The 114042-nt window shown below is 73.8% G+C and carries 96 protein-coding genes, 1 tRNA gene and 1 pseudogene (2 of these 98 cut by a window edge); 51 read left to right on the top strand and 47 right to left on the bottom strand.

Translation table 11 applies throughout. The features are described from left to right. Positions 1-658, bottom strand: part of the annotated coding region (locus tag E6R62_RS10770) for a GMC oxidoreductase (protein WP_168714020.1) (this coding region is incomplete at its 3' end). 890 nt of the annotated region lie to the left of the window's left edge; 658 of its 1548 annotated nt are in view. Positions 659-987: 329 nt separating this feature from the next. Between E6R62_RS10770 and E6R62_RS10765 the strand changes: the two genes are divergently transcribed. After that, positions 988-1061, top strand: a tRNA-Trp gene (locus E6R62_RS10765). Between the two features lie 98 nt (positions 1062-1159). On the opposite strand, the gene E6R62_RS10760 is transcribed toward E6R62_RS10765, so the two are convergent. From E6R62_RS10760 to E6R62_RS10740, 5 genes are all read right to left on the bottom strand, one after another. Further along, entirely contained in the window at positions 1160-2755 is a 1596-nt protein-coding gene (locus E6R62_RS10760) for a N,N-dimethylformamidase beta subunit family domain-containing protein (RefSeq protein ID WP_240801595.1), read from the bottom strand. A 361-nt stretch (positions 2756-3116) separates the two neighbouring features. After that, on the bottom strand, positions 3117-5540 hold the full coding sequence (locus tag E6R62_RS10755; protein WP_136213128.1) for a polysaccharide lyase 8 family protein: 2424 nt from the start codon (positions 5538-5540) through the stop codon (positions 3117-3119). Positions 5541-5657: 117 nt separating this feature from the next. Beyond that, positions 5658-6497, bottom strand: coding sequence for a sugar phosphate isomerase/epimerase (locus E6R62_RS10750; protein WP_136213127.1), 840 nt, complete (start codon positions 6495-6497; stop codon positions 5658-5660). Then, positions 6494-7654 (bottom strand): dihydrodipicolinate synthase family protein, encoded by a 1161-nt coding sequence (locus tag E6R62_RS10745; protein ID WP_240801594.1) that lies wholly within the window; start codon positions 7652-7654, stop codon positions 6494-6496. The genes E6R62_RS10750 and E6R62_RS10745 overlap by 4 nt, the downstream gene beginning before the upstream one ends. Then, positions 7651-8775, bottom strand: a complete 1125-nt coding sequence (locus tag E6R62_RS10740; RefSeq protein WP_168714023.1) for a Gfo/Idh/MocA family protein — start codon at positions 8773-8775, stop codon at positions 7651-7653. Before E6R62_RS10740 ends, E6R62_RS10745 begins: the two co-directional genes overlap by 4 nt. Positions 8776-9049: 274 nt before the next feature. On the opposite strand from E6R62_RS10740, the gene E6R62_RS10735 reads away from it, so the two are divergent. Both E6R62_RS10735 and E6R62_RS10730 read left to right on the top strand, forming a co-directional pair. Then, positions 9050-10126 (top strand): LacI family DNA-binding transcriptional regulator, encoded by a 1077-nt coding sequence (locus E6R62_RS10735; protein ID WP_136213125.1) that lies wholly within the window; start codon positions 9050-9052, stop codon positions 10124-10126. Then, positions 10123-10974 (top strand): sugar phosphate isomerase/epimerase, encoded by an 852-nt coding sequence (locus tag E6R62_RS10730; RefSeq protein ID WP_136213124.1) that lies wholly within the window; start codon positions 10123-10125, stop codon positions 10972-10974. The genes E6R62_RS10735 and E6R62_RS10730 overlap by 4 nt, the downstream gene beginning before the upstream one ends. 387 nt (positions 10975-11361) lie before the next feature. On the opposite strand, the gene E6R62_RS10725 is transcribed toward E6R62_RS10730, so the two are convergent. The 5 genes from E6R62_RS10725 to E6R62_RS10705 all read right to left on the bottom strand — a co-directional run bounded on the left by E6R62_RS10725 (position 11362) and on the right by E6R62_RS10705 (position 17125). Beyond that, positions 11362-12348, bottom strand: coding sequence for a hydroxyacid dehydrogenase (locus tag E6R62_RS10725; RefSeq protein WP_136213152.1), 987 nt, complete (start codon positions 12346-12348; stop codon positions 11362-11364). A gap of 47 nt (positions 12349-12395) precedes the next feature. Then, complete coding sequence (locus E6R62_RS10720; RefSeq protein ID WP_240801600.1) at positions 12396-13166, bottom strand: carbohydrate ABC transporter permease; 771 nt, start codon at positions 13164-13166, stop codon at positions 12396-12398. Positions 13167-13309: 143 nt separating this feature from the next. Beyond that, on the bottom strand, positions 13310-14158 hold the full coding sequence (locus E6R62_RS10715; RefSeq protein WP_136213151.1) for a carbohydrate ABC transporter permease: 849 nt from the start codon (positions 14156-14158) through the stop codon (positions 13310-13312). A gap of 353 nt (positions 14159-14511) precedes the next feature. Then, the gene (locus E6R62_RS10710; protein ID WP_136213122.1) at positions 14512-15888 is read right to left on the bottom strand and encodes an ABC transporter substrate-binding protein; all 1377 of its coding nucleotides are present in this window, start codon (positions 15886-15888) and stop codon (positions 14512-14514) included. 136 nt (positions 15889-16024) lie between these two features. Next, positions 16025-17125: a LacI family DNA-binding transcriptional regulator gene (locus E6R62_RS10705; protein WP_136213121.1), complete on the bottom strand. Its 1101-nt coding sequence runs from the start codon at positions 17123-17125 to the stop codon at positions 16025-16027. A gap of 236 nt (positions 17126-17361) precedes the next feature. Between E6R62_RS10705 and E6R62_RS10700 the strand changes: the two genes are divergently transcribed. Genes E6R62_RS10700 through galK form a run of 3 tightly spaced genes read left to right on the top strand, consistent with a single transcriptional unit; the run spans position 17362 to position 21367 of the window. Continuing rightward, a complete protein-coding gene (locus E6R62_RS10700; protein ID WP_136213120.1) occupies positions 17362-19149 on the top strand; it encodes a beta-galactosidase family protein in 1788 nt (595 codons plus the stop codon). 14 nt (positions 19150-19163) lie between these two features. Beyond that, the gene (gene galT / locus E6R62_RS10695; RefSeq protein ID WP_136213119.1) at positions 19164-20213 is read left to right on the top strand and encodes a galactose-1-phosphate uridylyltransferase; all 1050 of its coding nucleotides are present in this window, start codon (positions 19164-19166) and stop codon (positions 20211-20213) included. Then, positions 20210-21367: a galactokinase gene (galK, locus tag E6R62_RS10690; RefSeq protein WP_206308701.1), complete on the top strand. Its 1158-nt coding sequence runs from the start codon at positions 20210-20212 to the stop codon at positions 21365-21367. Before galT ends, galK begins: the two co-directional genes overlap by 4 nt. A 49-nt stretch (positions 21368-21416) precedes the next feature. On the opposite strand, the gene E6R62_RS10685 is transcribed toward galK, so the two are convergent. Next, positions 21417-21932, bottom strand: coding sequence for a hypothetical protein (locus tag E6R62_RS10685; RefSeq protein ID WP_240801592.1), 516 nt, complete (start codon positions 21930-21932; stop codon positions 21417-21419). A 134-nt stretch (positions 21933-22066) separates the two neighbouring features. Between E6R62_RS10685 and E6R62_RS10680 the strand changes: the two genes are divergently transcribed. Next, positions 22067-23002: an aldo/keto reductase gene (locus tag E6R62_RS10680; RefSeq protein ID WP_136213118.1), complete on the top strand. Its 936-nt coding sequence runs from the start codon at positions 22067-22069 to the stop codon at positions 23000-23002. A gap of 124 nt (positions 23003-23126) precedes the next feature. Here the strand turns inward: E6R62_RS10680 and E6R62_RS10675 are convergent, their stop codons facing one another. Next, positions 23127-23993, bottom strand: coding sequence for an ABC transporter permease (locus E6R62_RS10675; RefSeq protein ID WP_136213117.1), 867 nt, complete (start codon positions 23991-23993; stop codon positions 23127-23129). Next, positions 23990-26701, bottom strand: a complete 2712-nt coding sequence (locus E6R62_RS10670; protein WP_136213116.1) for an alpha/beta fold hydrolase — start codon at positions 26699-26701, stop codon at positions 23990-23992. The genes E6R62_RS10675 and E6R62_RS10670 overlap by 4 nt, the downstream gene beginning before the upstream one ends. Positions 26702-26990: 289 nt before the next feature. On the opposite strand from E6R62_RS10670, the gene E6R62_RS10665 reads away from it, so the two are divergent. The 3 genes from E6R62_RS10665 to E6R62_RS39465 all read left to right on the top strand — a co-directional run bounded on the left by E6R62_RS10665 (position 26991) and on the right by E6R62_RS39465 (position 29395). Further along, the gene (locus E6R62_RS10665; protein WP_136213115.1) at positions 26991-28523 is read left to right on the top strand and encodes an ATP-dependent DNA ligase; all 1533 of its coding nucleotides are present in this window, start codon (positions 26991-26993) and stop codon (positions 28521-28523) included. A 62-nt stretch (positions 28524-28585) separates the two neighbouring features. Then, positions 28586-29218, top strand: coding sequence for a helix-turn-helix domain-containing protein (locus E6R62_RS10660; protein WP_136213114.1), 633 nt, complete (start codon positions 28586-28588; stop codon positions 29216-29218). A 15-nt stretch (positions 29219-29233) separates the two neighbouring features. After that, positions 29234-29395: a DUF6126 family protein gene (locus E6R62_RS39465; protein ID WP_168714012.1), complete on the top strand. Its 162-nt coding sequence runs from the start codon at positions 29234-29236 to the stop codon at positions 29393-29395. A gap of 17 nt (positions 29396-29412) precedes the next feature. Here the strand turns inward: E6R62_RS39465 and E6R62_RS10655 are convergent, their stop codons facing one another. From E6R62_RS10655 to E6R62_RS40780, 3 genes and pseudogenes are all read right to left on the bottom strand, one after another. Further along, entirely contained in the window at positions 29413-30021 is a 609-nt protein-coding gene (locus E6R62_RS10655; RefSeq protein ID WP_136213113.1) for a DUF6629 family protein, read from the bottom strand. A 15-nt stretch (positions 30022-30036) separates the two neighbouring features. After that, positions 30037-31593, bottom strand: a complete 1557-nt coding sequence (locus tag E6R62_RS10650) for an MFS transporter (RefSeq protein ID WP_136213112.1) — start codon at positions 31591-31593, stop codon at positions 30037-30039. A gap of 67 nt (positions 31594-31660) precedes the next feature. Beyond that, a pseudogene (locus tag E6R62_RS40780) lies at positions 31661-32120 on the bottom strand (ATP-grasp domain-containing protein); the annotation flags it as partial. 292 nt (positions 32121-32412) lie between these two features. Between E6R62_RS40780 and E6R62_RS10640 the strand changes: the two are divergent. The 4 genes from E6R62_RS10640 (at position 32413) to E6R62_RS10625 (ending at position 36387) form a co-directional block, all read left to right on the top strand. Continuing rightward, a complete protein-coding gene (locus E6R62_RS10640) occupies positions 32413-33219 on the top strand; it encodes a beta-lactamase family protein (RefSeq protein WP_136213111.1) in 807 nt (268 codons plus the stop codon). 125 nt (positions 33220-33344) lie between these two features. Continuing rightward, positions 33345-34700, top strand: coding sequence for a cytochrome P450 (locus E6R62_RS10635; RefSeq protein WP_136213110.1), 1356 nt, complete (start codon positions 33345-33347; stop codon positions 34698-34700). 157 nt (positions 34701-34857) lie between these two features. Beyond that, the gene (locus E6R62_RS10630) at positions 34858-36075 is read left to right on the top strand and encodes a hypothetical protein (protein ID WP_136213109.1); all 1218 of its coding nucleotides are present in this window, start codon (positions 34858-34860) and stop codon (positions 36073-36075) included. A gap of 33 nt (positions 36076-36108) precedes the next feature. Further along, positions 36109-36387: a hypothetical protein gene (locus E6R62_RS10625; RefSeq protein WP_136213108.1), complete on the top strand. Its 279-nt coding sequence runs from the start codon at positions 36109-36111 to the stop codon at positions 36385-36387. Here the strand turns inward: E6R62_RS10625 and E6R62_RS10620 are convergent. Beyond that, the gene (locus tag E6R62_RS10620; protein ID WP_136213107.1) at positions 36384-36917 is read right to left on the bottom strand and encodes a gluconokinase; all 534 of its coding nucleotides are present in this window, start codon (positions 36915-36917) and stop codon (positions 36384-36386) included. The two genes, E6R62_RS10625 and E6R62_RS10620, sit on opposite strands and share 4 nt — an antisense overlap. Positions 36918-37254: 337 nt before the next feature. On the opposite strand from E6R62_RS10620, the gene E6R62_RS10615 reads away from it, so the two are divergent. From E6R62_RS10615 to E6R62_RS10605, 3 genes are all read left to right on the top strand, one after another. Next, on the top strand, positions 37255-38667 hold the full coding sequence (locus E6R62_RS10615; protein ID WP_136213106.1) for a family 2B encapsulin nanocompartment shell protein: 1413 nt from the start codon (positions 37255-37257) through the stop codon (positions 38665-38667). Between the two features lie 109 nt (positions 38668-38776). Next, positions 38777-40126, top strand: coding sequence for a family 2 encapsulin nanocompartment cargo protein terpene cyclase (locus tag E6R62_RS10610; RefSeq protein ID WP_136213105.1), 1350 nt, complete (start codon positions 38777-38779; stop codon positions 40124-40126). 3 nt (positions 40127-40129) lie between these two features. Continuing rightward, on the top strand, positions 40130-41026 hold the full coding sequence (locus E6R62_RS10605; protein ID WP_136213104.1) for a geranyl diphosphate 2-C-methyltransferase: 897 nt from the start codon (positions 40130-40132) through the stop codon (positions 41024-41026). A 57-nt stretch (positions 41027-41083) separates the two neighbouring features. On the opposite strand, the gene E6R62_RS10600 is transcribed toward E6R62_RS10605, so the two are convergent. Then, the gene (locus tag E6R62_RS10600; protein WP_136213103.1) at positions 41084-41773 is read right to left on the bottom strand and encodes a DUF4386 domain-containing protein; all 690 of its coding nucleotides are present in this window, start codon (positions 41771-41773) and stop codon (positions 41084-41086) included. A gap of 109 nt (positions 41774-41882) precedes the next feature. Here E6R62_RS10600 and E6R62_RS10595 point away from each other — a divergent pair, with 109 nt between their 5' ends. Continuing rightward, the gene (locus E6R62_RS10595) at positions 41883-42599 is read left to right on the top strand and encodes a TetR/AcrR family transcriptional regulator (RefSeq protein ID WP_136213102.1); all 717 of its coding nucleotides are present in this window, start codon (positions 41883-41885) and stop codon (positions 42597-42599) included. Positions 42600-42609: 10 nt separating this feature from the next. After that, a complete protein-coding gene (locus E6R62_RS10590; RefSeq protein ID WP_136213101.1) occupies positions 42610-43944 on the top strand; it encodes a serine/threonine-protein kinase in 1335 nt (444 codons plus the stop codon). A gap of 375 nt (positions 43945-44319) precedes the next feature. On the opposite strand, the gene E6R62_RS10585 is transcribed toward E6R62_RS10590, so the two are convergent. Next, positions 44320-46230, bottom strand: a complete 1911-nt coding sequence (locus tag E6R62_RS10585) for an ABC transporter ATP-binding protein (protein ID WP_136213100.1) — start codon at positions 46228-46230, stop codon at positions 44320-44322. 139 nt (positions 46231-46369) lie between these two features. Between E6R62_RS10585 and E6R62_RS10580 the strand changes: the two genes are divergently transcribed. Further along, entirely contained in the window at positions 46370-48379 is a 2010-nt protein-coding gene (locus E6R62_RS10580; RefSeq protein ID WP_168714019.1) for an AMP-binding protein, read from the top strand. Between the two features lie 40 nt (positions 48380-48419). Here the strand turns inward: E6R62_RS10580 and E6R62_RS40775 are convergent, their stop codons facing one another. After that, the gene (locus tag E6R62_RS40775) at positions 48420-50186 is read right to left on the bottom strand and encodes a GNAT family N-acetyltransferase (protein ID WP_240801591.1); all 1767 of its coding nucleotides are present in this window, start codon (positions 50184-50186) and stop codon (positions 48420-48422) included. Between the two features lie 111 nt (positions 50187-50297). Between E6R62_RS40775 and E6R62_RS10570 the strand changes: the two genes are divergently transcribed. Further along, positions 50298-50720 (top strand): DUF350 domain-containing protein, encoded by a 423-nt coding sequence (locus E6R62_RS10570; protein WP_136213098.1) that lies wholly within the window; start codon positions 50298-50300, stop codon positions 50718-50720. Positions 50721-50729: 9 nt separating this feature from the next. Here E6R62_RS10570 and E6R62_RS10565 read toward each other — a convergent pair whose 3' ends face one another. The 4 genes from E6R62_RS10565 to E6R62_RS10550 all read right to left on the bottom strand — a co-directional run bounded on the left by E6R62_RS10565 (position 50730) and on the right by E6R62_RS10550 (position 55135). Beyond that, the gene (locus tag E6R62_RS10565) at positions 50730-51962 is read right to left on the bottom strand and encodes an acyltransferase (protein WP_136213097.1); all 1233 of its coding nucleotides are present in this window, start codon (positions 51960-51962) and stop codon (positions 50730-50732) included. Continuing rightward, entirely contained in the window at positions 51959-53005 is a 1047-nt protein-coding gene (locus tag E6R62_RS10560; RefSeq protein ID WP_136213096.1) for an alpha/beta hydrolase, read from the bottom strand. The genes E6R62_RS10565 and E6R62_RS10560 overlap by 4 nt, the downstream gene beginning before the upstream one ends. Before the next feature lie 124 nt (positions 53006-53129). After that, on the bottom strand, positions 53130-53810 hold the full coding sequence (locus E6R62_RS10555; RefSeq protein WP_136213095.1) for a response regulator transcription factor: 681 nt from the start codon (positions 53808-53810) through the stop codon (positions 53130-53132). Beyond that, positions 53807-55135: a sensor histidine kinase gene (locus E6R62_RS10550; RefSeq protein WP_136213094.1), complete on the bottom strand. Its 1329-nt coding sequence runs from the start codon at positions 55133-55135 to the stop codon at positions 53807-53809. Before E6R62_RS10550 ends, E6R62_RS10555 begins: the two co-directional genes overlap by 4 nt. 80 nt (positions 55136-55215) lie before the next feature. Here E6R62_RS10550 and E6R62_RS10545 point away from each other — a divergent pair, with 80 nt between their 5' ends. Together E6R62_RS10545 and E6R62_RS10540 are read left to right on the top strand one after the other, a co-directional pair. After that, positions 55216-56163, top strand: a complete 948-nt coding sequence (locus tag E6R62_RS10545) for an AEC family transporter (RefSeq protein ID WP_136213093.1) — start codon at positions 55216-55218, stop codon at positions 56161-56163. A gap of 101 nt (positions 56164-56264) precedes the next feature. Beyond that, positions 56265-56714 carry a hypothetical protein gene (locus tag E6R62_RS10540; RefSeq protein ID WP_136213092.1) on the top strand — a complete coding sequence of 150 codons (450 nt, stop codon included), beginning with the start codon at positions 56265-56267 and terminating at the stop codon, positions 56712-56714. Here E6R62_RS10540 and E6R62_RS39460 read toward each other — a convergent pair. From E6R62_RS39460 to E6R62_RS10530, 3 genes are all read right to left on the bottom strand, one after another. Further along, entirely contained in the window at positions 56632-57753 is a 1122-nt protein-coding gene (locus E6R62_RS39460; RefSeq protein ID WP_168714018.1) for a hypothetical protein, read from the bottom strand. The genes E6R62_RS10540 and E6R62_RS39460 overlap by 83 nt on opposite strands. A gap of 11 nt (positions 57754-57764) precedes the next feature. Then, complete coding sequence (locus E6R62_RS10535) at positions 57765-59297, bottom strand: FAD-binding oxidoreductase (protein WP_136213091.1); 1533 nt, start codon at positions 59295-59297, stop codon at positions 57765-57767. A gap of 304 nt (positions 59298-59601) precedes the next feature. Then, complete coding sequence (locus E6R62_RS10530; RefSeq protein WP_136213090.1) at positions 59602-61197, bottom strand: IucA/IucC family protein; 1596 nt, start codon at positions 61195-61197, stop codon at positions 59602-59604. Positions 61198-61232: 35 nt separating this feature from the next. Here E6R62_RS10530 and E6R62_RS10525 point away from each other — a divergent pair, with 35 nt between their 5' ends. Both E6R62_RS10525 and E6R62_RS40770 read left to right on the top strand, forming a co-directional pair. Beyond that, positions 61233-62786 carry an IucA/IucC family siderophore biosynthesis protein gene (locus E6R62_RS10525; RefSeq protein ID WP_136213089.1) on the top strand — a complete coding sequence of 518 codons (1554 nt, stop codon included), beginning with the start codon at positions 61233-61235 and terminating at the stop codon, positions 62784-62786. Positions 62787-62897: 111 nt separating this feature from the next. Next, entirely contained in the window at positions 62898-63650 is a 753-nt protein-coding gene (locus tag E6R62_RS40770) for a GntR family transcriptional regulator (protein ID WP_240801590.1), read from the top strand. An 81-nt stretch (positions 63651-63731) separates the two neighbouring features. Here the strand turns inward: E6R62_RS40770 and E6R62_RS10515 are convergent, their stop codons facing one another. After that, complete coding sequence (locus tag E6R62_RS10515) at positions 63732-64121, bottom strand: helix-turn-helix domain-containing protein (protein WP_136213088.1); 390 nt, start codon at positions 64119-64121, stop codon at positions 63732-63734. A 146-nt stretch (positions 64122-64267) separates the two neighbouring features. On the opposite strand from E6R62_RS10515, the gene E6R62_RS10510 reads away from it, so the two are divergent. The 3 genes from E6R62_RS10510 to E6R62_RS10500 all read left to right on the top strand — a co-directional run bounded on the left by E6R62_RS10510 (position 64268) and on the right by E6R62_RS10500 (position 68393). Next, entirely contained in the window at positions 64268-65224 is a 957-nt protein-coding gene (locus tag E6R62_RS10510; protein ID WP_136213087.1) for a SigB/SigF/SigG family RNA polymerase sigma factor, read from the top strand. Between the two features lie 302 nt (positions 65225-65526). Continuing rightward, a complete protein-coding gene (locus E6R62_RS10505; protein ID WP_136213086.1) occupies positions 65527-66600 on the top strand; it encodes a glycine betaine/L-proline ABC transporter ATP-binding protein in 1074 nt (357 codons plus the stop codon). Then, a complete protein-coding gene (locus E6R62_RS10500; protein ID WP_136213085.1) occupies positions 66600-68393 on the top strand; it encodes an ABC transporter permease/substrate binding protein in 1794 nt (597 codons plus the stop codon). The genes E6R62_RS10505 and E6R62_RS10500 overlap by 1 nt, the downstream gene beginning before the upstream one ends. 90 nt (positions 68394-68483) lie before the next feature. Here the strand turns inward: E6R62_RS10500 and E6R62_RS10495 are convergent, their stop codons facing one another. After that, positions 68484-70691, bottom strand: coding sequence for an MMPL family transporter (locus tag E6R62_RS10495; RefSeq protein WP_240801589.1), 2208 nt, complete (start codon positions 70689-70691; stop codon positions 68484-68486). A gap of 258 nt (positions 70692-70949) precedes the next feature. On the opposite strand from E6R62_RS10495, the gene E6R62_RS10490 reads away from it, so the two are divergent. From E6R62_RS10490 to E6R62_RS10465, 6 genes are all read left to right on the top strand, one after another. After that, on the top strand, positions 70950-72146 hold the full coding sequence (locus tag E6R62_RS10490; protein ID WP_136213084.1) for a sensor histidine kinase: 1197 nt from the start codon (positions 70950-70952) through the stop codon (positions 72144-72146). Positions 72147-72189: 43 nt separating this feature from the next. Then, on the top strand, positions 72190-72882 hold the full coding sequence (locus tag E6R62_RS10485) for a response regulator transcription factor (RefSeq protein ID WP_136213083.1): 693 nt from the start codon (positions 72190-72192) through the stop codon (positions 72880-72882). Between the two features lie 110 nt (positions 72883-72992). Continuing rightward, complete coding sequence (locus tag E6R62_RS10480; RefSeq protein ID WP_168714011.1) at positions 72993-73226, top strand: hypothetical protein; 234 nt, start codon at positions 72993-72995, stop codon at positions 73224-73226. 189 nt (positions 73227-73415) lie between these two features. Next, positions 73416-74480 carry a PP2C family protein-serine/threonine phosphatase gene (locus E6R62_RS10475; RefSeq protein WP_240801598.1) on the top strand — a complete coding sequence of 355 codons (1065 nt, stop codon included), beginning with the start codon at positions 73416-73418 and terminating at the stop codon, positions 74478-74480. A 155-nt stretch (positions 74481-74635) separates the two neighbouring features. Further along, positions 74636-77863 (top strand): TIM-barrel domain-containing protein, encoded by a 3228-nt coding sequence (locus E6R62_RS10470; RefSeq protein WP_136213080.1) that lies wholly within the window; start codon positions 74636-74638, stop codon positions 77861-77863. A gap of 189 nt (positions 77864-78052) precedes the next feature. After that, positions 78053-78997, top strand: coding sequence for a LysR family transcriptional regulator (locus tag E6R62_RS10465; RefSeq protein ID WP_136213079.1), 945 nt, complete (start codon positions 78053-78055; stop codon positions 78995-78997). Between the two features lie 46 nt (positions 78998-79043). Here E6R62_RS10465 and E6R62_RS10460 read toward each other — a convergent pair whose 3' ends face one another. Beyond that, positions 79044-80402 (bottom strand): tetratricopeptide repeat protein, encoded by a 1359-nt coding sequence (locus E6R62_RS10460; RefSeq protein WP_136213078.1) that lies wholly within the window; start codon positions 80400-80402, stop codon positions 79044-79046. A gap of 137 nt (positions 80403-80539) precedes the next feature. Between E6R62_RS10460 and E6R62_RS10455 the strand changes: the two genes are divergently transcribed. Beyond that, positions 80540-81892: a M64 family metallopeptidase gene (locus tag E6R62_RS10455; RefSeq protein WP_136213077.1), complete on the top strand. Its 1353-nt coding sequence runs from the start codon at positions 80540-80542 to the stop codon at positions 81890-81892. 69 nt (positions 81893-81961) lie between these two features. On the opposite strand, the gene E6R62_RS10450 is transcribed toward E6R62_RS10455, so the two are convergent. From E6R62_RS10450 to E6R62_RS10435, 4 genes are all read right to left on the bottom strand, one after another. Next, positions 81962-83119, bottom strand: coding sequence for a serine hydrolase (locus E6R62_RS10450; protein WP_136213076.1), 1158 nt, complete (start codon positions 83117-83119; stop codon positions 81962-81964). Between the two features lie 189 nt (positions 83120-83308). Next, complete coding sequence (locus E6R62_RS10445) at positions 83309-83818, bottom strand: DUF664 domain-containing protein (protein WP_136213075.1); 510 nt, start codon at positions 83816-83818, stop codon at positions 83309-83311. A gap of 34 nt (positions 83819-83852) precedes the next feature. Continuing rightward, complete coding sequence (locus E6R62_RS10440; RefSeq protein WP_136213074.1) at positions 83853-84044, bottom strand: DUF6381 family protein; 192 nt, start codon at positions 84042-84044, stop codon at positions 83853-83855. Positions 84045-84149: 105 nt separating this feature from the next. Beyond that, positions 84150-84467 carry a hypothetical protein gene (locus tag E6R62_RS10435; RefSeq protein ID WP_136213073.1) on the bottom strand — a complete coding sequence of 106 codons (318 nt, stop codon included), beginning with the start codon at positions 84465-84467 and terminating at the stop codon, positions 84150-84152. 180 nt (positions 84468-84647) lie between these two features. Here E6R62_RS10435 and E6R62_RS10430 point away from each other — a divergent pair, with 180 nt between their 5' ends. After that, positions 84648-85781, top strand: a complete 1134-nt coding sequence (locus E6R62_RS10430) for a hypothetical protein (RefSeq protein ID WP_136213072.1) — start codon at positions 84648-84650, stop codon at positions 85779-85781. A 95-nt stretch (positions 85782-85876) separates the two neighbouring features. Here the strand turns inward: E6R62_RS10430 and E6R62_RS10425 are convergent, their stop codons facing one another. The 3 genes from E6R62_RS10425 to E6R62_RS10415 are packed head-to-tail and all read right to left on the bottom strand — an operon-like array spanning position 85877 to position 88516. Next, complete coding sequence (locus tag E6R62_RS10425) at positions 85877-86905, bottom strand: NAD(P)/FAD-dependent oxidoreductase (RefSeq protein WP_136213071.1); 1029 nt, start codon at positions 86903-86905, stop codon at positions 85877-85879. Continuing rightward, positions 86902-87441, bottom strand: coding sequence for an isoprenylcysteine carboxyl methyltransferase family protein (locus E6R62_RS10420; RefSeq protein ID WP_136213147.1), 540 nt, complete (start codon positions 87439-87441; stop codon positions 86902-86904). The genes E6R62_RS10425 and E6R62_RS10420 overlap by 4 nt, the downstream gene beginning before the upstream one ends. Before the next feature lie 13 nt (positions 87442-87454). After that, positions 87455-88516 (bottom strand): type III polyketide synthase, encoded by a 1062-nt coding sequence (locus E6R62_RS10415; RefSeq protein ID WP_136213070.1) that lies wholly within the window; start codon positions 88514-88516, stop codon positions 87455-87457. Between the two features lie 108 nt (positions 88517-88624). Between E6R62_RS10415 and E6R62_RS10410 the strand changes: the two genes are divergently transcribed. Continuing rightward, positions 88625-89494: a UbiA family prenyltransferase gene (locus E6R62_RS10410; protein ID WP_240801588.1), complete on the top strand. Its 870-nt coding sequence runs from the start codon at positions 88625-88627 to the stop codon at positions 89492-89494. Between the two features lie 45 nt (positions 89495-89539). On the opposite strand, the gene E6R62_RS10405 is transcribed toward E6R62_RS10410, so the two are convergent. The 4 genes from E6R62_RS10405 to E6R62_RS10390 form a co-directional block, all read right to left on the bottom strand. Further along, positions 89540-90901, bottom strand: coding sequence for an NAD(P)/FAD-dependent oxidoreductase (locus tag E6R62_RS10405; RefSeq protein ID WP_136213069.1), 1362 nt, complete (start codon positions 90899-90901; stop codon positions 89540-89542). 115 nt (positions 90902-91016) lie between these two features. Next, the gene (locus tag E6R62_RS10400; RefSeq protein ID WP_136213068.1) at positions 91017-92075 is read right to left on the bottom strand and encodes a PHP domain-containing protein; all 1059 of its coding nucleotides are present in this window, start codon (positions 92073-92075) and stop codon (positions 91017-91019) included. A gap of 55 nt (positions 92076-92130) precedes the next feature. Further along, positions 92131-92880, bottom strand: coding sequence for a VOC family protein (locus E6R62_RS10395; RefSeq protein ID WP_136213145.1), 750 nt, complete (start codon positions 92878-92880; stop codon positions 92131-92133). Positions 92881-93030: 150 nt separating this feature from the next. Next, positions 93031-93621, bottom strand: a complete 591-nt coding sequence (locus E6R62_RS10390) for an HPP family protein (protein WP_136213067.1) — start codon at positions 93619-93621, stop codon at positions 93031-93033. A gap of 215 nt (positions 93622-93836) precedes the next feature. Here E6R62_RS10390 and E6R62_RS10385 point away from each other — a divergent pair, with 215 nt between their 5' ends. The 4 genes from E6R62_RS10385 to E6R62_RS10370 all read left to right on the top strand — a co-directional run bounded on the left by E6R62_RS10385 (position 93837) and on the right by E6R62_RS10370 (position 97616). After that, positions 93837-94328, top strand: coding sequence for a hypothetical protein (locus E6R62_RS10385; protein WP_136213066.1), 492 nt, complete (start codon positions 93837-93839; stop codon positions 94326-94328). 56 nt (positions 94329-94384) lie between these two features. Then, positions 94385-95449: a GNAT family N-acetyltransferase gene (locus tag E6R62_RS10380; RefSeq protein WP_136213065.1), complete on the top strand. Its 1065-nt coding sequence runs from the start codon at positions 94385-94387 to the stop codon at positions 95447-95449. 97 nt (positions 95450-95546) lie between these two features. After that, the gene (locus tag E6R62_RS10375) at positions 95547-96080 is read left to right on the top strand and encodes a GNAT family N-acetyltransferase (protein ID WP_136213064.1); all 534 of its coding nucleotides are present in this window, start codon (positions 95547-95549) and stop codon (positions 96078-96080) included. 174 nt (positions 96081-96254) lie between these two features. After that, positions 96255-97616, top strand: a complete 1362-nt coding sequence (locus E6R62_RS10370; RefSeq protein ID WP_136213063.1) for an FAD-dependent oxidoreductase — start codon at positions 96255-96257, stop codon at positions 97614-97616. Positions 97617-97692: 76 nt separating this feature from the next. Here the strand turns inward: E6R62_RS10370 and E6R62_RS10365 are convergent, their stop codons facing one another. Further along, the gene (locus E6R62_RS10365) at positions 97693-98184 is read right to left on the bottom strand and encodes a hypothetical protein (protein WP_136213062.1); all 492 of its coding nucleotides are present in this window, start codon (positions 98182-98184) and stop codon (positions 97693-97695) included. 209 nt (positions 98185-98393) lie between these two features. Here E6R62_RS10365 and E6R62_RS10360 point away from each other — a divergent pair, with 209 nt between their 5' ends. From E6R62_RS10360 to E6R62_RS10340, 5 genes are all read left to right on the top strand, one after another. Then, positions 98394-99056: an NADPH-dependent F420 reductase gene (locus tag E6R62_RS10360; RefSeq protein ID WP_136213061.1), complete on the top strand. Its 663-nt coding sequence runs from the start codon at positions 98394-98396 to the stop codon at positions 99054-99056. Between the two features lie 359 nt (positions 99057-99415). Beyond that, positions 99416-99619 carry a cold-shock protein gene (locus tag E6R62_RS10355; RefSeq protein ID WP_030228921.1) on the top strand — a complete coding sequence of 68 codons (204 nt, stop codon included), beginning with the start codon at positions 99416-99418 and terminating at the stop codon, positions 99617-99619. A 126-nt stretch (positions 99620-99745) separates the two neighbouring features. Further along, positions 99746-101131, top strand: a complete 1386-nt coding sequence (locus E6R62_RS10350; RefSeq protein WP_136213060.1) for a VWA domain-containing protein — start codon at positions 99746-99748, stop codon at positions 101129-101131. Positions 101132-101282: 151 nt separating this feature from the next. Beyond that, the gene (locus E6R62_RS10345; protein ID WP_136213059.1) at positions 101283-103037 is read left to right on the top strand and encodes a glycosyl hydrolase family 18 protein; all 1755 of its coding nucleotides are present in this window, start codon (positions 101283-101285) and stop codon (positions 103035-103037) included. Positions 103038-103090: 53 nt separating this feature from the next. Then, positions 103091-103684, top strand: coding sequence for a HutD family protein (locus E6R62_RS10340; protein ID WP_136213058.1), 594 nt, complete (start codon positions 103091-103093; stop codon positions 103682-103684). A 209-nt stretch (positions 103685-103893) separates the two neighbouring features. Here E6R62_RS10340 and E6R62_RS10335 read toward each other — a convergent pair whose 3' ends face one another. Further along, positions 103894-104397, bottom strand: coding sequence for a hypothetical protein (locus E6R62_RS10335; protein ID WP_136213057.1), 504 nt, complete (start codon positions 104395-104397; stop codon positions 103894-103896). 386 nt (positions 104398-104783) lie between these two features. Between E6R62_RS10335 and E6R62_RS10330 the strand changes: the two genes are divergently transcribed. Beyond that, positions 104784-106256 (top strand): multicopper oxidase family protein, encoded by a 1473-nt coding sequence (locus tag E6R62_RS10330; RefSeq protein ID WP_168714017.1) that lies wholly within the window; start codon positions 104784-104786, stop codon positions 106254-106256. Between the two features lie 15 nt (positions 106257-106271). Here E6R62_RS10330 and E6R62_RS10325 read toward each other — a convergent pair whose 3' ends face one another. Together E6R62_RS10325 and E6R62_RS10320 are read right to left on the bottom strand one after the other, a co-directional pair. Next, positions 106272-107087: a class I SAM-dependent methyltransferase gene (locus tag E6R62_RS10325; protein ID WP_136213056.1), complete on the bottom strand. Its 816-nt coding sequence runs from the start codon at positions 107085-107087 to the stop codon at positions 106272-106274. A gap of 59 nt (positions 107088-107146) precedes the next feature. Continuing rightward, complete coding sequence (locus E6R62_RS10320) at positions 107147-107488, bottom strand: hypothetical protein (protein WP_136213055.1); 342 nt, start codon at positions 107486-107488, stop codon at positions 107147-107149. Positions 107489-107722: 234 nt separating this feature from the next. On the opposite strand from E6R62_RS10320, the gene E6R62_RS10315 reads away from it, so the two are divergent. After that, the gene (locus tag E6R62_RS10315) at positions 107723-110017 is read left to right on the top strand and encodes an AAA family ATPase (RefSeq protein WP_136213054.1); all 2295 of its coding nucleotides are present in this window, start codon (positions 107723-107725) and stop codon (positions 110015-110017) included. 114 nt (positions 110018-110131) lie between these two features. Further along, a complete protein-coding gene (locus E6R62_RS10310; protein WP_136213053.1) occupies positions 110132-111757 on the top strand; it encodes an AMP-binding protein in 1626 nt (541 codons plus the stop codon). Between the two features lie 3 nt (positions 111758-111760). Here the strand turns inward: E6R62_RS10310 and E6R62_RS10305 are convergent, their stop codons facing one another. Next, positions 111761-112366 carry a hypothetical protein gene (locus E6R62_RS10305; protein ID WP_136213052.1) on the bottom strand — a complete coding sequence of 202 codons (606 nt, stop codon included), beginning with the start codon at positions 112364-112366 and terminating at the stop codon, positions 111761-111763. Positions 112367-112499: 133 nt separating this feature from the next. On the opposite strand from E6R62_RS10305, the gene E6R62_RS10300 reads away from it, so the two are divergent. Together E6R62_RS10300 and E6R62_RS10295 are read left to right on the top strand one after the other, a co-directional pair. After that, entirely contained in the window at positions 112500-113177 is a 678-nt protein-coding gene (locus E6R62_RS10300) for a response regulator transcription factor (RefSeq protein ID WP_136213051.1), read from the top strand. Positions 113178-113247: 70 nt separating this feature from the next. Continuing rightward, on the top strand, positions 113248-114042 hold the 5' portion of the coding sequence (locus E6R62_RS10295; RefSeq protein WP_136213143.1) for a cell wall metabolism sensor histidine kinase WalK. The gene runs 558 nt beyond the window's last position; 795 of the gene's 1353 nt are visible here — the first part of the coding sequence; it begins with the start codon at positions 113248-113250; the stop codon falls past the right edge of the window.

Genomic DNA, 114042 nt, shown 5'->3' with positions numbered 1-114042 from the left:
CCTCCCGCTTCATGTAGTCCCAGTCGTAGACGTCGGGCACGAAGACGAAGGGGAAGCCGGAGCGCTGGGCGTGTTTGCGGCCGACCCGGGCGAACTGGTAGCAGTCCACCGCGTCGAACCAGTTCGGGTCGATGAGGCCGACGCCGAGCCCGGCGTTCGCGCGCGGGTAGTAGACGTCGTACATCTCGTCGGCGTCCACGGACGGGAGTACGGCGCCGAAGTTCTCCCGCTTGGGCGTGACGGCCATACCGCCGTTGACGAGGGAGCCGCCCCCGACACCGCGGCCCTGGTAGACGATGATGCCGCCCATCTCCTCGGCGTCCAGGATGCCCGTGTACCGGGGGATGTCCCGGTCGATGGGGAAGCCGAGGAAGTAGTTCAGCGGCGCCTTCGTCCGCGTGCGGAGCCAGTACGAGCGCTGGTCGGGGCTGAGGGTGTTGCAGAAGATCTTGCCGTCGGGGCCCGGGGTGTCCCAGGCCATGCCCATCTCGACCATGTGGACGTCGACACCCGCCTGCGCGAGGCGCAGCGCGGCGACGGAGCCGCCGTACCCGGTGCCGATGACGAGGGCCGGGACGTGTGTGCCGTTGTCGATGGGCGCGGACGAGGCGGTGGCGTTTCGCGCCAGGGCGGGGGTGGGGTTGACCGCCAGGGCCATGGCTCCAAGAATGGAACTGGTTCCAGCGATGAAGCCACGGCGTGATATGCCTCTGGATACCTTGCTGTTCAGGGATTTGTCACTCATGTGACGTTCCTCACTCTCGATGGAGTGAGAACAAGTTCTACTGTCGCCGGCGTGGTAAGTCACTACACGCGGCGCGATATTTTCCGGCTGGTTCCGGAGGGTTGCGGAGGCTGCGGAGGTTTCGCGGGGGACCCGGCGCCCGCGGTCTGCGGCGCGTGGGCCGTGCGCCGTCTCATGCAACGGACACCCTGCGGATTTCGTTGGATCTTCGGGTCGTCCCGTGTCATGGTTGGTCTCGCCGAAGGGGTGTAGCTCAGCCGGCCAGAGCAACGGTCTCCAAAACCGTAGGTCGCAGGTTCGACTCCTGCCGCCCCTGCAACGCGCGCACGCCGGACGCCCGGCCGGGAACACCTCCCGGCCGGGCGTCCGGCGTCTTCCGTGCGCGCGGCCGACCACCGCCCAAGGCCGGGCGACTCACGAACGCCCGTAGACCGCCTCGACATTGTCCTTGGCGGGATGCGTACGCCCGGCCGGACCCGCCGCGAAGACGCGCAGGAGGTTCTCGGTCACCCGCGTCGTCAGCGCGCCCGCGCGGGCGTCCAGGCCGTGGTTCGCCCCGCTGCGCCCGTCACCGGTCGCGTCGAGCGCCTCGACCCAGCGCATCGTCCCTGTGGCGAAGACCCCGGCGCCGCCGGCGACCGTGTAGTACGCCGTGTCCTGGTGGCTGGGGCGGCCCTCGCACACGACGGGGGAGTGGGCGAGGATCTCGATCGGCCGGGGCGTCGGGAAACCGGTCTCGACCTTGTCGTACTCCACGCCCACCAAGTGCGGGAACCCGTCGCCCGCCTTCACGCCGGTTCCCTCGAACAGCCAGTGGGAAGGGTTGGTCACGATGTAGGGGGCGTCCACCGGGTAGCCGTCGTAGATGACCCCGAGCAGGGAGCTCTCCGGGTCGGCCGCCGGGGGAGAACGGAAGTCCACGGTGGCGGGGTGGCCGCGCCGGAAACCCGGGTCCTGCTCGTAGGAGGACTTGTAGCAGACCACCGTACGGTCCGGTCCCAGGTCGGAGGCCTCCAGCCGGATCCGGCGGAAGCAGCAGTTGGCGCCGAGGACGGCGATGTTCGTCCCGGCGTCGCGCGCGGCGGTGAAGTGCGCCCGCTGCTCCGGCGACCAGTACTCGTCGTGCCCGAGCGACAACACCGCGGCCGCCCCCTCCAGCAGCCGCTTGTCACGCGCGACATCGGTGGTCGTCGCGTAGGCGAGGGGGATGCCGAGCCGCTCGGCCAAGGCGATCAGCGGCGCCTCGTACACCAGGAAGAGCCCCGCCCCGTCGTCGTATTCGTACGGCCGGTCGAAGGTCACGGCCAGCGAGCGGGTGGCGTACCCGCCGTTCGGGCCGTCGTAGCTGCCGTAGCCACCCCAGCGGTTGTAGGCCTGCCAGGTGGCGACCGCGTTCACGATGACGGTGCGCCCGGTCGTGGCCGCCGAGCGGACGGTGAGCGGTACGAAGCGTCGTCCCTCGCCGCCCTGCGCGTCGAGCCGCAGGAGGTAACAGCCCTCGGGCCAGTCCTTCGTGTCGACCGTGGCGGTGCGGGCCCAGGGGGCGCGGACCATGCGCGTCGTGGGCTCGACGGTGTGCTCGGGCTGTCGGACGCCCGTCAGGGCCTGCGAACGCCACACCAGCCGGGCCCGGGCGCCGCCGTACCAACCCATGCGGTAGGCGGAGACGGTGAAGCGGGGCGCGGTGGTGGACACATGCAGGCCAAACGATTCTCCCTGCAGGACGCTGACCTTGTCGGCGAAGCCCTCGATGGCCCGGGCCGGTCCGGGGTTCGTCACGCGCCAGTCGGCGTTCCCGGGCCGGGCGTTCTCGGCCTTGACGTCGAACCCCCGCACCGCGCTCGCCGCGGCGGAGGCCGAGCCACTGGGCCGCGGCCCCTCGGGAGTGGCGCCGCCGCCGCAGCCCGTCAGCGTCCCCAGCCCGGCGGCGGCAGCCCCCGTCGCGGCGATCACCAGGAACCGCCGCCTCCCCGCACCGTCGGCCACCCCGGCCGTCTGCTCCTGTTCCATGCGGGGAACGCTATGCCACCTGCCCCGAGCCCGCCCTACCGCCCCGCGACGGCCCGCGCCGCGCCGAGGTCGCCCTACCACCCCGCGACGGGCTGTGCCGCACCGCGACGGGCCGTACCGCCCCGCGACGGGCTGTGCCGCGCCGAGGTCGCCCTACCGCCCTGCGACGGGCCGTGCCTGCCCGCGCCCGCTCCCGCCCCGCGACGGGCCGTACCGCCCCGCGACGGGCCGTACCGCCCCGCGACGGCCGCGGGGAGAACTCGAAGGCGCGGCGCGGGGCGCGGTGACATCGTGCTCACCCTTGCCGCGTAAGGAACCGCACCGGGGTGTCGCGGCGCATCGCAGGCCCCGTGGCGCCGTGTCAGCCCAGGCGGACCACCACCTCCTGGCCGGCTCCGGCCGCACCCCTGAGGTCCGCGAAGTTGAGTCTCAGCCGGGCGCCCGTCTCCGCCGACAACACGCTCGGCGGAAGGGACAGGACCGAGGACACGGGCCGGTCCCACGCCACGGTCAGGGCCGTCAGCGCCCTGGCCGGGTCCGCGACGGACAGGACGGCGGTGCCGTCGGATCTCTCCCGCACCGTCACCGAACACGCGCCGCTCGCCTCCAACGCGCCGACCCGCCCCGTCTGCCAGAAGTTGACACCCGTGAAGCCCAACGCGCCCACGCCCACCCCCTGGGCGGCTTCGCTGTTGGCGAGTACCCGCAGCCAGTCCGTGGAGGCGGCCCGCGCGGCCGTCTGCGCCGCCGTGGCTCCCGGGAGCAGCTGATAGGCGTACCCGGCGGCCACCGGATTCGTACCGTGGTCGTACCAGAGGGTGAGGTAGCGCCGCGTCAGCGCGGTGGAGACGCTGCCCCGGTTGATGTCGCTCCACCGGCCGGTGCGCGCCTCCCGCAACGCCTTGAACGATCCCGATCCCGAGCCGGATCCCGACATCACGTATCCGCCGAATCCGGCCAGGTGCGCCCAGCCGGGGGAGGGGAACGAGGCCGACCAGCCCAGGGCGGCCGGCTGTACCGCGCCGCCGACGGTGAGGGCGTGCGTGCCGGCCGCACCCAGGTTGCGGTTGTCGATGACCGACTCGACCGGCACTCCGTCCGTCGAGGTGATCCCCGCGCCCAGGCAGACGACCGTGTCCGCGAGGAAGAACCACGACTTCCGGGCGGTCAGCGTGCTGCCCAGGCCCCGCAGGTGCTGACCGATCGACGCGAACTCCCCGTCCGTCGAGCCGCCCACCCACACCGCGTCCGGCCGCGAGGCTCCCCAGTCTCCTCCCGCGCCGTCGGCGAGCGCCCGACGCGAGACGGTGATCCCGGGCAGTCGGTAGGGGTCCACCGTGGGCCAGAACGCGTCCGAGTACTGGCCGTTGCCGTAGGTGGATCCCCACCAGGCGAGCATCCCGCTCCCGGTGTGCCACCCGCGCAGGTTCTCGCCGTTGCCCGTCTCGTAGTGGGCGATCCGCTGTGACGCCATGGAGAGCGAGGCGGCCCAACCCGGCCGCCGGTGCGTGGCGCGGTCCATCGACGCGAACAGCCGGTGACCGACCGGCTCGGGCAGCGCGGCCACCGTCGTATCGGCCTCCACCTCCGCCAGTCGGGCCAGGGCGGACAGCCCCATGCCGCGATCCGCCATGGGCGGGCTGTAGTAGGCCCGGGACATCCACCCCTTGACCAACCCCCGCCAGCGGGCCCGCTCCGCGCTGCCCGCTCCCTCCGCCAGCAGCAGGATCGCGGCCAGCACCGCGTGACCCCGTCCGTGGTCGTCCTGCTGGACATGCCGTGCGTCCAGCGCGGACACGCCGCGGCTGATCGCCCGGCCGGACACTGCGTCCATGATCAGCCCGTTGAAGAGGAACGGCGCCCAAGCCCGCTCGACGGCGTCGAACACGATCCGCGTGCCGGGGTCGGTCACCTCCCAGGGGGTCTGCCGCAGCAGGGCGAACAGCATGCCGAGTCCGCCGAGCAGGACCGCGCCGTAGGTCCCCGTATAGGGCACCCAGGTGTGCTGGACGAAGGAACCGTCCCGGTAGAGGCCGTCACCGGAGGAGACGTACGGGAAGACCGGCGCGAGCGCGTCCCGGGCGAGAGCGATCTTCGCCGGCTCGGCGCCGACCACACCGCGCAGGGCCAGCACCCGGCAGAGGTCCACCCGGTTCGCTCCCGTACTCGTCCCGCTGTAGGAGGCGACGGCGGAGTCGGGCACGAAGTGGTCGACCGCCGCGCAGGAGTCGGCGAGTTGGGCGGGTGACAGGTCCGCTTGGAGCAGAACGCACAGGTCGAGCAGCGCCTGCGGGGCTCCGATCTGCCAGCAGTACCAGTTGCCGTACGACACTTGCCCCGCGTGGTAGGCCTCCGTTCGCAGGTGGTCGAACCCGGTCAGCAGCGCCGTGCGCAGTGCGGCCTCGCCGGTGTGCCCGGTGCCGGGCCGGACGAGAGCCTCCGCCATCGTGCGCAGCCGGAAGTAGCTCAGCATCATTTTCTCGGGGTCGGTGGCGAACCCCAGATCGGGCCAGAGCGCTCGGGGCGCCGGAGCCATCGTGGCCCGCCAACCCTCGGCCTGGTCACCGAGCTCGGTGAGCCGCGACCGGAACGGCTCACTCGTCACGGGGAATCCGCCCCCCAGACTGAGCCCCCGCCAGACCGAGCGCATCGTTTCGTACGTGTCCGTGTCCGTGTCCGTGCCTGCGACCGGTCCGGTCCCGGCACGTGCCTGGGGGACGCCGAGCCACAACGCCCCTCCGCCCGCCGTGGAGAGGAAGGCGCGCCGACTCCATGGGTCCGTCATCGCATTCTCCTTTTCCGACACTCACCGTCTGGTCCGCCTGCTACGGCCCCCCACCGTTCGTTCCTTGGTGCTGGTCCTCACCGCACGGTCGGCTCCGGCGGTACCGCCGTCCCCACCTCATGCGACATGCCGGCGATAGCGCTCGATCACCTCCCGCAGTACTTCCGATCCCTCCCGGGCCCACAGCCCCGGTCGGAAGATCTCCACCTCGATCGGCCCGTGATATCCCGCCTCGTCGGTCAGCTCGCGCAAGCCCCGAAGATCGATACACCCGTCCCCGAGTTGACCCCGGCCCATCAGCACCCCTTCGGGGAGGGGGGTCACCCAATCGGCCACCTGGACCGACACGATGCGCCCGCCCGCCCCGGCCCGGCCCAGTTGCGCCGGGAGCCGTTCGTCCCACCACAGGTGGTAGGCGTCCACCACCACCCCCACCCGCTCCGCGGGGAACCGCTCGGCCAGGTCCAGGGCTTGGCCCAGGGTGGAGACCACACAGCGGTCCGCGGCGAACATCGGATGGAGTGCTTCGATGCCCAACCGCACCCCGTGGGCGGCGGCCCACGGCGTCAACTCGCCCAGGACGTCGACGATCCGATCACGCGCGGCGATCAGGTCCCGGTCCCCGGCGGGCAGTCCGCCCGAGACCAGGACCAGAACGTCCGCCCCGAGTTCGGCGGCCTCCTCGACGGCCCGCCGGTTGTCCTCCAGGGCCGCGGTTCGTCCCACCGGGTCGGCGGCCGTGAAGAACCCTCCCCGGCAGAGCGAGCTGACGCGCAACCCCGCCCCGGCGATCAGCTTCGCCGTCTGCCGGACCCCGAACTTCCGTACCGGCTCACGCCACAGGCCCACTGCCCCCACCCCGGCCTCCGTGCAGCCGCGCACCAGTTCGGGGAGCGACCACTGCCGGATCGTCTCCTGGTTGAGGCTGAACCGGGCGGGAGTCGGCTCGCGGTTCACGACGCCACCCCGTACACGGAGAACAGCTGCCGCATTCGGGCCTGGGCGAGCTCCGGATCGGGGAAGAGACCCAGCCGGTCGGCCAGTTCGTAGGCCGTGGCCAGATGGGGGAGTGAGCGCGCCGACTGGTGCCCACCCAGCATCGTGAAGTGCTCCTGGAAACCCGCCAGCCAGGCCAGAAGGACCACCCCCGTCTTGTAGTGGCGCGTCGGAGCGGAGAACAGGTGCCGCGCGAGGGTCACGGTGGGATCCAGCTGCGCGCGAAAGGCCACCGGATCGCCACGGTCCAGTGCCCGTGCCGCGCGCGCCGCGACCGGTGCGATCGGATCGAAGATGCCCAACATGGCGTCGCTCGCGCGTTCGCCGTCCCCGCCGATCAGTTCCGGATAGTGGTGGTCGTCGCCCGTGTAGCAGCGGACGTCGGCCGGCAGCCGGCGCCGGATGCCCATCTCCCGGTCTGCGTCCAGCAACGAGACCTTGATCCCGTCCACTTTCCCGGGATACTCGGCGATGATCTTCAAGAAGACCTCGGTGGCCTCGTCCGGGTCGTCGTGGCCCCAGTAGCCGGCCAGTTCCGGATCGAACATCGGGCCCAACCAGTGCAGCACGACGGGTCCGGCGCTCTGCCGGAGCAACTCCCCGTAGACCTCCAGATAGTCCTCCGGTCCCCGGGCAGCCCTCGCGAGAGCCCGGGAGGCCATCAGTACGACCGGCGCCCCGCAGGCCTCGCTGTGCGCGAGCTGCTCTTCGTACGCCGCGATGACCTCGCTGATCGAGTAGGTCCCGGCCGCCGTCAGCTGGTCGGTCCCGGCGCCGCAGACGATCCGGCCTCCCACCGCGCGGGCCTCGGCCGCGGAGCGGCGGATCAGCTCGGCCGCGCCCGGCCAGTCCAGGCCCGTCCCGCGCTGCGCCGTGTCCATGGCCTCCGCGACCCCCAGCCCCTGCGCCCACAGCCGGTGCCGGAAGGCCGACGTGGCCTCCCAGTCCACCTCGGTCCCGGCTTCGGCGCAGGCGGCGCGTGGGTCGGCGACGACATGCGCCGCCGCGTAGAACGTCCGACTCCGGGCCGGCCCGCAGGTCAATGGCGGCAGGGGGTCGGGGTTGGGTCGGTACGAGCGGTACCCGCCCTCCGAGGTGGGCAGGAGGATGGCGTTCACAAGGCCACCTCCGGCACCTGGATTCGACGACCCTGCGCCGAGGACCGAAGTCCGAGTTCGGCCAGTTGCACCCCGCGCGCCCCGGCCAGGAGGTCCCATCGCCAGGGCTCGTCCCGGACGACGTGGCGCAGGAACAGTTCCCACTGGGTCTTGAACCCGTTGTCCGCCGGTGTGTTGTCGGGGACCTCCTGCCACTGGGCGCGGAAGGACTCCGTCTGGGGAAGATCCGGATTCCACACGGGCTTGGGAGTCGCCGCCCGATGCTGGATGCGGCAATCACGCAGGCCCGCGACCGCCGAGCCGTGCGTCCCGTCCACCTGCAACTCCAGCAGTTCGTCGCGGTGGACGCGGACGGCCCAGGAAGAGTTGATCTGCGCGACCGCGCCGCCCTCCAGTTCGAAGACGCCGTAGACCGCGTCGTCCGCGGTGGCCTCGTACGGCTTGCCCTCCTCGTCCCATCGGCGGCCGATGTGGGTACGGGTGAGGGCCTGCACCGAGCGCACCCGGCCGAAGAGCTCGTGCAGCAGGTACTCCCAGTGCGGGAACATGTCGGCGGTGATGCCGCCGCCTTCCTGCGCGCGGTAGTTCCAGGACGGCCGCTGGGCCTGCTGCCAGTCCCCTTCGAACACCCAGTACCCGAACTCCCCCCGCACGGAAAGGATCTCCCCGAAGAAGCCGCCCTCGATCAACCGCCTCAGCTTCAGCAGCCCCGGCAGGAACAGCTTGTCCTGGACCACGCCGTGTCTGACTCCGACCGCCTCCGCCAACCGCGCCAGCTCCAGGGAGGCCGGGAAGGAGAGGGCGGTGGGCTTTTCGCAGTAGACGTGCTTGCCCGCCGAGAGGGCCTGACGGACGGCCGCCTCCCGGGCGCCGGTCACCTGCGCGTCGAAGTAGACCTCCACCTCCGGATCGGCCAGCACCTCCGTCAGATCGGTACTGATGTGTTCGAGCCCGTGCCGGTCGGCGATGGCCCTCAGGGCTGCCTCCCGCCGCCCGACCAGGACCGGCTCGGGCCAGAGCACGGTGCCGTCCCCGAGGTCGAGTCCTCCCTGTTCCCGCAGTGCGAGGAGCGAGCGCACCAGGTGCTGGCGGTATCCCATCCGGCCGGTCACGCCGTTCATCGCGATCCTGATCGTTCGTGTCGACCGATGCGCCTTGTCGACTGCGTTGTCTTCCACGGGTCCCCTCCTGTGCGTCACGCCCAACGGGTCGGAAAGCTGCGGGGAAAGCGCATGGAAAGCGCTTTCACTCCCACCAGGCTAGGAGCGGAAGGTGCTGGCGCACAACACCCGTACGAGTGATGGAAAGCGCTTTCTGAATGGGGCAGACTTGAGATCACGACGGATGGGACGACGGCCCGGCCACCGAGCGCACGGGCAGAAGGAGGGGTGTGACATGGCGGTGACTCTCGCCGAGGTCGCGGCGCACGCGGGCGTCTCGCCCGCCACGGTCTCGCGTGTACTCAACGGCGGACACCCGGTGGCCGGGGGCACCCGGACCCGGGTGGAACGGGCCGTCGAGGAACTCGGGTACATCGCCAACGGTCCGGCCCGGGCCCTCGCGGCCGCCACCTCGGACCTCGTGGGCGTGATCGTCCACGATGTCGCCGACAGCTTCTTCGGCATTCTCGCCGGCTCCCTGCAGAAGGCGCTCGCGCCGGCCGGTCACGGAGGCGGCCGCAGGCTCGCCGTCGTCTGCAACACCGAGGGCTCTCCCTCGGCCGAACTGGACTACCTCACCCTGCTGGAGGGCCAGCGGGCGGGCGGGGTCGTCCTGACGGGCGGGGCGGTCGAGGAACCGGAGCACAGCACCGCGCTCACCGCACGCATCGGCCGGATGGCTCTCGCCGGCACCCCCGTGGTGCTGTGCGGGAGACCCGCGCTTGCGGTACCCGCCGCACTGCCCGTCGCCACCGTCATGTTCGACGACCACGGAGGAGCCTTCCGCCTCGCCGAACACCTCCTGACCCTGGGCCATCGACACATCGCCTATGTCGCCGGGCCGCCGGGCCTGAGCACCACCCGGGAGCGGCTCGCAGGACACACCGCCGCGCTGCGACGGCACGACCCCACATTGCTCGACGCCTGCGCCCCTCTCACCCTGCACGCCGGCTTCGAGCGCGCCGCGGGCTACGACGCCGCCCGGGAACTGCTTCGCCGGGGGAGACCCTTCACGGCCGTCGCGGCGGCCAACGACACCGTCGCCGTGGGTGTGGCCGCCGCCCTGGGGGAAGCCGGGATACGCATCCCCGAGGACGTGTCCGTCGCCGGCTTCGACGACCTGCCGTTCAGCGTGGACACCGCACCGGCCCTCACCACCGTCAGAGTCCCGTTGCGCGAGGCGGGCGTGCTCGCGGCCCAGTTGGTCACCGGTCGCAGACCCGCGCCGCCGGGCCGCATCACCACCCTGCCCACCGAGCTGCTGGTGCGGGCCTCCACCGGAGCGCCGCCTCGCGAAGGGAGCCGGCCGTGAAGTACGCCTTCTCCACGCTCGGCCTGCCGGGAACCCCGGTCGCGCGCAGCGCCGCCCTCGCCGCCGAGCACGGGTACGAGGGCCTGGAACTGCGGGCCCACACGGAGGAGCCCCTGCACCCCGACACGCCCGGCGGTGAGAGGGTCGCGGCCCGGCGTACCCTCGCCGCCGCCGGGGTCACCGTCCTGGGGGTCGCGGGATATGTCGAGGTCGCCGCCTCCGGGGACGACGGGCCGGTCCTGGCCGCACTGCGCTCCCTGGTCCGGCTGGCGGCCGATCTCGAAGCCCCGTACGTACGCGTCTTCCCCGGCGGCGGGGGCCTCCCCGAGGCGGACGCGGACGCCCATGCCGTTCGCCGGCTGCGCGCCGCGGCGCCGTATGCCGAGCGGCACGGCGTGCGGCTCCTGCTGGAAACCCACGACTCGCACCCCACCGGGGCCGCCGCAGCCCGGGTGTTGGACCGGGTCGGGCAGGCGGGCGCGGGCGCGCTGTGGGACGTACTCCACACCTGGCTGGCGGGCGAGCAGCCGGGCGAGTCATGGCGGGATCTCGCCCCACACCTGGGCTACGTACAGGTCAAGGACGTGGCTTCGGCCCAGGACCTCACGCCGCTGACCCTCGGCGCCGGAGTCCTGCCGCTCGACGAAGTGACGGCGCACGTACCGTCAGGGGGCTGGTTGTGCTGGGAGTACGAGAAGCGCTGGTACCCCGGGGCCGAGGAGCTGCCGGGGCAGCTGACGCGGGGGCGGGAGCACCTGGTGCGGCTCTCCCGCGATCGGAGCGCCCCGGCCGGGAGGTCGGCCGGCAGCCCCGGTGAGCCGGGAGGAGCCCTGCCACGACCACCGTGACCGGACCGGACCGGTTCGCCTCCCGCCCGCCCGCCCGCCTGCCCGCCTGCATGTCCGCCGGACCGGGTGCCGGCGGACCGGGTGCCCAGGTGGCCGGGCGCCCCGGCGGCCCGGATGCCCGGGCGGCCCGGATGCCCGGGCGGCCCGGATGCCCGGGCGGCCCGGATGCCCGGGCGGCCCGGATGCCCGGGCGGACCGGATGCCCGGGCGGCTCGGACGGCCCCGGTGGGCCGGTGCCGGGCAGGCGGTGGGGCCGGGAGGGGGGCCGCAGGCGGGCAGGCGATGGGGCCGGGAGGGGCGGGTAGGTCGGGCGGTTGCCCTGCTCGGTCGCCCGGCTCAGCCGGGCATCCCGGGAGGTTGGCTACCGGGGGATCGGCACGACGGCGCTCAGGCCGAGTAGGCCAGCCGGGCGGGGTCGACGGGGTGGCGGAAGGCAAGGCCGCAGGCGTAGCGCTCCAGCTCCGCGACCGCCGTCGCCGCCAAGCGGTCCAACTCGCCGCCCAGCGAACCGGCCACATGGGGGGTGAGGAGCACGTTCGGCAGGTTGAAGAGCGGCGAACCGGCGGGCAGCACCTCGGGCTCGGTGTGGTCGAGCACGGCGTGCAGGCGCCCGGTGACCAGCTCCTCCGTCAGCGCCGCGGTGTCCACCAGCGAACCCCGCGCGGTGTTGATCAGCGTGGCGCCGTCCGGCATCAGGGCCAGTCCCGTGGCGTCCAAGAGGTGCCGGGTCTGCGGCAGTGCGGGCGCGTGCAGGCTCACCACGTCACTGCGGCGCAGCAGTTGGTCGAGCGCACAGGCCTCGCCGCCGAGCGCCGCGATCTCGCCCGCGTCGGCGTACGGGTCGTACACCAGCACGCGCAGGTCGAAGGGGCGCAGCAACTCCATGACCCGACGCCCGATGAGTGACGCCCCGACGAGCCCGACGGTGCGACGGTAATTGCCGACGGCGGGATAGCGACCCAGCAGGTCCAGCGGACCGCGCGCCGAACGGTAGGCGTGCGCGGATTCCAGTACCCGCTTGTTGGCGAACAGGATCGCGGCGAGCGTGTACTCGGAGACCGGCACGGCGTTGGCCGCGGCGGCACTGGAAACCTTCAGACCACGGTCCCAGCAGGCGGCCGTCACATGGTGTTTGACGCTGCCGGCGGCGTGGACGACGGCGCGCAACAGCGGCATCCGTCCCAGTGCCTCGGCGTCGAGCGGCGGGCAGCCCCACCCGGTGAACAGCACTTCGGCCTCGGCGAGCCGGCGGCAGAGCGTCGGCTCGTCGTCACCGAAGTCGGTGAGCAGCAGTTCGGGGTCCAGGTCGGCGACGCGTACGAGTTTGGGCAGCACCCGGTCGCTCAGGACAGCCGCGCGGGCGCCGGCACTCATGGCGAGGACCGTGACCGGGCGCCGCACCGCGTACGAAGGGGGAGGGGTCACTTGACGGCTCCTGCGGTGAGCCCCGAGCGCCAGAAGCGCTGGAGGCCGAGGAAGGCGAGCACGAGCGGGACGACGGAGACGAGGGAACCGGTGATCACGAGCGGGTACAGCTCGGGCTGCTGGTAGACGCTGCGGTTCCACATGAACAAGCCCAGACTGACGGGGTAGAGCCGCTCGTCGTTCAGCATGGTCAGGGCGCCGTAGAAGTTGTTCCAGATGGCCGTGAAGGTGAACAGGAAGATCGTCACAAAACCCGGCCACAGCATCGGCAGCGACACGTGGGCGAAGAGTCGCAGTTCACCCGCCCCGTCGACGCGGGCGGCGGCCGGCACCTCGTCCGGGACGCAGCCCTCCGCGAAGACCCGGGCCAGATAGACCCCGAAGGGGTTGACGAGGGCGGGCACCAGATACGCCCAGTACGTGTTCACCACCCCGGCGGCCGAGGCCATCAGGTAGAGGGGCAGTTGGAGCACGGTGGCCGGTACGAGCACCCCCGCGAGGACCACGCCGAAGAGCCGTTCCTTGTGGCGGAACTCGTAGGCGTGGAAGGCGTAGCCGCAGGCCACGCTGATCAGGGCGGACAGCGTCGAGCCGACCACGGTGTACAGGAGGCTGTTGCCGAGCCACCGCCCGAAGACGCCGTCGTCGTATGTGAAGACGTCGCCGAGGTTGGTCAGGAAGTGGAAGCGGCCCAGCGAGTAGGGGGCGGTGGCGAAGAGGTCCCGGCGGTCCTTGGTCGCGGCCAGCACCAGCCAGGCGAGGGGCATCAGGGTGTAGGCGGCGACGAGGAGGAGCACGGCGTTGACGACGGCCCGGGACAGGAGACGGGGGTGGGTTCGCGAACGGGTTCGGGAACGGGGCCGAGGGGGGCGGGTGCCCGGATGCGGCCCGCCGGGCGCCAAGGCGGTGGTCATGCGGTCCTCCAGCGGTTGCCGAGCCTGGTGACGACGTAGGACGCGGCGCCGGCGACGAGGGCGAGGAGCAACGCGCTCGCCGCCGCCAGCCCGTAGTCGTGGCGTTTGAAGGCGGCGCTGAAGACGTACATGGTCGGCGACCACGACTCGCCCATCTCGGTGGCGCGCAGCTGGAGCAGCTGCGGGGCGTCGAAGAGTTGGACGGCGCCGACGCAGGTGAACAGGACGGTCAGCACGACGGTCGGTTTGATGCCGGGCACCTTGATCTGGAAGGCGGTGCGCAGCGCGCCGGCGCCGTCCATGCCGGCGGCCTCCAGGGTCTCGCGGGGAATGGCCTGGAGCCCGGCAAAGAAGATGATCATGTTGTATCCCATCCACTGCCAGGCCGAGACGTTGACCACGGACAGCAGGGCCTCCTCTCGACCGAAGAAGTCCCAGGACAGGCCGGCCGAGTCGAGCAGGTCGATGACGGGGCTGAGGCCGGGTGTGTAGAGGTAGAGCCAGATGACCGCCGAGATGAGACCGGGCACGGCGTGCGGCAGGTAGAAGGCGATCTGGAAGAAGCGTTTGGCCCGGGCGAGGGCCGAGTCGAGCAGCAGGGCGAGGACGAGGGCGCCGCCGATCATGACGGGTACGTAGAGGACGCAATAGAGCGCGATGTGCCGGAACGAGGACAGGAAGAGGGGATCGGTCAGCGCGTTGGCGTAGTTCCCGATGCCGCTGAAGACCCGTTCCGTGCCGCCGAAACCGAGGCCGGACTGTTCCTCGTGGAAGAGGCTCAGCCAGGCGGCGTAGCCGACGGGCGCGACGGTGACGAGAGCGAAGAGGACGAAGAACGGCGCCATGAACAGGGCCGCGGCGCCCGTGCCGGGGCGCCGGGTGGTCCGAGTGGTACGCGCGCCGCCGGCAGGGAGGGGGCCGCCGGGCCCGGTCGCGGGTCCGTGCCGGCGATCGACTGTTGCGGTCCGCGCGGCGGCCACCGCCCCACCGGCCCGGGCCACACCGTCGCCGTCCGGGCCGTCGGCCGGCCCGGCTCCCGGCCCGCCGCCCAGGGCGCCTCCCGCGAGGTGTGTCGCGCCGTCCGCAGCGCTGCCTGCCGGGCCGGCTGTCACGCCGGCTGTCGGGGAGCGCCGCGGGCCCCCGGCCCGGGCCGGGGTGTCCGCCCGGTCGGCGTCGTTCGCGGAGGGGATGGCGGGCATCAGCCGGCCAACCCCAGTCCGCGGTCCTTGATGGCCTTCTCGGCGGCCGACTGGCCCTCGGACAGGGCCTTCACCAGGTCCACTCCGGTCGCGTTCTGCGCCGCGTTCACCTGGAGCTGGGCCGGTCCCCACGCCCAGCCGGGCACGATCGTCGCCGCCGCGTCACCCGCCACCCCGTACGGGTCCTGCCCCTCGAAGTACGAGGCGTCGAACAGCTTCGCCGCCTCCGCCCGCATCTCCGGGTTGGCCGGCAGGGCGCTGCTGGGGGACTTCAGCGAGCTGAGCCGGGCCCGGATCGCCTCCGGCTCGGTGGTCACCCAGCGGATGAACTCGGCGGCGGCCTTCGTGTGCTTGCTGCCCTTGGGCACGATGTAGGAGGTGCCGCCGTACATGCCGGTCGCCGCTCTGCCGTCCCAGGTCGGCAGCGGCGCGATGCCCCACTCGCCCTTCAGGTCGGGGTAGTTCGTCAGGAAGGTGCCTGCCGTCCAGGCGGCGCCGATGACGGTCGCGACCTGCCCGGAGGAACGTTCCTTCGCCTCGCCTTCCCCCCACAACGGGGTCTTCGAGGCGGCCCCGGAGGCCATCAGCCCGGTCCAGTACTCGGCAACCTTCTTCGAGGCCGGGTCGTCGATGGCGACCTTCCACTTGTCGCCCTGCGTCCCGTACCACTTGGCCCCCGCCTGCCACGACAGCCCCGCCAACACCGCCGGATCGCCGCCACCCATGTTCGTGATCCTCACGGAGGGGTCGGCCTGGTGGATCTTCTCCGCGGCGGCCTTGTACTCGTCCCACGTCTTCGGCACGGGCACCGCGTACTTCTCGAAGATGTCCTTGCGGTAGAAGAGTTCGAGCGGCGTGACGTCGAACGGAACCGCCCACGTCCTGCCGCCGAGCTTCACCAGCGACTGCACGGCCGCCGGGAACTTCTCGGCGACGAGCGCGCCGGACGTGCCGCTCAGATCCTCCAGGTTGCCGCCGCTCGCGAACTCCGGGAGCGCCGAGTAGTCCATCGTCGCGATGTCGGGCGCGTTCCCTCCCTTGACCGCGTTCGCCAGTTTCGCCGCGCCGTCGGGGCCGCCCGGCACCGAGGAGAACTCCACCCGGATGTCCGGATGCGTCTTGTTGAAGGCGTCGGCGGTCTGTTGCGCGCCCGCCGAGGAGGACCAGTACGTCACCGTCACCGGACTCCCCGAGGCGCCCGCCGCACCCGCCGGACCGGATTCCGGCGCGCCCTGCCCGCCGCCGCAAGCCGTGGAGAGCAGGGCCACGGACGCGGCCGAGGCGGTGAGGGCCAGACGGGTCAGGCGCGACGGACAGGGCCGGCGCCCGGTCCCCGGAAGGGGGGAAGAGGAAGGAACGAGGAAGCTGCGCGGCATGGACGGCTCCTACGGACGACCGCTGGACGCGGCGGGGTGCAGAACGCGGCCCATCTTTTGCGCGAACGGGCAACCCGTCAAGAGCGAATGCGCAACTCGATCAAAACAATCAGTTCGAATCGGCGATCCCGACTCGTCATGAACGAATGGTCAGCCGGGGCAACAGCTCCAGGTGCTGTCCGGGCCCTCCCCTGCCCGCGCCGCCCAGCCGGTCCAGCAGCAGCGCGGCGGCCCGCGCCCCCACCTCCCGTTTCGCCGGTGCCACCGCCGACAGCGGCACGTCGGCCAGTCCCGCAACCTCGTCGTCGTACGTGATCACCTCCAGGTCCTCCGGTACCCGCACCCCTCGCGCCTGAAGGCGCGGGATCAGCATGATGGCGTCGGTGTCGCTGTGGATCAGGGCGGCGCTCACCCCGCCCTCCGTGACCGCCCCGCACAGGTAGTCCAACGTCCGGGCGAACCGGTCCGCCACCGACAGCGGCTCCGCGGAGCCGGCCGCCGGCCACGGCGGGGCGGGCTCCAATCCGAGCGCCGCCACCGCCGCCTCGTACCCCGACCGGAGCCGCGCCGTGGTGGGCGTCTCCTGGCTGGCCAGCGCGATCCGTCGGTGTCCCCGCTCCACCAGGTGCTGCACCGCCAGCGCCGCCCCGTGCGCGTGGTCCGATCCCACCCGGTCCAGCGCGGCCGCCGGATGCCCGGCCGGGGCCCACCGCTCCACCAGCACCGTCGGCACCGCCAGCCCGGCCGTCCACGTCCCTTCCCCGGGACCGGGCGAGCCGACCTCCCAGTTCGGTGTCAGCAACAGCCCGTCGGCCCCGGTCGACAGCAGCCGGTCCGCCTGCGTGCGGTCCTCGCCGGGCAGGTACCGGGTCAGTCCCACCGTCAGCCGCGCGCCCCGCGCCTCGACCACCTCCCGGGCGCCCCGCACGACATCGGCGTAGTAGTACTCGGTGGTCGGCACGACCATGCCGATCACCAACCCCGACCGGCCGCCGGGCCGCCCACCGGACTCCTCGGAGGCCCCGGCGGGCGACGCGGCGGCCGGCCTCCCCTCCACCCGGCTGATCACCCCGTGCATCCGGTGGATCTCGCCCCGCGCCGCCATCGCCTCGATGTCCCGCCGCAGTGTCACCGGCGAGATGCCGAGCTCCCGGGCCAGGTCCGCGACGCGCACGCTGCCCCGCTCCCGGACGAGCGCGAGCACCTGCGCCTGGCGTTGGTCGACATGTGGCCTCAAGGTCTTCCCCCTGTTCGCGAGGTCTCCCCGCGGTCCGCGCTCGTCCGCGGGAACAGCCGCGGCGGTCTGTGCCCATCATAGGGAATCGATACGATCGATTCGATCGAATGCGTTCAACCGGTCATTGACGGCGTGGCCGTGACCTTCATATATTCGGCCTCACATACGCGGCGGCGGCCCACCCCTCCCGCCCGCCGTCCACGTCGGCGTCACGACCTTCTCCCGGGAGCCCGCGCATGCTCACGTACGACCAGGACGGATTCCGGCGCGCAGGCCGCCCCCACCGCGTCGTCTCGGGTGCCCTGCACTACTTCCGGGTCCATCCCGACCTGTGGGAGGACCGGCTCACCCGGCTCCGCGCCCTGGGCGTCAACACCGTCGACACCTACGTCCCCTGGAACTTCCACGAGACCGCCCCCGGCAAGGCCGACTTCACCGGCCCCCGCGACCTCGCCCGGTTCCTCGCCCTCGCCCGAGACCTCGGCCTCGACGCCATCGTCCGCCCCGGCCCCTACATCTGCGCCGAATGGGACTTCGGCGGGCTGCCCGCACGCCTCCTCGCCCTCGACGGCCTGTACCTGCGCTGCTCCGACCCCCGGTTCCTGGCCGAGGTCGACGGCTGGTTCGACGCGGTCGTCCCCGAACTGCTGCCACTGCTCGCCGGCCGAGGCGGCCCGGTCGTCGCCGTGCAGATCGAGAACGAGTACGGCTCGTACGGCAACGACGCCGGCTACGTCGCGCACGTCGAGCGGGCGTTGAGCGAACGCGGCGTCGACTGCCTGCTGTTCACGGCGGACGGCCCCGAGGACGCCATGCTCCAAGGGGGCACGCTGCCCGGCCGGCTCGCCACGGCCACCTTCGGGGCCAAGCCCACCGAACGCCTGGCGCACCTGCGCCGCTACCAGCCGACCGGCCCGCTGGTCGCCATGGAGTTCTGGATCGGCTGGTTCGACCACTGGGGCGAAGAGCACCACGTCCGCTCCGTCGAGGAAGCGGCGCGCTCGCTCGACGAACTCCTCGCCACCGGCGCCTCCGTCAACCTCTACATGGCCCACGGCGGCACCAACTTCGGCTTCTGGGCCGGCGCCAACCACACCGGCTCCCGCCCCGGCGATCCCGGCTACCAGCCCACCACCACCAGCTACGACTACGACGCGCCGATCGGCGAAGCCGGCGAACTCACCGCCAAGTTCCACGCCTTCCGCGAGGTGATCGGAAAGTACGTACCCCTCCCCGACGGCCCCCTGCCCGAACCCCCGCCCCGCATCGCACCGGCCCTCGCCACCCCCGCCGGCGCCGCCCCGCTCCTGGCCCACCTCCCCCTCCTCGGGGGCGCCCCCGTCGCCCGCCCCGCGCCCGAGCCCATGGAGAAACTCGGCCAGTCCCACGGCCTGATCCACTACCGCACCACCGTCACCGGACCCCGCCCCGCCATGCCCGTACGGATCGACGGCCTCGGCGACCGCGCCTACCTCTTCGCCGACGGCCGGCTCCTCGGCGTCCTCGACCGCAACACCCCCGACGACGGCCCCGACCTCCCCGTCGGCGAGCGCGGTGTCGTCCTCGACGTCCTCGTCCGCGCCCAGGGACGCGTCAACTACGGGCCCCTCCTGGACGACCGCAAGGGCATCCGGCGCGGCGTCCGCCACGGCCACCAGCACCTCTTCGAGTGGGAGATACGGCCCCTCCCGCTCACCGACCTCACCGGGCTGCGCTGGTCGTCCGAGGCGCCGGAGCAGGGCCACCCCGCCTTCCACCGCTACACCCACACCCTCCCCGCCGCCCCGGCCGACGGCTTCGTGGACCTCTCCGACTGGGGGACCGGCCTCCTGTGGCTCAACGGTTTCCTCCTCGGGCACTACGACTCCCCGCGCGGCCCGCAGCGCACCCTCTACGCCCCCGCACCCCTCTGGAGGACCGGCGAGAACGAACTCGTCGTCCTCGAACTCGAACGCCCCGGCACCGAACTGCCCCTGCGTGACCAGCCCGACCTCGGCCGCCCCACGGTCGTCAACCTCCAGTGAGAGAAGGCCCGTACGTGAAGCGCACCGCCGCCCGGCTCGCCGACGGCCGCGAGATCCTCTACTACGACACCGACGACGGAGCCGCGCGCGCCTTCCCCGACACCCGCGCACTCGACTCCTCGGCGACCGTCACCACCTCCGAAGTGCGCCGCGACCCCCTGCTCGGCGACGCCGTCGTCATCGCGTCCCACCGCCAGGGCCGCACCCACCTGCCCCCCGCCGACGCCTGCCCGCTGTGCCCCAGCACCCCCGGCCGGACCAGCGAGATCCCGGCGCCGGACTACGAGGTCGCCGTCTTCGAGAACCGCTACCCCTCCCTCGCCGGAGACACCGGACGCTGCGAGGTCATCTGCTTCACCCCCGACCACGGGACCTCCTTCGCCGGACTCGACGAGGAGCGCGCCGCGCTGGTCCTGGCCGCCTGGACGGACCGCACCGCCGAACTCGCCGCCCGCGAAGGCATCCGGCAGGTCTACTGCTTCGAGAACCGGGGCACCGAGACCGGCGTGACCCTGGCCCACCCGCACGGCCAGATCTACGCCTTCCCCTACGTCACCCCGCGCACCACCCGCACGCTCGCCGGTGTCGCCGCCCACCGCGAGCGCACCGGAGGCAACCTCTTCGAGGAAGTGGTGGCGCGGGAGCTGGCCGACGGCAGCCGGGTGGTCCTCGAAGGCGGGCACTGGACCGCCTTCGTCCCCTACGCGGCGCGCTGGCCCTACGAAGTCCACCTCTACCCGCGCCTGCGCGTCCCCGACCTGCCCGCCCTGGGCGACGACGCGCGCGCCGAGTTCCCCCGCGTCTACCTGGAGCTGCTGCGCCGCTTCGACCGGCTCTTCGACCGGCCCGAACCGACCCCGTACATCTCGGCCTGGCACCAGGCGCCCACGGACGCCGGGCGCGACCGCGACGATTTCGCGCTGCACCTCGAACTGTTCACCGTCCGTCGCGCGGCGGACAAGCTCAAGTACCTCGCCGGAACCGAATCGGGCATGGAGGCGTTCATGAACGACGTCCGGCCCGAGGACGCCGCCGCACGCCTGCGCGAGGTGGCGAGCCGGTGAACGACACCGCGCGCGCGTTCCGCGACCTGTACGGGCAGCCCTCCCACGGGGTCTGGGCGGCTCCCGGCAGGGTCAACCTGATCGGCGAACACACCGACTACAACGACGGCTTCGCCCTGCCCTTCGCCCTGCCGCACCGAACCGAGGTCGCCGCCGCCCCGCGCTCCGACACCTTGCTGAGGCTGCACTCCGCCGCGTCCGACTCCGGCGTGATCACCCTCGACCTCGCCACCCTCGACCCGGCGCACCGGCCGCGGGGAGCCGACGGCTGGGCCGCGTACCCCGCCGGGGTGGCCTGGGCGCTGCGCGAGGCGGGGCTCCCGGTCGGCGGGGCGGACCTCCACATACGGTCCGACGTGCCGACCGGAGCCGGACTGTCCTCCTCCGCCGCCCTTGAGGTGGCGACCGGCCTGGCCCTCACCGAGCTGTACGGGCTCACGCCCACCCGCCCCGAACTGGCGGCCCTCGCCCGCCGCGCCGAGAACGCGTACGTGGGCGTGCCCTGCGGGATCATGGACCAGACGGCCTCCGCCTGCGCCACCGAGGGCCACGTCCTGCGCCTGGACACACGCGGCCCCCGACACGACCACGTCCCCTTCGACTGCGCGGCGGCGGGCCTGCGCCTCCTCGTCATCGACACCCGCGTCAAGCACGACCTCGCCGACGGTGCCTACGCGGAGCGCCGCGCCTCCTGCCACCGGGCGGCCGCCCGCCTGGGCCTGCCGGCGCTGCGCGACCTCCCCTTCGAGGAACTGGACGGGGCGCTGGGCCGGCTCGACGATCCGGTCGCACGACGGCGGGTCCGGCACGTCGTCACCGAGAACGAACGCGTCCTGCGGGTCGGCGAACTCCTCGGCGCCGGCCGACTGCGCGAGACGGGCGCCCTGCTGACGGAGGGCCACGCCTCCCTGCGCGACGACTACGCGGTGTCCTGCCCGGAGCTGGACCTGGCCGTGACCACCGCGAACGCGGCGGGCGCGTACGGAGCCCGCATGACGGGGGGCGGCTTCGGCGGCTCCGCCCTGGCCCTGATCGACGCGGAAGCCGAACCGGCGGTGGCGCGGGCCGTGACGGACGCGTTCGCCCGGGCCGGCCACGTCCCGCCCCGCATCACCCCGGTCACCCCGTCGGCGGGCGCGGGCCGCGTCGTCTAGTGGGGCGTGCGGACCCGAGGGGCCGGCGCCCCACGGCGGGCCGCGGCGTTCAGCCCCCCGCCGTGCAGAAGACGCACCCGCCCCACCACGGCAGCCCGTCCAGCACCCGGTGGCGTACGCACGAGGCACACGCGGCCTCGTGCACGGCCGGCATCCTGTTTCCCGGACCGGGGACGGCTGCGGCCGGGTCCGCCTCCTGCGGGTCGAACTCCCGGACCATTGCGCGGAACTCGCGCAGATACCCTTCCGCGCGGGCGGGTTCGTAGGAGAGTTCGTCCCACCGGTGGCGGTCCAACGCGAGATCGACGACATCGAGCACGAACTCCTTCGCGGCGGCCCGTTCGGCCGGCGTGGCACCCCAATCGAGGTCGTCGAGGTCGAAGCCCACCACGCCCCGCCCCATCACGGACTGGTCCTGGAGCGTGAGCAGGGAAGCGAAGCGGAAGTGCCACGGTTCCCGGGCGAGCGTGGACACGGCCAGGAAGAGCACGTCGACGAAGACGGCCGTCGCGCTGTTGTTCAGGTCCAGGCGGCGACCGGCACGGCCGTGGAACAGGTTCGACACGGCACCAGCATGCAGCACCGCCCCCACCGCCGCCCCGCCGCGCCCATGGTTTCCGCCGCCCGGCGACCCAGGCCGTTGCGTACACTGCCGGCTTGATCCAGCACGTGTCGGACGAGTGTGGAGGAAGAACCCCTATGCGTTATCTCCCCCTGGGCGACTCAGGGCTCCTGGTCTCCGCCGTGGGCCTCGGCTGCAACAACTTCGGGGGGCGTCTGGACGCGCGGGCCACCCGAGACGTCGTGGACGCCGCACTCGACGCGGGGGTCACCCTGCTCGACACCGCCGACATCTACGGCGGGGCCGGCGGCTCCGAACGCCACCTCGGCCAGGCCCTCAAGGGCCGCCGCGACCAGGTCGTCCTCGCGACGAAGTTCGGCTTCCACGGCGTCGACATGGGGTACGGGCCCGCCGCCGGGTCGCGGGGCGGCCGCGCCTACATCCGGCGCGCCGTCGAGGAGTCCCTGCGCCGCCTGGAGACCGACCACATCGACCTCTACCAGCTGCACAGCCCCGACCCGACCGTCCCCATCGCCGAGACCCTCGGCGCCCTCGGTGAACTCGTCACCGAGGGCAAGGTCCGCTACATCGGCCACTCCAACCTCAGCGGCTGGCAGCTCGCCGAAGCGGCCCACGTCGCCCGCGAGACCGGTACGACCCCCTTCGTATCGGCACAGAACGAATGGTCACTGCTCCAGCGCGCGGCCGAGGCGGAGCTCGTCCCGGCCGCGCTGCACTACGGCGTCGGCGTCCTGCCCTACTTCCCCCTCGCCAACGGCCTGCTCACCGGCAAGATCCGCCGGGGGGCGCCCGTCCCGTCCGGCTCCCGCCTCGAAGGGCGCGACGCGTACCTCACCGAGGAGCGGCTCGACACCGTCGAGGCGCTCGCCGCGATCGCCGGGAAGTACGACCGCACCGTCCTGGAACTCGCCATCGGCTGGCTGTCCGCCCAGCCCGGCTGTGCCTCCGTGATCGCCGGTGCCACCTCCCCCGAGCAGGTCCGCGCCAACGCGGCGGTCGCCGACCGCCCGCTGGAAACGGAACTGCTCGCCGAGATCGACGCCGTCGCCTGAGCCGCGTCGCCCCGCCCGGCACCTCCGCCCGGCACCCCCGCCCGGCCGGTTCGCGCGCGCGGAAGCCGTCGAAGCCCCTCGGGCCTCGACGGCTCCAGCGTGCGCCCGCCGCCCTCGGGCGCCCTCAGGACACGATGTCCTTGCGGGCGAAACCGCGGAAGGCGAGGGCGAACAGCACCACCGCGTACGACACCGAGACCGCCGCCCCCTTGACCATCCCGCCCCACTCCAGCTGCGGCTGGAGCGCGTCCGCCCACGCGAACTGCCAGTGCGCGGGCAGGAACTCGCGCCACGACCCGAGCGCCGTCACCGCGTCCAGCACGTTGCCGACGATCGTCAGCCCCACCGCGCCGCCCACCGCGCCGAGCGGCGCATCGGTCCGCGTCGACAGCCAGAACGCCAACCCCGCCGTCACCAACTGCGACACGAAGACGAACGCGACGACCAGCGCCAGCCTCGGCACCGCCTCCCCGGCGGCCAGCGCCCCGCCCGTGGGGAGCTTCAGCGGCCCCCACCCGTACGCGGCCGTGCCCGCCACCAGCGCCACAACCGGCAGCAACACCATCGCCGCCAGGCTGAACCCCAGCGCGACCACGAGCTTGCTCCACAGCAGCCGCGCCCTCGGTACCGGCGAGGCCAGCAGGTAGCGCAGCGAGGACCAACTCGCCTCGGACGCCACCGTGTCCCCGCAGAACAGGGCCACCGGCACCACCAACAGGAACCCCGCCGACACGAACAGACAGGTCGCGGTGAAATTCGCGCCCGAGGAGGTGGCGGTGTCGATCAGCGTGACCCGCCCGTCGGCGCCGCCCCGGCCGCCGTCCCTGCCCCCTCCCACCGCGAAGGCGATGATCATGACGAAGGGCAGCGCGGCCAGCACCCCGCCCATCACCAGCGTCCGCCGCCTGCGCCACTGCCGCAGCGCCTCCACGCGCAGCGGGAGCGTCCGCCCGGGCCGATAGCCCGGGGCCGTGTCCACGGCAGTCGTCACGCCGCACCTCCGATCAGGGTCAAGAACGCTTCCTCCAGCCGCCGATGCGGCCCCACGGCGCACACCGGCACCTCCAGCCGGACCAGTTCGGCGATCAGCCCGGCGGCGTCCGCACCGTCGAGCCGTACGAGCAGCCCCGCGTCGGCGGCCACGACGGAACCCACTCCCTCCAGCGCGGCCACCTTCTCGACCACGGCCTCGTCCACCGGCCCGGCCAGGCTCACCAGCAGGGTGTCCCCACCGCCCGTGATCTCCGAGACCTCGCCCGCCCGCACGAGCCGCCCGCGGTCCATGACGACCAGGTGCGTGCACGACTGCTCGACCTCCGACAGCAGGTGGCTGGAGACGATGACGGTCCGTCCGCCGGCCGCGTACCGGATCATCACGTCCCGCATCTCCCGGATCTGCGGCGGGTCCAGACCGTTCGTCGGCTCGTCCAGGATCAGCAGGTCCGGCATCCCCAGCATGGCCTGGGCGATCGCGAGTCGCTGCCGCATGCCCTGCGAGTAGGTACGCACCGCGCGCTCCAGGGCGTCCCCGAGTCCGGCGATCTCCAGCGCCTCCGCCATCCGCGCGTCCTCGACCGGCCGGCCGGTGGCCCGCCAGTACAGCTCCAGATTGACCCGTCCCGTCAGGTGCGGCAGGAAACCCGCGCCCTCGACGAAGGCCCCCACCCGGGACAGCACCGGGGACCCGGCCCGCACCGGGTGCCCGAACACCCGGATCTCCCCGGCATCCGGGCTGATCAGCCCCATGAGCATCCGCAAGGTGGTGGTCTTCCCGGCGCCGTTGGGTCCGAGCAGACCGAGCACCTGCCCCCGCTCCACGCGGAACGACAGGTCCCGCACCGCGTACCGGTCGCGAGCCTTCGCGTAGCGCTTCGTCAGCCCGGTGATCTCCAGTGGTACCCCGGCCAGTGCGGGGTCCGGCCGCGGTGCGCCCGGCCGGGTCCCGCCGCGGCCCCCGCCGGTCCTCCGGATCAGCGACAGCCCCGCGGCCAGCGCCACCGCCGCGAGCGGCAACCCCCAGGTCCAGGCGGGCAACCCGCCCGAGGAGGTCCGCACCCCGTCGGCGACGGGCACCGCCAGCGGCCCCTCCAGCGCCACGGTGTAGGTGGCCGGCTCGGCGGGGGACGCGTAGCCCAGATCGGTGGCGGCGAGCACGAGCCGCAGCCGGTGCCCCGCCTCGACGGCGTGGTCGACGGCGGGAAGGCGCAGCTCCACGCTCCGCCCCTGCCCCGCGTCGGTCACCCGCACCGGAGCCACCAGCTGACTCGGCAGCACCGCCTGCCGGCCGTCGGCCGCGACGTCGTACACCTTGCCGAACAGCACGGCCGAACCGTCCGCGGCCGTCGACCTCACCCGCACCCTGACGGTCGGGGTACCCGTGATCCGGATCCCCTCGCCGAGCGGCTCCGACTCGAACCGGGCGTTCTGCCCGGGGAAGTCCAGCGACAGGCCGCCTCCGAAGGCGGCGAGCTGTCCACCGATGCCGGGCAGTGCGGACAGCGACGGCGGGCTCGCGCCGGCCGGGTTGGCGAAGCCCTGCTCCCGCCCGGCGAGCGCGAACCCGCGCACCCCGGAGGTCAGGCCCGGATAGCGGTCGCCGCTCGCGCCCCGCAGCCGCACGGTCCCGTCCGTGGAGTCGAGGCCACCCGAGCGCGAGACCCGGAACGCGGGACCGGTGGACGCGCCCTCGTCGCCCTTGAGGTACCGGTCGAACCAGCCCGTCACCCGGTTCTCGACACGGTCTGTCTCGCGCATGCCGCCGTCGTGGCCCCCGGCGGCCCAGTCCACCGCCACCGGCGCCCCGTTGGCGGCGATGGCCCGGGCCATGGCGTCGGCCTGGTCCAGCGGGAAGAGGGAGTCGTCCTGGCCCTGCACGATCAGTGTCGGCACCTTGATCCGGTCGCCCACGGCGGACGGGCTGCGGCGCTCCAGCAGCGCGCGGGCCTCGGCGTCGGGCTTCCCGGACACCGCGATCCGCTCGTACATCGCGCACAGCTCCGGCTGGAACCGCCCGCAGCCGGTGGGCGGAGCGGCGGTCGGGCCGGCGGGCGGCGCGTTCGGCGTCACGCCCTGCGCGGAGCCGGTGGTGAAGAAGACACCGGCCCACAGCTTCTTGAAGACGTCGTTCGGGAAGAGGGAATCGGCGAGGTTCCAGTAGGTGATCTGCGGGGCGATGGCGTCCACGCGGTGGTCGTACGCGGCGGCCAGGAGCGCCGCCGCGCCGCCGTAGGAGGGCCCGGCCACCCCGACGCGCGGGTCGCCGGCCGCGTCGAGCCGCACCTCCGGCCGCAGGGCGAGCCAGTCGATCAGCCGGGAGACGTCCTTGACCTCGTAGTCGGGGTCGTTGAGGCCGATGCGGCCGCCCGAACGGCCGAAGCCGCGCGCCGACCAGGTCAGGACGGCGTACCCCTCGCGGGCCAGCCGCTCCGCTTGGGGGCGGACGTCGTCCTTGCTGCCGCCGAAGCCGTGGCCGAGCAGGACGGCGGGACGCTTCGCCGTGTCGCCTCCGCCCGCGCCGGCGGTGAAGTAGGAGATGTCGATCCCGGCGTCGGGCATCCGCACCACACGGTCCAGGCGGTGCACCGCCGGCCCGTCGGCGGAGGCCATGGCCGTCACCGTGCCGGTCCCCGCCAGGACGGCGAGCGCGGCGGCGCCGGCGAGGAGGCGGTCCCGGCGGCGCCGGGGGAGTCGGAGCTTCATACGGGAACCCTACGGGTCGGCCCGGGCGCGCCCGAGCGCCCTCAGGCGGAGCCCGAGACCTCCTGGAGGAGTACACCGACCGCCCCGGGTACCGCGGTCGCGGTACCGCGCCGCACCTGCGGCGCCCCGAGGTGAGCCACCCCCCTGGGGTGAGCCACCCCGGCCTCCGCCCGATCGCCGCCCCGTCCTCCGCCTCCGCCCGACCGCCACCCCCGGCCCCGCCGCCCCGCGCGCCGCCGTACCGCGTCCCGACCTGCGCCGGCCGCCGCGTGGCGGCACTATGGTCCGCATGCTGCTGGCCGAGGTCGCTCGCGTGTCCCGGGAGGTCGCCGAGACCTCCGCCCGCTCCCGCAAGACCGCCCTGCTCGCGGAGTTGTTCGCCGCCGTCCCGCCCGAGGAGGCCGCGCTGGTCATCGCGTACCTCGCCGGACGGCTCCCGCAGGGTCGCCCCGGCATCGGCTGGAGCGCCCTCGGCCGCGAGGTCCCGCCGGCCGACCGGCCCACCCTCACCGTCGGCGCCGTGGACCGGGCCGTGACCCGCCTCGCCGCCGTCTCCGGCACGGGATCGCAAGCCGAGCGGCGCCGCCTCCTGGACGGCCTGCTCGGCGCCGCCACCGAGCCCGAACAGCGGTTCCTGCGCAGCCTGCTGTCCGGAGAGGTACGCCAAGGCGCCCTGGACGCGGTGGCGCTGGAAGGGGTGGCCGCCGCCGCCGGGGTACCCGCCGCCGCCCTGCGCCGGGCCGTGATGCTGGACGGGTCGCTGCCCCGTGTCGGCGCCGCCGTCCTGGCGGAGGGCGCCGAGGCGCTGCGGGCGGTCACCCTGCGCGTCGGGCAGCCGGTCCAGCCGATGCTCGCGGGCACCGGCCCCTCGGTGGGCGAAGCGGTCGCCGCGCTCGGGCCCTGCGCCGTGGAGGAGAAGTTGGACGGCATCCGCGTCCAGGTCCACCGCGACGGCGACGACGTACGGATCTACACCCGCTCCCTCGACGAGATCACCGGCCGGCTGCCCGAAGTGGCCGCGCTGGCCCGGGAGCTGCCGGGAGACCGCTTCATCCTCGACGGCGAGGTCATCGGCGAGGGCGCCGACGGCCGCCCGGTCCCCTTCCAGGAGATCGCGAGCCGGGTCGGCTCCCGGCTGGACGTGGCCGCCGCCCGCCAGACCCTGCCGGTCAGTGCCTACTTCTTCGACGTCCTGGCCGCCGGTGACGACGTCCTGCTCGACCTGCCCGTCCGTGAGCGGTACGCGGTACTCGCGGAGCTGGTGCCCGAGACCTCCCGGGTGCGCCGGCTGGTCGTCGACGAACCGGCCGTCCAGTCGGCCGACGCCGAGGCGTTCGCGGCCGAAGCGCTGCGCCGGGGCCACGAGGGCGTGATGGTCAAGGCGCTCGACTCGCCCTACGCCGCCGGCCGGCGCGGCAAACAGTGGCTCAAGGTGAAGCCGGTGCACACCCTCGACCTGGTCGTGCTCGCCGCCGAATGGGGCCACGGGCGGCGCACCGGCATGCTGTCCAACCTGCACCTCGGGGCGCGGGCCGCCGACGGCGGCTTCGCCATGCTCGGCAAGACCTTCAAGGGCCTCACCGACGAGATGCTGCGCTGGCAGACCGAGCGGCTTCGGGAACTCGCGGTGCGGGAAGACGGTTACACGGTGTGGGTGCGGCCGGAGCTGGTGGTGGAGATCGCCTACGACGGCCTGCAGCGCTCCTCGCGCTACCCGGCCGGTGTCGCGCTGCGCTTCGCGCGGGTGTTGCGGCACCGCCCGGACAAGAACGCGCAGGAGGCCGACACGGTCGAGACCGTGCTCCGCGACCGGACGGAGTGAGGGTCTTTGCCTCAGAGGCAAAGAGAATTGCCGGAGGGGCAAAAGTCTGGCTCAATCGAAGCATGACAACCGGTCCCGCCCCCGGCGACGACGACCCGGCCGCGGGGGAAGAGCTTCCCGCCGTGGCCCCGCAGCTGCGCGAGCTGCGCCGCCGCGCCGGACTCACCCTGGAAGCCGCCGCCGCCCGGGCCCGGCTCTCGCCGGCCCACCTGTCCCGGCTGGAAACCGGCCGGCGCCAACCCTCCCTGCCGCTCCTGCTCGGCTTGGCCCGCACCTACGGTACGACCGTCTCCGAGTTGCTCGGCGAGACCCCCGCCGCGGCCGATCCCATCGTACGGGCGGGTGGGCCCGGGGCCCGCGAGGCGGACGGCTGGACGTACTGGCAGGCCGGTGGCTCCGGCCGTGGCATGCAGGCGCTGCGCGTCCACGTCCCGGCCGGCCGGGGCCAGGGCGAGTTGGTCCGCGTCCACCCCGGCGAGGAGTGGCTGTACGTGCTCACCGGCACGCTCCGGCTGCACCTGGGGGAGAGCGAGTACCTGTTGGAGCCCGGCGACAGCGCGCACTTCGACTCGCTGACCCCGCACCGGATCGGCGCGGCCACCGCCGCGGGCGCCGACCTCCTGTTCGTCCACACCCTGCTGCAGAGCAGCCTCGCCGGGCTCTGCCTCGGCGGGGCCACCACCGACCGCCGCTGACCGAGGAGCCGCACCGTGTCCCCCACCCCGCCCGACCAGCCCCTGAGCGTGCTCAAGCGGATCGAGTCCAAGTTCCCGCGCGGACTGGTCATCCGACTGGTGGCCTACCTCTTCGTGGGTCACCTCTTCGCCGGCTTCGTCTACCTGCTCTTCGTCCTGGGCGCCCACAACCAGTGACGCCCCGGGCCCGCGGCTCAGCGCCGGCGGCGCACCCAGCCGAGCAGCAGCACCGAGGCGACCGCCGCGAACGCGCACCAGGTGGAGGCGAACTCCAACCGCCACAACCCCGCGCAGACCAGCGCGCCGACGGCGAGTACCGCCCCCAACCGCCGCAACCGGCGGTCATCGGTGAGGAGCAGGGCGCCCAGCGTGGCGAAGAGATAACCGGCGAGGACCGGCGCCGGGTACGGCACGTCCACGCCGTAGCCGACGGTGTGACCCCTGATCCGCGCCGATACCGTCCCGGCGGCCAGGCAGTACGCCAGGTACCCCGCCGTGGCGAGACCGGCGGCCACCGGTCCCCACAGCCGCGGTGGAGCCCCCGGCCCGGCGGCGAGCAGCACGCCCGGGGGCACCCACACCGGCAGCAGGGGCAGGGCGATCACCGCCCACGCGGTGGCCGCTGCGCCCCCGCCCCCACCGGGAGCCCAGACCGCCGCCTCCACCAGCTGGTGCGCGCCGAGCAGCAGCGGCAGCGCGGCGAGGGACAGGTCACGTGTCCGCCGGACGCGGAGCACGCACACCGCTCCCACGGCGGTGATGACGGTGCCCGCCGTCAGGTCGGCCGTGGCGCTCCAGCACATCGCGGCGGGAGGGACTCACCGCCCCGCCGTGCGCGGCGGTTCGAGCGGGGGCGAGGTCACCCCGCAGCAGGTACGACACAGCGGGTGGCACGACGCCGGCGCGGGCTTGCGTACGGTCGCCCACGCCAGGACCGACCCCACCACGAGGATGCCCGCGCACCAGAGCATGGCCCGCCCGAAGGCCGCGTCGAAAGCCGGCGCGGAGAGGTAGGAGTCGGGACCCATCCCCGCCAACAGCGGCAACGCGGCCACCGCGAGCAGCCCGGCGGCCCGCGCGGCGGCGTTGTTGATGCCGCTGGCGAGACCCGCCCGGCCGGGGTCGACCGAGGCCAGCACGGTCGCCGTCAGCGGAGCCACCAGGGTCACCATCCCCATCCCCATCACGACGAGCGCCGGCAGCACGTCCGCCCCGTACGAGGCGCCCGGCCCGACCCGCAGCATCAGCAGCATCCCGCCCGCGCACAGCAACGGCCCGACCGTGAGCGGGATGCGCGGCCCGATCCGCTCCCCGAGCGCGCCCGCGCGCGCGGACAGCAACAGCATCAGGGCCGTCGTCGGCAGCAACGCGGCCCCGGAGGCCAGCGCCGAATACCCGACCACGACCTGGAGCTGGAGCACCACCAGGAAGAAGAAGCCGCCGAAGGCCGCGTACACGCACAAGGTGACGAGGTTGACGGCGGTGAACTGCCGGGAGGCGAAGATCGACGGCGGCACCATCGGGTACTGTCGCCGGCGCTCGACCCAGACGAACAGGGCCCCCAGCAGCAGCCCGCCCACCGCCGTCGCCACGGCCTGCGCCGTGCCGTTGCGCGCCTCGATCAGCGCGTAGGTGAGCAGGCCCAGCGAGGCCGCCCCGATCACGGCGCCCGCCACGTCGAACCGCCCGTGCGCCTGCGGATCCCGCGATTCCGGTACGTGTCTCAGCGCCACCGGCACGCACAGCGCGGCCACCGGCACGTTCAGCAGGAACACCCACCGCCAGCCGGGCCCGTCGACCAGCCACCCCCCGAGGAACGGCCCCACGGCCGCGCCCACCCCGCCCAGCCCGGACCACAGGCCGATCGCGCGCGCCCGGTCATCGGACCTGATCGAACCCTGGATCAAGGCCAGCGAACCGGGTGTCAGCAGGGCCCCGCCGATGCCCTGGAGGGCGCGGGCGGCGATCAACACGCCTTCGTTCGGCGCGATGCCGCACAGCAGGGATCCGGCGGCGAACCAGATCACGCCCAGCACGAAGATCCGCCGCCGACCGAAGCGGTCTCCGAGCGCCCCGCCGACCAGGATCAGCCCGGCCAGGGTCAGCAGATAGGCGTTGACCGTCCACTGGAGCACCGCGAGATCGGCGCCGAGGTCCCGGCCGATCTGCGGGAGCGCGACGTTCACCACCGTCGAGTCCAGCAGCGCCATGCTCGACCCGAGGACCGTGGTGAGCAGGATCCACCGCCCCCGCGCCGAAGCGATCGGCACGTCCGGGACGCCGGACCCGGACGCCGGCGGAACCGGCCGTGTCGGGGACTGTTCCCCCGGCACGCCGGGGGTCTGTTCGGGCGGCGGCTCAGCGGGTGCGGTCATGCACCCAGGCTGACGCGGGCGCCCCGGAAAGGCCACCCGGCCCGGCGACCCCGGCTACGGCCGCGCCTCACCGGGGGAACTCCCGGTACCCGTCGGCCACGGACCCGACCGGGGCGCGAGCCCGCAGGACCACGTCCGGGCACGCTGCGGGTCGCAGGCCTACATCCCGGCGGCCCAGGCGGCATTCGCCTCGATCACCGACCAGCGGCCGTCCGCGAGTCCGACATCGACCACGATCGCGGACGGGAGCGTCGCCAGGGGCCCCGCCGCGAAGGCCAGGGCCCCGGTCGACGCCGGTCCGAGGCTCAGGCGGCCGCCCCGCGCGTAGCGGCTCGCCATGTCGACCGCGCCGTCCAGCAGGTACACCCGGTGTTCGGAGGTGAAGCGGACCGCTTCGCCGACCGACACCCGCGTCCGCGGATCGACGGCGTCCGTTCCCGGCAGTGGGAGCCGTCGGTGTACACCAGTGCCGGTATTCCGTTGTCTTCAGGCGACTTCACGAAGGCTGGCCGACGTCATCCGTACGCCGCCCGCCAAGGACACCAGCCGGACCTCCCGGCCGGTGAACTCGGCGGGAAGCCACGTCGGCCGGCCATCGGGAGCCTCCGACAACCGATGCCCAGGCGGGGCGCCACCGCGTCGCGTTCTCGGACGGCCGAAGCGGGGAGATGGGGAGGGGAAACGATCACCCGGGCACCTTGCCGGACCCCGGCACCGACCCCGCACGCGGATTGTCGTACCGGCATCCGGGTGGAGAGGCGCGGCCGCGCCGGGCGGCGCGCCCGGCGGCGGACCGGTGGCCCGTTAGCGTGGCGGACCATGACGGTGCGGAACGAGCAGGCGGACCCGGCCGGGCGGGACGAGGAGCCACAGGCATGGGAGCGGGCCCTGGCCCGGACCGCGGGCCCCGGAGCCGTGTGGGCCGTCGGAGACGCCGACGGCGTCCGAGCCGCCGGCAGTGACCAGGAGGCCGCCCTCGACGTCGACGGCCTCGCCGCCGTGCTGGCCGTCTGGCCCGTCATCGGCGACCTGGTCGCCCGGGGCGACCTGGCGCTGCACACACCCCTCAGCGCCTACGGACCACTCGGCGTCGCGCCCGTCGCCTCCCGCGACCCCGCCTTCCAGGGGACCGGGGCACCCGACGGCATTACCGCCCACCACCTCCTCACCCGCCCCGGCGGCGTCCCCCTTCTGACCCGGCTCGCGGAGCACCTCTGCGGTGGGCCGCTGGCCGAGTACGCCCCCGCCCGGATCTGGCGACCCCTCGGCATGACCCGTACCCGCCTGACGGGCCTCGGCCTGCACACCACCGGCGCCGACCTGGCCCGGTTCCTGCGGCACCTGCTCTCCGCCGCCGACCACCCCGTTCCCCGCACCTGGACCGCCGAGTCGCTCCGCATCCGCACCGGCGAACTCGTCCCGGCGCGCGGCCTCCTCTGGCGGCCCGCCCCCTCCGGCGTCTGGTCGCACGGTGACGGCCCGGCCGTGTGGGTCTCACCCCGCCTGCCACGTTGGGCGGTGCTCGTCCCGGCCGCCCCGGCCGCCCCGGGCGGACCGCCGCCCACCGCCTTCCGTGAGACGGCCTTCGCGGCCCGGCGGCCCCCGGCGGCCGGTCCACTCCCGTAGCGCACCCGGGGCGCGCACCCACCACCTCCGACGTACGGTGATCCCGATGTCACCGACCGTTGACCGACGGCTGCGGCGCCCCCGCCCCCCGGGAGCCCGCCCGACCAGGCAAGGTGGTCCCGGCAATGACCCAGTCGACCACGACGGCCGGCCGTTCGGCGGAGGCCGGGACCGGAGCCGGGCGGCCCGCCAGGGCGGGACGGGCCGAGACGGTCCGCTTCGCCGCCACCCACGCGCTGCCGGAGCTCGTCCGCGGGTTCGCGGGCGGCCGCCCGCACACGACGCGACCCTGGTCCCCCCTCGCCCGGCCCCACTGGTCCGCCGCCACCCTGCGCGCGATGCGCGCCAAGCACGGCGGAGCGCCCGTCCTCGTGCGCGGCCTGTCCGGGCCCCTCCTGGTCATCCTCGATCCGCAGGACCTGCACCAGTTCTACGCGCAATCCGGCGCCGCCCCCGCCCCGGACCGGCCGCACACCTGTGCGGGCCCGGGCGGCGGGCCGCCGTCCGGGCCGGTACCCGAGGACCGGCGCGGAATCGACGACGCCGTCCTCGCATCCGGCATCACCGTCCACCCCTCATACGGGCCCTTCCTCGCCGTCATCGCCGAAGAGACCCGGCGGCTCACCGGCGGCGGCACCCTCCGGCTCGCCGGCGCCCGGCGCGCCGTCGCACGGGCCGGCCGCCGGATGGTGCTCGGTGACGCGGCCGCGGAAGACGAGGAACTGAGCGGCTGGCTCCGCCGGTCGCGCGGCGAGGGCACCCGGTTCGGCCTGCGCACAGGGCGATCCCGCGCCGTCCGCGAACTCTCCGACAGGGCCGCCGCCCGCATCGCGCAGTACGCCGGCCACGCCGAGCCGCACACCCTGGTCGGCCGGGCCCGCCGGCACGCCGACCCCACCGGCTCCCTCGACCCCACCGGCCAGGCCCGCCACTGGCTCCAGGCCATGGACACCGTCCCCGCGACCATGCTGCGCACGCTGCTGCTCCTCGCCGTCCACCGAGCGGAGCAGGACGCGGCCGCCGCCGAGGCCCGGGCCGCCGACGCCGCCTCGGGCGAGCTTCCCCGACTGCGTTCCTGCGTGAGGGAATCGCTGCGGCTCTACCCGGTCGTGGCCGACCTGATCCGTGTCACCCGTGCCGAGACCGAGTGGCGCGGTGTGCGCCACCCCGCCGGGACCGCCGTCATGCTCCCCGTCCTGTTCCACCAGCGCGATCCCGAACACATGCCGGCCGCGCACGTCTTCGTACCCGGCAGGTGGTCGTCCCACGGGGCCCACCAGGACTTCCGGATGGCCCCGTTCAGCCATGGCGCCGGACGCTGCCCCGGCGACCAACTGGGCCTGCTCGTCGTGGCCGCCTTCTGCGCGGCGGTGCTGCGCGGACACCGGGTACGCGACGGGCGACCCGCGCTGGAACCGATGGGACCGCTGCCCGCGACACTCGACCCGCGGGGGATCCGGCTGCGGCTCGCCCCGCGATGAGCCCGCCGGCGACCCCCGAGCAGGAGCCGTCGGCCCTGCGGCCCGCCCCGCGGTCGAACGCCTCCGAACGGCCCCCGCCGGCGAACGCCCCCGCACGACGCCGTCCTTGAACCCGCACGCAGGAGCCCGCCGCCGCGTCCGAACCACCGAGGTGCCCATGTCCGACGCCCCGAGCCACGCGTCCCCCACCGAGGACGCCGAACTGCTGCGCGCCTTGTGCCGGGAGCTGGCCGAGGCCGCCGACGCCGTGGCCGAGGCCGCCCGGTACGCCTCCGCCCTCGCGCTCGGCGCCCGCCTGCCGGCCACGGCGCTGCGCCGAGGCGGCGGCCCCCGCCGCGCGTGGCGAACCCTGCTCCACACCCTCACCGACCCGGCGGGGCTCGGCTGGGGCGCGCGCGGACGGGGCGCGGCCCGGGCGGGATGGCTCGCCGGAATCCTGACCCGCCGTGAGAGCCTCGCCGTCAGCCTCGCGGTCTGTGGCCTCAAGAGCAGGATCAGGGCCGCGCGCGAGACCCACCCCGAGCTGATGGCGGACCCGGACTGCGCCGCGGTGCTCCGGGCGGCCGAGCACGACCGGCAGGGCGAGGCCGCCCGGCTGTTCCGCGCGATCCTCCGCGACCGGGGAGCCGAGCGAGCCTTCGGTCTGCTCACTCCTTCCTTCGCCGACATCCTGGCCTGGGACGCGCTGACCGACGACAACCCCTTCAACGACCACGCGGGCTGGCGGATCGCCACCGGCCGGCGCGCCGCCACCCCACCACTGCTCGCTCTCGCCGCGGCCTTCCGGGCCTTCGTCGGTCGCGGCCCGCGCCCGACCGCCGGCGCCGCCCCGGACGACACGGTCCCCCGTGGCCTACCCGACGGAGTCGCCGCACCCGACGGGCTCGACGGATTCCACGGATGCGACGTGCCGGACACCTCCGGCACCCCCGTCGGATACACCCGCAACCTCGCCCTGATCGGAGCCGCGACCGGCGCCCTCCTCGTTCAACGGGTGATCGGTCCCGACGGAGTCCCGCGCCACGTCGTCCAACTCGCGGGCCCGTCCCGTCCGCGCGCCGGAAGCGATCACCACCGGTGTGAAGTGGCCCGGGTGGTCCGGGCGACGGTGCCCTCGGGAACCGAACTGGCCCTGCTGGGGCGGGGCGGGGGAGCACGGACCGTCCTGGAACTCGCCGCGGACCGGGACTTCACCACCCTCTACACGGTCACCCATGTCGTCACCGTCGAGGCGCCGCCCTGCGCCGTACGGCCCGCCGACCCCCGCACCGCCGTCCTCGCGCTGGCCGCCGAACAGGCACCGGCCGACGCCTCGCTCGCCGACTACCGGGGCCCGGTCACCGGCAGCCACCTCCACCCGCTCGCCACACGGTGAAGGCGACCGTCCCCACGCCCGCTGGAGACCCACGTGACCCACCTGCCCGCCACCCCGCGGGGCCGCCGCCCGCACCGGCCCGGACCGGCCGAAGGGCTTCGCGCCCACTCCGCCGCACTGCGCTCGCACGCCGAGCGGCTGCGCTCCGTCGCCGCGGACCTCGAACGCCGCGGTCCGGACACCGACCCCCTCAGGGTCGAGGTCAGCGCCCTCGCCGACCGCTGCGCCGTCGCGGCCGGCGGCCTCACCCTCGCCGCCGTCCAACTCGACGGCCGTCGCCGGCCCCGGCGAGGCTCCGACGACAGGACCTAGCGGTCGGCCGCCGGAGCCCGCAGTGCCGTCAGGGCGCGCCGCGCCACCTGCTCCGGAGGGCCGGCGATGTCCACGACCACGCCCGCCTCGTCGTCCTGGAGCGGTTCCAGCGCGTCGAGCTGGGACTCCAGCAGCGCGGCCGGCATGAAATGGCCCGTGCGCCGCGTCAGCCGCTTCTCGATCAGCGAGCGCTCCCCGGTGAGGTGCACGAAGACCACGCCCGGGTCCGCCGCGCGCAGCCGGTCGCGGTAGACCCGCTTGAGGGCGGACGCGGAGACCACACCGCCGCCCGCGCCCGCCGCCCGCCCGCCGATCCACGCGCCGACGGCATCCAGCCACGGCCACCGGTCCGAGTCGTCCAGCAGAGTGCCCCCGGCGATTTTGGCGACGTTGGCCGCCGGATGGAACGTGTCGCCCTCCGCGTACGGAACGCCCAGCGCGTCCGCGAGCAACCGGCCCACCGACGTCTTCCCCGAGCCCGCCACCCCCATCACCACGATGACCTGCCCGGTTCCGGCGCCCTGCCCCATGCCGCCCACCTCCCGCCCTCCGTCGCCGCCGGTACTTCCCGCCGAAGCCGGTCGTCGCACACGACGTATTCAAGCGGGGCCCCCGGCCCGGCGCGCCGGCGCACCGGACACGCCCTCGCCCCCCGGCCGAATACCGTCGAAAGCCCGGGCAAACACCCCGCGACGCAAGATCACCGCTTCGAGGTAAACGCACGACTTCTCAGGGCCGGTCGGGCGTACCCGCCGTTACGGTTCCCAAGGATCTGGACGGATTGTCGAACGTTCGCCCGCTTATTTCCTCTTTCACGGTGACGCGCGGGTCCGCCGATCACCGCCCTTGCGAAGGAGAGCTCGACCGATGACCGTTGACACCAGCCCGGAATCCCAGCTGGAGCCCCCTCGGCAGTCCAGTCTTGGCACGGCGGCCGCCCGCAACCTCGCCACCACGACCAAGTCCGCCCCGCAGATGCAGGAGATCACCTCCCGGTGGCTGCTGCGGATGTTGCCCTGGGTGGAGACGAAGGGCGGCGCCTACCGGGTTAACCGAAGGCTCAGTTACACCGTCGGGGACGGTCGCATCGAATTCGTCCAGGACGGCGCCCGTGTCCAGGTCATCCCGCGCGAACTCGGCGAACTGGCCCTGCTGCGAGGTTTCGACGACGTGGAGGTGCTGGCCGCGATCGCCGGTCGGTGCGTCCAGCGCGATTTCCGTGCCGGTGAGGTGCTGGTCGAACGGGGCGAGCCCGCCGAGCAGATCCACCTGATCGCCCACGGCCGGATCAAGCAGACCTCCATCGGCAAGTACGGCGACGAGGTCGGTGTCGCCGTGCTCGCGGACGGCGACCGGTTCGGGGAGAACGCCCTGCTGGACGGTGACGCCCGGTGGGACTACACGGCCACCGCCGAGACCGGCGGCACCCTGCTCACCCTGTCCCGCGCCGACTTCGCCACCGTGTCGGCCGGGGCACCGCACCTCCAGGCGCACGTGCGGGAGTTCGGCTCGCTGCCCCGTCAGCGGCAGAACCGGCACGGTGAGGCCGAGATCGCGCTGTCGGCCGGCCACACCGGCGAGGTGGAGCTCCCCGGCACCTTCGTCGACTACGAGCCGGCGCCCCGCGAGTACGAACTCTCCATCGCGCAGACGGTGCTGCGGGTCCACACCAGGGTGGCCGACCTCTACAACGAGCCGATGAACCAGACCGAGGAACAACTCAGGCTCACCATCGAGGCGCTGCGTGAGCGCCAGGAGCACGAGCTGGTCAACAACCGGGAGTTCGGTCTGCTCCACAACGCCGCCTTCAAGCAGCGCATCCAGACGCACTCCGGCCCGCCCACGCCGGACGACCTCGACGAACTGCTCTGCCGCCGCCGGGGCACCAGGCTCTTCCTCGCCCACCCCCGGACGATCGCGGCGATCGGGCGCGAGTTCAACGCCCGCGGACTCTACCCGGACCACGTCGACGTGGGCGGCCAGCAGGTCCCGGCCTGGCGCGGGGTCCCCATCCTGCCCTGCAACAAAATCCCGATCAGCAAGGAGAACACCAGCTCGATCATCGCCATGCGCACCGGCGAGGACAACCAAGGCGTCATCGGTCTGCGCCAGACCGGTCTGGCCGAGGAGTACGAACCGGGCCTGTCGGTGCGCTTCATGGGCATCGACGAGCGGTCCATCATCTCGTACCTGGTCACCACCTACTACTCGGCGGCGATCCTGGTTCCCGACGCGCTCGGCGTACTGGAGAACGTACAGATCGCCCGCAAGAGCGAGTAGCGGACCCGCCGGGCCGCACCGACCATCACGACAACCCCCGGACCGTCCAGGGCGGATCCGGCATGCCCGGGATGGGCCCGGGAAAGCCCACCTCACCAAGGAGCCACGGATGCCCGATCCCGGGCCTTCCCCTGTGCGATCGAGCCTGCCCGCCGCTGCCACCCGCTTCGGGGTCGATCTCCTCACCAACGTCCTCGCCAACGCGCCGGAGGGCGCGGCGGCCGCCAGGCCGGCGCTGCCGTCCGGGCCCCCGTTGCCCTTTCTCCCCGCCTCGGCCGCCCCCGCTGCCCCGACCGTCGACCCCTCCCCGGGGGTCGTGCCCGTGGACGTGCCCGTGGACGCGCCGGTGGAGGCGTCCGTCCCGAACGGCCCCGTCGTGGAACGCGTATTGCGCGGACCCAGCGGTCTGGGCACGGCGAGCCTGTACCCGGGCCGGCGCGCGGAGCCTCCGGCTGCCCCGGCCTCCGAGCCGTCGGTGCCGGGCCACCCGATCCCCGGCCTCTACCACCACCCGGTTCCGGAGCCCGACCCGGCGCGGGTGGAGGAGGTCAGCCGAAGGATCAAGGCGTGGGCGCTGGACGAGGTGGAGCTCTACCCCGAGGACTGGGAGGACCAGTTCGACGGCTTCTCGGTCGGCCGCTACATGGTCGCCTGCCATCCGGACGCCCCGACCGTCGACCACCTGATGATCGCCACCCGGCTGATGGTCGCCGAGAACGCGGTCGACGACTGCTACTGCGAGGACCACGGGGGATCGCCCATCGGTCTCGGCGGACGCCTGCTGCTGTCGCACACCGCCCTCGACTCCCTCCACACGACCAAGGACTACCAGCCGCAGTGGGAACAGTCGCTGCACGCGGACGCCCCGCGACGCGCCTACCGCTCCGCCATGGAGTACTTCGTCCGGCAGTCGACGCCCTCCCAGGCCGACCGGTTCCGGCACGACATGGCCCGACTGCACCTCGGCTACCTCGCCGAGGCCGCCTGGACCCAGACCGACCACGTCCCCGAGGTGTGGGAGTACCTGGCGATGCGGCAGTTCAACAACTTCCGCCCCTGTCCGACCATCACGGACACCGTCGGTGGCTACGAACTGCCGGCCGACCTGCACGCGCAACCCGCCGTGCAGCGGGTCATCGCGCTCGCGGGCAACGCCACCACGATCGTCAACGACCTGTACTCGTACACCAAGGAACTCGCCGCCCCCGGCAAGCACCTCAACCTGCCCGTGGTGATCGCCGAGCGCGAAGGCCTCTCCGACCGCGAGGGCTACCTGAGGGCGGTCGAGGTCCACAACGACCTGATGCGCGACTTCGAGTCCGAAGCCGCCGCCGTCGCCGCCGCCTTCCCCGCCCCGAGCCTGCTGCGCTTCCTGCGCGGAGTGGCCGTGTGGGTCGACGGCAACCACTACTGGCACCAGACCAACACCTATCGCTACAGCCTGCCCGACTTCTGGTAAGGAATGGACTCCTCTGTGACCAGCACCGATCTTTCCGCGGCCACCGGCGCCTCCGTGTTCATCCCGGGTCCGGCGACGCCCTACCAAGGGGACATCGCCCGATACTGGGACGTCGAGGCCAGGCCCGTGAACCTGCGTCTCGGTGACGTCGACGGCCTGTACCACCACCACTACGGAATCGGCGACGTCGATCACGCGGCCCTCGGCGACCCCCGGGACAGCGCGTACGAGAAGAGGCTGATCGCCGAGCTCCACCGCCTGGAATCGGCGCAGGCCGAGCTGCTCCTCGACCACCTCGGCCCGATCGGGCGCGACGACACGCTCGTGGACGCCGGATGCGGCCGCGGCGGCTCGATGGTCATGGCCCACCAGCGGTTCGGGTGCAAGGTCGAGGGCGTCACCCTGTCCGCGAAGCAGGCCGAGTTCGCCAACCAGCGCGCCCGGGAACTCGGTATCGACGACCACGTCCGCGCCCGTGTCTGCAACATGTTGGGCACGCCCTTCGAGACCGGGCAGGCCGCGGCCTCCTGGAACAACGAGTCGAGCATGTACGTCGACCTGCACGACCTGTTCGCCGAGCACTCCCGCGTCCTCGCGGTCGGCGGTCGCTACGTGACCATCACCGGCTGCTGGAATCCGCGGTACGGGCAGCCCTCGAAGTGGGTGTCCCAGATCAACGCGCACTTCGAGTGCAACATCCACTCCCGTCGGGAGTACCTGCGCGCCATGGCCGACAACCGTCTCGTGCCGCAGGCGGTCATCGACCTGACCCCGCAAACCCTGCCCTACTGGGAGCTGCGGGCCACGTCCTCGTTGGTCACCGGCATCGAAGAGGCATTCATCAACTCGTACAAGGACGGCTCCTTCCAGTACGTCCTGATCGCGGCCGACCGCGTCTGACCGGCTGCCGACCGGCGACCGGAATCCGCCGGTCGCCGGGTGAAGGGGGTGGGGCCGTCACCGGACGGGACCGCCCCCCGGCGCCGGGTCGAAGCCCTTGGCGATGAGTCGGACGGCCAGGGTCACCTCCCACGCGAACACCGGCAGCGCCGCGAGCGAGCCCGCCGCCGATACCTGCGGATAGAGGCCGAACAGCACGGCGACCGCCGAAGCGCAGATCATGGTCCCGCCGACCAGACCCAGCACGGCGATGAAACGCGGCACGAGCCGTGAGTCGTACATCAGGGACGCCAACACCAACGTGTTGGCCCCCAGGACGAAGTTGGGGCCGAAGAGGAACGTCCAGTCGTGGACCGCGATCAGGGTGTCGCCCGCCACGGCGAGCGAGGCGGCGTCGACGCCGGCGCCGGCCGAGTCCCTCCGCAGCGTCACCACCGACAGCACGCTGATGATGCCGACGACTATGACGGCCGCCTCCAGCAGGCGCCCGCACGCGTAACCCAGTGCGGCCCCTTCGCCGTGCCTCTTCACGATCGGGTACAGGACGACGCCCGTTCCGATCACCGCGAGCGCGAGGACGAACTCGGACAGCGCGCCGAGGAACACCCGGGTGTCCGCGCCGGAACCCGTGACGTACGCCGCGCCGTGCAGTACGGGGCCGTAGAGCGTGAGCCCGCCGATCGCGGCGACTTCGGTGACGAGGAACAAGACGCCCGCGAGGACGGCCGTTCTCCTGGTTGAGCGCATCTGGGCCTCCTTGGAGGTGTACGGCGTACACCTGGTGTGGACAGTAGGTGTACGGCGTACACTCGTCAAGCCGGGTCTCCGGCGCCGACTGTGAGGGGAGTCCGAAGCGATGGCCGAACCGACCGGGGCCGCACGCCGGTCCCCGCTGAACCGGGACCGGGTGCTGCGCACGGCCGTCGCGCTCGCCGACGCCGGCGGGATCGAAGGCCTGAGCATGCGCAAGCTCGCCCAGGAGCTGGGCGTGGTGCCGATGGCGCTCTACAAACACGTCGCCAACAAGGAAGAGCTGCTGGACGGCATGCTGGACGTCGTGGTCGGGAGCATCGACCGGCAGCCGCAGGGGGCCGACTGGAAGGACACGGTCCGCAGCCGGATCCTCGGAGCGCGCGACACACTGCGCGCGCACGCCTGGGCGTCACAGGTACTGCGCTCCCGGTCCCGGCCGACGCCCGCCGTGCTCGCCCATCTGGACTCGGTGATCGGGGCGTTCCGTGCCGGTGGGCTCTCCGTCGACCTCACCCACCACGTGATGCACGCCCTGGGCAGCCGGGTGCTGGGCTTCACCCAGGAACTGTTCGACTCCCCGCCGGCGGAACCCGACCCGTCGGCCGAGGGGTCGGGCGAGGCGCTGGCCGCGGCTGCGACGCTGTATCCCCATGTCGCCGAACTGGCCGGGGCGGTGGCACACGACCGGGGGTCGGTGGTGGGGCAGGGCTGTGACGACCAGTTCGAGTTCGAGTTCGCGCTGGACCTGCTCCTGGACGGCTTCGAAAAGCTCCACCGGCAGGGATGGAAGTCCTCGGGCACCGGCGGCCCGCGGCGTTAGGGTGGGCGCCGTGACCGAAGCGGGCGGGGCGGAAGTTGACGGGGCAGAGGTGGACGGGGAGCGAGAGGGCGGGGCGCTGATCGGCGACCGGTACCGACTCCTCGAACTCATAGGCCGGGGCGGCATGGGCCGGGTGTGGCGGGGTCGCGACGAGAGACTGGGCCGCGACGTCGCCGTCAAGGAGGTCGTGCTCCCCCCGGGCGTGGGGGAGGAACAGCGTGCCGTGCTGTTCCATCGCGTCGTGCGCGAGGCGAGGGCCGCGGCGCGGCTCAATCACCCCGGGATCATCACGGTGCACGACGTGGTGGAGCACGAAGGCGCTCCGATCATCGTCATGGAGTACGTGACCGGGCCCTCGCTGGCCTCCGCGCTGGCGAAGGCGGGTCGGTTACCGGTGACCGAGGTCGCCCAGATCGGTGTCAAGATCCTCAAAGCGCTCTCCCGGGCCCACGCCTCGGGCATCGTCCACCGGGACCTCAAGCCCGACAACGTCCTGTTGACGGACGACCGGGTCGTCATCACGGATTTCGGCATCGCCCACATGGCGGACGCCACCTTGACCCTCACCCACACCGGGACCCTCATCGGCACCCCCGCCTACATGGCACCGGAACAACTGGAGGGCGAACCGCCGACGCCGGCCGGCGACCTCTGGGCGCTGGGAGCCACGCTGTACAGCGCGTTGGAGGGTCGGCCGCCGTTCTCCGCCGACACCTACTCCGCCCTGTGCGTCGCCATCGTCACGAAGGAGCCCCCCGTACCGCGGCGCGCGGGCCCGCTGGCGCCCGTACTGGCGGCCCTGTTGACGAAGGACCCGGGGAGCAGGGCCGGCGCGGACGAGGCGCTGGCGGCGCTGGAGGCCGTCCTGCGGGGGGCCGAGGCGACGGGGCTCCCCGCGCGGACCGCGCCCACCCGCCGCCTGCCGCCGGTGGAGCCGGTGGACGTGCCCCCCGTCGAGATCACGGCTGCGGAGGTCGTGGCCGCGCCGCAGACCCCCGGCCCGCTGCTGCTGCGGGCCGCGGGCTGCTTCGCGCTGGTCTGGCTCGGCACCGTGTTCCCGTGGAACGAGGTGCGGGGCTGGCACGGCTATCCGAGGGAGCTCCTCATCTCCGTCACGGCGGGGGTCATCGCGCTGGTGAACGCCGTCCTTCGGCCCCGGTGGCCCGCGGCCCCGGTGTGGCTGCTGTTCATCGCGGTGAACACGGGGTTGTTCCTCGGCGTCACCGCGATCTGGCCCCTCTGGGCCTTCGGCGGGGTCCTGCTGAACGCCCTGATGCTCGGGACGTGTTGTTGGCTCCTGTGGTGGTTCGTGCCGAGGCGCGACCCCGCCGGCCGAAGAGGTTGAGGCGGCCATCGGACGGGGGTGGCGCCCTCCCGGAGGTGTCACCGGGCCGGTACCCGCCGCCGGCCCCGCGCCCGGGCCGGCGGATCGGCGAGCGCGGCAGCGCGCCGCTCGGGCGCCGGTGGCCGGGCCCGGAAGGCGACCCGCCGGCGCCGCCGCTGATCCGGTGCCGGTCGCGTAGGGCGGTATCCGCTCGGCCGCTCGGCGGGCAGTGCCCGGCGCGGCCTGGGCCGGCTCCGGTGGTTACATGACGGCGGCTGCGTGCGCGTGCCGCGGCGCGCGGCCCTCCTCCGGCGCGCGGGGCACCCGACGCCGGTCCGCCCGACCGCCGGGGCGGGGGCCGGGGGCCCGGGCGCGGCCCGATCCCCGGCTCCGGCGTCAGCCGCCCGAGACCGGCAGCGCGCCGTCCGGGGCGGCTTCGCCCGTCTCGGCCGGGGCGAACTGGGTCCGGTACAGCTCCTCGTAGCGGCCGGCCGCCGCCAGCAGCTCGGCGTGCGTCCCCCGCTCCACGATCCGGCCGTCCTCCACCACCAGGATCAGATCGGCCGCCTGGATGGTCGACAACCGGTGCGCGATCACCACCGCGGTCCGGCCCGCCAGGGCCTCCGCGAGGGCCTCCTGAACGGCCGCCTCCGACGTGGAGTCGAGGTGCGCGGTGGCCTCGTCGAGGATCACCACCCGCTGGCGGGCCAGCAGCAGCCGCGCGATGGTCAGCCGCTGGCGCTCGCCGCCCGACAGCCGGTAGCCGCGTTCGCCGACGACGGTGTCCAGGCCGTCCGGCAGCGAGGCGACGAGCCCGTCCAGCCGCGAGCGGCGCAGGGCCTCCCAGAGCGCCTCCTCGCCCGCCTCCGGCCGGGCCAGCAGCAGGTTGGCCCGTACCGACTCGTGGAACAGGTGGCCGTCCTGGGTGACCATGCCGAGGGTCTCGCGGACCGAGTCGGCCGTGAGGTCCCGCACGTCGATCCCGCCGAGCCTGACCGCGCCCTCGTCGGCGTCGTACAGGCGGGGGAGCAGTTGCGCGATGGTCGACTTGCCCGCACCGGAGGAACCGACCAGCGCGATCATCTGGCCGGGCTCGGCACGGAACGACACGTCATGGAGCACCTGCGTGCCGCCCCGCGCGTCGAGGGTGGCGACCTCCTCCAGTGAGGCGAGCGAGACCTTGTCGGGGGAGGGGTAGCCGAAGGAGACCCGGTCGAACTCCACGGTCACCGGCCCGTCCGGCACCCGCCGGGCGTCGGGCTTCTCGGCGATCAGCGGTTCGAGGTCGAGGATCTCGAAGACCCGCTCGAAGCTCACCATGGCGCTCATCACCTCCACCCGGGCCCCGGCCAGGGCGGTCAGCGGCGAGTAGAGCCGGGTGAGCAGCAGGGCGAGGGCCACGACGGATCCCGCCTCCAGACGCCCGTGGACCGCGTAGTACCCGCCGAGACCGTAGACCAGCGCCAGGGCGAGGGCCGAGACCAGGGTGAGGGCGGTGATGAACGCCGACTGGGCCATCGCCGTACGGATGCCGATGTCACGCACCCGGGCCGCCCGCGCCGCGAACTCCGCGGACTCCTCCGAGGGGCGTCCGAACAGCTTGACCAGGGTGGCGCCGGGCGCGGAGAACCGTTCCGTCATCTGGGTGCCCATCGCCGCGTTCAGCGAGGCGGCCTCCCGCTGCATCGCGGCCATCCGCGTGCCCATCCGCCGCGCCGGCAGCACGAACACCGGCAGCAGGACCAGCGCCAGCAGGGTGATCTGCCAGGAGATGCTCAGCATTACCGCGAGGGTCAGCAGCAGGGTGACGATGTTGGAGACCACCCCGGACAGGGTGTTGCTGAAGGCGCGCTGGGCGCCGATCACGTCGTTGTTGAGGCGGCTGACGAGGGCGCCGGTACGGGTACGGGTGAAGAAGGCGACCGGCATCCGCTGTACGTGGTCGAAGACCGCGGTCCGCAGGTCCAGGATCAACCCCTCGCCCAGGGTGGCGGACAGTTTGCGGGTCAGCAGGCCGAGGCCGGCCTCGGCCACCGCGATCACCGCGATGAGGAGGGCGAGGCGGGTGACGGTGGCGCCGCTGCCGCCGGCGACGATCGTGTCCACGACCCGGCTCGCGAGCAGGGGGGTCGCCACGGCGAGCAGCGCGGTCACCACACTGAGGAACAGGAAGGCGGTCAGGCCCCGCCGGTGCGGGCGGGCGAAGGCGGCGACCCGGCGCAGGCTCGCCCGGGAGAGGGGGCGGCGGTCTTGCCGGGCGTTCATGGCGCTGTGCAGCGATGTCCAGGCGGTGACTTCCATATCCATGCACCGAAGGTTAAGACCTCAACCATGCTTGAGGTCAACGGCCGCAGGCGGACCAGACCTCCGGAACCCCCCAACTCCATTTCACCGCACGCCTGTTCACTCCCTCGGCGTGGCCCTTCGGGGGTGGCATCATCGGTCCATGACGCAGGGATCAGAGACCACCCCTCCAGGACGGCAGACCCTCGACAGTGTCCTCCGGCGTTTCGAACAGTGCGCGCACGACGCCCCCGAGGCGGGCGCGCTCATCGCCGGACCGGACCGTCTCACCTACGGGCAGCTCGATGCCCGCGCCAACCGGCTGGCCCACCACCTCCTCGCCGCCGGGCTGCCCGAGCAAGGCCTCGTGGCCGTGGGCACCGCACGGCAGCCGGAGCTCGTCGTCGCCCTCCTCGCCGTCCTCAAAGCCGGCGCGACCTACGCCCTGATCGACGTCGCCGACCCGCACACCGGACAACGGCAGCTCACCGCCATCCGGCCCGACGCCGTCCTCACCGACGGCGCGCACCACCCCCGCCTCGACGACGGACGGGCCCTGCGGTTCATCCGCCTCGACGCCGAGGCGGCCGCCATCGCGGAGCGGCCCGCCGACCGGCCCACCCCCGCGACGCGCGAGCGGAGCACCGCCGCGCTCGTGTTCACCGGGGCGACCGCACCGCGCCCCGTGCCCATCAGCCACCCCCTGCTGCTCGCCGTCTGCGACAGCTGGGCCGAGGTGGCGGCGCCGGATCCCGGCGACCGGCACCTGATCACCGCACGACCCGATGTGACCGCCTTCGCCGCCGGCTGGCCCCGAGCCCTGTGCACCGGCGGCGCCCTGGTCCTGGCCGAGCGCGGCCCCTGGTCGACGCAGAGCGTCCGCTCGGCGGTCGAGGCCAACGCCGTGACCGTCTTGCACACCGACCCGGCCGGGGCCGTCCGACTGCTGCTCGGTGACCGCCCGCAGGCCCCCGGGACCCCGGCCCGCGCCGGGGCGCCCGACCGGTCGCTGCGCATGGTCACCGTCACCGGGGACCGTCTCTACCTCGACGAACACGCCGCCCTGCACGCCCGCCTGCGGCCCGGCGCGCGCGTCCTCGCCCTCTACGGGACCACCGAGAGCGCCGGGATCGGCACCTGGTTCGAGCCCTCCCGGCTGCCCGGGCCGCCCGCCGCCCCGGAACGTCTCGCGCTGATCGGGGTCCCCTTCCCGGGCTGCCGCGCCGACCTGCGGGAGGGACAGATCCTGCTCACCCCGCCCGACGGCGGGGACGCGATACCCACCGGCGACCTCGGCCTGCTACGCGCCGACGGCCTGCTGGAGTTCCGCGGCCGGCTCCGCGACCGGATCACCGTCGACCGCGACCACCTCGACCCCCACCACCTGGAGTCCCTGATCCGGGGGCATGACGGCGTGGGGTCCGCGCTCGTCGCCGACGCCCGGGACGACGATCCCGACAAACGCCCCCGGGTCGGCGCCCGCGGCCTCGTCGCCTACCTCGCGCCACCACCCGGGCCCCCGGGCGGCCGACTGCCCGACGTCACCGCGCTGCGGGCCCGCCTCGCCGGCGAGGTGCCCGTGGAGCACCTCCCGCGCACCGTGGTCCCGCTGAGCGCCCTGCCCCGGGACCGGGCCGGCCGCGAAGACCGCACCGCCCTGCCCCGGCCCGCCCGGCCGGGCGACCCCGCGCGGGCCGCCCGGGGCGCGGGCAAGTACGCGGGCGGCGGCGGCGAGACGCTCTCGCCCGGGTGCGCCACCGGTTGCGTGGTGTTCGCCCTGACGCTCGTCGCTCTCGCGCTCACCGGCGCGTTCTGGCCCGGCTCGACCGACCTCACCGGGGTGCCAGCCCCCTGGGCGGCCCTCTTCTTCGTCCTCTACGTCTTCGAGGCGCTGGCCTTCGCGGTGGGCGTCGTCTTCCTGTTCGGCGGCGGCGCCCGGATGCGGCGCCACGGCCAGGGCCGCGCCCTGACCCGGGCCGCCCACCTGGCCGTCGTCTACCTGCTCGTCGCCTGGTGGCCCCAGGACAACCTCTACCGGCTCGCCGCCAAGCACGACTGGCCGCGCCAGGCCGCCCTCGTCTACACCTTCAACATCCCCCTGATGATCGCCGGGGCCGTCGTGGCCTTCTACCTCACCCGGAAACCGGCCCAGGCCGCCGGAACCGACGACTGAGGCGCCGCCCCCGCCCCCCCGACCGTCGGCGTCCCTCCGCTCACGCGGGTCCGTCCGTGAAGGGCCGCCCCACCGCGAGGGCCTCCGTCCGTACCAGCGCCTCGGCCGCGTCCAGCACCTGCCTGCTGTGCGCGGCCACCAGAACGCCCAGCCAGGGCGCCGGCTCGAACGCCGCCGTCGGGATCGCCGGGACGAACACCGCCCCCAGCCGCGCGCAGGCCCGGGCCAGCTCCCCGCACAGCTCGTCGAGCTGTGCGTCCGGCAGCCGTGCCCCGAGGTCCACCCGGTCCGCGATCCGTACGAGGTGTCCCGCGCCCCGCAGCGCGTCGAGTCGGGCCGCCACCATGAAGGCGATGGCCGGCCCGGTCAGGCGCAGGTTGGTCTCGGTCGGGGCAAGGCCCCCCGCCCCGTCGCTGACGAAGTCCACGTCGAACCAGCCCCGGTAGCCGGCCGCCGCCAACTCCCGACCCACGGCCCAGCCGAAGGCGAGCAGCGGCCCCTCCGTCCCGGCGGGCACCACGCCCGGCCCGACCGTCGCCCCCTGGTAGCCGCCGTCGGCCACGTCCATCACCGCCGCCCCCACCTCGTGGACGCGGCCCGCTCCGTCCACGAACCCGTCGTAGGTGAGGTCCCGCAGGTCACCGCCTGGTTCACCCGCCGCCGGGCCGGGCACGTACTCCTCCACGAGCAACGGGCCGCGCGGCAGCCGCCGAAGCAGCGCCCGCGCCCCGCCGGCCGCGCGCAGCCGCTCCGGCGTGACGACGGTGACCCCCGAACCGCCCACGCCGTACTCCGATTTGAGGACCGAGCCCGCTCCGACGGCGGCCCGCCGCGCCAGCATCCGCGCCGCCGCCCGCCGGGTCGCGGCCCGCCACTGCGCGGGCAGCCTGATCCCGGGGTGCCCACCGCCCGCCAGGACGCGGCCGAACAGGGCGTGCGAGGCCGACTTCGACTCGTGGCGCAACTCGTCCGGTCGCCAGGGCCGGCCCGCCAGCCGCCCGAAGGGCTCCGTCAGCCCCCACGGTACGAGGGGCAGCCCGGCCCCCGTCAGCCGCTCGACCAGCGCCGGCCGGGCCAGTACGGCCCGTGACAGGCCCGGCCCCGACTCCGCCAGACCGTCGTACACCTCCACCTCGCCCCAGCCCAACTGCCGCCCCACCAGGGCCGCCCACCCCGCCGGTACCCGCTTCGGCAACACCAGGGCCGCCGGTTCGGGACTGTAGAACGCGGCCAGCGCGGCGTAGTGGTGCGCGGCGAGCTGCTCCCGGTCCAGGGACGCGTCGGCGAACTGCGCGTTGAACTCGGCGACGTTGCCGACGTGCACCGATCTGGCCCCGCCCGTCCACGCCCGCGCCCACCCGGGGAGGGCGACCGGCGCCACCTCGAACCGCACCAGCCCCTCCGGGCCGCTCGGGCCGGCGACCGCGCCCATCGCCCGGTAGAACCCCGCCGCGTGCGGATCGGCGTCGATCAGCAGCCGCCCCACGCCCAGAGCGGTCGCCCGGCGCAGCACGTCCCGGTACAACAGCCGCCCCACGCCCCGACCGATGGCCGCCGGCTCCACGAACAGCAGCCCGAGCCGCGCCCGTACCCCCGCACCCTCCAGGGAGGCCAGGCCCACCACGGCGCCGCGCCCGTCCTGCGCGACCACCACCCGCCGGGCCGTCACCTCGTCCGGGCGGAGCGTCAACTCCGCTGCGCAGGAGGCCAGGAACTGCGCGTCGTACCCCCAGTGGGCCTTGGAGCGAAGGACGAGCGCGGTCAGCGCCCGCGCCTCCTCGGGTCGTGCGGCCCTGAGCCGTTCCACCTGCCGACCTCCCATGGTCCACCGCCCGGACGTGCGGTAGATTCGCCCGGCCCGCGACGGTCGACCCCTTCCTACCCACACCTTCCCTCCCACGCGCAGACAGGTTTCCCCATGAGTGACATCCTCGACGGACTCGGCCGGACCAGCGCCTTCGGAGCCCTCGGCCTGGTGCTGCTGGTACTCGGCATCGTCCTGGTGGACGTACTGACGCCGGGGAAGCTCCCGCGGCAGATCTGGGAGGAGCGCAACCGCAACGCCGCGCTGTTGCTCAGTTCCGCGCTGCTCGGCATCGGCGGCATCGTGTTCACCTCGATCTGGACGACGTACGAGGACTTCGGCAAGGGCCTGCTGTCCACCGCGGCGTTCGGCGTGCTCGGCCTGGTGCTGATGGCGGTGGCCTTCCTGGTGCTGGACCTGGTGACCCCCGGCAAGCTGGGCGCCATCGTGGTCGACCCGGAGCCGCACCCGGCGGTCTGGGTCACCGCCTCCTGCAATCTCGCCGTGGCGGCCGTCGTCGCCGCCTCCATCGCCTGAACGGCCCCCTCACGCCAGACCCAGGGCGAACACCGCGAAACCGGCCGCCAAGACGCCCGCCACGGTCCGGCGCACCGCACTCGCCCGGGTCCACGGCTCCTCGAAGCGGCGTGCGTAGCGGGCGATGCCCACCAACAGGACGGCGAACAGCGGCATCCAGGCCAGCCGGGCCGCGATCCACCCCGGGCTGTCGGGAGCCGTCGTCAGACCCGCCAGGTCCCCGACGAACGAGCCGGGGACGGCAGCCGCCAGCATGGCGCTCTGGTGCCAGCACAGGATCGTCATCGCGCACAGGTTGATCACCACGACCGGCGCCCACAGCGCGGGCCGCGCCAGCAGCCTCGCCAGCCGATCGCGCAGCAGCATCGCCGCACCCGACTGGGCGGCCGCGAGCGCGAGCACCAACAGCGACGGCGGGTGCGAGTTGGTCCGGGCCTCGCCGGGCACCCCGACCATCGACGCGGGGTAGTGGAAGACCGTCAGCAGCGTCGCGAACAGCGCGACCCCGCCCACCAGCAGCGCCCACGCCCCGCGCCGCCCGATCCGGCCCTCGCCCCAGGCCACGCCCAGCTGGTACGCGAACAACCATCCCGGCAGGATGTTCAGCAGGGACAACCAGTCGGGCAGCGAGTCGGCGAGCGGCCCGTAGCGCAGGGCGTCCACCACCGCGACGGTGGCGAGCAGCGGGGCCGCCGCCCACCCGCCGAGCCGGTGCGCCGCCCGCACGCAGTACGGGGTCAGCGCGGTGACCACCACATACACGCCGACGAACCACAGGGGTTGGACCACCAGCGTCGCCCCGGTCCGCAACGTGGCCTCCGGCACCCCCAGCGCGAACAGCGCCGGAGCCGCCAGGGCCCAGACGGCCGTCACCCCGAGCACCGGCCGCCCGAGCCGGGCGATCCGGCCCCCGAGCCACGCCCCGGTCGAACCCGGGCGGCGGCGGAAGGACAGAGCGGAGGCGTAGCCGCCGACGAGGAAGAAGACGCCGAGCATCTGGAGCACCCAGCTCGCCGGGGCCAGGGCGCCGAACGCCGACAGCGGGCTCGCGTTGTGCAGTCCGCCCTCGGAGTCGAGGGTGAATCCGCCGAGCAGCCAGTGCCCGGTCGGCACCGCGAGCAGCGCGAGGGCGCGCAGTCCGTCGATCGCCCGGTCCCGGTGTGCGGGGGTGCGCCGCTCGATCCTGGCGGCCGCGGCACGCAGCGCGGTCCCCGGCGTGCGCCGCGTGGTCGTGGCGCTCATCGGACGTCTCCCGTCGCGATCGCGGCGAAGGCCGCCAGGGACCGGGTTCCGGGGGCGAAGTAGCCGGTGTGACCGGCCACATCGGTGGCGGGCACCCGACGGGCGCCGAACGCGGCGGAGGTGGGGTCGGTGCCGTGGCCGAGGCCGGCCAGTTCCACGTTCGGGACGTCGGCGATCCAGTCGGAGGGGCCCCGGGCCGCCCAGACGCGGGCGCCGGTGTGCAGTGCGGCGGCGTCGCCGGCCCGCATGCCGGGCGAGCCGAACACGACGATGTCGGCGGCGTCGGTGTGGCGGGCCGCGAGCCCGCAGACCACCGAGCCGTAACTGTGGCAGAACAGCGCCGGGTCGGGGGCGCCGACCGCGTCGAGGCCGGCCGTGAACCGGGCCAGCCGTACGGCGCCCGCCTCGGCCAGCCGTCCTTCGGCCGCGTCGAGGCCGACCCCGACGGGCGTGGTGTAACCCGTCCAGGCCACCACGGCGGTGCCGGAACCCCCGGTCGCGGAGCGCAGCGCCCGGGCCATTCCGGCGGGGCCGGTGGCGGGTCCGCGCGCCGTGTCGTGGCCGGCCGCGTCGTTGTCGGAACCCGGGACGATCACCGCGACGTGGGCCGCGTGCTCCAGGTCCCCGAACACCTCGGCGACCTGCCCCCGGCCGCGCGGGTCGAAGGACAGGATCTGCCGGCCGGGACGGGCCAGGGAGGCGTACCGGGCGTCACCCGTGGCGGTGATCGCCAGCCGGTTGGCCTCGTACCGCAGGGCGGGCGGAGCCCCGTCCAGATTGCCCACCACCAGGGGGTGGCGGCTCAGGAGGTCCCGCCGCCGGGCGTCGTCGAGGCCCGCGAAGAGCCGGGCGACCTCGGACGCCGAGGCCGTCGCCGGGTCGGGCAGGGGCCGGCCCGGCAGCGCCTCGGCCAGCCAGGCGGCCGTACCCGGCGGCGGTCCGGTGACCGGCGTCACGCTGTCCGCGCCCGCCCAGCCGGCCGTCCCCGCGACCAGCGTCACCGTCAGCGCGGCGGCGGCCAGCGTCCTTCCGAAGCGGCGCATCCGCTTTCCCCTCTCCTCGTGGTGAGGCAGAAGGTAGGAAGGAGACGGCCGCACGGACGTCGGACCGTGGAGCCAAGCCGCACCTCATACCCACGTAGGGGGTGGAGGAGGAGTGGCGCGGGACTCAGGCGCTGTCGCCGGGCCGGACCAGGCCCGCCTCGTAGGCGAAGATGACGGCCTGGGCCCGGTCCCGGAGGTCGAGCTTGCCCAGCACCCGCCCGATGTGGGTCTTGACGGTCTGCTCGGCCACCACCAGGTGCCCGGCGATCTCCTGGTTCGACAACCCGCGCGCGATGAGTTCCAGTACCTCGGTCTCACGAGGCGTCAGCCCGTTCAACCGCAGCGCCGGGTCCTTGCGGGGCGCGGGCCGCTGCTGCACGAAGTCCGCGATCAGCCGACGCGTCACCGAGGGGGCGAGCAGGGCCTCGCCCGAGGCGACGATCCGCACCGCCGCGATCAGGTCGGCCGGCGGCGCGTCCTTGAGGAGGAACCCGGACGCGCCCGCGCGCAGCGCCTCGTAGACGTAGTCGTCGATGTCGAAGGTGGTCAGCATCAACACCTTCGGCCGGTGGACCACGCCCGGCGGCGGGGCGAGGATCTCCCGGGCGGCCGAGAGGCCGTCCATCTCCGGCATCCGTACGTCCATCAGCACCACGTCCGGGTGGACGGTGCGCGAGACGCGCACCCCCTCCCGCCCGTCGGGCGCCTCACCCACCACATCGATGTCAGCCTGGGCGGAAAGCAGTGCGGCGAACCCCGCACGCACCATCGCCTGGTCGTCGACGATGATCACGCGGATGGTCAACTGGGCTCCTCGGCCGAAGGGTTCACGGGCAGTCGGGCGGCGACGCGGAAACCGCCCTCGGGCAGCGGGCCGGTGTCGAGCGTCCCGCCCGTCAACCGTACGCGCTCGCGCATCCCCACCAGACCGTGGCCCGTCCCCGAGGTCTCCACCGCCACCACGGCGCCCGGCGCGGGGCCGTTGACGACCAGGACGAGCACCTCGTCCGGTTCCTCGGGGGAACGGGTCACCGAGACCCGGGTCGGCGCCCCCGGCGCGTGCCGCACCACATTGGCCAGCGCCTCCTGAACGATCCGGTACGCCGACAGGTCCACCGCCGGCGGCACGCCCCGCCCCGCCCCCGCCGCGAGGGACAACTCCACCGGCTGCCCCGCCCGGACGGTCGCCTCCACCAGCTGCTGGAGCCGGTCGATCCCCGGCTGCGGAGCCCGTTCCCCGGCACCCGCCTCGCCGCCGTCGCCGCGCAGCACGGTGAGCAGCCGCCGCATCTCGCCCAGCGACTCGCGGGCACAGGCCGCGATCGCGGCGAACTCCTCCCGCACCGGCTCCGCCATGCCCGGCAGCCGGTACGGCGCGGAATCGGCCTGCACCGTGATCACCGACATGTGGTGCGCCACCACGTCGTGCAACTCCCGCGCGATGCGTGCCCGTTCCTCCAGCAGGGTGCGCCGGGACCGCTCCGCCTCGCTGATGCCCTCCTGCTCCACGATCCGCTGCTGCGCGTCGCCCAGCAGGCGCAGCGCCCCCGTCAGCGCGAGGAAGGTGCCGCCCAGGACGAAGAGGAGCGCGACCGTGTTCGTCACCCCGGCGGGCGCGAAGAAGCCCAACATGACCCCGACGGCTCCGGTCGCCAACCAGACGCCGACCAGCGTCCGGACCGACGCGCGCAGCCCCAGGCAGACCATCAGCAGCAGGTAGCCGACGATGCCCATCGGCGTCCACGGCCAGGCATGGCCCGCCACCTTGTCGGCGTGGATCAGCAGCACCGCCCCGACGGTGTCGGCGAGCAGCACCATGCCCCAGGCGGCCAGCGGCCGGGTCACGGCGAGCACCAGCGGCACCGTCTGCGCCACGCCGAGCGCTCCCGCCCAGCCGCCGCCCGCGCCGTAGTCGTTGGTCAGTACCGCGACGGTCACCGGCAGCAGCGCCACCACGAACACGGCGCTCACGACGAGCGGCATCCACCGCTGCCACGGTCGCGGCGCCCGCGCGAACAGCGGTTCCCCGGGGCGGGCCGGTGTCCGCAGCACCACGGCGAACCGGGTGACCGCGCGCGGCCCCGGGGCGGGGGCGGGGGGAGGGGCCGTCGGCCCGGTCGCGTCGCTCATGACGGATCAGCGTATGCGGCCGAGACCCGCCACGACGGGATGGATAGGCTGCACCCGGTCGATCAAGGAGGACCGTACCCATGGGCGGGGCAGCCGCACTCGAAAAGCTGGTGCCGGTACTGCTGGCCTTCGGCGGCGGGGTGCTGCTCGCGCGCCGCAAGATCGTTCCGGCCGAGGCGTCCAAGACGTTCGCCGACTACGCGTTCCTCTTCGCCGTCCCCTGCTACCTGTTCGGCAACATCTACGCCAGCGACCTCGCCGCCCTCTTCGACTGGCGCGCCATCGGCGGCTACGCGGCGACCGCGGCCCTCGCGGTGCTCGCCGTGGCCCTCGGCGCGGCCGCCCACGGCATACGCGAGCCCCGCGCCATCGCGTTGCGGGTCATGGCGGGCGTCCAGGTGAACACGGCCTACTTCGCCGTCCCCGTCTTCATCACGGTGTTCGGGACGGCGGCGCCCATTTTCCCGGTGCTGCTGTTCCAGGTCTGCGTACTGTCCCTCGTCGTCATCGCCATCATGGAGCTCGGCCGCGCGGGCGCGGCGACCGGCGGCCCGGGCGTCCGCCTCGCCCGGGCGCTGCGCGCGTCCCTCGTCACCCCGCTCGTACTGGCCTGCAACGCGGGCATCGTGCTCAACCTGCTGTCGGTGCACCTGCCGAAGGTGGTGCTCGACGGAGCCGCGTTCGTCGGGGACAGCGCCTCCCCGGTCGCCCTGTTCGCGCTGGGCCTGCACCTCGGCGGTACGGGTCTGGGCCTGCGGGACACCACGCGCGAGGAGATGGCGCTGATCGCGGTCAAGTGCCTGGGTTTCCCGCTGCTGGCGTGGGTGGTCTGCGGGGCCCTGTTCGGCGTCCGCGGAGACTGGCTCGCCTACCTCGTGCTGATCGCCGCCATGCCGACCCCGCAGAACCTGTTCATCTTCGCGCAGCGCTACGACGTGGGGGTCGATCTCTCGGCCTCGGTCGTGATCAAGAGCTCCGTCGTGTCCCTCCTGCTGTTGCCCCTGTGGCTGCGGAGCGTCGTCCCGTGAGCGGCTCGACCCCGCCGCGTACGCCGCCGCGTACGCCGGGGGCCTTCGGGTCCGGTGGCCGTCCGTTCGTTCCCCCGGCGGGCCGCGGTCGTTGACCGGGCATGGAGCTGCTGCCGATGAACGCGGCGCCGGGTGTCGGTGAACGGGCCGACGCCGCGGCCGATGCCGCCTGTCACCTCTACGACGCCGTCGCGCCCTGGGCCGCCGGTGGACCCGGCGGGTGGAGCCGGACCGCCGCCGAGGACGCCGCCGAGACCATCGAGACCACCGCGCACGCGCTGGCGCGCATCCACCCGCGTGCCGAGGTCATCCTCGCCCCCGTGCACGCGGCCCTCGCGGAACTGCGCCGCCACCTCGCCCTCGCCCCGGCCGACCCGCTGAGCGCCGACGAGGTCCCGGCGACGCCGCCCACCGTGGGCAACCCGCGCCGGACCCGTTGGGTACGGGTGCACGCCCAGCCCGGACCGCTCACCCGGTCCGGGTCGTCCGTGTCGCCCGCGCCACCCGCGCCACCCGCGCCGAGGCGACCGCCGTCTCGTACAACGCCCTGATCTCCGCGCCGAAGTAGGAGCTGTACGAGGTGTCGTCGGTGTCGCCGCCGGTCTTCCAGCCGCCGATGACCCCGACGATGTCACCGGTGAGGGTGTTCGGGTCGAAGTGGGTCAGGAAGGGCCCGCCGCTGGTCCCTCCCGGGTAGCCGGTGCAGTCGATCCGCTGGAAGGTACCGGGGATCTTCGGATCGGAGCTGGTGAACTTGGTCGTCCGGTTCACGCACAGGCGCGGCCGGGCGGCGGACGCCGGGTAGCCGACGAGCGTGACGGACGCCTGCGCGTAGGCGGCGCCGGTCACCAGCCGGTTCCCGCCGACGACGTCCTCCACCAGGGCGCCCGAGGCGTTGGGCCCCACCTGGGCGAAGGCCACGTCGAGCGTGGCCGCGCGGTCGGCGCCCTCGCTCCGGTAACGGGGGGCGATCCAGACCTTCGCGTGCCCGGCCGAGTCGCGCAGCACCGGGAACATGCCGTACGGCTGCGGCCTGTCGGCCCTGTAGTGCGGTACGAAGGCCACCTGTCGGGCGTCCGCGCCGAGCAGGCAGTGCGCCGCGCTGACCACCAGGTCCCGCCCGGGGGAGGAGACCACGCTCGCGGTGCAGAAATAGCCCCCGCCACCGGTCATGACGAACATCCGCCCGACGACCGGCATGCCGTCGAAGTCGCGCCCGACCCCCGGGTGGGCGGCCGCGGCGGCGTAGGCCGGGTCGGGGGCCCGGCCGGGTGGGACCGCCGCGACGGAAGGCGAGGGCGAAGGCGTCGGGGTCGGTGGGGGCGTGGGCGTCGGCGTGGGCGTCGCGGAGGGAGCGGGGTCGGCCGGGCTCGCCGCCGGACCGGGGGAAGGGTCCGCCACCTCGGGCGCTTCCGGCTCCGGGGGCGCGGGAATCGCCGCGGCCATCCGCTCGGGCGTCCAGAAGGCCTGCGCCTCCACGGCCGACCAGCGCCCGAGGACGGGGGCGCCGTGCGCCTCGGTGACCACCAGCGGGCCGCCCACCAGCGCCAGCGCGGCCGTGGCCGCCGCCATCGTCAACGTACGTCGCATGCAAGGGCTCCCTAGATGGCTTGGGGAAAGCGGAACAGCCTGGCGGGGTCGTAGGCGCGGCGGACTTCTTCCAGCCGGGCGAGGTTCGGGCCGTAGTACGCCCGGCGCCAGCCGACGAGCTTCGGATCGACGTAGTTCTGGTACGCGCTGCCGCTCGCCCACGGCCGCAGGTCCCGCCAGAGACCGTCCAGCCACTCCTGGTGCCGGGCCACTTCGGCGGCCGGCGCGGAGTCGGGCCAGTAGGCGAGGTACTGGGCGAGGAAGGCCTGGTCGCGATGGGCGAAGGCGGTGTCGGCGGCGGCCGGCCGGTTCATCGCGCCGCCGCACTCCCCGAGGAACTGCACCACCCCGCGGCCGCCCGCCGGTACCGCGTCCCGGTAGCGGCGTACGGCGTCCAGCACCGCCCGCACGGCCGCCTCCGGAAGGCCCGGCCGCGCCCAGAAGTCGCAGCGGCCGGCGTAGGAGTGCCGGTCGACCTGTCCCCGGGGGTCCCGGCCGGGCAGCCGACCCGGCAGCCGGCACTGCGCGGCGCCGAGCTCGGCGCACCCCGACATGGTCCGTACGGTGTCGCCGTACCCCCGGACGGTGACCGAGCCGTCCTGCGGCTCGCCGCCGATCAGGTCGGACAGCCGGGTCAGCTCCCGCTCCAGCTCGTGGCGGCCGTCGAAGCACAGCACCCGCACGGCCGGGGCGTCGTCGCCGCCCGCTTCGAGGAGGAACTCCAGGTGGCTCCAGAACGGGTCCGGGAGCCCCTCCAGCCAGCGCTGCCAGCCGTCGAGCACGGCGGCGGAGTCCGCGCCGGGCCAGCGAAGTTCCGCCGAGGCCACGTCCCCGACCGGGTGGGTGCGGAAGCGGAACTCGGTGACGACGCCGAAGTTCCCGCCCCCGCCGCCGCGCAACGCCCAGAAGAGGTCGGGGTCCCGCTCGGCGTCGGCCTCCCGGACGACCCCGTCCGGGGTGACCACCCGTACCCCGGTCAGGGCGTCGGAGGTGGTCCCGTGGACCCGTGAGGCCAGGCCCATGCCGCCGCCGAGCGCCAGCCCGGCGATCCCGACGGAGGGACACAGGCCCGTCGGGATGCCCAGGCCCCGTGCGGCGAGGTCACGGTTGAGGTCCCCGAGCCGGGCCCCGGCGCCGATCCGGACCCCGTCCCCCTCGACGGCGAGCGCGGCCATGGCCCCGACGTCGACCACGAGCCCGGCGGCGGTGGTGGACCAGCCCGCGTAGCTGTGGCCGCCCCCGCGCGGCACCACGGGTACGGCGCGGCGCCGGGCGAACTCCAGGCAGACGGCCACGTCGCCGGCGTGTGCCGGGTAGACCACGGCGCCCGGGGCGACGGCGTCGTAGCGGGGCTGGAACAACTGCCGGGCCTCCGGGTAGTCCCGGTCACCGGGCACGATCACCCGGCCGTCCACCGCACGGGCGAGCGCCCGGAAGTCGGGGCCGCCCGAAGGTCTGCGGGAGGCGGCCCGGGCGCCCGCCCCCACGCCGGAGAGAGCGGCGGCGGCCGCGCTTATCAGGACCGGACGGCGGTGGAGACTCATCCCTCCTTCCTGCCATCGGCCGGAGCGTTCGGGCCGAAGGCGGGCGGGCAAAGCCGCAGTTGCCCCCCGAACGGCCCAAGCCGCTGTTACCTCCCGGCGGCGCCGCCGGCCTTCGCGGCAGCCGCGTCGCACCCACGGGCCCGGCCACGGGCGCCCCCACGAGCCGGCCCCGGTCCGGGGGTGTCCGCCGGACGTCGGGCCCGAGAGGACGGCGGTACGCCTGCCCCCGCCGCACGCGCTCGCCCCCTGCCTCGAACTCCCGTCCCGCCGGCCCCGGTTCGGGCGCCGGCGTTCGAGGTGTCGGTCATGCCCGCGGACCTTGACCCGTCGCCCGAGACCCGGACCCGGCGATCGGATGGGGCAGCTCAGCCCACTGGTCACCGGACACGCCCGGGCTCAGCCGCATCAGGGTGAGGGCCTTCACCGGGAGCGGCCCCCGCGCCAACGCCTCGCTGTCGGCGGTGGGCGGGAGCGAGTCGACCTGCGCCAGGTCCTCGCCGAGCGCCCGCCCGGAGCCCGCCGTGGCCGCGAGCGCCCCGGCCACGGCGGAGCCGAACACCTTGCGCCGCAGTGCCGTCACGTCGTCCGTGAGCTGCCGGCCCGCGGCCGCGGGTACGGGCAGGCCGTGCCGGGCCAGCCGGGCCGGGCTGAGCCGGATGTCGCCCAGGTCGCGGTAGACGAGCCGCACGGGGGCGCCGGCGGGGGAGAGGACCACCAGCAGGTTCTGCCCGTGGGCCTCCAGGGCGACCCCGAGGTCCAGCGCCTCCAGGCAGACCGAGAGCACGAGCCGTGCGAACCGGGCCCGCCAGGGAGCCGACCGGACCGTTGTCGTCCCAGCCAGGGCCGCGACCGGAACCACGGACTCGCCCGGGCCCGCGTACGCCTCCGGCGGCTCGCGCAGGACGGCCGCCAGATCGGGGCTGTGGGCGGTGACCGCGCCCAGGGTACGGGTCACGTGCAGGCGCCCGTCGAGCCGCTCGCACAGTACCTGCGCGAAGTCCGAGAGGACGGCGGCCGTTTCGATCGAGGCCACGGAGATGTCCCGCACGGAGGACGTCAACCGGGTGCTGAGCGCCGTCTTCACATGGGCGCCGCCCCCGGCCGGGGCGAGGGTCCGCAGCGCCATCAGCGGATGCGCGGTGATACCGGGCCCGCCCGGGCGCCCCACGCCCGGCCCCTTCAGGACGTGCTCCGCCTGCCAGGGATGCACCGGGATCAGGATGTGGTTCCCGTCCCGCAGCCGATCCGGCCAGACCCCGGTCGACAGGCACTCATCGGTGTCGACGGCGACCGTCGCGAGCTCCACCAGGGGACGGTGCTCCGGTGCGTACGCCAGTTGCTCGGCGACCGAGAACCCGGGGCGTGAGCGGCAGTTGGGGTGGTACGGGTGTCCGTCGACCACCCGCTGCTCCCACTGCCAGCCGGTCCGGGGGGCGTCGTCGGGCTCCTCCCGGGGCTGTCCCGCCCGGGACAGCGCGAGCGAGGCCGTGCTGTGGTCCAGTTCGGCGGCGAAGGCGGCGCCGTGCGGGACGCCCAGCGCCTCGATCAGCCGGTCGGCCCGGCGGTGGGCGCGCCCGTCGAGGCGCAGCTCCGTCACCCCCTCGTCGGTGGCGTACGGGTCGGGTGGCGGACCTTCCAGCCGGCCGCCCCCGGTCGTGAACACGACCAGGTGATCCGGCCCGCTCTCCCGGCGCTCCACCCACGGCAGCGGTTCGAAGGCCAACGCCCGCCACAGCCGGGTCAGCACGGCCGCCCGCGCGCCGCCGAGCGCGGCGGCGTAGGGGGCGCCGAGCCCGGGGCGTACCTCGTCCAGTTCGGCGGCGACCCTCTCCTCGGCCGAGGGGCGGGGGGAGTGCGTGCGGGCGTGCGTGCTGCGGTCCAGGGTCCTGTCCTCTCTCATAATTGACTTACCCGATGATCGGTGATGATCACCGAATGGATCGAATGGAACCTGTGGACCTCAACGCCGCCGCCGACGCGTACGCCTCCACCCCGCTGCTGAACTGTCTGCTGCGGGAGACGGCCGATCCCACGGGGGAGGAGGGCGTCCACCGGTTGCGCGGCAGCGGGCGGCTGCTGCGGGTGCGCGCCGGCCGCCGGCCCGTACGGCCGGAACTGGGCACGGCGCAGGGCTGGTGTCCGCTCAGCCACACGGAGCTGGTGAAGCTGACGTCCGACGAGCTGCGCCAGTACACCGGGGTCCCCAACGACGAACTGCCGGCCGAGATCAACGACAGCCGGGACACCGTCGCGGCGCTGCTGGCGGCCCGCGCCGCGGCCGAGGCCCCCGAGGACCCGTACGTCCTCTCGGAGCAGGCCCTGGTCATGGGTCATCCGCACCACCCCGCCCCCAAGGCGCGCGGCGGTGCCCCGGCCGCGAGCTGGCTGCCGTACGCCCCCGAGGCGCACGCCCGTTTCCCCCTCCTCTTCCTCGCGGTGCGCGAGGACCAGGTCGTGGAGGAGGGGGACCCTGCCGGCGCCGACGCGATCGAGGCGCTCGCCGGGATTCTCGACGGCCCCCGGGCGCCCGCCGGGTACCGGCTGCTGCCCGCGCACCCGTGGCAGTCGTCCCTGGTCGCCGGCCGCCCCGCGCTGCGCGAGGCCTTCGCCGACGGGCGGCTGCTGCGGCTCGGCCCGGGCCGGCGGCCCGTCTGGCCGACCGCCTCCGTACGGACCCTCTACGTGCCGGACCCGGCCAGGGACATGTTCGTCAAGTTCAGCCTCGACGTCCGGATCACCAACGACGTGCGCCGGCTGTGGCGGCACGACCTGCTGCGGCTGGCCCGCACGGACGCCGCGGTCCGCGCCGGGTTCGCCGACCTGCGCCGGGCCGGATCGAACGCGGTCTGGCTCTCCGACCGGGGCTACCGTACGGCCCGCTTCGCCTTCGAGGAACTCGCCGTCCTGGTCCGGGACGGCCTGCGCGGGCGGCTCGCGCCGGGGGCCGGCCCGCTGCTGGCGGCCGCTCTCGCCGAGGGGTTCGAAGGCAGCCCGCTGGCGGCCTCCCCCTGCCCGGCCGAGTGGTGGCGGGCGTACCTTCGCCAGGTGGTGCCGCCGGTGCTGGGCCTGTTCGCCCGGCGCGGGATCGTGCTGGAAGCCCACCTGCAGAACTGCCTCGTCGCGGTCGACGCCCGGGGCGTGCCGGTCCAGGCGCTGTTCCGCGACGCGGAGGGCGTCAAGCTGCCGACGGACCTGCCGCGCGAGGAGGCGTGGCAGCGGCTCGTCTACTGCCTGGTGGTCAACCACCTGGCCGAGACCGCGCAGGCGCTGGCGGAGCGGCACCCCGATGTCGCCGGGCAGCTGTGGCCCGCGGTCCGCGAGGAGTTGCTGCGCTTCGACGCGGCCCACGGCCTGCCCGAGATCGCCCGGCTGCTGGCCGCGCCCACACTGCCGGCGAAGACGAACCTGCTCCTGCGGTGGACCGGTGCGGACGGCGCGGAGGCGCGCTACCTGCCGCTGCCGAATCCGCTGCGTACCCAAGGGGGGTAGGGATTCGGCCAAGGTGGTTCCGGTTGGTCGCCATCCCCGTGTCAAAGGTATAGACCACTGCTACGTTGGTCGGCAGACCCGCAGCCCTCGGCCCCCGTCAGAGGAGACGTCATGCCCGGCCCGGCCGTCATGCCCAAGTACCAGCGGATCGCCGCCGCGCTGCGGCGGGAACTCGCCCGAGCGGCGGGGAGCCCCGGCGGGAGGTTGCCCTCCGAGCGCAGCCTCGCGGCCCGCTACGGGGTCAACCGGCAGACCGTCCGCGCCGCCCTCCAGGAGTTGCGGGCGGAAGGGCTGGTCGTCACCGGACGGCGCGGCACCCGCCCGACATCGGCGGCCGCCGACCCGGCCCCCCTCGCGTCGGTGCGCGGGAGCGGCGCCCTGCCGGCCGCGGCGCGGGTCGCCGTCACCCGGGGGCGGCTCACGCTCGTCAGTGTGCCGCCGTCCTTCGCCGCCCTGCTCGGGATGTGCGGCGGGGAGCGGACGCTCGTCCACCACCATCGCGAACTGGGCCCCGCGGGGGAGACGCGCCGGCACGCGGTGACGTACCTCTGCCCGCGCGCCGTGGCGCGGACCCCGGAGCTGGCGGAGCTGCGCGAGCGGGTGGGCGCCCGGGACCTGGATCTCGCACCGCTCGAACGCTGGCTGGAGCGCGCCGCGACTCGGGGTCGGACCGTGGAGACGCTCACCATGACCCGTGTCACCCACCCGCCGTCCGCGACGACGCCCGCCGGCGGGCTCACGGTGCGCCGGGCGCTCCACGACCCGTGCGGACGCCTTCTCGCCGTCACCGACCTGGCTTTCCCCGCCTGGGACCGGCTGACCTTCCACCGTGACCGCTCGGCCGCGGGGTTCCGTGTGGTCTGAGCGTGCGGCCGTACGCGGGCACCACGGCAACCCGCGCCGCGGAGGGGGTGCGCGGTCGCGTGGGCGGGGCGCGCGGGGTGCCTACCCGATGCCGACGACTCCCGACCCCGCCTCGGACCCGGTCCCCGCCTCCGTCCCTGCCTGGGACGCCGTGCCGGTCTGCGTCTGGCGCGGGGTCGGGGCGCCGGCCAGGAGGGCGAGCAGGCCCGCCACCTGGACTCCTGCTTCGGCGGGGTGGCGGAACAGCGCGTTGTCGGAGATCTCGTACCGGTTGCGGCGGCCGTCGCGCACACGACGGAGGTAGCCGTCCGTCTCCAGGTCGGTGACGATCGCCTGGACGGTGCGCTCGGTCAGGGCGCAGCTCATCGCCACGTCCCTCAGACGGACCCCGGGATCGCGGGCGATGGCCACGAGCACGCGAGCATGGTTCGTCAAGAATGTCCAATTATGTCGCTGAGACGGACTGCCCATACGCTCATGATGCGTCACCGGATTCAGGTGGCGCAATACGTGAAAAGTGTTTCCGGTAATTCTTGACGTAAGAGCGGAAGCAGTCCAACATCTACCGAAGTCAAGGTCCCGCGCCGCAAGCCGACCAGCCCAAGGAGCGAACCCCCATGCCGGTCCCCACCCCTACTGCCCGCACCGCCGAAACCGCTCGTCCTGCCGACACGGGAGTCCCCGTCCCCCGCCCCCGCGCGTTCACCGCGGGTCTGCCGCTGATCGAGGACCCGCGGGAGGTGGCCCCGTCGGACGCGCGGGAGCTCTCGAAGGTCTTCTTCGCGCGCCTGCGGGAACTGTCCGAGGGCACCCCGGAGTACCAGTACGTCCGCAACACGTTGATCGAGATGAACGCCTCGCTCGTCCAGTACGCCGTCCGCCGCTTCCGCGGCCGCGGTGAGGGCGGCGACATGGAGGACATCGTCCAGGTCGGGACCATCGGCCTGATCAAGGCCATCGACCGCTTCGACCCGACCCTGGAGAACGAGTTCTCCACCCTCGCCATGCCGTACATCACCGGCGAGATCAAGCGGCACTTCCGTGACACCAGCTGGGCCGTCCACGTCCCGCGCCGGCTCCAGGAACTGCGCATCGACATCGCCAAGGCGAAGGAGGAGCTGACCGTACGGCTGGACCGCTCGCCGACCGTCGCCGATCTCGCCGCGCACCTGCGCCTCACCGAGGAAGAGGTCGTCGAGGGGCTGGTCGCGGCCAACGGTCACACCAGCGGCTCCCTGGACGCCCCGCAGTCCGAGCACGGTGACGCGACCGAGGGTCAGACCCTCGCCGAGGTCATGGGCGAGGAGGAGCCGGCCATGGAGCTGGTCGAGGACATCCAGACCCTCGCCCCGCTGCTCGAACAGCTCACCGACCGCGAACGCACGATGCTCCAGCTGCGCTTCGGCGAGGAGCTCACCCAGGCCCAGATCGGCGCCGCCCTGGGGATCTCGCAGATGCAGGTCTCGCGTCTGCTGACCCGGCTGCTCGCGCATCTGCGCGCGTCGATGCTGGCCGATCCGGAGCCGTCCGAGGCCACCGCCGGGCGCGCCGCGGCGTCCGCCCGCCGCGCCTGACCGGTTCGGACCCCAAGGCCTCGCGTCCGCGAAGCCGCCGCCGCAGCCCGGCACCGCCCCCGACGCACGTCGCCACCCCCGGCGGCGTGCGTCGTCGTATGCCCGCCGTCCCATCGCGCTCGCCGTGAGGTAGATCACCTTTGCGTTTGCACTGAATAGAGACGGGAACCAGCGGATCTGGAACGGAACCTTCCACCGGCTTGTCATGCGCCGGCGGAGGGGCGGGCGGATCCCGCACCGCTCCACGGCGCGCGCCGCCCCACCGGAACGCGCGTCGTCTCCCCACGACCCGCGAGGTGTATGTGTCCACGCTCCAGGCCGAGCACGTTTACAAGGTGTTCGGCAGACGGCCCGGCGACGGCGAAGGCGACGCGGAGGTGATCCGTACGCTCGAAAACGGCGCCGACCGCGAGGAACTGCGGGCCGACGGGGTCACGGCCGCCGTGATCGACGCCTCGTTCCGCGTCGAGCCCGGCGAGATCTTCGTCGTCATGGGCCTGTCCGGGTCGGGCAAGTCCACCCTGCTGCGCATGCTCAACGGGCTGCTGGAGCCCACCGCGGGACGCATCCTCTTCGACGGCGAGGACCTCACCGCGCTCGCCCCGGCAGAGCTGCGCCGGGTCCGCTCCACGAAGATCAGCATGGTGTTCCAACACTTCGCTCTGTTCCCGCACCGGAACGTTCTGGAAAACGCCGGTTACGGTCTGGAGGTCCAGGGCGTCCCCCGGGCCGAGCGCGAACGGCGCGCCGCGGAGGCGCTGGCGCTGTGCGGGCTCGGCGGTTGGGAGAAGTCCTGGCCCGACGAGCTGTCCGGCGGCATGCAGCAGCGCGTCGGCCTGGCCCGTGCCCTCGCCACGGACGCCGACCTGCTCCTGATGGACGAGTCGTTCAGCGCCCTCGACCCGCTGATCCGCCGCGACATGCAGGACCAGCTGCTCGAACTCCAGCGCACACTGAGGAAGACGATCGTCTTCATCACCCACGACCTCAACGAGGCCATGCGCCTGGGCGACTCGATCGCCGTCATGCGCGACGGCAGGATCGTGCAGCAGGGCACGGCCGAGGACATCCTGGTCCGGCCGGCCGACGAGTACGTCGCCTCCTTCATCCAGGACGTCGACCGCTCCCGGGTCCTGACGGCCGACGCCGTCATGGACGAGCCCGAGCCGGGCGCCGACGCCTGCGACTGTCCTACCGTCAGCGCGGCCACCCCGCTCGCGGACCTGTGCGCGATCAGCGCCCGAGTCCCGCACCCCGTCGCCGTCACCGGCGCGGACGGCACCGTCGTCGGTTCGGTGGGGCAGGACCGCCTCATCGCCTTCATCGGTGACGAACAACGGCCCCCGGTGCACTGCGCGACGGAGGTGGCCGCCTGATGCCCCGCGTCCATCTCGGCGCCTGGGTCGACAGCGGTGTCGACTTCCTCCAGCGCCACCTGTCCTGGCTCTTCGAGGCGATCAGCTCGCTGGTCAACGGCCTCTACGACGGCATCGACGCCGTCCTGTCCGCCCCCGCCCCGCTGCTGTTCGCCGGCATCCTCGCCGTCGGCGCCTGGTGGCTGCGCGGTCTGCTCGCCGGCCTGCTGGCCTTCGCCGGGTTCGCGCTCGTCGACTCCGTCGCCCTGTGGGACGACGCGATGTCCACGCTCTCCCTGGTCCTGGTCGCCACCCTGGTGACCCTGGTGATCGCGGTGCCGCTGGGCATCTGGGCGTCCCGCTCCGACCGGACGAGCGCCGTGCTGCGGCCGGCCCTCGACTTCATGCAGACCATGCCCGCCATGGTCTACCTCATTCCCGGGATCATCTTCTTCGGGGTCGGCGTGGTGCCCGGCATCATCGCCACCATCATCTTCTCGCTGCCCCCGGGCGTACGGATGACCGAACTCGGCATCCGCCAGGTCGACGGCGAGCTGGTCGAGGCCGCCAACGCCTTCGGCACCACCCCGCGCAACACCCTCGTGCGCGTGCAGCTGCCCCTGGCGCTGCCCACGATCATGGCCGGCATCAACCAGGTCATCATGCTCGGCCTCTCCATGGTCGTCATCGCCGGCATGGTCGGCGGCGGCGGGCTCGGCGGCGCCGTCTACCGCGCCATCGGCAGCGTCGACATCGGCCTCGGCTTCGAGGCGGGCGTCTCCATCGTCATCCTCGCCATGTACCTGGACCGGATGACCGGCGCCCTGGGCCGGCAGGTCTCCCCGCTCGGCAGGCGCGCCCTCGCCAAGGCCCGCGCCGCCACCCGGGGCGCCGCCCGGGTGTGGCAGCACCGGCCGCAGCCGGTGCACGCCCTGAGCGGCGTCCTGGTCCTGGCCCTCGCCGCCGGCGGCCTGGGCGTGTTCGGCGGCGGCGCGAAGAACGCGACCGCCTCCGGCGTCCCCCAGACGGGCAAGGGCCGCACCGTCAGCATCGGCTACATCCCCTGGGACGAGGGCATCGCCTCCACCTTCCTGTGGAAGGAGCTCCTGGAGCGGCGCGGCTACAAGGTCGACGCCCGCCAGCTGGAGCTCGGCGCCCTCTTCACCGGCCTGGCCGGTGGCCAGATCGACGTCCAGACCGACGCGTGGCTGCCGGTCACCCAGTCCGAGTACTGGAAGAAGTACGGGAACAAGCTCGACGACCTGGGTGCCTGGTACGGCCCGACGTCCTTGGAAGTGAGCGTCCCCTCGTACGTGAAGGACGTCACCTCCCTCGCCGACCTCAAGGGCAAGGGCAGCCGGTTCAAGGGCCGGATCATCGGCATCGAGCCCAGCGCGGGCGAGATGGCGATGCTCAAGGACAAGGTCCTGCCGCAGTACGGCCTCGACGGCGAGTACCAGGTCGTGGACGGCTCGACCCCCGGCATGCTCGCCGAACTCAAGCGGGCCTACGCCAAGAAGGAGCCGGTGGCCGTCGTGCTCTGGTCGCCGCACTGGGCCTACGCCTCCTACGACATGAAGAAGCTCCAGGACCCGCAGGGCGCCTGGGGCAAGGGCGACGGCATCCACACCGTCACCCGCAAGGGCTTCGCCGCCGACGAGCCCGAGGTCGCGGCCCGGATGCGCTCGTTCAAGCTGACCGAGCAGCAGCTGACCGGCCTGGAGGCCAAGATCCAGGAAACCGGCAAGGGCAAGGAACAGCAGGCCGTCCGTGCCTGGCTGGACGCCCACCCGGAGGTCGCCAAGCTCGGCTGACGGGTCGCCCGGCCGACGGGCCGCTACACGGGCGCCGGTGCGCGAGGACGGTCCCTCGCGCACCGGCGCTCCGGCGACGGCGGCCCGGCCTCAGCCGGCCATGGCCCGCTCGGGCTCGGGCGCCGGCGACCGCCGGGCGGCGTCGCGCGGCCGCGACGGCCACCAGAGGGAGCGCCCGAGCAGCGCGGCGAGCGCCGGCACCAGCACGATCGACAGCAGGAAGGCGGAGAGCAGGATGCCGAGCCCCGTCGCGAAGCCGATCTGCCGCGTCGAGGAACCGGGGCCCGCGGCCAGACTCCCGAAGGAGATCGCCAGTACCAGCCCCGCCGTCGCGATGGCGGGCGCCGTGTGCCGGACCGCCCGGGCCACCGCCGCGCGGACCGGGCCGGGTCGCTCCGTCTCCTCCCGGATCCGGTCGGTGATCAGGATGTTGTAGTCGGTGCCCAACGCCACCACGAACAGGAACAGCACCAGCGGCAGCGTGAAGTCCACGCCCGGCCGCTCCAGCGCGTGCTGGAACACCAGGGCGGCGGCGCCCAGCGTGGCGGCGAACCCCAGCCCCACCGACAGCATCAGGACCACCGGCGCGAGCAGGCTCCGCAGCAGCAGGAGCAGGATCAGCGCGATCAATACCGCCGCCACCGGGAACACCACCCGCAGGTCCTCGTCCACCGCGACCGAGATGTCGGAGAAGACCGCAGCCGTCCCGCCGACGTGGGCATCGGTGCCCTCCGGCCGGTGCTCGGCCACCGCCTTCCGCAGCGGACCCGCGACCAGGTCCCGGGCCTCCTGCCGCCGCTGGTCGACGGTGAGGAGCACATCGATGCGGGCCGCCTCGCGGTCATCGCTCAGCACCACCGGGGCCACCCGCCCCACCCCGGGGACCCGGGCGAGCGCCTGCGCCAGGCCGTCCAGCCGCCCGGTGGTCAGCGTGCCCCCGTCGGAGGCGGTGACGAACACCCCGGCCGGGTCCGAGGCCCCGGCCGGCAACGCGCGGGCGATCTCGGAGGCGGTGTCCGACGCGGCCGTGCGCGGTCCGTCCGGGCCGCCCTGGCCGTAGTCCATCCGTATCCCCACCAGACCGGCGGCCAGTGCCCCGAGCAGGGCCACCGAGGCGATCGCCGCCGCCGCCGGGCGCCGCGCGATCCACTCGCCCGTCCGGGCGGCCACGCCCGGACGGGGTTCCCGCTCCCAGGGGCGCGAGGGCCAGAACATCCTGCGCCCGGCGACCGCGAGGAGGGCCGGCATCAGCGTCAGGCTGCCCAGCAGCATCACCAGGACGGACACCGCGACCGCCGGACCGAGCACCCGGAACTGCCCGAAGGTGGCGACCCCGAGGGTCGAGAAGGCGGCGACGATGGTCAACGCCGCGCAGGTGACCGCAGTACCCACACGGCCCGCCACCTCGGCCGCCGCCTCCCGGCCGCTCTGCCCGGGCCGCGCCCGCAGTTGTTCGCGGAAGCGGAACAGCAGGAAGAGGAAGTAGTCGATGCCGATGCCCAGCAGCACCACGCCGATCAGTTGCGGTGTCGACGTGTCCAGCCGCACCCCCGTCAGCAGCGCGGCGCCGACCACCACGCCCGTCGCGGCGCCGCCGACGACGCTCACCGCCACCAGCGGGATCACGGCCGCCATGACGCTGCGGAACACCAGGAGGTGCAGCAGCACGATCACGCCGAGCACCAGCGCGCCCACCACCGTCGACCGGGTCTTCCCGTCGTCGGCGCTGTCCACGGACTCGGGCAGCGCGCCCGCGAACCCGACGCGCAGGCCCTCCCCGGCGAACTCGGCGCGGGTCGCGTCCCGGAAGGCCCGGTACAGGTCCTGCATGCCCGGATCGGTCGGGTTTCCCGTCAACTCCACCGCCAGCAGCCGGAAGCAGCGGTCCGGCGCCGTCATGACCGGGCTGAGCCGCGGACGTTGGGAGTAGTCCCGGCCGAACGGCGCCGAGTCCTCGGTCTTGGGCATCGCCACCCGGCGCCGCGCCACTTCCGCGGCCTCGGCGTCGATCCGTCGTTCGTCCTGGGCCGTCAGCGCGCCGCCGTCGGAGCGGGCCACGACCAGCGTCAGCGGATTGGCGTCGGGCCTGGTCCCGAAGTGCCGCTCGGCGACCCGCAGGGCCGCGGCGGAGTCGTACCCGGCGGGCAGGAACTCGCCGGTGTTCGCCTCGGTGGCGCGGGGGGCGAACGCCTGGCCCAGCACGGCCAGGGCGATGCCCAATACCGCCCAGACGACGATGACCTTCCATGGACTTCGGGTGGCGAAGCCGGTCAGGGCGCGGATCAAAGGGTCCTCCATCACGTCACCGGACCGGTGGTCCCCGGTCGCCCATCAGCCCATCACCGCACGCGCCGGGAAACGTCGGGACGGGGGAGGAGTCCGCACCCGGGACCGGGGCCGGGCCCGCGCCGCCGACCGGGACCGGAGTCCCGGGTCCGGCTCCTCCCCGGGTACGGCGGGGGAGGGCGCCGTGCGCGAGAGAATGGGTCCGGAGCGAAGGAGCGCGACCGGTACCGATCGGCCGGCGCGCGTCGATGAGGGGGAGGGCCGGGCAGGATGCCGACACGCCTTGGGGGTGGCCCGCGTACCCCGAAAGGGACCGGGTCCTTCGCCTGGACCCGCAACGACGCGCTCGTGGTCGTCGGCGCCGCCGCGGTGGACGTGTTGGGCTACTCGGCCTCCGCCACGATCGACGGGGCGGCCCTGCGCGTTCCCGGCTTCGCCCTCCTCGTGCTCGCCGCGCTCTGCCTGCTCGCCCGGCGGCGTCATCCGGGTCCCGTGGTCGTCGCGGTCGTGGTACTCGACGTCGCCATGGAACTCACCGCCCCGCTGCCCCAGCACTTCACGGCCGCCCTCGCCGTGGCCCTGTACTCGGTCGGCAGGCTGAGCGGCCCCCGAACCGTCGCGGGGGCCGCCGCCCTGACCGTGGTGATGCCGCTCCTCGCCCGGACCGAGAGTTGGACCGCCGCCGGATGGGGCGCGCTCAACACCGCCCTGGCCGCGGCCCTGAGTATCGGCGCCGGCCTGTCGATGGGCCGCCGGCAGCGCGAGGGGGAGGCGAGACGCGTGCTGCTGGCCGACCGGGCGGTGGCCGGGGAACGCCGCCGGATCGCCCGGGAGCTCCACGACATCGTGGCCCACCACATCACCACCATGCAGCTGATGGCCGGTGGGGCGAGGGCCAACCTGGCCCACGACCCGGAGGCGGCCCGTGAGGCCCTCGTCGTCCTGGAGCAGTCGGGCCGGACGGCACTGGGCGAGATGCGCCAACTCCTGCGCGTCCTGAGGGCGGGCGAGGACCCGGAGATCGCCCCGCCGGCCCCCCAGCCCGGAACCGCGGACCTCGACCGCATCGTGACCGAAGCACGGCTCGCCGGGACGGAGACCGCGTTCACCGTCGACGGTCCCGTCCGGCCGCTGCCGCCGAGCGTGGGCCTGACCGTGTTCCGGATCGTGCAGGAGGCGTTGACCAACACCCGCAGGCACGCGGGCCGGGCGAAGGCCGACGTACGGCTGAGCTACCGCCCCGACCACGTCCTCGTGGAGGTGTCCGACGACGGTCCCGGCGGCCCGGCGGACGGCCCGTCGCCCGCACGCGCGCCCGCGCACCCGACGCCCTCACCAGCGGCACCCGGCTCCGGGTACGGTCTGCTGGGAATGCGTGAACGGGTCGCCCTCCAGGGCGGCACCCTGGAGGCCGCGCCGCTCGACGGCGGAGGTTTCCGGGTGGCGGCCGTCCTGCCGGCGTCTTGACCGGCGTGGCGGGCACCGGCCCGGTACGGGAAGGGGGCCACACATGATCCGGGTGCTCATCGCGGACGACCAGCCGCTCGTCCGGCGCGGCCTGACGCTGATCATGGCGCCCGAGCCGGACGTCGAGGTCGTCGGCGAGGCCGGGGACGGGACCGAGGCGGTGGCCCTCGTACGCGTACTGGCGCCCGACGTGGTGGTGATGGACATCCGGATGCCGGTGCTCGACGGAGTCGCGGCCACCGCCGAACTGGCCCGCACCGCGCCCGGGTCCCGGGTACTGGCCCTCAGCACCTTCGACATGGACGAGTACGTGGTCGGCGCCCTGCGCGCGGGAGCGTACGGCTTCCTCCCCAAGGACGTCTCCCCGGAGGAACTGATCACGGCCGTCCGCACCGTGCACGCGGGCGAGGCGGCCGTCGCCCCGCGGCTGCTCACCCGGCTCATCTCCACCTACGTCCGCACCCCCGCCCCTTCCCCGCGGTCCGTGTGCGTCCCGGCGGGGCGGGACGGTCTGACCCCGCGCGAGCTGGAGATCTGGCGGTTGCTCGCCGGGGGCCTCGACAACGCCCGGATCGCCGGGGAACTGGACATCAGCGTCTCCACGGTGAAGAACCACCTCACCGGTGTGTTCGGCAAGCTGGGCGTCCGCGACCGCGCCCAGGCGGTCATCGCGGCCTACGAGTCGGGTCTGGTCGCGGTCGAGGGCGGGGCGCCCGAAGCCCGGGCCGGCGCGTGAGTCCGCGAGCGGTGTGGTGACCTGCCGGCGCACCGGGCGGATCGCCCGTGCGTACGACGGCCGCGCATGACACAGTGCCAGCAGCACCACCGCCGGACCAGGGAGTGGCCATGCCCGACCCGCACACCCCGCCGCCGACGCTCCGGGTGGCGCCCGGGGCCGCCGGGGCCCGCCCCGCCCCGCTGCCGCGCTGTCCGGTGTGCGCCGGTCGCGCGGAACGGATCTCCTGGCGCGGGCGGCCCGGGGAGCCCCTCGTCCTCGTCTTCGATCCCTGCGGCCACCGGCAGGCCACACCGTCCCCACCGCTCCTGGTCGTCGCCCCCGGGACGACGCTCGACATCTGACCCCACCACCCGCCGGTGGCCGGTTCGCCGCCGGGGGTCGCGCCGCCGTGCCCGGCAGGGCGGGGCGGGTACCGCTCGGCCGCGTGCGCGCCCCTGCGCCGGGAAGGAGCGGCCCGGGTGTATGCAGGAGTCATGGACCTACGCCCGCAGCACGGAGGGACTCGCCGGTACCCGGAAGCGCGCGTGGCGATGTTGTCCGTTCCCCTGGGGCTGATCGCGATCGTCACCACCGTCGACGTGCTCGCGCCGCCCGACGTCCACCTCGGCCCCTTCCTGGCCGCCGCCCCGGCCGTCACCGCCTCGTTCGCGGGGCCCCGGGCGACCGCGTTCATCGGTGCGGTGGCGGTGGCGGCGCAGGTGGCGGTGGCCGTCGCCAGGACCACCGTCACCGACCTGAACCACGCCTTCCAGATCGTCGCGCTCGTGCTGATCTCGGTGTTCGTCACCTTCTTCGCGCATCTGCGGGAGGTGCACGAGGCACAGCTCACCCAACTCCGCTCGGTGGCCGAGACCGCGCAGCAGGTCCTGCTGCGGCCGCTGCGGGAGCGTCTGGGGCCCCTGCGGCTGGCCTCGGTCTACCTGGCGGCCGAGGCCGAGGCCCGGATCGGCGGTGACTTCTACGCCGCGACCCGCACGGACGACGGCACCCGGCTGCTCATCGGGGACGTCCGGGGCAAGGGCCTGGAGGCGGTCGGGGAGGCGGCGATCGTCCTCGGCGCCTTCCGATCGGCCGCACACCGCAAGGCGGGTCTGCCCGAACTGGTCGCCTACCTCGACGGCGCGGTCGCCGCGGACGTGGACGACGAGACGCGAGACGACGCGGGCCGGCCGCCGGGGGAGGGGTTCACCACCGCCGCCGTGGTCGACATCCCGGACGCCGAGACGATCCTGCGGGTCGTCAGCTGCGGTCACCCCCCGCCGCTGTTGCTGCGCGACGGCCGGGCCGTCCCGCTCCAAGTGGACCACCCCGCACCGCCGCTGGGGCTTTCGGGCCTCGTGCCGGGCGGCTTCACCCCGCAGTCGTTCCCCTTCGAACCGGGCGACGTGGTGCTTCTGTACACGGACGGGGTCATCGAGGCACGGGACGCGTCCGGCGCCTTCTACCCGCTGACCGAGCGGGCCGCCGCGTGGCCGGGCGAGGGCCCGGAGGACCTGCTGCGCCACCTGTGCGCGGACCTGCTCCGGCACTCTCCGGGTGGTCGACTGGGGGACGACGCGGCGCTGGTCGCCATCGAGCGTCTCGACGAGGTCTGAGGCCGCGCCCCTTCGTGCGCGAAGTTGCGTGGTAGAGCGCAATTTCAAGCATCTTTCTTCATGGCGAGCCCGTGAGCCGCTATCTTGGCTGTGCTGTTGCCAGGCGCATGCCAAAGCGGTGAGTCCGTGACCCGGACCGCACGAGGAGCTGCCCCATGACACTGACCCTGAGGCGCGTCCGTTCCCTCCCCACCCGCACCCCCGCGAGACGCCGGGCCGGCACGCGCCGCCGCATACCCGGCGCCGCCCTGCTCGCCGGATTCCTCGCCGTGGTAGGGCTGGCCGCCGCCGGCCCCGCGGCCCCACCGGCCGACGCGGCCCCGGCCCCCACCACGGCGGGCGACGCCACCGGCCTCACCCGGTCCGGCAACACCTTCACCGTGACCACCTCCTCCGGTGCCAAGGCCCGCGTGGTCGTCGCCCGCGCCGACATCTTCCGGCTGTGGCTCTCGCCCGACGGGGCCTTCACCCAGGACCCGGCCGGCACCGACCTCGCCCCCACCACCGACTTCGGCCCCGTCGACGCCACATCCACCGACGCGGGCGGCTACTACCGGATCAACACCGGAGCCCTCTCCATACGCGTCGACAAGACGCCCCTGCGGTTCTCCGTCTACCGGGCCGACAACGCCACCCTCGTCTGGCAGGAGACCCGGCCCACCTCCTGGACCGGCACCCAGACCACCCAGTACCTCGCCCGAGGCGCCGACGAGCAGTTCTACGGGACCGGCCTGCGCCTCGGGGAATGGGCCCTGCGCGGCAAGACCGTCCCCGTGGCCGTCGACAACAAGTGGCGCGAGAACGACAACGCCAGCCCGGCCCCCTTCTACATGTCCACCAACGGCTACGGCGTCATGCGCAACACCTGGGCCCCGGGCTCGTACGGGTTCAACGCGCCCACCACCCTCACCCACGACGAGAAGCGCTTCGACGCCTGGTACTTCACCGGTTACTCCCTCAAGTCGGTCCTCGACGCCTACACCGACGTCAGCGGGAAACCCTTCCTGGCCCCGATGTGGGGCTTCGAACTGGGCAACGCCGATTGCTTCAACGCCTCCAACCCCGACTACCAGGGCGACCACGACCGCCCGCGCCACCAGACCACCCCGGACGTGGTCGGCTACGCCGCCGACGCCCGCGCCGCCGACATGCCCTCGGGCTGGTTCCTGCCCAACGACGGCTACGGCTGCGGCTACACCGCGCCCCTGAAGTCCACCGTCGACGCCCTCAAGGCCAAGGGCTTCCAGACCGGCCTGTGGACCTCCACCGGACTCGGCGACATCGCGACCGAGGTCGGCACGGCCGGCACCCGGGGCGTGAAGACGGACGTCGCCTGGATCGGCGGCGGGTACAAGAGCGCCTTCACCGGTGTCCGGCAGGCCGTCGAGGGCATCGAGAAGAACTCCGACGCCCGTCGCTACGTCTGGACCGTGGACGGCTGGGCCGGCACCCAGCGCAACGCCGTCGTCTGGACCGGCGACACCAACGGCACCTGGGACGACATGCGCTGGCACGTCCCCGCCATCGCGGGCGCCGGCCTGTCCGGCCTCAACTACGCCTCCGGTGACGTCGACGGCATCTTCGGCGGCAGCCCCGAGACCTACGTCCGGGACCTCCAGTGGAAGTCCTTCACCCCGGCGTTCATGACCATGTCCGGCTGGGGCGCGACCAACCCGGCCGCCGGATACCAGGACAAGCAGCCCTGGCGGTTCGCCGAGCCCTACCTGTCCGTCAACCGCACATACCTCCGGCTCAAGATGCGGCTGATGCCGTACCTGTACACGATGAGCCGCGTCGCGCACGACACCGGCGTGCCCAGCACCCGCGCGATGGTCCTGGAGTACCCGGACGACCCGGTGGCCCGCGGCAACCTCACCAGCGGCCAGTTCATGGCGGGCGACTCCTTCCTCGTCGCACCCGTCGTCTCCCACACCTCCGTACGCGACGGCATCTACCTCCCCGCCGGCACCTGGACCGACTACTGGACCGGCACGACCTACTCCGGCCCCGGCTGGCTCAACGGCTACCAGGCGCCCCTCGACACGCTGCCGCTCTTCGTGAAGGGCGGCGCGATCGTGCCGATGTGGCCGCAGATGAACTACACCGGCGAGAAGCCCGTCTCCACCCTCACCTACGACATCCACCCGCGCGGGCACTCCTCGTTCAGCCTCTACGAGGACGACGGTCGCACCCGCGCGTACGAGTCGGGCGCGTCCGCCCGCCAACAGGTGGACGTCAGCGCCCCCACCGCCGGTACGGGCGCCGTCACCGTCTCCGTGGGCGCGCCCGTCGGAAGCTACGCGGGCCAACCTGCCTCGCGCGGATACGAGTTCACCCTGCACGTCGCCTCCGCGCCCTCCGCTCTCACCGTGGACGGCGCCGCGCTCGCCCCGCTCGCCTCCAAGAGCGCGTACGACGCCGCCACCACCGGATGGTTCTTCGACCCGGCCGACCGGTCGGGTGTCCTGTGGGTCAAGACCGGTACCCGACACGGCGCCTTCAGCGTCACGGCCTCCGGGGTGCGCCTCCCCGAGGCGGGCGCCGTCCCGACCGGCTCCACCCCCCTGCCGCGGTCGTCCTGGAGCCTGGTCTCCGCCGACAGCCAGGAGAGCGCCGCCGAGAACGGGGCCGCCGTGAACGCCTTCGACGGCGACCCGTCCACGATGTGGCACACGGCGTGGTCCTCCGGCACCGCCGCGCCACTGCCGCACGACCTGCGGATCGACCTCGGCGCCCGCTACACCGTCGACGGCCTGGGCTACCTGCCCCGACAGGACGGCGGGGTCAACGGGCGGATCGGCTCCTACGAGGTCTACCTGTCCGACACCACCACCGACTGGGGCGCACCGGTGGCCACCGGGACCTTCGCCGACACCGCGGCGGAGAAACGGATCACCCTGCCCGCGAGGACGGGCCGCTACCTGCGCCTGCGCGCCCTGGGCGAGGCGGGCGGCCGAGGACCGTGGACCAGTGCGGCCGAACTCACCGCCACCGGACGGGCGGCGCCCCTCCCGGAGGACGCCACCCTCGTCAACTCCGCGTCCACCTCATGCGCCGACCTGCCGCACAGCAGCACCACTCCCGGCACCGAACCCACCCTCTACACCTGCCACGGCGGCCCCAACCAACGCTGGACCCTGCGGAGCGACGGCCGGCTCACCGGCCTCGGCGGCGTGTGTCTGGACGCCACCAACGCGGCGGCCGTCACCGTGCAACCCTGCGGCACGGCCGCCGGCCAGAACTGGCAGCCCGGACCCGACGGCAGCCTGCGCAACGCCGGCCAATGCCTGACACCCCAGGGGTCGGCGACCGCCGACGGCACCCGCCTCACCCGAGTCGCCTGCGCCGGCACACCGGCCCAACGGTGGACCTTCACGCCGTAGCCCCACGCCCCGGCGCCCGAACGGGCCCGTAGTGGGTCGGCACCCGGAACCGCGCCCGCCTGGAGTCCGGACTCCCCGGCGGGCGCGGGTCCGGGTTGCCGCCCGGGCCCTGCATCGATCGTCACCGAGCGCAAAACCCAAGTCAATCCCCGGATTTCGTCCGCAGACCCAAGCTGTAGCTTGGCTCTCATGACCCTCGACGACCTCCGTGTCTTCGTCGCCGTGTGCCGTACCGGCAGCCTGAGCGCCGTCGCCCGTGATCTCGGCCGGACCCAGCCGGCCGTCAGCCAGCACGTCCGACGCCTGGAGAGGGAGACCGGCGCCGCGCTGCTGGAACGCCACGCCCGCGGGGTGGTCCCCACCGAGGCCGGTCGAATCCTGCTCGCCGCCGCGGCCGACGGCATCGCCGGCCTCGACGGGGCCCTGCGCCGCCTCGACGACCTGGTCCACGGGGACGCCGGATCGGTACGCGTCACCACGGGCGCGACGACCGTCCGGCACTTCATGTCCGAGGCCGTCGTCACCTTCCGACGCCGCCACCCCGAGGTGAGCCTGGAGTTCCAGACCGAGAACTCCAGCCGCGGTTGCTTCGCCGCCCTCGCCGCAGACGACCTCGACCTCGCCTGGATCACCATCGGTGACCCCGTCCGCGGCATCGAACAGCGCCCCGTCATGCACCTGCCCTGGGTCCTCGCGGTCGGCGCCGACGACCCCCTCGCCGGCCGGCCACGCATCGAACCCGCCGAGCTCGGCGGTATCCGCCACATCAGGCTCCCGGAGAACTCAGCCTCCCGCGCCCAGCTCGATACCGCCCTCGCCGCCCGCGGGGTCCGGATCAGCCGCTCCGACACCAGCGTGGCCGACTGGGACACCGCCCTGCTCCTGGCCGAACTCGGCCTCGGGCACGCCTTGGTCCCGGCCCTGCCGGGCTGGCGGGTCCCCGGCTCGGATGGGCCGCTGCGCCTGCTGCCCGTCCCCGCCCTGCCGCCCCTCGCGGTGGGCTGGGCCGTCCGCCGTTGGAGCGCCCTGACCCCGCCGGCCCGCCTCTTCGCCGACGAGGTCGCCCGTTCCTGCACCGCCCGCGCCGCCGACGACCGGCCGACGCCGTACGCGTCCGGATCTGAACGGACCTGACCGGGGCGGTCCACGGGGTGGCCCGACCGGGGCCGGCCGTGCGCGCTCAGTCGGGGTCCCGCGGCGCGGACGGCGCGCCCGCCGGCGCCGCCGGGGCCGGGCCCAGGGTCGTGGTGCCCGGGACCGCCCGGTGCCCGAGACCCGTGCGGTACACGTCGAGGGCGGACTCGGTGCGACCGGCGCGCCGCAGCAGGTCCCCGAGGAGTCGGCACAGGTCCGCGAGGTCGCCGTCGGCCCCGCTGCGCTCCAACAGGGCCAGCGCCCGCACGTACTGCTCCTCGGCGCCCTCGACGTCCCCGCGCTCCTCGGCGATGAGACCGAGCAACCGGTGCGCGCCGCCCGCGTGCACGGCGCCGTGGCGCTCATCGAGCTCCAGCAGCGCCGACATCAGCCCCGTGGCCTCGTCGTACCGGCCGAGCCGGCGCAGTACGTCGGCCAGCTCGACTTCCACCTGGGCGGTGTACAGCGTCGCCCGCTTGGCGGCGAGCATGTCCCGTGCCGTACGCAACTGGACCTCGGCCTCCACGAGTTCACCCCGCTGCGCCTGCACGTAGCCGCGCATCCAGTGGCAGTGCGCCAGATCTGTGCGCAAGCTCAGTTGCCGGTAGACCGCCTGGGCCTTGGCGAGCGAGGCGTCGGCGTCGGCGGTGCGGCCCTCGGCCAGGAACGTCCGCGCGACCTGCCGGTGCATTCCCGCGACCAGCGCCGGGTCCTGGACCTGCGGCGCGAGCGCCAGGGCGAGTTCGGCGGCGTGGGCCGCGCGGGCGTGGGCGCCCATGTCCATGTACGGGCCGATCACCGCGGCGTAGAGCAGTACGAGCGCCTCGGGGTCGCCCAGCCCGCCGGAGTTCAGCTCGTCGATGGACGTCTCCAGGAGGTAGCAGGCGTAGCGCAGTTCCCCGGCGAGCAGGTGGGCCACGGCCCGGCCGCGGACGGCGCGGACGCGGCGGGGGAGCGGCTCGTGTCCCAGGAGCCGCTCCGCCGACTCGAAGTGCCTTATGGCGTCGCCGAGTTCGCCGCCCTCCAGGGCGCATTCCCCCAGCCCCAGCAGGGCCTCCGCCCGCTCCGGGTCCAGGTCGAGCTGCTCGGCGTCGGTGAGCAGCCGCCGGAAGAGGACGGCGGCCTCGTCGGCGGCGCCCGTCGCGAGGGCCCGCTGGGCGTCGGTCAGTGCGAGGCGCAACTCGGTGGCCAGACGGGCGGGGCGGCCGGTGGCGAGTTCCTCGTAGGACGTGCCGAGGCGCCCGGCGAGGAAACGCAGGGCGGCCTCGGAGGGGCGGACGCGGCCCGATTCCAGGGTGGAGATGTAGGCCGGTGTGTACACGGGCTCGGCCAGTTGCCGTTGCGTCAGGGCGCGTTCGGCCCGCAGACGCTGAACGCGGCGACCGATAGCTGCCGGTTCGTCCATGAAATTCCCCCTGCTCGAATGAACTCCCCAGTATTCAGCGGGAGATGCCCATTGCGCACGTCATCCGGACGCCCCTAACTTAAGCACCCGGTTAAGCCTGCTTATCTTATTGTTTATGTTCCTCGGGGAGGGGCTTCATGGGGTCACCCATCCGCTCGACCGTCCGCCTGGCCGTCGCCGCCCTCGGTACGAGCGCCGTCCTGCTGGCCGCCGTACCCGCCGGAGCGGCCGCCCCGCCGCCCGGACCGTCCGCACCCCACACGGTGGAGGTCGAGGTGCCGGGGCCCGAACAGGGCGGTGAGGCCGGCTCCGGACACATCCGCGTCCCGGCCGCCGGCCGCGACAAGGCCCCGCCCAAGCTGTCCGCCGCCGAACGCGAGGCGGACGGGGAGGTCACCAAGACCGTCGACAACGGCCCCACCGCCGACCGCCTCGACGTCGTCGTCATCGGCGACGGATACACCGCCGCCGAACTGGGGAAGTTCCACGACGACGCCCGGCAGAAGTGGGCCGAGGTAACGGCCGTCGAGCCGTACGCGACCTACCGCGACCTGTTCAACGTCTGGACGGTCGACGCCGTCTCCCGCGAGTCCGGCGTCTCCGGCGACCCGGACGCCGCCACCACCCGCGACACCGCCCTCGGCTCGTACTTCTGGTGCGACGGCGTCGAACGGCTGCTGTGCGTGGACCAGCCCAAGGTGGACGCGTACGTGGCGAAGGCCCCCGCCGCCGATCTCGTCATCGTCTTGTCCAACAGCACCAAGTACGGCGGCGCCGGCTACAACGAACCCAGCCCCACCCTCGGCTACGAGGGCATCTCCACCGCCTCCGCCGGCAACGCCAAGTCCGGCCAGGTCGCCGTCCACGAGACCGGCCACTCGCTCGGCAAGCTCGCCGACGAGTACTTCTACCCCGGCACCCCCGGCTACGAGGAGTACACCGGCCCCGAGACCGCCGAGTCCAACACCTCCGTCCTCACCGCCGACCGCATGCGCGACGCCCGGTCCAAGTGGTACCGCTGGCTCGGCGAACCGTCCCCGGACGGCGGCACGGTGGGCGCGTACGAGGGCGGCGGGTACTTCGTCACCGGCCTCTACCGGCCGACCGACGCCTCGATCATGCGGGTGCTCGGCAAGCCGTTCAGCCTGCCCGGCGTCGAGGCGATGATCGCGGGTTTCCACCGGCACGCCCACATCCTCACCCCGCTCACCCCGACCGACCGCACCCTGCGCACGCGCGACCGGGCCAAGGTCACCGTGCCCCGCCTCACCGGCCCCGACGGCCGCCAGTTGGTGGTGCGCTGGTATCTCGACGGCCATGAGCTGAAACGATTCGCCGGGCGGACCGACATACGGGTGGCGGAGCTGTCCCTCTCCGGGTCGCGGACGCACGAACTGAAGGTCACGGCCGAGGACCGCACCCCCTCGGTGCGCGACCCGAAGATCGCCGCGAACCTGCGCGCCACGCTCGGGTGGCGCGTCAGGCGCTGACCGGAGCCCGCGCGCGGGGACCCGTTCGCGGACCCGGCCCGGCCTCGGGAGGCCGGGTCGGAGGCCGGGTCAGGACCCGGCCGCGTACCGCCAGAACTCGCGCATCAGAGCGGGCGAGGTGGGGCCGGCCAGTTCGCGCTGGGTGAGCAGGATCGTGACCGAGCCGGTGGCCGGGACGATGTGCGACGCCGTCCCGGTGCCGCCGATCCATCCGTAGCGGCCGGGCTCGTTCCAGGGGTTCAGGCGCTCCACGTCCACGCTGCCCCCGAACCCCCAGCCCTGGCCCTCCAGGAAGAGCGCGCCCCCGGCCCGCTGGTCCGCGGTCAGCCGGTCGGTGGTCATCCGCTGGACCGCCCCGGCGGACAACAGTCGGCGCCCGTCGACCGTCCCGCCGGCGAGCAGCATCCGGCCGAAGGCGTACAGGTCGTCCGCCGTCGAGACCAGCCCGCCCGCCGCGGACGGGAAGGCCGGCATCCGACTCCACTGCCCGTCGGGGGCGTCGACCGGCTCCAGGCCGCCCCCGCCGCCCTCGCCGCCGCCCCGGTAGTAGCCGGTGAAGCGGTCCAGGTCGGCCGCCGGAACGGCGAAGCCCGTGTCCCGCATCCCGAGCGGCTCGAAGATCCGCTCCGCGAGGAACTCGGGCAAGGTCCGGCCGGAGGCCCGGGCGATGAGCACGCCCAGGATGTCCGAGCAGGCGTTGTAGAGCCAGGCCTCGCCCGGCTGGTGCAGCAACGGGATCCCGGCCAGCGTCCTCATCCAGGCGTCCGGCTCGGCGACCAGCCGGGGCTGCGGGGGGCCCTGCCTGAGCTCGGTGAACAGCGGCCGTACCGCCGGCAGTGAGAAGTCCGAGGGAAATCCGTACCCGGCCCGGCACGACAGCAGGTGCTCCACGGTGATGGGCCGCTCGGCCGGCACCACGTCGTCCGGCGGGCTCGACGGCGTACGGACGACCACGGGCGAGGCGAGTTCCGGCAGCCACCCGCCGACCGGTTCGTCGAGCGCGAGCCGCCCCTCCTCGATCAGGAGCATCGCCGCCGCGGCCGCGATCGGTTTGGTCAGCGAGGCCACCCGGAAGATCGTGTCCCGGGCCATGGGGGCGAAGTCACCGATCCCGGCCGAGCCGACCGCCGCCACCTCGACCCGGTCGCCATGGGCCACCAGCCCCACCGCCCCCGGCAGGTATCCGCTGTCCACGTGCGATGCCAGGATGTCGCGCAGGCCGGTCATGGCTCCACCTTCCCGATGGCTGGACGGGTGTGCGGCCGGCGGTGTGGACCGGCCCCTTCGCACATCAGGACTCCCGGGGCCACCCGTACTCATCGGTCCGACGCACACGCGTTCCGCCAGGTGCCGCCCCGCCCGCCCGCGACGGCCGGGCGGGGCGGTCGGTTGGGGCGGCCGGACGGGCCGCCGCCGCTACCGGCGCTCCAGCACGCCCCGGGCGAAGGCGGCCTGCCCGGCGTGTTGCAGGTCGTCGGCCAGCACGCTCACCAGACGCGCGCCGAGGGTGACCGGCGGGTCCCACCGCTCGTCCACCACCCGGCCCAGGTCGGCGGCGCCCAGCCCCCCGACGAACCGCAGGGTCTGCTCGTGCACCGCGTCGAAATACCCGAGCAGCAACTCACCCGAGTCGACGCGTACCTTCGCGACCTCCCGCGCCGTGTGCCCGTAACCGGTGGCGTCGGCCGGCAGTGGGAGGCCGAACCGCTCCGCCCAGCCCTGGGCGTGCCACACCTGCTCCAGCCCGGCCGCGTCCGCCACGTGGTCGTCCTGCACCCGGGTCAGGTGCCAGACGAGCCACGCGACGGAGTTCGCCGCCGGGTCGACCCGCGCGTTGAGTTCCTCGGCCGAGAGCCCGTCCAGCACCTCGTGCACCACCTCACGGACACGTCCGTAGGCGTCGGCCAGTACCTCCGTGGCCTTCACGGCACCTCCGTGGGCCTCACGCCACGCCCGGCCGCTACCGCAGGTCCATGCCGGGGTCGTCGATCATGCGACTCTCCATCTCGCTCTGCTCCTGGAGCCGGCGGGCCTTGTCCTCCAGGCGCTTGCGCTCCTGGGGGTCGGCGGTCCGCGCCGCCGCCGTCCTCATCTCCTGTGCCTTCTCGCGCAACTGCCGCGACCGGCCACCGGATCCGCCTGCAACGCTCATGATCTGCTCCTTGGCTCAGTGGTGGAGAGCGGGCGGAACCAGGGAATCAGCAGCGCGGCGCGCACGCATCTCGAAGGCGCTCCCGGGCCCGTCACCGCAGGTGGGCTACTCGCCGGCGATCCCCGTGATCACGGGATCGCCCAGCGGGGCGGCCTCGGCGTCCAGCCCCGCGCCGCGCAGTGCCGACGAGGCCAGGTCCCGGGCCTTGTCCGTCGCCGACGCGGTGTCCGAGGCCTCGACCTCCAGGTGCAGGCTGAACGCGGAGGAGCCGGAGTAGAACGACAGGATGTCCAGGTCCTCCGCGACCCCCAGCTCGGTGCCCCGCGGGTCCGCCGGCCGCAGCGCGCCCACCAGCCGCCTCCGGGCGTCGGGGCTGAGTTCGGTCAACAAGGTGCCGGGGATGGTGACGAGATAGACAGTCATGGAAGACCGCTTGCCCCCGCACGGCCGGGGAAATCACCGGGGCCCGCGTCACCCCCCGTTTGCCCGCCCCGAATGGCGCAGTGGACGCATATGCCGCTCAATGCAACCAAGCGTGCGATTCCCGTGACGCACGATGACCGGCGCGCGATGGTAGACCCCGTGCGTCGAACGGAGCTTTCCATGGATGACCGCAACACCCGCGCGGCGGCGCAGCACGACGACCGCGACGGCACCCCCGAGAACCACGAGGACCGCGACCCCACCCTCCGGGAACGGGCCGGGGTGTCCGACAGCCCCGGGCATTCCCCGGCCGCCGGGCCGTCCGACGACCCGCCGGAGTCGGTACGGACCCTCCTGGACACGGCGGCCGCCTGCCGGCCCGTCGAGGAGGTCACCGCCCTGGTCGGCCTCCTCAAGGAGACCGGTCTGCTGTCCCGGTCGGGCCAGGAGGCGTTGGCCGCGGCCGCCGTGTCGCGTTCCGTCGACGACGTCCGGCACATGGTCACCCTGCTGGGCGAACCCCCGGACGGGGAGGTCGAGGCCGGCATCACGCTGCGCGCGGCGGCCCTCGGCCGGCCCATCGAGGACGTCGCGCTCCTGGCCTGGTCCCTCGGCGCCGGTCCCGACCTGCCCACGGAACCCGCGGCCGCCCCGACCGGAGGGTCCGCCGGCGAAACCCCGGCGGACGGACCGGCCGCCGGCGGGCCGCCCGCCCACGACCCCCGCACCCACGACCCCCGCACCCACGACCCCCACGCCCTGGCACCGCACGGCGCCCACCGCGAGAGCGGCGTGGACGGGGGCGGCGGCGACCCGGGCGATGACCTCCCCGAGGACCCGGGCGCGGCGCCGCGCGACCGGCCGGACCCGCCCCCGCCGCCCGGGCGAGGCCCCGAGGCGCCGCGGGGCGACGTCCTCAGCCACGTCCTGCGCTGGCCGGTGGCCGCCGCACTGCTGCTGTGCGGGGTCATGCACCTGCCCGGGAACCTCGCCGCCCTGCCGGCGGTGGACCCGGTGGGCTACCTGCCCACGGCCGTCTCGGTGCTCTGTCTGGGGCTCGGGTTGCTCTTGGCGGTACGGGACACCGAGGTGGTGTGGCGGGCGGCAGCGGTCGTCGCGCTCGGGGTCGTCGCGCTGCACCTGGTGGGCGGGATCGCCGTCTTCGACCCGCTGGCGGGAGCCCTGGGCGGCCCCCACGCCTGGGCGGGCGTCACGACCGTCCTGTGCGCCGGAGCCGGTTCCGTCCTCGCCGGACTGGCCCTGATGTACGGCCCCCGCAGTGCCGCGGTGGCCGAGGAAGGCGACGGCGCCTGAGGTGCCCGGATCGGCCCACCGTGGGCGCCCGGGCGGCAGGACGCCGCCCGGGCCCGACGGTCGTCGGGACATCGCCCGGGCCCCACAAACCGCTGTCAGGCGAGGAGGTTCACCGCCCGGGTGAACACCCCGGGCAGCCGGGCGGCGAGCGGCACGATCCGCCCGGCAAGCCAGGGCTGCCCCCGCGCCCACAGCAGGGACCCGGTCAGCGCCCGGTAACTCCGCGACACCTGCCGCCAGGCCCGCTCGTACTCCTGCGGCCGCCCCGCCCGCACGCACCGCACGAGTTCCCCCGCGGCGGCCAGCGCCAGCGAGAGCCCCTCCCCGGTCAGCGCGTCGACGTACCCCGCCGCATCGCCGACGAACAGCACCCGCCCCGCCACCCTGGCCAGGGAACGCTGGCGCAGCGGCCCCGCCCCGCGTACCGCGTCGCCCGGCTTCGGCGCCGGCAACCGGGCCGACAGCATGGGGAACCGGGCCAGTTGCTCCTCGAACGGCGCCTGCTCGCAGGTCAGCACCGCGACCCCGATCCGGTCCGGCCCGAGCGGTGTGACGTACGCCTCGCACCGCGGTGCCCAGTGCACCTCCACCAGGTCGCTCCACGGCGCCACCGCGTAATGGCGGCGCAGCCCGTAGCGGGGCCGCCGCCCCGGCGCGGGCGGTGCCGCCAGGCCCAGGGCGCGCCGCACCGGCGAGTGGAGGCCGTCCGCCGCCACCAGGTAGCGGGCGGTCAGGCCCGCCGCCCCGACGCGGTGTTCGTCTTGGCGGACCTCCTCCACGCGCCGCGCGACCACCCGTACACCCAGACGCTCGGCCCGGTCCGCGAGCGCCGCCTGGAGTTCCGTACGCCGTACCCCGCGCCCGGGGCCTTCCCGGAACAGGCCCTCCGCGCGCAGACCGCTCACCCCGTCGACGTAGCGGATGCCGCGGAAATCGCGGCCTGCCACCGGGACGCTCAGCTCCGCCAACCGGTGCACGGCGCCCGGCATCAGCCCCTCGCCGCAGGCCTTGTCGATCGGCGTCGGACGCGGCTCGGCCACCACCACCTCCAGCCCGGCCAGGGCCCCGTGGATGGCCGTCGCCAAGCCGGCCGGACCCCCGCCCGCCACGAGCAGGTCGATCACGGCGCGCTGCCCACGAGGCTGCCACCGGTACCGGCGTAGGCGAGCGCGGCATCCTCGCAGCGGACGCGCACCCGCAGCAGCAGCGCGTTCAGTACGCAGAAACCCGCCGCCGTCAGCCACGCGCAGTGGACCAGCGGCAGCGCGAGCCCTTCGACCACCACCGCCAGGTAGTTCGGGTGCCGGAGCCGCCGGTAGGGTCCGGCCGCGACCGGCGCGAGCCCGGGCACGACCAGCACCCGGGTGTTCCAGCGCGGACCGAGGGTGGCCACGCACCACCAGCGCAGTCCCTGCGCGCCCACGACCAGGGCGAGCGCGGGCCAGCCGAGCAGCGGCAGGAACGGGCGGCCGGCGGCCCACGGTTCGACGGCGCATCCGACCAGCAGCGCCGTGTGCAGGGCGACCATGGCCGGGTAGTGGCCTCGGCCGTACTCCCGGGCGCCGCGCGCCAGGCTCCAGGCGGTGTTGCGACGGGCCACGGCGAGTTCGGCGAGGCGCTCGCCCGCCACGAGGGCGAGGAGCAGCAGGTACGAGGTCATGGGCATGCGGGCGTCACCAGCGCAGGAGAACGAGTTCGGAGGCGAAGCCCGGGCCGAAGGCGAGCATCAGCCCGACCGAGCCGGGCGGCGGGGGACCGGCCCTCTGGACGTCGCCGAGGATGTGCAGCACGGACGCCGAGGAGAGGTTGCCCGCGGTCGCGAGCGAACGCCGGCTCGCGGCGAGCGCCGAGTCCGGCAGCCCCAGCGACTCCCCGAGGACGTCGAGGATCTTGGGACCACCCGGATGGCAGATCCAGGCCGTCACGTCGGCGGGCTTGAGGTCGTGCCCGGCGAGGAAGGCCTCGACCTCCTCCGCGACGTGCAGCCGGACCAGCCCCGGCAGCTCGCGGCCCATCACCATGCGGAAACCCCAGTGGCCGATGTCCCAGCCGAGCAGGTCCTCGGTACCCGGGTAGAGGCGGCTGCGCGCGTCCACCACGGTGGGCCCGACGGCGTTCCCGTACAGCGGGTGGTCGGCGCCCACCGCCAGCAGCGCTCCCGCGCCGTCCCCGAACAGCGCACCGGCCACCAGGGCCGCCATCGAGGTGTCGGTAGGCTGGAGCGTGAGCGAGCACAGTTCCGTGGACAGCAGCAGGGCGGCCTGCCCCGGTCGGCCCGTGAGGTGGTCGTGCAGGTGGCCGAGGCCGGCCGCGCCCGCCGCGCAGCCCAGCCCGAACAGCGGCAGGCGCCGCACGTCGGGCCGCAGACCGGTGCGGGCGGCGAGCCGCGCCTCCAGTGAGGGAGTGGCGAGCCCGGTCACCGTCGTCGACAGGACCAGGTCCACGTCCCGGGCCGCGAGCGCGCCCTCGGCGAGGGCGAGCCCGACGGCGCGGGCACCGAGGTCCAGTGCCGTCTCGACGAACAGGGCGTTGGTGGTCCCGAAGTCGTTCCCCGGACCGTACCGCTCCAGCGGGAGCGCCAGATGACGGCTGTCGACCCGCACCGAGGCGTGGACCCGGCGCAGCGGACCGGCGTCGCGGCCCGGCGGCAGGCAGCGGGCGAGCGCCTCCGTGATCTCGGACTGTCGGTACGCGTGGGGCGGAAACACGCTGCTCACTGCCAGGACACGTGTCATCGCCGCAACTCTAGGCAAGAGTGGGCGTTTTCCACCGAACCGTATGAACCGGGCGTGCCGCCGCCCGTCCGGCCCGCTCCCGGCGGTCCGAAGACCTAACGTGGGGCCGTGCCCGCAACCCGCGAGACCGCACCGCCCAGGGGTGCCCCCGTGCGCGCCGGCCGGGTGGGCGTCGCCGGCGCGCTGCTGGCCGCCTGCCACCCGCTTCCGACCGCCGCCGTCACCCTCTTCACCGCCGTGCTGGCCGCCGCGACCGGCCGGGGAGTGGCCGGCTGCGTGGCCTGCGCGGGCGCCGTCGCCCTCGGCCAGCTCTCGGTGGGTTGGTGCAACGACCGCGCCGACCTGCGGCGCGACCGGGCCACGGGCCGGGCGGACAAGCCCCTGGCGGTCGGGACCGTGGGGCCCGCGACCGTCGGCGCCGCCGCGCTCACCGCTCTGGCGTTGTGCGTGCCGCTCTCCTTGGCCTCGGGCCTGCTCGCGGGCACCGTGCACCTCTGCGCGGTGGCGGCCGCCTGGGCGTACAACCTGTGGCTCAAGAGCACCGTCGCGTCCTGGCTCCCGTACGCCCTCGCCTTCGGCCTGCTGCCGGCCTTCGTGACGTTGGGCCTCCCGGGGCGGCCGTGGCCGCCGCTCTGGCTCGCCGCGGCGGCCGCGTTGCTCGGCGCGGGCGCCCACTTCGCCAACGTGCTGCCCGACATCGAGGACGACCTGGCCACGGGCGTGACCGGACTCCCGCAGCGGCTCGGCGCCCGCCGCTCCGCCGCGCTGGCCGCCCTCCTCGTGCTCGGCTCGGCCGCCGCGTTGACCGTCGGACCGCCCGGACCGGTGACCGCCGCTCGGTGGGTGCTGTTGGGCCTCACGGCGGTCCTGCTGCTCGCCACCGGCCGGTGTCCGGGCCGCGTCCCGTTCGTCGGCACGCTGGCGGTCGCGGCAGCCGACGTCGCCCTCCTGCTGGCCCGCGGCGCCGGCCGGCTCTGAAGGGTGTGTTCCGAGAGCGGCGCCGGGCGCCCGATCGGCTTCGGATCAGCTCCGCGCGTGCAGAGCGGCCGTGTGTTCGCGGACCTGTTCCGGCGTCAGGTAGGCGTCCGTGTGTTCGAAGTCCCGCAGCGTGGCGGGCCGCTGCGCGAGGAAGCCGGTACGGACGAAGTCGTCCCCGGCCACGGCGTTGAGCAGCCAGTTCGTCAGCACCCGGGTCTTGGCCACATTCGTCCGCAGCGCCGACCAGTGGTAGCCGCGTGCCACCGCCTGGGCCGGCAGGCCCCGCAGCTCGATGCCGAGCGGCTTGGAGACGGCGTCGCGTCCGCCGAGGTCCACCACCAGGCCCAGGTCCTTGTGCACGTACGGGCGCGGCGTCTCGCCCCGCAGCGTCGCGATGACGCTCTCGGCGACGGCCCGCCCCTGGCGCATGGCGTGCTGCGCCGTCGGCGGGCACATGGCGTCGCCGCCCTTGGCCAGGTCCGGCACGGCCGCCGCGTCCCCGAGGGCGAACACCCCGTCGGCGCCGGGCACCGTCAGGTCCGGGCGCACCACCAGCCGGCCCTTGAGTGTTTCCGTGCCCAGGGTCGCCACCAGTGGGCTCGCGGCCACGCCCGCCGTCCAGATCAGGGTCCGGCTCGGCAGCACCCGGCCGTCGGTGAGCGTCACCTTCTCGGCGTCCACCTCGGCCACCGACACGCCCAGCGAGACCTCGATGCCGCGGGCCCGCAGGATGTCCAGGGCGACCTTGCCGAGCTTGTCACCCAGTTCCGGCATCAGCTTGGGTGCCAGGTCCACCAGGTGCCACTTGATCCGTCGGGGGTCCAGCCGGGGGTAGCGGCCCACCGCGTTGCAGGTCAGACGCTGAAGGCAGGCGGCCGTCTCCGTCCCCGCGTAACCGCCGCCGACCACGACGAACTGCAGCCGCGCCGTGCGCTCGGCCTCGTCCTGGCCGGCGTCGGCGAGGTCGAGCTGGGCGATGACGTGGTCGCGCAGGTACGCGGCCTCCGCGAGGGTCTTCATGCCGCGGGCGTGCTCGCCCAACCCCGGGATGTCGAACGAACGCGTGACGCTGCCCGGGGCGAGGACCAGCAGGTCGTACGACTGGTCCACGATCTCGCCGGTGATCTTGCGGATCACGCAGACCTTGGCCTTCGGGTCCACGCCGATCGCGCCGCCCGGGATGATCCGGGTCCGGTGTTTGCCGCTGCGGCGCAGTGAGACGGCGACGGACTGCGGGGTCAGCACCCCGGCCGCCACCTGCGGCAGCAAGGGCAGGTAGAGCTGGTACGAGTAGGGCGTGACCAGTGAGATCTCGGCCTCGGCGGGGGACAGCCGGCGCTCCAGCCGCCGTACGCACTCCACCCCGGCGAAGCCGGCGCCCACTACGAGAATCCTCGATCGAGACACGGTGTAGGTCCCTTCGCAAGAGGTCGGTTGCTGTGTCGGGTACGTCTGCCCCGTCACCGCCGGACGTGAACCCCGGCGCCCGCCCACGTATACGAGGCGGCGCCGGTCCCGCCGGCTACGAGCGGGACGCGGACCGCCGTACGGGCGGCTGCCGGGTACGGGTCCAGGCCAGCAGGTCTTCCGCGGGCCACGTGTTGACCACCCGCTCGGCCGTCACCCCGCACTCCACGGCCCGTTCGCAGCCCGTCAGCTGCCAGTCCAACTGCCCCGGCGCGTGCGCGTCCGTGTCGATGGCGAAAAGGGTCCCGGCCTCGACGGCCTGCCGGAGCAGGCGTCGGGGCGGGTCCAGCCGCTCCGGCCTGCTGTTGATCTCCACGGCCGTGCCGGACTCCGCGCACGCCGCGAACACCGCGGCCGCGTCGAACTCCGACTCAGGCCGGGTCCTGCCCGTGAGCAGCCGCCCGGTGCAGTGCCCCAGGACGTCCATCAGCGGATTGCGCACCGCCGCCAGCATCCGCCGGGTCATGGCCGGCGCTTCCATGCGCAGCTTGGAGTGGACGGAGCCCACCACCAGGTCGAGCCGGTCCAACAGCTCCGGCTCCTGGTCGAGCGACCCGTCGGCCAGGATGTCGCACTCGATGCCGGTGAGCAGCCGGAACGGCGCCCACGCCGCGTTCAGCTCCGCCACCGTGTCCAACTGCTCGCGCAACCGCTCGGGCGAGAGCCCCCGGGCCACCTTCAGGCTCGGCGAGTGGTCCGTCAGCACGGCCCACTCGTGACCCAGCTCGACGGCCGTGCGACCCATGGCCTCGATGGGGCTGCCGCCGTCCGACCACTCGGAGTGCAGGTGGCAGTCCCCGCGCAGCGCCGCCCGCAGCGCGCGGGCGGCCTCGGAGGCGGGCGGTCCCTCGGGATGCGCCGCGACCTCGTCCTCCAGCTTGCCCAGGTAGCCGGGGATCTCCCCGGCGAGCGCCTCCCGTACCACCTGGGCGGTCTTGGGCCCCAGCCCCTTCACGGCCTCCAGCGAACCGGCGGCCACCCGCCCGGCCACCTCGTCCGCGCCGAGCCGTTCGACCACGCCCGCCGCCGTGCGGAAGGCCTGGACCCGGTACGTGGGGGCCTGGCCGCGCTCCAGCAGGAAGGCGATGCGGTTCAGCGCCGCCACCGGGTCCATCGCACACCTCCTGGGCCCAGTGTGGCAAGGGACGCCGGACCGGGCACATCGGAGATCACGGCGACAGCGGCGTCGACAGGGACGTGGTGAGGGTGAACAGGGCCCCGTCGGGGTCGCGCAACGCCACCCACCGCTCCCGGGCGTTGGAGGTGATGTCCGAGACGGTGCGCCCGCCGAGCGAGACGGCCGCCTCGACGGCCGGCTCCAGGCGCGGCACCCGGAAGTGGACGTGCCAGCGGGGCCGGCTGTGCGGGCTGTAGGAGGCCGCCTCCACGGGGCCGCTGTTCAGCCGGGCCACGGGCTCCCCGTTCTGCCGCAGCACGACCTGGTCCTCCTCGTAGGAGACCTCGCAGCAGCCCGGACGGCCGGTGGCCCATTCCAGCACCGCCCCGTAGAACAGGGCCGCGTCGAACGCGTTGCGGGTCCGCAGCTCCAGCCAGGCCGGGGCGGGGCCGCGTCCCACCCGCCAGTCGGAGGCCACCGGCCCCTCCCAGATGCCGAACACCGCGCCGTCGACATCGGCCGCCAGCGCGCCGCGACCGCCGATGGGGAAGGAGACCGGCCCGACGGCGACGGTTCCGCTGCGCTCCCTGATCCGGCTCACCGCCACGTCCGCGTCGTCCACGGCGAAGTACGGCGTCCAGGCGACGGCCACCTCCAGGTCTCCGGCGAGGGCGCCGATCCCCGCCACCGGCGAGCCGTCGACCCGGGCGACGGAGAAGCCCTCGCCCAGACGCGTCCGCCGGAAGCTCCAGCCCACCACCGCCGCGTAGAAACGTTGTGAGGCCTCCAGGTCGCGGGCCATCAGGCTCACCCAGCAGGGTGCCCCGAACACGTCCTTGGTCGAGATCTCCACCACTTGTTCCGCCCTTCACCGCCACCGTGACCGCGCCGTCCGGTCACAAGAAGTAGCGCCCGAGCACCCTCGGTGGCGCGGAGGCGCGCCATCGCGGACTCACCACCAATAGGCAGGGTACTTCGGGGCCTTCCGGCGGACGCGGGAGGCGGCGTAGCCGGTGAGCACGAGCAGCACGGTCGAACCGAACAGCAGCGGCAGGAACCTGCCCGGCGCCGGGGCCTGGAGCACGACGATGACGGAGGTGGCGCAGGCCGCCGAGTGCGGGGTCCGCGCGAGCATGAGCAGGGCCAGGGTCACGCCCGCGGCGACGGCGGCGGCCCAGGCGCTGCCGCCGGCCAGGGCGAGGACCCCGTAGCCGACGCCCGCGCCCAGCAGGTGGCCCAGCACGACCCCGCGCGGCTGCGCCAGCGGCAGGGTGGGCGCGCTGTGCACCAGCGCGGCGCTCGCGGCGAGCGGCGGTATCAGCACCGGCTCGTGGATCATCGCTCCGATCGCCACGAGAGCCAGGAGCACGGTGGTCACGGCGCTGACGCTGTGGAAAGCGGCGGCCGGGGTCGGCCGCGCCGGAGCGTTGCCGGTCAGGGTCGGCACCCGGATCTGCCGCGACGGCTCGGGGGCGACGGGACCGACCGGCGCGAAGCCGTCGGCGGCGGCCGGGGACGGGTACAGGGCGGTGTCGGAACTCATGTGAGGGTGGAACTTTTCCGGTGCGGGGGGAGCCGAGCCGGGGTACACGGCGGCGAGGGCGGGGCGGGAGGCGGTGTCCGGATCTTATCGGTCACAAGTACGACGAGCGTCGCCGGGGTGGGCAAAGAGCCCATCGGCCACGAATGACCGGAACCGATCGTGTATGACTGCGGGGGTCACCGGGCAGTCCCGCCGTGGGACCAGGAAGGACGAACATGACGACGCCCTCGCACCCCGCCGGTGCCCCCACCGACCTGGACGCGGTCATCGCGGAAGCCCCCGCCGGGGCCACCGGTGCGTTGTGGCGGCTGACCGATGCGGGGCGTGTTCTCGACGCGAACCTGATCCGCCTGCCGCCCGGCGGCGTCATCGCCGAGCACCGCGAACCGGCGCTCGACGTGCTCCTGGTCGTGGTCGAGGGCAGCGGCCGGCTGGACACCGACGCCGGCGCGCACCACCTGCGGCCCCACACCGCGGCCCTGCTGACCAAGAACACCCCGCGCTCCCTCAGCGCGGGCCCGGACGGCATCGCCTACCTCACCGTCCACCCGCGCCGCCCCGGCCTCGGCATCGGCGCGCCGCCCGCGCCGGCCGAAGGCGGCGAGACGGCCTGTCTGCTGCACCGGGTGTGCGCGGACTGCGGCCGGCTCGCCTCCGAACGGGACGCCCGCCACTGCTCCCGCTGCGGGGCGGCCCTCCCCGACTGAGCCGAGACGGGGACCCGGCCCCCCGGGTCCGTCGCGAAAGGCCTAGGGTCGACCTCATGACGCTCTTCACCGCCGGCGACCTCACCCGCACCGTCGCGGAAGCGGTGGGGGCCCTGCGCGAGGTGGCGGACCGGGATTGGTCCCTGCCGGCGGCGGGGCTGGAGTGGAGCTGCCGCGACACGGCCGTCCACCTGACCTCGGACCTGACCGCGTTCGCCGCCCAACTGGCCGGGCGCGCCGACTCCTGGCTGCCGCTCACGGTCGGCGCCGCAGCCGAGGCCGCCCCCGACGCCCTGATCGACCTCGTGGAGGCGAGCGGACGCCTGCTGGCGGCCGCCGTCTTCGCCGCCGACCCGCAAGACCGCGCCTGGCACCGCGCGGGCGCGGCCGGCGCCGACGGGTTCGCCGCCATGGGCGCCACCGAGCTGCTGCTGCACGCACACGACATCCTGCACGGCCTGGGCCGCGCCGACTGGACCGGCTCCGCGCACACCGGCGCCCTGATCCTCGACCGGCTCTTCCCGCACGCCCCGCGCCCCGCCTCGGCCGACGCGTGGGGCTCGCTCCTGGCCGCGACCGGCCGGGCCGACCTCCCGGGCCTGCCCCGCCGGCGAAATTGGCGCTGGTACGGCGACCCGATCAGGGGAGCGGGCGTCGTCCTGTGCGAGATCGGCCCCTCGGCCGCCGCCGACCTGCACACCGGCGGGGAGGGCGGCTTCGTGTGGGCCGAGGACGGCCCGCCCGAGGGGACCCGGATCGCCGCCGGGATGCTGGGCCTGGCGCGCGAGGTCGGCGAGTACCACCCCGGCTGGGGCCCGTACGCCATCATCCGGGCCGCCGACCGCCTGGCGATCGGCGGCATCGGCTTCCACGGCGCCCCCGACCCCGAGGGGCAGGCGGAGATCGGCTACGACCTCGTCCCGTCGGCCCGGGGCCGCGGACACGCCACGGACGCGGTGCGCGCCCTGGCGGCCCGGGCCTTCGCGCGGCCGGGCCTGACCGCGCTGCGCGCGGTCGTCGAGGAGGGCAACGCCCCCTCGCACGCCGTGGTGCGGCGGGCCGGGTTCCGGCGGGACGGCTCCGAGGACGGCACCGTCCGCTACCTCCTTCGCCGGCCCTGAGCCTGCGTGGGGCGCGTGTCGGGTCCGCGGCGGGCCCGAGGGGGCCCGAGCGGGGCCCGATTAACCCGGGTGGGGCCGCGTTCGGCAGGATGTGGGCATGACCGAGATCCGTACCCCCCGCCTCCTGCTCCGCCGCTGGACCGACGACGACCTCGTCCCCCTGTCGGAGATCAACGCCGATCCCGAGGTTATGCGCTGGATCGGTGACGGCTCCACGCTCGACCTGGAGGAGACGGCCGACGCCATCGAGCTCTGGGAGGACGAGTGGGACGAGGAGGGCTTCGGCCTGTTCGCCGTCGAGCTGCTGGGTTCCGGTGAGCTGATCGGCGTCGTGGGTCTGACGGTGCCGCAGTGGCTGCCCGCGGTGATGCCCGCGGTGGAGATCACCTGGCGTCTCGGCCGACAGTTCTGGGGCCAGGGGTACGCCTCGGAGGCCGCCCAGGCCACCTTGGAGTTCGCCCTCCAGGACCGCGGCCTGGACCGGGTGATCGCGATCAACCGGGCCGGCAACGAGGAGTCCGAGAACGTCATCCGCAAGCTGGGCATGGAGTCGGAACGACGGGTCGAGGCCCCGGAGACGGGCGCCCTGCTCGACGTCCACTCCATCGACCTCACGGAGTACGAGGCCTGAGCCCCGGGCGGCCACCCGACCCCGAGCGGGAGGCGCCGGCATCCCAAAGCACTGCTTTGGGATGCCATAAGAGCTGTTTATGAGGTCATAAGCCGGGGCCGGGTGCCGGGTTAGGGTCGCCTTAGCTTAGGGTTCCCTTGATCAGCCTGTTTGTCGGTCGAAGGGAACCACACCATGCCTCGCCCCCTGCGGGTAGCGATAGTCGGCGCCGGCCCCGCCGGTATCTACGCGGCCGACGCGCTGCTGAAGTCCGAGGCGGCCGCCGAACCGGGCGTCTCCATCGACCTCTTCGAACGGATGCCGGCCCCCTTCGGCCTGATCCGCTACGGCGTCGCCCCCGACCACCCGCGGATCAAGGGCATCATCACCGCCCTGCACCAGGTGCTCGACAAGCCACAGGTCCGCCTCTTCGGCAACGTCGACTACCCGAACGACATCTCGCTCGACGAGCTGCGCGCCTTCTACGACGCGGTGATCTTCTCCACCGGCGCCACCGCCGACCGAGAGCTGCGGATACCGGGCGTCGAGCTGGAGGGATCGTACGGCGCGGCCGACTTCGTCTCCTGGTACGACGGGCACCCCGACGTGCCGCGCACCTGGCCGCTGGAGGCCGAGAAGGTCGCGGTCCTCGGCGTCGGCAACGTCGCGCTCGACGTCGCCCGCATCCTCGCGAAGACGGCCGACGAACTGCTGCCGACCGAGATCCCGCCGAACGTCTACGAGGGGCTCAAGGCCAACCGCGCGCTCGAAGTGCACGTCTTCGGCCGGCGCGGCCCGGCGCAGGCGAAGTTCAGCCCGATGGAGCTGCGCGAACTGGACCACTCGCCGAACATCGAGGTCATCGTCAACCCCGAGGACATCGACTACGACGCGGGCTCGATCGCCACCCGCCGCGCCAACAAGCAGGCCGACATGGTCGCCAAGACCCTGGAGAACTGGGCGATCCGCGACATCGGCGACCGCCCGCACAAACTGTTCCTGCACTTCTTCGAATCCCCCGTCGAGGTGCTCGGCGAGGACGGCAAGGTCGTCGCACTGCGCACCGAGCGGACCGAACTCGACGGCACGGGCAACGTCACGGGCACCGGCCGGTTCACGGACTGGGACGTCCAGTCGGTGTACCGGGCCGTGGGCTACCTCTCCGACGAGCTGCCCAAGCTGCCCTGGGACGTCGAGTCCGGCACCGTCCCCGACGAGGGCGGCCGCGTGATCGAGGCCGGTGCGCACCTGCCCTCGACCTACGTCACCGGCTGGATCCGGCGCGGCCCCATCGGCCTGATCGGCCACACCAAGGGCGACGCGAACGAGACCGTGGCGAACCTCCTCGCCGACCACGCCGAAGGCCGCCTGCTCACCCCGGTCTCGCCGGACCCGGAGGCGGTGGAGGCGTTCCTGGCGGAGCGCCGGGTCCGCTTCACCACCTGGGAGGGCTGGTACAGGCTGGACGCCGCGGAGAAGGCGCTGGGCGAGCCGCAGGGCCGCGAGCGCGTGAAGCTGGTGGAGCGCGAGGACATGCTCGACGCGAGCGGCGCGTAAGCGCGAGGCGTGAGCGCGAGGCGCAACAGCGAGGGGGCCCGCCGTCGGCGGGCCCCCTCGCGCGTCCGGCCGCGGATCAGTCCTTGATCGAGGTGATCTTCCGCGTCTTGAGGTCGGCCTGGACGTGGATCTCCGTGGTGTCGCCGGCGCCCCAGGTGAGGGTGACGGTGGCGTTGGTCTTGCCCGTCCCGCTGCCGGTGGAGGAGACCTTCCACTGGAGGGGGACGTTCTGCGCACGCAGCACGCCGTTCGCGTGGTTCGCGGCCTCCCACTGCTTCAGCTCCAGTTGCAGGGGCTTGGCGAGGTAGAAGGCGCGGAGTTGGTCGGCCGTCTTGCCGTCACCGTCGTAGACGGCGTCGATGTAGGAGCCGTAGAAGTCGGCGATCCGGGTGAACGCGCCCTCGGGGCTGCCCGACACGGACGGCGGCGCGGCCGCCGCCGACCCGGTGTTCGGGGTCGGCGTGGTGGCGGAAGCTCCGGTGGCGAAAGCGAGGGACAGCGCGGCCGCGGCGGCGGTCGCCGCGGTGGCGAGGGCGATGGTCGTGCGCTTGGTCGGACGCTTGAACATGTTTTCGTACCTTTCCCCGTGACCTGATGCGTGCCGGTACGATCCCCGGCGCCGCACCCGAAGACCGCCACTCGGGACATGTCGGTTCTCGCTCCGCGGAAAATGGCCGAAAATCCACCCGATGGTGTCGGGTGAGCCGGAATGCCCCGGAGCCCGGCGCGGTTCGGAGAAAAGCGATACCCGAAACCGCGCACTGCACTGGAGAGCTCATGAAGATCGGCATCATCGGCGCCGGCAACATCGGCGGCAACCTCACCCGTCGGCTCACCGCACTCGGGCACGAGGTCGCCGTGGCGAACTCGCGCGGACCCGAGACCCTCGCGGCGCTGGCCGAGGAGACCGGCGCCACGCCCGTCACGGTCGCCGAGGCGGCCCGCGGCGCGGAGGTCGTGGTCGTCACCGTCCCCCTCAAGAACGTGCCCGACCTGCCCGCCGGGCTCTTCGACGGCGCCGCGGAGGGCTTCGCGGTCCTCGACACGTGCAACTACTACCCCCGTGAGCGGGACGGCCGCATCCCCGGCATCGAGGACGAGGGCCTGACCGAGAGCCGCTGGACCGAACGCCACCTGGGTCACCCGGTCGTCAAGGCCTTCAACGGCACGTACGCGGCCGACATCCTCGAACGGCCCCGTCCGGCCGGCGATCCCGACCGGATGGCCCTGCCGGTCGCCGGGGACGACGAGACGGCCAAGAAGACCGTGCGGGACCTCATCGACGAACTCGGCTTCGACACCGTCGACGCCGGCGGCATCGACGAGTCGTGGCGCCAGCAGCCCGACACGCCGGTGTACGGGCTGCGCGCGGGCGTCGAAGCCGTCACCAAGGCGCTCGCCGAGGCCTCCCCGGAGCGCCCGCAGGCCTTCCGCGGCTGACCCGGGCGGGGCGGAGCCACGGGGGAGGCCGGCCGCTCCCCGCGGCCCCGCCCACGCCGGTCGTGATCCGCCGCCCTCGAATATCTGTCGCCGCCGGTGCAGAAATTCATCGAATGGCGGTCGAGATTCGCGGCGTTGGGAAAAAACGACGAGGAAACCTTCCGTGCCGGAGCTCCTGCACTGTGCTACGGTCAACGCAGTTGCAGTTGTGGTTCCCAAAGACTTCAAGTGCTCCCCTCGGATTCCCTTCCGCCGGGTGCACTTTTTATTTCCGATGATTTTCGGACGGGGCAATCATTACTTCGACTCCGGTGCCCGCACAGTGTGGGTCCGGGAACAGCCCCAAAGGAGAAACTCATATGGCATCTGGCACCGTGAAGTGGTTCAACGCGGAAAAGGGCTTCGGCTTCATCGAGCAGGACGGTGGCGGCGCTGACGTGTTCGCCCACTACTCGAACATCGCCACCCAGGGCTTCCGTGAGCTTCAGGAAGGCCAGAAGGTGAACTTCGATGTCACGCAGGGCCAGAAGGGCCCCCAGGCCGAGAACATCGTTCCCGCCTGACGCCTTCCGGGCGTGTGACCGTCGTCGAGGCCCGCACCGTGAGGTGCGGGCCTCGACGCGTTGTCGGGGGAGCCTCGTGTCCCGGACACGTTCCGCCCGGGCGGGGCGGCGGGCAGACTGTGCGCCGTGACGATACTGAGCAAAGGTGCCAATCTGCCCGTCGGGGCCTCCTCCGTCAGAGCGGTGCTCGGCTGGTCGGCCGGGCCGGGCGTGCCGGAAGTGGACGCCTCCGCGCTGCTGCTGACACGGAGCGGGCGCGTGCGCTCCGACGGCGACTTCGTCTTCTACAACCAGCCGCGGCACGCCTCGGGCGCCGTGCGCCACATCGGAAAACGGCCCGGCGCGGACGCGGTCGACGTCGATCTGGCCGCCCTGGAACCCGAGATCGAGCGGGTCGTCCTGTGCGCGTCCGCCGACGGCGGCAGCTTCGGTCAGGTGCCCGGGCTGCACCTGCGGCTGCTCGACTCGGTGTCCGAGGCGGAACTCGCCCGCTTCGACATGGCCGCCGACACCGAGACCGCCTACCTGAGCGGCGAGTTCTACCGTCGAGCCGGCGCCTGGAAGTTCCGGGCGGTCGGGCAGGGGTACGCGAGCGGTCTGGCCGGGCTGGCCACCGACTTCGGCATCACCGTCGACGAGGGGCCGCCGCCACCGGTGGTGGCCCCGGCCCCCGTGCCGGCCCCCGTGCCCGCCCTCACGCCCAGGCCGCTTCGCGCGTCGGGGCCGGAGCCCGCGGTTCCCGTCCGCTTGGTCAAGGGCGAGGAGCGGCTCCCCCCTGAGATGCGCGAGCGCCTGTCCCTTCGCAAACGACAGGTCGCCGTCAGCCTCACCAAGAGCGGCGCCACCGGGGTCAGCGCCCGGGTCGTCCTCGTTCTCGATGCCTCCGGCTCGATGTCCACGCTGTACGCGCGCGGCACGGTGGCCGGTGTGGTCGAGCGCATGGCCGCCGTCGCCGCCCAACTCGACGACGACGGCGAGATGCAGGCCTGGACGTTCGCCACCCACCCCGCCCGGCTGCCCGACCTCACGATCGCCGAACTCCCGGAATGGCTGCGGCTGCACGTCCGGGTCGGCCGGATGAGTCTCTTCGGGCGGAACAAGCCGGACAAGACACTCCTGCCCGGTCAGGTCGACATGCGCGACGTCGGTTTCCAGAACGAGGAACAGCGCGTCATCGCCGAGGTGCGCGCCTATGTGCGCGACCACCCCGTGCCCGCCCCCACCCTCGTGCTGTTCTTCTCCGACGGCGGCGTCTACCGCAACGACGAGATCGAACGGGAACTGCGCGCCGCCGTGGAGGAGCCGGTGTTCTGGCAGTTCGTCGGGCTCGGCCGGGCCGGCTTCGGGGTGCTGGAGCGCTTCGACACCATGCCCGGCCGCCGTGTCGACAACGTCGGCTTCTTCGCAGTGGACGACATCGACCGGATCTCCGACCCCGAGCTCTACGACCGGCTCCTGTCGGAGTTCCCGTCCTGGATGCGTGCCGCACGGCAGGCGGGCATCCTGCGCTGATCGGGGAACCCGCCCCGAACCCCCGGCCCCCATGGCGGGATCGGCGGGGCGGGCACGCCGGCGCGGATGGCTCCGGACCTCTTGACCTCCGGCTGGTCCAGACCAATCATGAGGCGTCCGCCCGTTCGCTCGCGCCCCACCGGGAGCTTCGATGACCCGACGACGTCCCCACGCCGTCCGCTTACTCACTGCCTTCGCCACCGTCGCCGCCACGGCCGGCCTGGTCCTCACAGCGGGCAGCGGCGCCGCGCACGCCGCGACGCCGCTGCCCGCCCACGTCTTCGCCCCGTACTTCGAGGCGTACTCCTCCGACAGCCCCGCCGATCTCGCCCAGAAGTCCGGTGCCAAGTACCTGACCATGGCCTTCGTCCAGACCGAGGCCAAGGGCTCCTGCACCCCGTACTGGAACGGCAGCACCGCCCAGCCCGTCTCCGCCGCCGTGTTCGGCGCCGACTTCACCACCATCCGCTCGCGCGGCGGGGACGTCATCCCCTCGTTCGGCGGCTACGCGGCCGACAACGGCGGCACCGAGATCGCCGACAGCTGCGCCAACGTGGACTCCGTCGCCGCCGCGTACGAGAAGGTCATCACCACGTACGACGTCACCCGCCTGGACATGGACATCGAGGACAACTCGCTGACCGACAAGGCGGGCATCGACCGCCGCAACCAGGCCATCAAGAAGGTGCAGGACTGGGCCGCCGCCAACGGCCGCCCCCTCCAGGTCTCCTACACCCTTCCCACCACCACGGGCGGCCTCGCGAGCAGCGGACTGGCCGTGCTCAAGAGCGCCAAGACCGCGGGCGCGCGCGTCGACGTCGTCAACCTCATGACCTTCGACTACTACGACGGCGCCACGCACCACATGGCCGACGACACCCGCACCGCCGCGGAGGGCCTCTACAACCAGCTCGCGACCCTGTACCCGACCAAGACCCCCGCCCAACTCTGGGGGATGGTCGGCGTCACCGAGATGCCCGGCATCGACGACTACGGTCCCGCCGAGACCTTCACCACCGCCGACGCGACCGCCGTCTACGACTGGGCCACCGCCAAGGGCATCAACACCCTTTCCTTCTGGGCCCTCCAGCGCGACAACGGCGGCTGCCCCGGAACCGGCGGCTCCGACACCTGTTCGGGCATCGCCCAGGATCCGTGGTATTTCAGCCACACCTTCGCGCCGTTCACGGGCGGCGGCGGCCCCGTCGTCGACGACTTCTCCGTCGCGGTCACGCCGGGATCGGCCTCCGTCGCCCCCGGCGGCACCGCCGGCGCGACCGTCGCCACGGCGGTCGTCTCCGGCGCCGCGCAACCCCTGGCCCTGACCGTCACCGGTGCCCCCGCCGGAGTGACGGCCACCCTGGCCCCCACCACCGTCACGGCGGGCGGCTCCACCCGGCTCACCCTCGCCGTCGGCACCTCGGTCGCGCCGGGCGTCTATCCGCTCACCGTCACCGCCGGCGGAGGTCGGCTCGCCCGCTCCGCGGGATTCACCCTGACCGTCCCCGGACCCGGCGGCGGCAGCGGAGCACTGGTCAACGGCGGTCTGGAGAGCGGCTCGCTCGCACCGTGGACCTGTGAGAACGGGGGCGCGATCGTCAACGCCCCCGCGCACGGGGGCTCGTACGCCCTCAAGGCCGTCCCGACCTCCGCGCAGACCGGGGAATGCGCGCAGACGCTCACCCTCGCACCCAACACCGCCTACACCCTCAGCGGCTGGGTACAGGGCGGGTACGCCTACCTCGGCGTGCGCGGCGGCGCCACCGGCAGTACGTGGACCAACTCGGCCGGCTGGACCAAGCTCGGCGTGCCGTTCACCACCGGCGCCTCCGGCACGGTCACCGTCTACGTGCACGGCTGGTACGGGCAGGGCGCCGTCTACGCGGACGACCTCGCGGTGGGCTGAGGAGTAGGCTCGGCCGGGCCCTGGGTGCGCACCCCCGGGCCCGGAAGGGCGACATGACGGACGGCACGACCGACGACGGGAGCGGCGGGGTGCGCGTGCTGCGCGCGGCCGGCCGGCCGGCGGCTCCCTGGAAGAACGGCGGGGGAGTCACCCGGGAGATCGCCGCCTGGCCCGAGGGCGCCGGGATGGAGGACTTCCTCTGGCGGGTGAGCCTCGCCGACGTGACCGCCGACGGGCCGTTCTCCGTCTTTCCCGGCGTGGACCGGGTCCTCACCCTCGCCGAGGGCGCGGGCATGGTCCTGACGGTCGGCGGCGTGCGGCGCCTCGTGGACGAACGCTTCGTCCCGCAGCACTTCCCCGGCGGCCGGCCCACCGAGTGCCGGCTCCTCGGGGGTCCCGTCGTGAACTTCAACGTGATGTACCGCGGGCAGGCCGTCGAGGCCGAAGTCGCCGTCGTCCGCGGCGATCTGTCGCTCGCCGTTCCGCCCAGCGCGACGCTCGTGGTCGTGGCCCTGGACGGGCCGGTGGCGCTCGGCGACCGGGTCCGACTCGGCCCTTACGACGCCGCCTCGGTCACCGGTCCCGGCGCCCGCGCGCTCCGCGCCGACGGCCGGGCGGCCGTGGTCAGGCTGACGCCGCGCCCCTGACGACCGCGTGCTCGGCGCGGAGGCCGTCCCGCCCCGGTTGTCGGGCGCGTACGGGAGCGACCCGGCCGAGGCCGACAGGCCACTCCCGGGACGGCAGTCGGCGTCCCGCGCTCCCCGTGTTCCTCGCGCTCCCCGCGTCCGTGCGGAACCGGTGCGCGCCGCGGTCTCGTCGGCCCGCGGCGCGCACCCGGCTCAGCGGGACCGCACGCTCAGTGGAACAGCATGGAGGCGTCGCCCGCGGCCGTGGTGACCGAGCCGGGACAGAGGAAACCGCCCGAGACCTTGGTCGCCGTAAAGGCCTGGTTGACGTACTTGCGGGTGGAGGCGTCACGGTCCCACACGATGCCGGTGGCCTTGAACCGGCAGGAGACGAAGCTCTGTTTGCCGCTGATGTCGATGGCGTCCACCCTCGCGACACCGCTCGCGTCGTCGAAGGTGAAGGCCGGGTTGTTGTTGAGGGTGGCGGTGATGCCGCCCCCGCAGGACAGATTGCCGCCGGGGGCGTTGACGGTGTTCCTGTCGACGGTCAGGGCGGCGGGCGGGACGGCGCTGGTTCGCGCGTTCGTCCAGCTACAGGTGTTGCCGGCGACGACGATGACGCCGTCCATCTTCTGGTCGACGTTGGGCCCGAGGGCCAGAGCCGTCGTGGAACCGCCGAGCAGCACGGCGGCGGCCAGGGCGGTGACGCCCGGCCAGGTCGAGAACTTCCTCATGTCGCTCCTCCTTGCCACGTACGTGTGGGGATGTACGGGCGGGGCCCGGGGGGCCGCGCCGCAGTGCGCCCGGCCGTGGCGGGGTGGGGTTCCCGCAGGCGGGCCGGGGGAGAGAGCCTTCGTGCGCGGACCGCAGAGGTACGGGGGGACCGGCGCGGTCCGGTCACGTCCACGGAAGGTGTCACAGGGGTCTTGAAATGTCAGGCCCATGTCAAAACTTTGGCCGAATGGCGCCGGCCGGCGGGTGACCGCCGCCGGTTCGTGCGGGCCTTGTGCGGGGCACCAGCGAGTCACGACCGGCCACTCGCACACTTGACCCCGTCCACCAGTACGTACATGCCGTCCCGCCGGCGCGTAGTCGCCAAGGCAGCACCCTCGGGGGAACAGTGATCAGTCGTAGGACCGTCGTCCGGGCGGGCGTGGCCGCCGGCAGCGTCATCGGGACGGGCGGCATGCTGCTGCCCGTCGTGAACGCCGCGGCGAACGAGCCCCGTGTCGCCGGAGCCGAGCTCGACCCGGCCGGCATAGCGAAGTTCACGCAGCGGATGCCCCTGGCGCCCGTGCTCCGGCCGTACCTCACCAACGGCACCACCAGCTACTACCGGATGACCTTGAAGGAAGCGACCAAGGAGGTCGTGCCCGGCCTGAGCACCATGCTGCGCACCTTCAACGGCTCCTTCCCCGGCCCCGTCATCAAGGCCGAGTCGGGCCGCCGCGTCGTGATCCGGCAGACCAACGCGCTGGACGTGCCCACCTCGATCCACCTGCACGGCGCCCACGTCCCGCAGGACAGCGACGGTTCCCCGATGGACCTCATCGCGGCCAAGGGCGGCACCAAGACGTACACGTACCCCAACACGCAGCCGCACGCGAACCTGTGGTTCCACGACCACGCCCACCACATGGAGTCGGAGAACGTCTTCCGCGGGATGACGGGCACCTACATCCTCACCGACGACACCGAACGCCGGCTGGGCCTGCCGTCCGGTGGCTACGACATCCCCATCGCGCTGCGCGACGCCCGCTTCACCGACACCGGCGAACTCGTCTACGAGATGGGCGATTTCCGCCACCGCAACGTCATCCTCGCCAACGGCAAGGCCTGGCCGTTCTTCGAGGTCGCGGCGCGCAAGTACCGGCTGCGCCTCACCAACACGGCCAACCAGCGGTTCTTCGGCCTGAGTCTCGCCGACGGCTCGGAGATCGTGCAGATCGGCACCGACGGCGGCCTGCTGACCGCGCCCTACCGCACCGACACGGTGTCCATCTCCCCGGGCGAACGGGCGGACGTCGTCATCGACTTCTCCCGCTACCCCGTGGGCACCACCATCGAACTGCGCAACAAGCACATCGACCGGGACGAGCCGGCCAACGAGATCGGCGCCGTCCTCCAGTTCCGCGTCACCCGTACCGCGCAGGACGACAGCGTGGTCCCCGACACGCTCAGGACGCTCCCGGCGCTGCCCACGCCCACCGTCAACCGCACCGTCGACATGAAGATGGACGAGACCGGCGCCCCGAACAGCATGGCGTACATCAACGGCAAGACGTACGACATGGACCGGATCGACACCGAGATCGCCTACGGTGCCACCGAGATCTGGACCGTCCACAACTCCAACCAGTTCGCGCCGCACAACTTCCACATGCACCTGGTGCAGTTCCGGGTGCTGGAGCGCAACGGCCGGCCGGTCACGGAGGGCCCCGAGACGGGGCTGAAGGACACCGTGCCGCTCAAGCCGGGCGAGACGGTCAAGATCCAGGCGACCTTCACCGGCTACCGGGGCACGTACGTCTACCACTGCCACCTGTTCGATCACGGCGCGATGGGCATGATGGCGAACATGCGCATCTCCTGACCCCGCGCGGCCGACTCAGGCCGCGCCGGCGGACGGCTTCCGGCCCAGGACGGCCCACGCGCGCAGGCCCAGCGCGAGGGACCCGTCCGGCCGGGCCGGCAAGGAGGAGCGCAACGCCTCGCGCAGCCTCTCCCGGTCGGGCGGGGCGAGGGCGGCGACGTAGCCGGGGGCGGGGCCCTGGCCGGAGAGGAACGGCTCCCACAGGTCGCCGAAGGCGGCGAACTCCGCCCGCACCTCGATCGGGGCGACGTGCACGCCGTCCAACCCCGCCGACGTCCACAGGGCGCGCAGTGCCTCCGGGCTGCAGAGCCCGAAGCGGCGCCCCTCGTCCAGCTCGACCGCCGCCGCGTCCAGCGATGCGGCGGCGTCCCAGAAGCGGCGCAGGAGCCCCATGCCCTCGGCGTAGTCCCATACGTAACAGGCGACGAGTCCGCCCGGGCGCGCCGCGCGCGCCGCCTCGGCGACCGCGGCGCCCGGTGCGGGCAGGAAGTTGAGGGCGAGCGCGCTGACCACGGCGTCGCAGGTCCCGTCGCGAACGGGCAGGGACAGCGCGTCGGCCAGTAAGAACCGCGCCGCCGGACCCGTCGCGACGGCGCGCGCCGCCGCGACGTACCCGGCGGACCGGTCGACTCCCACGACCAGCCGGGGCCGGGCCAGACCGGTGATCGAGGAGGTCAGGGCCCCGGTGCCACAGCACGCGTCGAGCCACACCCCGTCGTCCCCGACGCCCAGCCAGTCCACGAACCGGCCGGCGACGAGGCGGCTCCAGCGCCCCATGTACCTCTCGTAGGCGTCTCCCGCCGCCCACACGTCGAACCTTCGCTCCGTCATACGGCCACGATGACGCACCGGGCGCCCGCGGGGCGTCAGGAGGCCTGTGTCGGGCGCGGTCAGCCCGCGGCGGGCGCCCCGTCGAGTTCCCAGGCGTGGCGCTTGAACTCGCGGGCGAAGTCGGGGTGGTCCTCCCACTGGCGGGCGATGCCGCGCAGGACGTCCCAGTGGTGTTCCACCGACTGGTCGATGGCGCGGCGGAGGGCGGGCTCCGCCTCGGCCCGCCGCCCGATGAGGCCCTTGACCGCGGACGCCTCCAGCACCGCGCCGCGCAAGGCGCGCAGGGCACGGGAGGTGTCGTCCATCGCGAAGCCGTTCTCGCTGCCGGTCTCGGCGGCGAACAGCGGGGTGAGGCGCGCCTCGATGAAGGCGGTGATCCGCGTGAAGTGCTGAACGTCCATGGGGGCTCCATCTCCTGCCACGCGGCGACACCGCGGCCCGGCATATGTGGGTACTTCGGCCGACCCACCCTAGTGGGACGGCGGAGACGGACGAGAGTCGGGCGCCCACAACAAAAAACCCCGGGCCTCAATGGCGGCCGGGGCGATTCTCTGCGTATATTGGTTATTTCACGTCGACCCGCGAGGGAACGTGGAGAAGCTTTACGTGGACACTGTATCGCGTCAGGAGTGGAATTGTCAACCGAGGAATTCCGGAATGAGCAGCAATTCATCACCGGGCTCTACGTACGCCTCGACGCCCTGCGTGACCAGGCCGAACGCGCCGTCCGGAGCGCGCTCGCCGAGCCTGGCAGCGGGTTCCAGGCGCGCCTGGAACGGGATGTGCTGGTCGCCGAGCAGTCCGGTCTCCTTTCCGCTCTGAACTCCGGGGAGAACGGATTGTGTTTCGGGCGGCTGGAGTTCTCCGACGGCCGGGACCACCACATCGGCCGCATCGGAATCAGGCAGGACGACCCGGACCGCACCCCCCTCGTCCTCGACTGGCGCGCCGACGTCGCCCGCCCCTTCTACCTGGCCACCGGACACCACCCCATGGGGCTGCGCCGGCGCCGGCACATCACCACCCGGGGCCGCGAGGTCACCGCACTGCACGACGAGATCCTCGACCTCACCGACACCGAACGCACCGGCCTCGAAGGGGCCGACGCGGACGCCGTGCTGCTCGCCGCCCTCGACGCCGCCCGAACCGGGCGGATGCACGACATCGTGCGGACCATCCAGGCGGAGCAGGACCGGATCATCCGCTCCCCGCACGCCGGCGTCCTGGTGGTCGAGGGAGGCCCCGGCACGGGCAAGACGGCGGTCGCCCTCCACCGCGCCGCCTACCTCCTGTACGCGTACCGGGAACTGCTCGCCAAGCGCGGCGTGCTGATCGTCGGCCCCAACCCGGCGTTCCTCGGCTACATCGGCGAGGTGCTCCCCTCGCTCGGCGAGACGGGCGTGCTCCTCGCCACGGTCGGCGAGCTCTTCCCCGGCGTCCACGCCACCGGCGTCGACCGCCCCGGCGCCGCGGAGGTGAAGGGCCGCGCGGCGATGGCGGAGGTACTCGCCCGCGTCGTGAGCGACCGGCAGGCGCTGCCGGAAACGGTCCCGGCCGGCAGCGGCGAGGACAGCTCCGTGGTCCCGGAGCCGGCCCTGGAGATCGACCACGACGACTACGGGACGTTGCTGCTGGACCGGACGATGGCCCACGAGGCCCGCGACCGGGCGCGCGGCACCGGTCTCCCGCACAACCTGGCGCGGCCCTACTTCGCCTTCCGGATCATCGACGCACTCACCGAGCAGCTCGCCGACCGGCTCGGCGCGGACCCGTACGGCGGGCCCAACCTGCTGGGACCCGACGACATCGCCCAGCTCGGCAAGGAGATCGCCACCAGCACCGAGGTGCACGCGGCCATCGACGCCCTCTGGCCGCCGATCACCCCCGAGCAGCTGATCACCGACTTCCTCGAAGACCCCACGCACCTGGACGCCGCCGACGCCGAGCTGATCCGCCGGCCCGCGACGGAGACGGGCTGGACCCCCGCCGACATCCCGCTGCTCGACGAGGCCGCCGAACTGCTCGGCGAGGACGACAGCGCGCGCCGCGCCGCCCGCGAGCGGGAGCGGCTGGAGCGCATCGCGTACGCGCAGGGCGTCCTCGATCTCTCCCAGGGCTCGGAGTCCTACGAGTTCGAGGACACCGAGAACGAGTACCTCGCCGCGCACGACATCATCGACGCCGAGCGGATGGCCGAGCGGCACGAGGAGGCCGACCACCGCAGCGCCGCCGAACGGGCCGCCGCCGACCGGACCTGGGCCTTCGGCCACGTCATCGTCGACGAGGCGCAGGAGTTGTCCGCGATGGCCTGGCGGCTGCTCTTGCGGCGTTGCCCCACCCGCTCCATGACCCTGGTCGGGGACCCCGCCCAGACGGGCGACGAGGCGGGCTGCGGCTCCTGGAAGCGCATTTTGGCGCCGTACGTCGGCGACCGCTGGGACCTGGTGCGGCTCGGGGTGAACTACCGTACGCCCGCCGAGATCATGGACGTCGCGTCCGCCGTCCTGCTGGCCCGGCACCCGGGGTTCGAACCGCCCCGCTCCGTGCGTTCCACCGGCGTACGGCCGTGGGCCGGGGCGGCCGACGACCTCCCCGCCGCGGTCGCCGAGGCGGTGCGCGCGGGTACCCCGGCGGAGGGCCGGCTCGCGGTGATCGCCCCGCGCCCGCTGCACGAGGCCCTGGCCGCGGCGCTGCCGGGCGTACGGGCCGGCGCGGAACCGGACCTCACCCACACGGTCGTGCTCCTCGACCCGCGCCAGGCCAAGGGGCTGGAGTTCGACACGGTCCTCGTGGTGGAGCCGGCGGACATCGCGCCGAGCGACCTGTACGTGGCGCTGACCCGTGCGACGCAGACCCTCGGGGTCCTGCACACCGGCCGCCTCCCGGAGGAGCTGGCGCGGGAACTGGCGCGAGAGGTCCCCTCGGCCTGACCCGGCGCCCCCACGATCACCGCGCGAGCCCCTGGCCCCGACGGCCCCGCGCGGTGATCATAGGGGGGCGCCGGCCCACCGGGCCCGTGCGCACCACCGATTCCGGGAGGGCGTGTGTCCGCAGAGTCCAGCTACGCGTACGGGGTCCACGAAGTGCCGCTGCTCGGCGACACGATCGGCGCGAACCTGGACCGCACCGCGCGCAGGTTCCCGGGGCGGGACGCCCTCGTCGACATGGCCTCCGGGCGCCGCTGGACGTACGCGGAGCTGGCGGCGGACGTCGACGCGCTCGCGCTCGGCCTGTTGGACCTGGGCATCACCAAGGGCGACCGGGTCGGCGTCTGGGCACCCAACCGCCCCGAATGGACGCTGGTCCAGTACGCCACCGCCAAGATCGGGGCGATCCTCGTCACCGTGAACCCGGCCTACCGCTCGCACGAGTTGGAGTACGTGCTGCGGCAGTCGGGCATCCGGCTGCTGGCCGCCGCCGACCGGTTCAGGACCTCCGACTACGCCGCCATGATCGAGGAGGCCCGCCCTCGCTGCCCGGAGCTGGAACGCGTGGTCCTGTTCGGCGACGCACGGTGGGACGCCCTGCTGGAGCGCGGCCGGCTGGGCGATCCCGCCGAGCTGGCCCGGGCGCAGGCCGCGCTGAGTCCCGACGACCCCGTGAACATCCAGTACACCTCCGGGACCACCGGCTTCCCCAAGGGCGCGACGCTGTCCCACCACAACATCCTCAACAACGGTTTCTTCGTGGGGGAGTTGTGCCACTACACCGAGCAGGACCGGGTCTGCGTCCCGGTCCCCTTCTACCACTGCTTCGGCATGGTGATGGGAGCGCTCGCGTGTACGAGCCACGGGGCGGCGCTCGTCATCCCCGCCCCGTCCTTCGAACCGGGCGCCACCCTGGCCGCGGTGGAGGCCGAGGCGTGCACCTCGCTGTACGGCGTACCGACGATGTTCATCGCCGAACTCGCCGACCCGGGCTTCGCCGCGTACGACCTCTCCAGTCTCCGCACCGGCATCATGGCGGGCTCACCGTGCCCCGTCGAGGTGATGAAGGAGGTCATCGAACGGATGGGCATGACGGAGGTCTCCATCTGCTACGGCATGACGGAGACCTCACCGGTGTCGACGCAGACCCGCGCGGACGACTCCGTCGAACGCAGGGTGTCGACCGTGGGCCGTGTCGGTCCCCACCTGGAGGTCAAGGTGGTCGACCCGTCCTCCGGACGGACCGTGCCCCGGGGCGAGCCGGGCGAACTGTGCACCCGGGGCTATTCCGTCATGCTGGGCTACTGGGGCGAGCCCGAGCGGACCGCCGAAGCCGTCGACGCGGCCCGGTGGATGCACACCGGGGACCTGGCCGTCATGGACGACGACGGCTACCTGAGCATCACCGGCCGGATCAAGGACATGGTGATCCGCGGCGGCGAGAACATCTACCCGCGCGAGATCGAGGAGTTCCTCCACGGGCACCCCGACGTCCTGGACGTGCAGGTCATCGGTGTCCCCGACGCCAAATACGGGGAGGAGCTGATGGCCTGGGTCCGGATGCGCGAGGGCGCCGAGCCGCTGACCGCGGAAGCCGTCCGCGCGTACTGCGCCGGCCGCCTCGCCCACTTCAAGATCCCGCGCTACGTCCAGGTCGTGGACGAGTTCCCGATGACCGTCACCGGGAAGGTCCGCAAGGTCGAGATGCGCGAGACGGCCCGGCGTCTCCTCGACGCCGACTGAGCGTCAGCGCGGCGCCTTCACACCCTTCTCCAGCACCGTGTTGCCCGTCACCGTGCCGTCGCTCCCGGAGAGGGTGACGTCGTGCCGGACGCCGTCGGGGCCGAGGACCACGGCCTCCCACGCGCTCGCCCCGCCCTGCTCCACCACCACGCGCAGGGACTGCACCTTGCCGCCCGACACGGCTTGCGCCGCCTTGTCCGCGGCCTGGGAGGCCGCCAGCGCGGGCAGCGGCGCCGGGGCGACCGTCCCGGCGCCGTCGGCCCCGGGGAACCCGCGGCCGTTGCGGGCCCGTCCGGGCGCGCCGTCACCCTCGTGGCGACCGAAGGCGTGGGACTTCCCGTCGCCGCGGCCGCCCTTCGGGCCGTCGCCCCGCTCGTGCCCGGCGGCGAAGGCCGGGTGCCCCTCGCGTGCCTCGTGGCGGTGCTCCGCCACGGCGACGGCCGCCGCCGCGGCGCCGCCGCCGACGAGCACCACCAGGCCGAGGGCCACCCATCGCGTGCGCCCCCGCCGGGTCAGCCGCACGAACCGGCCACGACGCCCCGCGGCGACCGCTTTCGTCTCGCCCGCGTCCGCCGGGTGTCCGGGCGGTTGGGGAGTGGACTGGGTCATCTGATCGCTCCTCGCGTACTCCGGGCGCACCGCCCGGCAGGGCAGATCGTGCGCGGCGCATCCTGAAGCTGCGCTGAAGCGAGCTGAAGACCCCTTCAGCGACCTCCCGGGCGAACCTGAGTACCTTGACCCCATGCGCGTACTGGTGGTCGAGGACGAGCGGCGGCTGGCCGCCGCCCTACAGCGGGGGCTGGGAGCCGAGGGCTTTTCGGTCGACGTCGCCCACGACGGCACCCAGGGGCTGTGGCTGGCGGCGGAGCACGACTACGACGCCATCGTGCTCGACATCATGCTGCCGGGCCTCAACGGCTACCGGGTCTGCGCCCGGCTGCGCGCGGCCGGCTGCGAATCGGGGATCTTGATGCTCACCGCCAAGGACGGCGAGTACGACGAGGCCGAGGCCCTGGACACCGGCGCGGACGACTTCCTCTCCAAGCCCTTCTCCTACGTCGTCCTCGTGGCCCGGCTCCGTGCCTTGATCCGGCGCACCGGCCGCCGCAGCCCGCAGGTCATGACCTTCGGGGACCTGGTGGTCGACCCGGCCGCGCAGCGGTGCACCCGCGGCGGGGCCGAAGCCCGCCTCACCTCAAGGGAGTTCGCCGTGCTGGAGTACCTCGCCCGGCGGGCCGGGGAGGTGGTTCCCAAGCGGGAGATCCTGGAGAACGTCTGGGACGCCGCCTACGACGGTGACCTGAACGTCGTCGAGGTCCACGTCAGCGCCCTGCGCCGGAAGATCGACGCGCCCTTCGGCCGGGCCTCGGTGGAGACCGTGCGCGGCGCCGGATACCGGCTGGCGGCCGACGGTGGCTGAGCCGACCCCCCGGCCCGCCGCCCGGCCGCGCGCGCGGGCCCTGGCCGTACGCCGCCTCCTGGCCCGGGGGCTGTGGCCCCGTTCCGTACGCGCCCGGGCGACGCTCGGGGCGTCCGCCGTGGTCGCGCTCGCCCTCGGGGCGGTCTCCTTCGCCCTGCTCGGACTGCTCCACGGCAACCTGATGCGCAGCGCCCAGGACGACGCCGAGCGGCAGGCGATGGCGACGGCCGCACTGGCGGCGGGGGGCCGTCTGGACCCCGTACTGCCCGCCGGGCGCGGAACGGATTTCCTCCAGGTCGTGGACGGCGGGGGCCGGGTGCTGGCGGCGAGCCCGAACCTCCTCGGCCGTCCGGCGGTCTCCGGGACCCGGCCCGGCGGCCCCGGGACCGTCCGGGGCGCGTGGAACGGCCGCCCCGTACGCGGGGAACACCGCCAGCGCGTCGTACAGGTCACCACCGCCACCGCGTCGGGGCCGGTCACCGTCTACGCGGGCACCTCACTGCGGCAGGCCGACGCCGCCGGGGACATGATCACCGCCGCACTGGCGGTCATGGTGCCGCTGCTCGTGCTGACCGTCGCCCTGGTCACCTGGCGCGTGACGGGCTGGGCGCTGCGGCCCGTCGAGGCGATCCGCGCCGAGGTCGCCGAGATCAGCGAGCGTGACCTGCACCGACGGGTTCCCGTGCCGCGCAGCGAGGACGAGGTGGCCCGGCTCGCCGTGACGGTGAACGCGACCTTGGACCGGCTCGAAGCCGCGGGCATCCGCCAGCGGCAGTTCATCGCGGACGCCTCGCACGAGCTGCGCAGCCCCATCACGGTGCTCCGTACGCAGTTGGAGGTCGCGCGGGCGCATCCCGACCCGGCC

This window comes from Streptomyces sp. A1136 (assembly GCF_004795055.1).
Taxonomy (GTDB): Bacteria; Actinomycetota; Actinomycetes; order Streptomycetales; family Streptomycetaceae; genus Streptomyces.
Note: the sequence above shows the minus strand (reverse complement) of the source record. Positions and strands in the feature narration are given on the sequence as shown.

Bases quoted from the DNA above. Each gene is read 5' to 3' on its own strand.
- E6R62_RS10760 (WP_240801595.1), bottom strand. From the start codon at position 2,755: ATGGAACAGGAGCAGACGGCCGGGGTGGCCGACGGTGCGGGGAGGCGG.
- E6R62_RS10755 (WP_136213128.1), bottom strand. From the start codon at position 5,540: ATGACGGACCCATGGAGTCGGCGCGCCTTCCTCTCCACGGCGGGCGGA.
- E6R62_RS10740 (WP_168714023.1), bottom strand. From the start codon at position 8,775: ATGAACGGCGTGACCGGCCGGATGGGATACCGCCAGCACCTGGTGCGC.
- E6R62_RS10735 (WP_136213125.1), top strand. From the start codon at position 9,050: ATGGCGGTGACTCTCGCCGAGGTCGCGGCGCACGCGGGCGTCTCGCCC.
- E6R62_RS10725 (WP_136213152.1), bottom strand. From the start codon at position 12,348: ATGAGTGCCGGCGCCCGCGCGGCTGTCCTGAGCGACCGGGTGCTGCCC.
- E6R62_RS10720 (WP_240801600.1), bottom strand. From the start codon at position 13,166: ATGCCCCTCGCCTGGCTGGTGCTGGCCGCGACCAAGGACCGCCGGGAC.
- E6R62_RS10715 (WP_136213151.1), bottom strand. From the start codon at position 14,158: ATGGCGCCGTTCTTCGTCCTCTTCGCTCTCGTCACCGTCGCGCCCGTC.
- E6R62_RS10710 (WP_136213122.1), bottom strand. From the start codon at position 15,888: ATGCCGCGCAGCTTCCTCGTTCCTTCCTCTTCCCCCCTTCCGGGGACC.
- E6R62_RS10700 (WP_136213120.1), top strand. From the start codon at position 17,362: ATGCTCACGTACGACCAGGACGGATTCCGGCGCGCAGGCCGCCCCCAC.
- E6R62_RS10680 (WP_136213118.1), top strand. From the start codon at position 22,067: ATGCGTTATCTCCCCCTGGGCGACTCAGGGCTCCTGGTCTCCGCCGTG.
- E6R62_RS10670 (WP_136213116.1), bottom strand. From the start codon at position 26,701: ATGAAGCTCCGACTCCCCCGGCGCCGCCGGGACCGCCTCCTCGCCGGC.
- E6R62_RS10665 (WP_136213115.1), top strand. From the start codon at position 26,991: ATGCTGCTGGCCGAGGTCGCTCGCGTGTCCCGGGAGGTCGCCGAGACC.
- E6R62_RS10660 (WP_136213114.1), top strand. From the start codon at position 28,586: ATGACAACCGGTCCCGCCCCCGGCGACGACGACCCGGCCGCGGGGGAA.
- E6R62_RS10655 (WP_136213113.1), bottom strand. From the start codon at position 30,021: ATGTGCTGGAGCGCCACGGCCGACCTGACGGCGGGCACCGTCATCACC.
- E6R62_RS10650 (WP_136213112.1), bottom strand. From the start codon at position 31,593: ATGACCGCACCCGCTGAGCCGCCGCCCGAACAGACCCCCGGCGTGCCG.
- E6R62_RS10640 (WP_136213111.1), top strand. From the start codon at position 32,413: ATGACGGTGCGGAACGAGCAGGCGGACCCGGCCGGGCGGGACGAGGAG.
- E6R62_RS10635 (WP_136213110.1), top strand. From the start codon at position 33,345: ATGACCCAGTCGACCACGACGGCCGGCCGTTCGGCGGAGGCCGGGACC.
- E6R62_RS10630 (WP_136213109.1), top strand. From the start codon at position 34,858: ATGTCCGACGCCCCGAGCCACGCGTCCCCCACCGAGGACGCCGAACTG.
- E6R62_RS10620 (WP_136213107.1), bottom strand. From the start codon at position 36,917: ATGGGGCAGGGCGCCGGAACCGGGCAGGTCATCGTGGTGATGGGGGTG.
- E6R62_RS10615 (WP_136213106.1), top strand. From the start codon at position 37,255: ATGACCGTTGACACCAGCCCGGAATCCCAGCTGGAGCCCCCTCGGCAG.
- E6R62_RS10610 (WP_136213105.1), top strand. From the start codon at position 38,777: ATGCCCGATCCCGGGCCTTCCCCTGTGCGATCGAGCCTGCCCGCCGCT.
- E6R62_RS10605 (WP_136213104.1), top strand. From the start codon at position 40,130: ATGGACTCCTCTGTGACCAGCACCGATCTTTCCGCGGCCACCGGCGCC.
- E6R62_RS10600 (WP_136213103.1), bottom strand. From the start codon at position 41,773: ATGCGCTCAACCAGGAGAACGGCCGTCCTCGCGGGCGTCTTGTTCCTC.
- E6R62_RS10595 (WP_136213102.1), top strand. From the start codon at position 41,883: ATGGCCGAACCGACCGGGGCCGCACGCCGGTCCCCGCTGAACCGGGAC.
- E6R62_RS10585 (WP_136213100.1), bottom strand. From the start codon at position 46,230: ATGGATATGGAAGTCACCGCCTGGACATCGCTGCACAGCGCCATGAAC.
- E6R62_RS10580 (WP_168714019.1), top strand. From the start codon at position 46,370: ATGACGCAGGGATCAGAGACCACCCCTCCAGGACGGCAGACCCTCGAC.
- E6R62_RS10570 (WP_136213098.1), top strand. From the start codon at position 50,298: ATGAGTGACATCCTCGACGGACTCGGCCGGACCAGCGCCTTCGGAGCC.
- E6R62_RS10565 (WP_136213097.1), bottom strand. From the start codon at position 51,962: ATGAGCGCCACGACCACGCGGCGCACGCCGGGGACCGCGCTGCGTGCC.
- E6R62_RS10560 (WP_136213096.1), bottom strand. From the start codon at position 53,005: ATGCGCCGCTTCGGAAGGACGCTGGCCGCCGCCGCGCTGACGGTGACG.
- E6R62_RS10550 (WP_136213094.1), bottom strand. From the start codon at position 55,135: ATGAGCGACGCGACCGGGCCGACGGCCCCTCCCCCCGCCCCCGCCCCG.
- E6R62_RS10545 (WP_136213093.1), top strand. From the start codon at position 55,216: ATGGGCGGGGCAGCCGCACTCGAAAAGCTGGTGCCGGTACTGCTGGCC.
- E6R62_RS10540 (WP_136213092.1), top strand. From the start codon at position 56,265: ATGGAGCTGCTGCCGATGAACGCGGCGCCGGGTGTCGGTGAACGGGCC.
- E6R62_RS39460 (WP_168714018.1), bottom strand. From the start codon at position 57,753: ATGCGACGTACGTTGACGATGGCGGCGGCCACGGCCGCGCTGGCGCTG.
- E6R62_RS10535 (WP_136213091.1), bottom strand. From the start codon at position 59,297: ATGAGTCTCCACCGCCGTCCGGTCCTGATAAGCGCGGCCGCCGCCGCT.
- E6R62_RS10530 (WP_136213090.1), bottom strand. From the start codon at position 61,197: ATGAGAGAGGACAGGACCCTGGACCGCAGCACGCACGCCCGCACGCAC.
- E6R62_RS10525 (WP_136213089.1), top strand. From the start codon at position 61,233: ATGGATCGAATGGAACCTGTGGACCTCAACGCCGCCGCCGACGCGTAC.
- E6R62_RS40770 (WP_240801590.1), top strand. From the start codon at position 62,898: ATGCCCGGCCCGGCCGTCATGCCCAAGTACCAGCGGATCGCCGCCGCG.
- E6R62_RS10515 (WP_136213088.1), bottom strand. From the start codon at position 64,121: ATGGGCAGTCCGTCTCAGCGACATAATTGGACATTCTTGACGAACCAT.
- E6R62_RS10510 (WP_136213087.1), top strand. From the start codon at position 64,268: ATGCCGGTCCCCACCCCTACTGCCCGCACCGCCGAAACCGCTCGTCCT.
- E6R62_RS10500 (WP_136213085.1), top strand. From the start codon at position 66,600: ATGCCCCGCGTCCATCTCGGCGCCTGGGTCGACAGCGGTGTCGACTTC.
- E6R62_RS10495 (WP_240801589.1), bottom strand. From the start codon at position 70,691: ATGGAGGACCCTTTGATCCGCGCCCTGACCGGCTTCGCCACCCGAAGT.
- E6R62_RS10490 (WP_136213084.1), top strand. From the start codon at position 70,950: ATGCCGACACGCCTTGGGGGTGGCCCGCGTACCCCGAAAGGGACCGGG.
- E6R62_RS10485 (WP_136213083.1), top strand. From the start codon at position 72,190: ATGATCCGGGTGCTCATCGCGGACGACCAGCCGCTCGTCCGGCGCGGC.
- E6R62_RS10480 (WP_168714011.1), top strand. From the start codon at position 72,993: ATGCCCGACCCGCACACCCCGCCGCCGACGCTCCGGGTGGCGCCCGGG.
- E6R62_RS10475 (WP_240801598.1), top strand. From the start codon at position 73,416: ATGTTGTCCGTTCCCCTGGGGCTGATCGCGATCGTCACCACCGTCGAC.
- E6R62_RS10470 (WP_136213080.1), top strand. From the start codon at position 74,636: ATGACACTGACCCTGAGGCGCGTCCGTTCCCTCCCCACCCGCACCCCC.
- E6R62_RS10465 (WP_136213079.1), top strand. From the start codon at position 78,053: ATGACCCTCGACGACCTCCGTGTCTTCGTCGCCGTGTGCCGTACCGGC.
- E6R62_RS10460 (WP_136213078.1), bottom strand. From the start codon at position 80,402: ATGGACGAACCGGCAGCTATCGGTCGCCGCGTTCAGCGTCTGCGGGCC.
- E6R62_RS10455 (WP_136213077.1), top strand. From the start codon at position 80,540: ATGGGGTCACCCATCCGCTCGACCGTCCGCCTGGCCGTCGCCGCCCTC.
- E6R62_RS10450 (WP_136213076.1), bottom strand. From the start codon at position 83,119: ATGACCGGCCTGCGCGACATCCTGGCATCGCACGTGGACAGCGGATAC.
- E6R62_RS10440 (WP_136213074.1), bottom strand. From the start codon at position 84,044: ATGAGCGTTGCAGGCGGATCCGGTGGCCGGTCGCGGCAGTTGCGCGAG.
- E6R62_RS10435 (WP_136213073.1), bottom strand. From the start codon at position 84,467: ATGACTGTCTATCTCGTCACCATCCCCGGCACCTTGTTGACCGAACTC.
- E6R62_RS10430 (WP_136213072.1), top strand. From the start codon at position 84,648: ATGGATGACCGCAACACCCGCGCGGCGGCGCAGCACGACGACCGCGAC.
- E6R62_RS10420 (WP_136213147.1), bottom strand. From the start codon at position 87,441: ATGACCTCGTACCTGCTGCTCCTCGCCCTCGTGGCGGGCGAGCGCCTC.
- E6R62_RS10415 (WP_136213070.1), bottom strand. From the start codon at position 88,516: ATGACACGTGTCCTGGCAGTGAGCAGCGTGTTTCCGCCCCACGCGTAC.
- E6R62_RS10400 (WP_136213068.1), bottom strand. From the start codon at position 92,075: ATGGACCCGGTGGCGGCGCTGAACCGCATCGCCTTCCTGCTGGAGCGC.
- E6R62_RS10395 (WP_136213145.1), bottom strand. From the start codon at position 92,880: ATGGCCCGCGACCTGGAGGCCTCACAACGTTTCTACGCGGCGGTGGTG.
- E6R62_RS10390 (WP_136213067.1), bottom strand. From the start codon at position 93,621: ATGAGTTCCGACACCGCCCTGTACCCGTCCCCGGCCGCCGCCGACGGC.
- E6R62_RS10385 (WP_136213066.1), top strand. From the start codon at position 93,837: ATGACGACGCCCTCGCACCCCGCCGGTGCCCCCACCGACCTGGACGCG.
- E6R62_RS10380 (WP_136213065.1), top strand. From the start codon at position 94,385: ATGACGCTCTTCACCGCCGGCGACCTCACCCGCACCGTCGCGGAAGCG.
- E6R62_RS10375 (WP_136213064.1), top strand. From the start codon at position 95,547: ATGACCGAGATCCGTACCCCCCGCCTCCTGCTCCGCCGCTGGACCGAC.
- E6R62_RS10370 (WP_136213063.1), top strand. From the start codon at position 96,255: ATGCCTCGCCCCCTGCGGGTAGCGATAGTCGGCGCCGGCCCCGCCGGT.
- E6R62_RS10365 (WP_136213062.1), bottom strand. From the start codon at position 98,184: ATGTTCAAGCGTCCGACCAAGCGCACGACCATCGCCCTCGCCACCGCG.
- E6R62_RS10360 (WP_136213061.1), top strand. From the start codon at position 98,394: ATGAAGATCGGCATCATCGGCGCCGGCAACATCGGCGGCAACCTCACC.
- E6R62_RS10355 (WP_030228921.1), top strand. From the start codon at position 99,416: ATGGCATCTGGCACCGTGAAGTGGTTCAACGCGGAAAAGGGCTTCGGC.
- E6R62_RS10345 (WP_136213059.1), top strand. From the start codon at position 101,283: ATGACCCGACGACGTCCCCACGCCGTCCGCTTACTCACTGCCTTCGCC.
- E6R62_RS10340 (WP_136213058.1), top strand. From the start codon at position 103,091: ATGACGGACGGCACGACCGACGACGGGAGCGGCGGGGTGCGCGTGCTG.
- E6R62_RS10335 (WP_136213057.1), bottom strand. From the start codon at position 104,397: ATGAGGAAGTTCTCGACCTGGCCGGGCGTCACCGCCCTGGCCGCCGCC.
- E6R62_RS10325 (WP_136213056.1), bottom strand. From the start codon at position 107,087: ATGACGGAGCGAAGGTTCGACGTGTGGGCGGCGGGAGACGCCTACGAG.
- E6R62_RS10320 (WP_136213055.1), bottom strand. From the start codon at position 107,488: ATGGACGTTCAGCACTTCACGCGGATCACCGCCTTCATCGAGGCGCGC.
- E6R62_RS10305 (WP_136213052.1), bottom strand. From the start codon at position 112,366: ATGACCCAGTCCACTCCCCAACCGCCCGGACACCCGGCGGACGCGGGC.
- E6R62_RS10300 (WP_136213051.1), top strand. From the start codon at position 112,500: ATGCGCGTACTGGTGGTCGAGGACGAGCGGCGGCTGGCCGCCGCCCTA.